The following is a 115,343-nucleotide window of genomic DNA, read 5'->3' as shown; positions in this document are numbered from 1 at the left end:
AAGACGCCGTTCGGTTTCGATGTCTCGGTGTGGGAATTCTTCCTTACCTGGTCGGTCGGTGCGCGTTTGGTGCTGGCGCGTCCGGGCGGCCATCAGGACCCCGCGTATCTGAGCGAGCTGATCGAACGCAGCGGCACGACCGTGCTGCACTTCGTGCCGTCGATGCTGGATGCGTACCTGCGGCATGGACGCGAAGGCTCGCTGTCGGGCGTCCGTGCAGTGCTGTGCAGCGGCGAAGCGCTGAGCGGCGAACTGCGCGACCGATTCCTGTCGGCGTATCCGCAGGTCGCCTTGTACAACCTGTACGGCCCGACCGAAGCGGCAGTAGACGTGACGTGGTGGACCTGCGCGGCCGGCGAAAGCGGCGCGGTTCCGATCGGGCGCCCGGCGCCGAACGTGCGGATGTACGTGCTGGACAGCGGTTTGCGTCCCGTACCGTTGGGCGCGGTCGGCGAGCTGTATATCGGCGGCGTGCAGGTGGGCCGCGGGTATTGGAACCAGCCCGAACTGACGTCGCACCGATTCATTGAAAACCCGTTCGTTACGGGCGACCGCCTGTACCGCACCGGCGACCTGGGCCGCTGGCGCGAAGACGGCGCGCTGGAGTACCTCGGTCGCAACGACTTCCAAGTGAAGCTGCGCGGCTTCCGCATCGAGCTGGGCGAGATCGAAAGCGCGCTGCGCCAATGCGAGGGTGTTCGCGAGGCGGTGGTAAGCGCGCATACCGACGACGGCGGCGGCGAGCCACGGCTTGTCGCGTATATCGAAGGTGAGCCGCTGCAGGTAGCCGCGCTAAGGCAGGCGCTAGGCGAACGATTGCCCGAATACATGGTGCCGGCGCTGTATGTGGCCGTGACCCAATGGCCGCTGAGCGCGAACGGCAAGCTCGACCGCAGCCGCCTGCCGACACCGGACTCGGCTACCTACGCACAACGCGACTACGCCGCGCCTGAAGGCGAGGCCGAACAAGCGCTGGCGCGAATCTGGTCGCAGGTGCTGAACGTCCCGCGCGTCGGCCGTCACGACAATTTCTTCGAGCTAGGCGGCGATTCGATGCGGATCCTGCGGCTGGTCGAACCGCTGGCGCGCGCAGGCTGGCGATTGCAGGTCGGCGACGTGTTCTCCGCGCCGGAACTGTCGGCGCTGGCGCGACGCATGACACTGGACGATGCCTCGGAAGCGGCCGTCGCCGTACCGCCGAACCTGATTCCCGCCGACGCCGACCGCATCGAGCCGCACATGCTGCCGCTGATCGCCTTGCCGCAGGCGAGCATCGATGCGATCGCCGCGGCGGTGCCGGGCGGCGCGAGCAACATTCAGGACATCTATCCGCTCGCGCCGCTGCAGGAAGGCATCCTGTTTCACCATCTGCTGCAGACCCAAGGCGATACCTATCTGTTGCGTGCGGTGATCGGGTTCGACAGCCGCGCGCGCCTGAACGGGTTCCTGCGCGAACTGCAGGCGACCATCGACAGCCACGACGTGCTGCGCACGGTGGCCTGCTGGGAAGGCGTGCCGGAACCGGTACAAGTGGTGCTGCGCCGGGCGACGTTGCAACTGGAACAGATCGCGGCGCAGCCGGGCCAGACCCCGCGCGCGGCGCTGGAAGCGCATACCGATCCGGCGCGGCTGCGCCTGGATCTGCGCCACGGCCCGCTGCTGCGCGCCTACGCGATCGCGGACGAGGGCGGCGAATGGCTGCTCGCGCTGGTCAACCATCACTTCATCAGCGACCACATCACTCTGGCGGCGGTGGTCGAGGAAATCGCCATGCGCCTGGCGGGGAAGGGCGCGCAGTTGCCGGCCGCGGTGCCGTTCCGCGAGTTCATCGCGCGCGCGCGGCTCAGCGGCAGCGCCGATCACGAGGCTTATTTCCGCCGCACGCTCGGCGACGTCGAAGAACCGACCGCGCCGTTCGCGATCCTGGACGTGCGCGATGCCGGCGCGGCCGCGACCGAGTCGCGTCAGCCGTTGCGCGAGGAACTCGCGCTGCGCCTGCACCGGCTGGCGCGCGCGCGCGGCGTGCCGCTGTCGGCGTTCCTGCACGCGGCCTGGGCGCTGACCTTGGCCGCGTGCACCGGCCGTCGCGATGTGGTGTTCGGCTCGGTACTGTCGGGACGCATGCGCGAAGCCGGCGCGGCGCGCGCGCTCGGCGTGTTCATCAACACCCTGCCGCTGCGCATCGCGCTAGACGGCGTCGATGCGAACGCACTGGTCGAGCGCACGCGCCAGGCGCTGGCCGAACTGCTGCGGCATGAGCAGGCCTCGCTGGCGTTGGCCCAGCGCTGCAGCGGCGTCGAGGCGCCGTTGCCGTTGTTCACGGCCTTGCTCAACGTGCGCCATGCCGGATCGGGTTCCGAACTCGACTCGCAGCCCGATCAGCAGGCGAACGCGGGCCTGCAAGGCCTGCGCGTGCATGCCGGCCGCGAACGTTCCAACTATCCGTTGACCTTGTCGGTGGATCTGGCCGGTCAGGCGATCACCCTGGTCGCGATGTGCGCGCCGGGAATCGACGCGGCGGCCATGGCCGAACGTTACGCCTATGCGATCGAACGCCTGCTGGCGGCGGTCGAATGCGACGATCCCACCCCCGCGCATGCGCTGCCGGTGCTGCCGCCGCGCGAGCGAGCGCGGTTGGTGGACGAGTTCAACGCGACCGCCGTGCCGTACCGGCGCGACGATCTGATCCATGCCGGCTTCGAGCGCCAGGCGCGCCTGCGCTCGGACGCGATCGCGGTGATCGCCGACGGCGGTTCCTGCAGCTACGGCGAACTCAACGCGCGCGCCAACCGGATCGCCCATCGCCTGTTGGCCATGGGTGTGCGTCCGGGCGAGCGCATCGCGATCTGCGCCGAACGCGGCGTGGCGATGGTGGCGGCGCTGCTCGGCATCCTCAAGGCCGGCGGCGCTTACGTGCCGCTGGATCCCGCATACCCGCCCGATCGCCTGGCCTACATGCTCGAAGACGCCGCGCCGGTGGCGCTGCTGGCCGATGGCCATCTGCTCGACGATCCCGGCGTGCTCGGCCTGGCCGCGCTCGATGCGAGCGACCCGCCGATGCAGGTATTGCGCCTCGACGATGAGCGCGCGGTCGCGGCTTATCCCGATCACGACCCCGATGCGGCATCGCTCGGCATCGTCTCCGACCAGCTCGCGTATGTGATTTACACCTCCGGCTCGACCGGCCTGCCGAAGGGCGTGATGGTGCAGCATCGCCCGGCGGTCAATCTTTTCGAATGGGTCGAGCGCAGTTTCGGCGTGGGCGCGGACGACACCCTGCTGTTCACCACCTCGCTGTGCTTCGATCTGTCGGTGTACGACCTGTTCGGCATCCTCGGCTCGGGCGGGCGGGTGCGCGTGGCCACGCGCGAGGAAGTCGCCGACCCGCGCGCGCTGATCAGGATCCTGCGCGAGGAACGAATCGCTTTCTGGGATTCGGCCCCGGCGGTGTTCGCCCAGCTCGTGCCGTTCCTGCAGGACGGTGTGCAGTCGCCGTGGTTGCGACTGGCGTTCTTCAGCGGCGACTGGATCGCGCTGGAACTGCCCGACGCGGTCCGCGCCGCGTTTCCGAACTGCCAACCGATCGGCCTGGGCGGCGCCACCGAAGCGGTGGTGTGGTCCAACTACTTCCCGATCGGGCGCGTCGATCCGGCGTGGCCGAGCATTCCCTACGGCCGGCCGATCCAGAACGCGCGCTATTACGTGCTCGACGCCGATCTCAACCCGGTGCCCGAAGGCGTGGCCGGCGATCTGTATATCGGCGGCGAATGCCTCAGCGCCGGCTACTTCCGCCGCGAAGCGCTGACTGCCGAGCGCTACTTGTCCGACCCGTTCGTTGCGCACGATCCGCAGGCGCGGATGTACCGCACCGGCGATCGCGCCCGCCATCGCGGCGACGGACAGCTGGAGTTCCTCGGACGCCTGGACAGCCAGGTCAAGATCCGCGGCTTCCGCATCGAGCTGGGCGAGATCGAAGCGCAGTTGCTCGATGCGGACGACGCGCATGCGGCATTGGTCGAGGTGCGCGAGTTCGCGCCGGGGGATCGCCGATTGGTCGCCTATGTCGTTCCGGTCGATCCGGCGGCGTGGTCGGCTGCGGCGACGCGCGATCGTCTCGCCACGCGCTTGCCGGACTACATGATGCCGTCGGCCTTCGTCGTGCTGGACGCGTTGCCGTTGACGTCCAACGGCAAGGTCGATCGCGCGGCCCTGCCGATGCCGGACGGGCAGGACACGGTGGTGCGCCGCGCCTACGCGGCGCCGCGGGGCGAGGACGAAACCGCATTGGCCGAGGCCTGGTCGGCGGTGTTGGGCATCGACGAAATCGGCCGTCACGACTCGTTCTTCGAACTGGGCGGGCACTCGCTGTCGGCGATCGCGCTGATCGAGCGGCTGCGTCACGGCGGCCGCGTCCTCGACGTGCGCGCGGTGTTCGACACGCCGGAGCTGGCGCGGATGGCGGCGCGGCTGCGCACCCTCGACGGCACGCAGGCGTCGGACGCGTTCGCGGCCGATGCCAGCGGCATCGCGGTCGACACGACGCGGATCGAGCCGCATATGCTCGATCTGGTGGTGTTGGATCAGGCGCGCATCGACGCGGTCGTCGCGGTGGTCGACGGCGGCGCGGGCAATGTGCAGGACATGTACCCGTTGGCGCCGTTGCAGGAAGGGATATTGTTCCACCACCTGCTCGGCGGCAGCGGCGACGCTTATCTGCTGCGCACCGTGATCGCGTTCGACAGCGACGCCCAGGCCGACGCGTTCCTTGATGCGTTGCAGGCGGTGATTGATCGCCACGACATCCTGCGCACGGCGCTGCACTGGGAGGGCGTGGAAACGCCGCTGCAGGTCGTGCGCCGGCAGGCGGTGTTGCCGCGCATCGACCACGGCCGCATGGCCGACGCACAGGCCGCCACCGCAGCCTTGCTGGCGGCGACCGATCCCGATCGCACCCGCCTGGATCTGCGTCGGGCACCGCTGCTCGCGGCCCATCGCGTGCACGCGGCCGACAGCGGCGAATGCCTGCTCGGATTGCTTGCCCACCACGCGGTCTGCGATCACGTCACCCTGGCGATGATGATGCGCGAAGTGCTGGCCTTGATGTCCGGCGACGCGCTGCCGAGGCCGCTGCCGTACCGTCGCTTCATCGCGCATACGCTGTCGGTGCCGCGGCAGGCGCACGAAGCGTATTTCCGCGCCCGCCTGGCCGACCTCGCCGAACCGACCTTGCCGTTCGGCGCGACCGATGTCCGCGGCGACGGCAGCGCATTGCGCGAAGCGACCGAGCGGCTGCCGCGTGCATTGTCCGAAGCCCTGCGCGCCCGCGCTCAGCGCATCGGCGTACTGCCCGCGGCGCTGTTCCATCTGGCCTGGGCGCGGGTGCTCGCGGCCTGCGTGGACCGCGACGACGTGGTGTTCGGCACGGTGCTGTCCGGCCGCCTGCAGGGCGTGGCCGGGTCCGACCGCGCGCTCGGCGTATTCATCAATACCTTGCCGGTGCGGGTGCGACTGCATGCCTCGGATGTCGGCGCGGACGCCGCCGCGAACGTCGACGCGGCCTTGCGTTCGATGCAGGACGAACTCAACGCGCTGCTCGCGCACGAACAGGCGCCGCTGTCGCTGGCTCAGCGTTGCAGCGCGGTCGCGCCGCCGACGCCGTTGTTCAGCAGCTTGCTCAACTATCGCCGGGGCGAGGCGGCCGACGCGCGCGCCGCCGAGGCGCTGGCGAGGCAGGGCATCCGCCTGGTCGCCGGCGGCGAACGCACCAATTACCCCATCGCCATTGCGGTGGACGATACCGACGAAGGGTTCTCCATCCTCGCCCAGTGCTCAAACTCCGCAGCGGCGGCGGATCCGGGACGCCTGATCGGCTATCTGCGTACCGCGCTGGAGGTGTTGGCGAGCGATCAGGGCGCGGACGGCGTACTTCCATCGTCCGAGCGTTCGTTGCTGCTGGAAACGTTTAACGCCACCGATCGCGCCTACCCGCCGATGGCGACCTTGCATGCCGGTTTCGAAGCGCAGGCGCGGACGGCACCGGATGCGGTGGCGGTGGAGTTCGAAGGTTCGCAGCTCACTTACGGCGAATTGAATGCTCAGGCCAATCGCTTGGCGCATACCTTGCTGGCGCACGGCGTGCGGCCGGACGACCGGATCGGGCTGTGTGTCGAGCGCGGTCTGGCGATGACGGTCGGTTTGCTGGGCATCCTCAAGTCCGGCGCTGCCTACGTGCCGCTGGATCCGTCGCTGCCGGCGCAGCGGGTGCAGGCGATGGTGGACGACTGTCGGCCACGGCTGGTGCTGGCCGATGCGGTTGGTGCGGCGCTGTTGGCCGCGGACTCGCCTGCCTCGGAAACAATGCTGCGCTTGGACGAACCCGAGTCGTGGTCGCTCATCGAGACCGATCCGGATGCGCGGGCATTGGGTCTGAAACCCGATCATCTGGCCTACGTGATCTACACCTCCGGTTCGACTGGCACGCCGAAGGGCGCGATGAACCAGCACGACGGGGTATGCAACCGTCTGCAATGGGCGCGCGAAGTGTTTGGTGTAGGCCCGAACGACCGCGTGCTGCAAAAGACGCCGTTCGGTTTCGACGTATCGGTGTGGGAGTTCTTCCTTACGTGGTCGGTCGGTGCGCGCTTGGTGCTGGCGCGTCCAGGCGGCCATCAGGACCCGGCGTATCTGAGCGAACTGATCGAACGCAGCGGCACGACCGTGCTGCACTTCGTGCCTTCGATGCTGGATGCGTATCTTCGGCATGGACGCGAGGGTTCGCTGTCGAACGTGCGTGCGGTGCTGTGCAGCGGCGAAGCGCTGAGCGGCGAACTGCGCGACCGATTCCTGTCGGCGTATCCGCAGGTCGCCTTGCACAACCTGTACGGTCCGACCGAAGCCGCAGTCGACGTGACGTGGTGGACCTGCGAGGCTGGCGACAGCGGCGCGGTTCCGATCGGACGTCCAGCACCGAACGTGCGGATGTATGTGCTGGACAGCGGCTTGCGGCCGGTACCGCTGGGCGCGGTTGGCGAGCTGTACATTGGCGGCGTGCAAGTGGGTCGCGGTTATTGGAACCAGCCCGAACTGACATCGCAGCGATTCATCGACAGTCCGTTCGTCGCGGGCGACCGCCTGTACCGCACTGGCGATCTGGGCCGTTGGCGCGAAGACGGCGCACTGGAATATCTGGGCCGTAACGATTTCCAGGTAAAACTGCGCGGCTTCCGCATCGAGCTGGGCGAGATCGAAACCGCGCTGCGCCAGTGCGAGGGCGTCCGCGAGGCGGTGTTGTGCGCGCATGCCGACGGTAGCGGCGAGCCGCGACTCGTGGCTTACGTCGAAGGCGAGCCGCTGCAGGTGGCCGCGCTACGACAGATGCTGAGCGAACGACTGCCCGAATACATGGTGCCGGCGCTCTACGTGGCAGTGGCCGAGTGGCCGCTGAGCGCGAACGGCAAGCTCGACCGCAGCCGTCTGCCGGCACCGGACTCGGTGGCGTACGCGCAACGCGACTACGCCGAGCCCGAAGGCGAAGCCGAACAAGCGCTGGCGCGCATCTGGTCGCAGGTGCTGAACGTGTCGCGCGTCGGGCGTCACGATAATTTCTTTGAACTCGGCGGCGATTCGATACGCAGCATCGCCGTGGTCGCCAAGGCGCGCGAGCAGGCGATGGAATTCTCCATCGCCGATCTGTTCCGCACGCCGACGATCGCCGAACTCTCGCCGGGCGTGCGCAGCGTCGAAGCCTCGACCGAGCGTCTGCGGCCACGCGCATTGACAGCCGCCGACACCGCGCGCCTGCCCGACGGCATCGAAGCGGCCTATGCGGCGACCCTGCTGCAACAGGGCATGATCTTCCACGCCCAACTCGCCCGCGCCGAGGGTGCCTATCACGACGTTTTCAGCTACGAACTCGAATTGCCGGGCTGGAGCGAAACCAGCATGCGCGAAGCGCTGGACGCGGCGATGCGCCGTCATCCTGCGTTGCGCACCGGTTTCGTCCATGGCGGCTACAGCGAGCCGCTGCAACTGGTTCACGCGCGGGCGCCCGTGCCGCTGGAGGTCGTCGATCTGCGGCCTCAGGACGCCAACGCGCGCGCCGCCACCGTCGCCGCGTTCGTCGCGCGCGAGCGCGGCCGCGACTTCGATCTCGAACGGCCGCCGCTGTGGCGGGTGTTCGTGCACCGGCTCGACGAGCGTCGCATCCAGTACACGATGAGTTTCCACCACGCGATCCTGGATGGATGGAGCGTGGCGCTGATGCAGACCGAAGTGTTCGCCGGTTATTTGCGTGCACTCACGGGCGGCGACACCGGTCAGCCGGAACCGCGGCGATTGCAAGTGTCGCCGGCCGACGCGGTGGCGCTGGAACAGGCGGCATTGGACGATCCGCGCCAGGCGGCGTTCTGGCGCAGCGCGCTGGAGGGCTTCCAGCGCGGTGTGCTGCCGGCTCATGACGCCGGCGCGCATGCATCGGGCAGCTACCATGCCGAAGCGCTTGAGATCTCCGCCGATCACGAACGAGGCCTGCGCGATCTCGCCAATACCCTGGGCGTGCCGGTGCGGACGCTGCTGCTGAGCGTCCATCTGCGCGTGCTGGCCTCGCTATGCGGCGGCCAGGACGTCACCACCGGGCTGGTCTCCAATGTGCGGCCGGAAAGCGCCGACGGCGACCGCGCGCTGGGCCTGTTTCTCAACACGCTGCCGCTGCGCGCGCGCATGGCGCCGGGCCGCTGGCGCGACCTGGTGCTGCAGGTGCGCGAAGCCGAACTCGGCGCGATCGAACATCGCTACTACCCATACTTCCGCCTGCACCGCGAGCAGGGCGGCGAAGCCTTGTTCGAGACGATCTTCAACTACGTCAACTTCCACGCCTACGATGCTCTGGAGAACGCGGGCCTGCGGCTGTTGGGATCGCGCGTCCACGAGTGGACCGGTTATCCGCTCGACGTATCGTTCTCGCATACCGGCGGACGTTTGCTGCTGCAGGTGATCGTGGATCCCGCGCGGTTGTCGCCGACGCAGGCCGCGCGCATCGCCGGCTATCTGCGCGAGGCGATCGGCGCGCTGGTGAGCCGGCCCGATGCCGATCACGCCGCGCACCGACTGTACGCGCCCGATGAAGCCGAGCGATTGCGTGGGTGGGAGCAAGGTCCCACGTTGCCCGACGACGACGCGCCCGCGACCGTTCACGCCGGCGTGGAAGCGCGCGTGCGCGCGTGCCCCGACAGCGATGCGATCGTCGACGGCGAACGGCGCCTGAGCTATGCCGAACTCGATGCAGGCGCCGAACGCGTCGCCCGGCGCCTGCGCGCGCTCGGCGCGGGGCCGGGACGTTACGTTGCGCTGGTCATGGGCCGCGGCGCGGACCAGATCGTCGCCATGCTCGGCGTGTTGAAGGCCGGCGCCGCGTACGTGCCGATCGATCCGGTGTACCCGGATGCGCGCATCGCCGACATGCTGGCCGACTGCGGCCCGGCGGTGGCGATCGCGCAGGCCGCGATCATGGAGCGGTGGGGCAGGGTGGCCGGCGGCGAAGATATTCCGCTGCTACTGATCGAAGACGCCTGCGCACCGATCGAAGCGATGGATACCTTGAGCGATATGGATGCCGCCGCGTCCGCATCCGACGCCGCCTACGTGATCTACACCTCCGGTTCGACCGGTCGGCCCAAGGGCGTCGTGGTCGAACATCGCAACGTGGTCCATCTGATCCGCAATCACCTGATCCGGTGCGGGCTGAGCGCCGAGGACCGGGTCATGCACTACGCCTCGTGCAGCTTCGACACGTCGGTCGAGGAGATATTCCCGGCGTTGTGGGCGGGCGCGACGATCGTCGTGCGTCCCGCGGCGCTGGTCGTGCCCGACGCGGATTTCGAACGGTTCCTGCGCGATCAACGGATCAGCGTGGCCGATTTGCCGACCGCGTTCTGGCATCGCTGGGTGCAGGCGTCGACGCGCGGCGATCTGGATCGTCCGGCGATCGGATCGGATCTGCGTCTGGTGGTGGTCGGCGGCGAGAAAGCCGAGCCCGCCGCGTTGGCGCAATGGCGCGACTTGCCGGCGACAGCGGCGACGCGCTGGCTCAATACCTACGGCCCGACCGAGGCGACCGTGTACGCCACCGCCCATGCGCTGGACTGCGCGGCCGCCGCGCAGGCCTGGGACGGCGGCATCGGCCGGCCGATCGCCGGTGTGCGGGTGCGCGTCGTCGACGCTTACGGCCAGACCGCGCCGGTGGGCGCGGCCGGCGAGTTGTGGATCGGCGGCGACGGCGTGGCTCGTGGTTATCTCGACCGGCCCGCGCTGACCGACGAGAAGTTCCTGCGCGACGCCGATGGATCGCGCTGGTACCGCAGTGGCGACATCGCGCGTTGGCGCCACGACGGGCATCTGGAATTCCTCGGCCGCGACGACGGCCAGACCAAGCTGCGCGGCTATCGCATCGAACTGGGCGAGATCGAGGCGGCGTTGTTGGCGTGTTCCGCCGTACGCGACGCGGCGGTGACGGTGCGCCGGGACGGCGACGGCGAGCCTCGCATCGTCGCGTACGTGGTGCTGGCCAGCGACCAAGCCATGGATACGCGCGGCCTGCGCGACGCTCTGGCCGCACGGCTCCCTGAGTACATGCTGCCCGCGGCGTTCGTCGCGCTGGAATCGATTCCGCTGCTGGCCAGCGGCAAGCTGGACAAAGCCGCGCTACCGGCGCCGACCGGCGCCGCCGGCCTGGTGGCCTATGCCGCGCCGGCCGCGGGCGTCGAATCGGCGATCGCCGCGATCTGGTCGGAGATGCTCGGGGTCGAGCGGGTCGGCCGCGACGATCACTTCTTCGAACTCGGCGGTCACTCGCTGATGATCGTCGGCATGATCGAGCGGTTGCGCGAGCAGGGCATCGTGCTGGACGTGCAGACGGTGTTCGCGGTTCCGCGACTCGCCGAGCTGGCCGCGCGCGCAATTGAGGCATCGACCGCCGATAGCGACGTCGCATCCGCGCCATCCAATCCGCTGCAGGCCGGCGCGCAGCGGATCGTGCCCGCGCTGTTGCCGCTGGTGGACATGGATCAGGCCGACATCGACGCGCTGGTCGCCGCGGTGCCGGGCGGCGCCGACAACATCCAGGATGTGTATCCGCTGGGAACCTTGCAGACCGGTATCCTGTTCCATCATCTGATCCAGCGCGAAGGCGATCCGTACCTGTTACGCTACGTGGTTCGCATCGACGGCCGCGCGCGCCTGGACAGCCTGCTCGCCCATCTGCAGCACGTGATCGACCGCCACGATGCGCTGCGCACGGGCGTGCATTGGGAGTCGCTGCTGCAACCGGTGCAGGTGGTCCAGCGTCGCGCACAGTTGCCGGCAATCGAACTGCAACTGGACGCCGCGGAAGACGGCACCGAGCAGATGTTCCGCCTGACCGATCCAAGAGTGGCGCGCAAGGACCTGCGCATCGCGCCACTGCTGGAGGCGCGTTACGCACGCGATCCGGGCAATGCCGCGGACGGTTGGCTGCTGGCCATCCTGGTGCATCACATGGTCAGCGATCACGTCAGCCAGAACCTGATCCTGGGTGAGGTCGATCTGTTGCTGCGCGATCGCGCCGATCTGTTGCAGCCGCCTGCGCCGTACCGCGACTTCATCGCCGCGCAACGCTCCACCTCAGCGGCCGAACAGCGGCGTTACTTCGAGGAACGCTTCGCCGATTTCGTCGAGCCGACGATCGTGTTCGGCGTGCCCGAGGTGCGCGGCAGCGGCCACAGCGTGGTCGCGGTGCACGAGCCGGTATCGCCGGCCCTGGCCGCCGGCGTGCGCGCGAATGCGCAGCGGCTCGGGGTCGCGCCGGCGGTGCTGTTCCACATCGCGTGGGCGCGCTGCCTGTCGGTGCTCACGGGCAGCGGCGACGTCGCCTTCGGCACGGTTTTGTCCGGCCGCCTGCAGGGCATCCGCGGTTCCGGACGCGCGATGGGCGTGTTCATCAACACCTTGCCGGTCCGGTTCCAACTGGACGGCCTGAGCCTGCGCGCGGCGGTGGAACTGGCGTTCGGCGAATTGAGCGCGATCCTGCGCCACGAGCAGGCGCCGTTGGCGCTGGCGCAGCGATGCAGCCCGACGGGTTCGCGCTCGCCGCTGTTCAATACATTGTTCAATTATCGCCACAGCCCGATCGGCGATGCGCAGCAATTGGCGCGTGCGCGCGAGACCTGGCAGGGCATCGAACTGGTCCTCGGCGAGGAACGCACCAATTATCCGGTCGCGGTCTCGGTCGACGATCAGGGCGCCGGCCACGGCTTCGTCGTCAGCGTGCAGTGCGTGGCCGGGATCGATCCCGCCGCGGTGTGCATGATGATGCAGACCGCGATGGCGAATCTGGTCGCGGCGCTCGCGAGCGATCCCGAGCGTGCGCTGTCGTCGATCGCGATCGATGCCGGTTTAGACGGCGACGCGTCGACGACTGTCGCGAACAACGAGGTAAGCGCATGAATGCAACCACCGGCACGATGATCGTGTTGCACGAGCGCGCGGAGTCGCCGATCGCGATCGCGTCCGCGGACGCCACCATCGCGATCCAGATACCGGATCGCGGCGAGGCGACCACCTTGCCCGGCATGGCCAAGGCGCTGCTGGCCGATCTGCATGCGCGCGGTGTTCACGCGGCCTGCGTGCTGGTCGGTCTGGGCGACCGCGCCGGCATCTTCGCCCAGGCGCTCGCGCTCGAGATGCTCGGACGCGATCTGCCGTTGCATTGCGTGGCGGTGGTGCCCGACGCCGCGCTTCCGGCGCACTCGACTCAAGCAGACGCAGATGCGGCGACCGATCGCCTGCAAGCGGCGTGCGAGGCATGGACGCCGCCGGAGCCGGCGATGCTGCCGACCCTGCGCTGCGCGCACGACGAACCCGATGTCGCCGGCTGGATCGCCGGCACGCGCGCCGCGCCGCCGCTGCCGACGCCACCGGCGGCGACGCAATCGATTCCGCTCAAGATCGGCGGTCCCCTGCGCGCGCCGGTGTTCTGCATTCCGGGCGCGGGCGCGAGCATCGTCAGCCTGCTGGATCTGGCCCAGGCCGCGCATCCGCAGGCCAGCGTGATCGGCCTGCAGCCGCGCGGACTGGATGGCATCGAGCCACCATGCACGTCGGTGGAAACGGCCGCGGCATCGATTCTGCCGCAGGTGCTGCAGGCGGCGCCGCAGGGTCCGATCCGGCTGGTCGGCCATTCCTTCGGCGGATGGATCGCGTTCGCGGTGGCGTTGCGGCTGCGCGAGCAGGGCAGGACGCTCGCCAGCGTCGACCTGCTCGATTCGAGACCTCCGACTTCCGATCCGGCCATGGCCGAGTGCGACGAACTGGACGTGCTGCTGCGCTGGATCGCCCTGGTGCAGTTGTCGACCGATCAGCCGCTCGGCATCGACGCGGCCAGGCTGCGGCCGTTGCCGGCGTCGGCGCGGATGCATCTGGTGCATCGGCGCATGGCCGAGGTGGGGCTGATGCCGGCGCGCTCGGATCCCGCATCGATGCTCGGAGCGCTGCGCATGTTCGCCGCTTGCCTGCGCACCCACTACCGGCCCGCGGGCGAGTACGACGGTGTGCTTCGGGTGGTCTATATGACCGACCCCGACCTCGATGCCGCCGGCAACGACGAGGAAGCCGAGCGGATGCGTTCGGGCTGGCTGCGGCATGCGCCGCGCGTGCAGTTGATTCGCGGGGGCGGCAACCACATGACCGGTATCCGCGGACAGCATGCGAATGCATTGGCCGATCGTCTGGGATTGAGCGCTTGATCCAAGGCGCGCCGCGGGGCGCGCCTTCATCGAGTGCGATCGCGCATTGATGCCGTGGCGCGACAGTAACGCGCCAGCACCCTGCCGACGGGCAGGACGCATCGATGCCTCAAGCCGCGATCAATACTTCATCTGCGGAGCGATGTCCTTATACAGGCCGCCACCGTCGATGATGCTCGAGAACTGCTGCGCCATCGCCATCAACGCGCCGCCCCCGGCCAGACGCTCCAGCGATTCCAGCCGCTCCTTGAATTCGCGCGGCGCCATCGTGGCCAGATTGTCCGGACTCAGCGCCGAGGTCGGCCGACGCCAGTCCAGGTCGTACAGTGGCGGCGCGTTGTCGAGCATGAAGCGGAACAGGTCGCGCCACGACGGCAGCCGCACCTGCAGGACCAGATGCAGGCTCTCCTCCAGGTTCTGCTCGACCTTGTGCCAGTAGCCGCGCGGCATGTACATCACCGAGCCGGGCAGCATCTCCACCGACCGCCACTGTTCGGGTTCGAGGATCGGCCGGGTGGGGTCCTTGAGCTGGAACGCCATTTCCCGCGACGGCGACTGTGTGGGCATGCCATTGATGGTGGGCCATTCGACGTAATCGTTGGGCGCCACATGCCACAGTTTGCGGCCACGCACCTGGACCACGAACACCTCCTGCGAATCCCAATGCCACGGGATGCCCTTGCCGCGCAGCGAGGTGAACGCATTGACCAGGGTGGTGCCGGGAATCAGGCCGAGCGCGACGTCCAGGGCGCGGTTCCAGCGGCGGATCTCGTCGGTCTTCAGATCGAGGATCTGGATGGTATTGCCGGCATGGAACTGCTCGATGGCGTGCGCCGGATCGGCATTGAGCTCGATCCTGAAACGCTCTTCGCGTGTGTAGTTGATATGGATGCCGCCGTCGTTGCCGATCGCGCAGAACGACTCGATATCGCACAGTTCCGGCTGCGCGAGCAGCGCGGCCAGTCCTGGCTTGGGTTCATGCGAAATATGCAGGCCCGCCGGCCATGCCGTGGCCTTGAATTCCTGTTCCGACAAAGGGGCGATGAGGCCCTCGAACAGGCGCGCGTATTCCGTTGTGCTCATGCTTGCCTCAAGCGGCATCGGGAAGCCTGGAGGATTGCACGGATGGCGCGCGATCGCCATTTGCGACTCGCGAAACTGGCGGCCGATGGCGCGAACGGGGCCAAGTCCCTCTCCCCAGGACAAGAAGGGGAGAGGGCCTTCTGGCTTTGACAACAACGATCAGTAGTCGAAGCGAACCCGCAGACCGACCGTGCGCGGGTCGTTCCAGTAGGCGCGGATGAAGCCGCCGGCGTCGTCGGCCCAGTTCTTGGTCATCTTGTCGGTGGCGTTGAGCACATACAGTTCGGTGCGCCAGAACGACGGCGACTTCAGGCTCAGGCTGGCATCGACCGTCGCATAGGCCTCCTGCGCGTCGGACACATGCGCGTTGTCGAGGTTGCGCAAGGTGAAGTACATCTTGTCCTGCCACTTCACGCTCAGCCACGGCACCAGTTCATAGCCGTTGCCGAACTTGAAGGTGTGCGACACGTTGACGCCGGCGGTGAATTTCGGCGTCATCGGCAGATGGTGGCCGGTAATGTCGTAGATCTGACGGCCGGCCAAGGTCGGGTCGGAGCCGCTGTACGGCGGCGGGCAGGGCGGGGCGCCGAACTCTTCGCGCACGCCGCAGTTCCATTCGTCGCTGAAGGTGGGGTAGTCCTTGATTTTGCTGTTGATGTACGAGAAGAAGCCGCCGATGCGGGTGTTGGGCGTGGCCAGATAATCGACTTCGACTTCGACGCCCGGGATGTTCACCGTGCCGACATTGACCGTCTGCCACTTCTTGATTACGTCGCAGGTCGGATCCCAGTCCGGGCAGGGTTCGTTGACGTGCACCTTGGCGGCGTAGAAGTCGCCGGTCACCTGCATGTCCTTGTAGCGGCTGTAGAAGGCGGTCACCGACAGGCTCAGGCGCTTGTCCAGCAGCAGGCCCTTGTAGCCGACTTCGAAGTTGGTGACGGTTTCCGGCGCGTACGGGAAGAAGGTGTATTGCGGGCCGGCCGGACCGTCGATGCAGACCTTGCCGCCGCATTTGTCGTCCTTGTCGCCGAAGCCGCCGGCCTTGTAACCGGTCGACAGCGAGGTGAACAGGATTTCGTCGTCGGACAGGTCCTTGGTCAGCCCCAGACGCCAGGTGACCTTGCGCCAGGATTCGGAGTGTTCGTTCTCGGCCGGCGGTCCCCACAGCTGGTAGGCGCCGATCCCGCCGAACGGCCCCATGCGTTCGCTCAGGTCGCGGCCGTTGTGCGGACGAAAGCCCGGCTCGCCCGGCGTGCCCGGGTCGTACAGCCCGTTGTAGTAGGCCGTCGATTCGGTATCCCAACCGCCGTACACCTGACCGCCGCGATCGGTCTTCTTGTCGCGGCTGTAGCGCGCGCCGATCGTCGCGGTCCAGGTCGGCGCGAAGCGCCAGTCCGCCTGCGAGAAGATCGCCTTGGCGTCGATCTGGCGGTTGGGCTGATGGTAGAACTGGCTGATCGGGTAGCCGAACGGCGCGTTCACCAGCAACTCTTGCGCGTAGTCGATCGAGTTCTTCTCGTGCATCCAGAACAGGCCCGACACCAGCTTCAGGCGTTCGCCCTGGTGCTTGAACTGCAGTTCGTGCACCACCGACTTGTACTTCGAGTCCAGAGTGATGGAGGTGTTGTCGCGCACCGGCCACACGCCCCAGTCGCCCTCGTGCGGTACCGGCAAGGTGGCGGTGACCTGCGACGGGATCTCGTGGTAGCCGCCGTCGTCGTCGGCGATCTGCGAGCGCTTCTGGGTGGCGAAGGCCACGCTGTATTCGAGGCTGTTGCTGTCGCTGAGAAACCAGTTGAGGTTGGAGCGCACCGTGTCGATCGACATGTCGGTCTTGCCGGGCACGTTGATCTTCACGTCCCACTTGCCACCCTGGCAGGCGAAGCGGGTACCGGCCGCCTGCTTGCAGTCCTTCAGCCCGACCTGGCCGGCGCCGGAGTTCTGGAATTTCTCGTAGGCCAGCAGCCACTCGACGTTGTCGGTGAAGGCAAAGCGCGCGGCGATGCGCGCCGCCCATTCGTCGCGGTTGTAGTAGTACTCGTCGCGGCCGACCTTGCGGTTACGGCGCTGGTCCACGTCCGGGATGCCGTCGGCGATGAAGCCGCGCTCGGGGATGTTGACGTCGGTGAAGTCCTGCTGCTGATCGATCCAGCCGTCGCGCTCGACCTTGGTCGCGGAAAAACGCAAAGCGAAGCGATCGTTGACCGCGATGTTCTGGATCAGGTTGAGCTGGCGCAGGTTGTAGCTGCCCACGTCCAGCTCGGCGCTGCCGAAGGTGGAATCGAAGCGCGGCTTGGCCGGAATGATGTTGATGCTGCCGCCAGTGGAATTGCGGCCGAACAATGTGCCCTGCGGGCCGCGCAACACTTCGACTTGGTCGACGTCGAACATCAGCGCCAGCGCGCCTTGCGGACGCGGCGAGTACAGGCCGGCCACGTGCAGGCCCACGGCCGGGTCGCCGATCTCGGTGAAGTTGTTGGCGCCGATGCCGCGGATGCTGACCTGCACGCCGGAATCCGGACCGGAGGCGATCTGCACATTGGGCATCGTGCCGGACAGGCCGCGCACGTCGCGGATGCCTTCGCGGGTCAATGCTTCCTGATTGACGGCGGTGACGGTGACCGGTGTCTTCAATAGGTCCGATTCGATGCGGGTGGCGGAAACGTGCACGGTTTCCAGGGTGGTTCTGGTTTCGCCAGCGTTGGCCTGCCCGGCAGTGACCTGCCCAGCCGCGACCGGTTGGTCCTGTTCGCTCGCACCGGACTGGGCCATGACCGGCGCGGTGGCGCAACCGATCAAGACCGCGGCCACCGCGACGGCGATACCGGTCGGTCGAACATCGCTGGGATGCTTCTTCATTGCTTGGCTCCTGGTTGTACGGCGACTCGGGCCGGCGGACCCGCGCGGTGGCTGATGCGTCGCCCGATCAGGGCGAGGCGGGAGTATTCGAAGCGGAGGTGTTTTTCGCGGAACGCTGTTTAGCGGAATACAGGGTCTGGTTGCGTACCAGTGGCCTGGCCCAGGCACTGACGCTGAGGATGTAGAGCAGGGGAATGAACACCAGCGACAGACCCAGGCGCAGGCCCCAGTAGTCGGCGACGACGCCGATCAGCAGCGGCACGACGGCGCCGCCGAGGATCCCGCTGCACAGGATTCCGGAGAACGCGCCGTGGTGCTGGCTTACCGAGTTCAATCCCAGCGAGAAGATCACCGAGAACATCACCGACAGGAAAAAGCCCGCGGCCGGAAAGGCCAACAGGGAAATATTCGCGGGGCCGAACAGCGCCAGACCGAGGCAGCCGATCGCCAGCGTCGAGAAAATCGCCAGCACCAACTTCGAATCCAGCAGTTTCAGCAGGCCCAGACCGACCAGGCAGCCCAGCGACATCAGGCCCCAGAAGCGGCTGACCGCGATGGCGCCTTGTTCGGTGGCCGACATGCCGTGGTAGCTGTGCAGGAACTGCGACATCCAGTTGGCGAGCGACTGCTCGGTGCCGACATAAGCGACGATGGCCAGGAAGTACAGGCGCACATCAGCGCGTCGCAACAGGCTGCGATAGGCCTCGCGGCTGCCCGCGCGCTCGTCGTCCTTCAATGCCACCGCCGGCAGCGGCAGCTTGTAGTTGAGCAGCGCCAGCAGCACGAACGCGGCGCTGAAGAACCAGTAGAACGTCAACCACGCCAGCGGCTGTCCTTCTACGCCAGGACGCTGCATGTAGAACCGGAACGCTAGCGGGCTGAGGAACGAGGCCAGTCCGAACACCAACTGCGCCATCACCGAGAAGAAGGCGAAGTGCTGCTCACCGGCGGCCACGCGCATCAGCGGGTTGATCACCACTTGCAGCAGCGCCATCCCCAGGCCGATGACGAACAAGCCGGCCACGACCGAGACGTAACCGGGCATCACCGCGATCGCGAGCGCGCCGATGAAATTCAGCGCGAACGCGGCAAACAAGGTGAAACGGGTGCCGCGCACTTCGATCAGGATGCCGCCCGGAATCGAAATCAAACCGTAAGCCAGGAAGAACGAGAACGGCATGAAGCCGGCCATGGTCAGGCTGAGCTTGAAATCCTGGATGGCGATGGGCATCAGCGGCCCGATCAGATTGGTGATGAAGGAGATCGCGAACCAGATCAGGAGGATGTAGCTGACGATCATCGGCCTGTGCTTCATGGTCGTGCCTCCGGGTCAGGATTGCGGCTGCAGGCAATGAGCGAGTTCGCCGGCGGCGATGCGCTTGCGCGGGAAGCGCGGCAGGATCGCGGTGGCGGTGCGGCAACCGGCGGCGAGCGCGTCGCGCAGGCTGGCCTGATTGAGACGCGCGGCGAGATAGCCGGTGTTGAAGCTGTCGCCCGCGCCTACGGTGTCGAAGATGTCCGCTACCGCCTGGGTGGCGTAGCGGATGCTGCGGCCGTCGACGTGACCGAGCGCGCCGGCCGCGCCGAGCTTGACGATCAAATGCGCGCCGGGCTTGAGCAGGCCGGCGACGCGCTGCACGGCAAGCTCCAGGTCCTCGCGCTCGTCGTGGCTGTTGGCGATGCTCTTCGCCTCCAACTCGTTAACCAGCAGATGGTCGCAATGGGCCAGCCAGCCTTCGACTTCCCGATGCACCTGCGGCGTCCAGCCTTCCGGCGGCCAGCCGGTATCCAGCGCGACCTGATAGCCCATGGATGAGGCCTGCGCCAGCAACTGGCTGAAGTGTTCGCGCAGACCCGGCAGCAGGAACGGCGCGGTGAACAGGGCGACGCTGCCGGGCGATGCCGGCGGCAGGTGCTGGAGCACGAACTCTCGTGTCAGATGCTGCAGATGCCCGTAACTGGTGAAGAAAGTGCGCTCGCCGTCGGCATGCAACAGCCCGACCGACATGGTGGTGTCGCTGGCGCAGGTCTGCAGTTCGACCCGGATGCCGGCCAGCTGCAGCAGCAACCACTGCGCCAGGTCGTCGTTACCGATCGCGCCGATCAGGTGCGGGCTGAGGCCGAGGTGGCGGGCGGCGAGGGCGGAGTTGGCCGCCGAACCGCCGGCACGCAACTCGCTGCGCGGCAGCAGTTGTTCGGTGCCGATCTTGGGCCAGCCGTCCAGCGTGCCCAGGACCAGGTCCACGCTGACGTCGCCGACGATGCTGAATTGGGGTGTGCCTAGTTGAGGCTGATCGAGCTTCATGGGGGCCGACTATAGTCACCCCGATTCGGCCACGTCAATAAAAATATCCAGTGGAAGTTTAATTAAATGCGACGCCCGCCGACGAACGGGCGGTGACCCAGCAGCTCCGCCGCCTGCAGTTCGGCGAGGTCGTCTTTCTGCACGCCTTCCAGGCGCGGCGACAGCAGTTCGTGAATCGGCAGCACCGCGGCGCCCAGCAGCAGACAGTCTTCCTCGCGCTCGGAAATCATCACCCGCGGCAATTCCGGGGCAGGGCGGCCCCGCACCGAGCGGTGCCACGGCTGGGCCAGATCGACCAGGCGCTGCACCAGCTTCTGCGGCGCCGAGCCGCCGATGACGACGGTCTGCGGGTCGAGCAGGTTCTCGATCATGCAGACGGCGTCGCGCAGGCGCTGGGACGCCTGCTGGCACCACTGCTGCAGGGCTTGATCGTCGGCGTCGTCGAGGCGGTCGAGCAGATCCGGGGTATGGATCTGCGCGTCGTCCAGTCCCAGCGCCTCGGCCAGCGAATGCAGCGACAGGTAACGCTCCAGGCAGCCCTGGTTGCCGCAATAACAGGCCGTGCCGCCCGGGACGACCGGCACGTGGCCGATCTCGGTGGCGTTGCCGTCGGCGCCGCGGTAGTTGTTGCGGCCGACGATCAACGAGCCGCCCAGGCCCATGCTCAGGTGCAGATAGAAGAAGGTGTCCAGATGCCGGGCGACCCCGTACAGGGTCTCGCCCAGCGCGCCGGCCACGCTGTCGACGCTGTGGAACAAGGGCAGGCCGGTGGCTTCCTGCAACTGGTCGAGGATGGACAGGTCCTTCCAGCCCTCCAGCGCGGTGGGGCCGACAAAGCTCAGTTCGGTGTCGCCGAGCGGGCCGGGCAGGGCCACGCCGATGCCCCACAGCCGGGCGTTGGCCTGCCGGCGCAGCTTGGCCACCAGCTCCAGCAGACCGGCCAGCAGTTGCGGGCGATCGCAGCCTTGCAACTGCACCTCGCAGCGGGCGTCGATCTGCCCGACCAGGTTAACCAGCGCGCCCGAGGCGCGGCCCGGTTCCAGGCTGATGCCGATCGACTGGCCGGCGTCGGGATTGATCTCGAAGGCGATCGGCGGCTGGCCGCGGGTTTTCAGATCCTTCTGCCGGCGCGAGACGATCAGGCCAATGGATTCGAGCTCATTGGTGATGTTGGCGACCGTCTGCGGGCTCAGCGAGACCTTTTCCTGGATGTCCTTGCGCGAGGCCGCGCCGTGCTGGCGGATGAAATCCAGCACGAGGCGGCGGTTGTAGGGGGCGCTGGATTGCTGGGTGGCGCCGCGGCCACTGTTCATAGGCGTTGAAACCGGTTGAGCGTAGGGGAGAGGTGTCGCCGCATTATTAATACATCCGTGTGAAGTATTTATTGACGACGGCCGGCTACATGGCTAAGTTTCGATGCCTAGTCTATCCGGAACCGTGCCGATGACCCCTTTGCCGTATTCGCGCAAGACTGGGCTCCAGCTGCTGGCCGCGCTGGCGATGGCCGTGTCCGGCCTGCCGCAACTCGCCGTCGCCGCATCAACCGACGAGTCGACGACGAAGCCGAAGACCACGGTGTCGGTGAGCCTGCCTAAACAGCCGTTGCTGGTGCAGATCAACCAGGTAGCGCTCGAGCGACACGGGCCAAAGCGCGCCGTCGTCGAATACGCAGGCGAGGGCGGGCAGGGCAGTTACACCGTGCTGCGCGACGGCAAGCCGATCAAGCGCGGCGATCTGCGGCCGCTGCAGCCGTTCGCCGAATGGGCCCCGGGTAAGCGCTATTTCAGCGTCGATTTTTCCGATGCCGAGCAAGTCGGCAAGTACGAAGTAGAAGTGCGCATCGGAAAGCAGCGTGCGGTATCGGCCGCAGTCGTGGTGCGCGACAACGCCGTCTTCGCCACCACCGGCGCGCAACTGCTGGGCTACTTCAAGCGCAGCCGCCATACCGACGCGGCCGATCGCGACGTGCCCATCTTCAAGACCTCGCGCAGGGCGAACGTCTGGGGAGGCTGGCAGGACGCTGGGGGCGACAAGGGCAAATACCTGTCGCACCTGGGCTACGCCAATTATTTCAATCCGCAGCAGGCCTCGATGGCGGCCTGGGTGCTGGCCTACGGCGCGCACACGCGCAAGGCCTTGTTCACCGCGCACGGCCTGCAGACGCAAGTCGAGGACGAAGCGTTCTGGGGCGCGGACTATCTGCATCGCACCCTCGATGCGGAGGGCTACTTCTACACCACGGTGTTCGATCAGTGGGGCACGCCGGGCGCCGAGCGCATGGTCACCGGCTACGAAGGCGCGGCCGGCACCTATACGACGCTGTACCGATCGGCTTTCCGCGCCGGCGGCGGCATGGCCATCGCGGCGCTTGCGCGCGCCTCGATGCTGGCCAGGCAAGCCGGCCGTCATGGCGAATTCGACGGCGCCCAGTATCTGGCCGATGCCGAGCGCGCCTATGCGCATCTGCGCAAGTTCAACGCGCAGTACGGCGCCGACGGCAAGGAAAACATCATCGACGACTACACCGCGTTGATGGCCCTGGTGGAACTGCACAACGCCACCGGCCAGTCGCGCTACCTCGACGATGCGCGCGAGCGCGCGGCCAGCTTGATCGCACGGCAGCAGGCCGACGGCGGTTTCATCAGCGACGGCGGCCGTCGCCCGTACTACCACGCAGCCGAAGCGGGCCTGCCGGTGATCAGCCTGTCCGCCTATGTCGATATCGAACCGGAGCAGGGGCCTCGTCAGCGAGCGCTGGCCGCGATCGGCTCGGCGTTGGCGCACGAGTTGAACATCACAAACGCGGTCGCGAACCCGTACGGCTACGCCCGCCAGCGCTTCCAACTCACGCAAGACGCCAAGGCTGCGGGCGAAGTACTGGAAGGCTTCTTCATTCCGCATCGCAACGAAACCGGCTACTGGTGGCAGGGCGAAAGCGCTCGCCTGGCCTCGCTCAGCGCGGCCATGGTCATCGGTGGCCGCAAGCTGGCGGACCATGGCGCGGCCGGTTACGGACTGTCCGCCGACCGCGCCGGTTACGCGCAAAGCCAGCTCGACTGGACCCTGGGCCGCAACCCGTACGGCATCTGCATGCTCTACGGTTTCGGCAAGAACAATCCGCCGACCGTGCTGGAAAGCGCCGGCGAAATGTTCACGGGCGGCATCTCCAACGGCATCACCGGCGCGGTGGGCAGCGACACCGGCGCCGGCATCAGCTTCGCGCCCGGCCCGGATTCCGAGCAATGGCGCTGGGTGGAGCAATGGATTCCTCACACCACCTGGATGCTGTTCGCGGTCATGGCGATGACGGATGACGAGACTCGGTGAGTGGTTTGCGGTGTTGAAGGCCGCACTGGCGTGGCGCGGTCCAAAGACGGCTCCAAGCAAGACGCGCGTGAACGATCGCCGCAATGCAAGGGTGCGCGTACGCGGCCAGAAAACTCGATTCGGGCATTGGAGGTCTGCGGCGGACACTTCGGTCAACCGGCAGCCCGGCCGTCGATCCTGAGCCCAGCCAGCTCGATCACGACCACCTTGATCGGTTGTCGATTCCTGGCGGCCTTCGCCGCCGCATTGCGCCGGAGAACTTGAGCCAAGCGCGCCTCGTTATATTCGCGCCAGGCCAGCCCCAGCAGGCGTTCGGGCGTCAGCCGCGAGCCGTCGGGCGATACCAGATAGCGGCCGCGAAAGCGCCAGCCTTGCCAGGGGCCTGTCAGGTCGAGGTGGTTGTAGACCTCGCGCTCGTGCAAAGCGGCGGCGCAGTTGTTCGGGCACGGCTCGGCGTCTGGCCAGCATGGCGGACGGGTCATTACGGAGTCTCCTTGGTTGAGGTAAGTCCAGGAAAACCTGCGGGAAACGCAGTGGGTGAGATGCACGGCATGATATCTATAACTTCGCATAATGTATATTATGTTATTGTCGGATGGTGGTTGCGAGGTTGTCCCACTGGGCTGTCCTGCCGGGTGCTCCCGTCGTTTCGATGCGCTGAGCAAATCCACCTGAGTCGGCTTTGAATCCAGGCGCAAGGTTCACGCGAAGCGGCCTGACATGGATTGATGCTGACCGGCACGCGTGCTCTGACTTGGCTTCGTCGTGCTTCCCGGCGTCGCACCGGCGCCATGACTCGAAATCTGGATTAGTCGTCAGTCCGGTGGCTGCGTGCTTTGCTTGCCGCCGCGTAGGCGCCCATGAGTTTTGATCGACTTCCCGTTGCTGCCGTTCTTGTTGGCGGTTTCAGTGCCGGCCGCCGTCGATGCGGACAAGCAAGGAAGTTGCGACTCATGCCTTCGCAGCCCCCTGCCCCGGCCCCATATTTGAAGAAGGGGCGAACGGTACGGCGGTAGTCCGTTTGTGATCTGTCTGCGGCGTTGCCTTGCTCTTCTATCTGATCCTGCGCATAGGCCAAATGTTTTCATCGACAGATTGCCAGCAGGCACGCGTTATCGGTCAGGTCGAAAAGACCGCCGATCGTGCGCCGCGGAAATGGTACTGGTTCGAACGGATATAAAGTTCGTTTAAATGCATTGCGACTTTCGAGTGAAGAAGTCGGTGGTGTGGTGGCGCTGATTAAAGCTCGACAAAATACTTCAGCGGGAATTGCGAGCAACGGCTGTCGTTGGATTCCGCATGTTCCTGAAATCGAAACTATTGAAAATCGCGCGCAGCATATCTCTGGATCTTTCTCGTCGTTTCATTACCGAATCAGCCCCGCAACCGTGACGCGTGGCCGCAACCTCGTGCGGGCACCGGCACGGATCGCATACGCACGACGCCTCAACTCGTAGAAGCGAACCAGCGCCACTTTTTCTGCGACTGGCGCTACAGCACGCAGATGCCGAAGGTCTTGCGATCGAAGCGCGCGGATCCGTACTTCAAGTCCGTCGCACTCGCTGCGACGCGATTCTAGGCTGTCGCCGCGAGTTCGATAGACGGCATCGAATCCACGATCCAGCCGTTCTCGTCGAGGCAGCGATGCATGCCGGACTGACGTCTCGCGACAGCCGAGGTCGCAACGACAGGCCGTCTGGACACTGAATGACGTCGATCGGCATTGACAGCGAGGAACTTTCCGGAATCGTCGTTGTCGCTGTCGCGATGTCTGTCACGACTGTGACGTGCGCGATGGTTGCGATGTTATGCGCTTCTCATCGGCATGCATCGCTGCGTGCGAAAACCGCGATTACCACGTTTCGATCGGCCTCATCATCGCGGCGTCGTGATTCTTGTCATGCATGTTACGCATCTATTTCACTCGTGCTTCCGGAAAATGATTAAGCACGGCATTTACCGCAATACGTGCATCGCAACACACTCGATACTGCGTGGCCTTGCTACCGTTCGCCCCGTTCCGCGACCAAGGGTAGCCAGTGAGCGAAGCGCAGAAAAATCGAAACTATTTATGGCAACTCATTCGTCGCGGCCGTCCGTCGATCGCGACGTTCTCGGTCGCCGTGCTCGCGGCGTTGGGTTCGGTCGCGGGCTCGCTGTGGTTTCCGATCCAGACCAAGCATCTGATCGATCAGTTCAACGGCGGCGGCATCGATCTGCGCCAAGTCGCGCTGGTGGCCGCGGTGCTGACGGGCGGCGCTGCCGCCGGCGCGCTGTCCGCGTACATGCTCGCGCGCGTCGGCTATCAAGTCGTGGCGGCGCTGCGCGTGGCGCTGGTCGAGAAGCTGTTGCGGCTGCCAGTGGCCTCGTTCGACAGCGAAAGCAGCGGCGAGCGCGTCAGTCGCGTGGTCCGCGACTGCGAAGCGATTTCCGAGTTGATCACCAAGCAGACCATCAATCTGGTCACCGGCGTGCTGCTGCTCGGCGGATCGGTCGTGGTTCTGCTGTTGCTGGACGTGCCGCTGACGCTCACCCTGCTCGGCTCGGTCGTCGCCGCGTTCGTGGTGATGATCCCGATCGCCTTCTTGCTCGACGGCTTGTCGCGCCGCACTCAGGACCGCGTCGCGCGGATGAGCGGCATCCTTACTCATATCTTCCAGGAGATCCGCCTGGTCAAGGCGTTCACCGCCGAGGCGCATGAGCGCCGCCGCAGCGTCGAGGAAATTGAAGACCTCAAACGCCTGGGCTTGAAGACGGCGCGCATCAGCGTGGTGCTGGAGCCGTTGATGGGACTGGCAATGACGCTGGCGATCATCATCATCCTGGTTTACGGCGCCGCCCGCGTGGCCGCCGGCGAGATCAGCATCGGCACGCTCACCGCCTTCATTCTCTATATCTTCAACGTCGTCAATCCGCTGGGGCAGCTGACCAACTTCACCGCCGAACTGCAGAAAGCCAAGGGCGCCTCGGTGCGCATCGCGGGAATCTTCGCAGAAGCCGAGGAAGCGTCCACGCCGCAACCCTCGACGCGTAAGCCCGGCGGCGTTCTCGAATTCCGCAACGTGTCCTTCGCTTACGGCGGCCGCGACCGGATCGTGCTCAACGGCATCGACCTGCGTTTCGAACCCGGCACGACCACGGCTCTCGTCGGCGCCAGCGGCAGTGGCAAGACCACGGTCTTGTCGTTGATCGAACGTTTTTATGAGCCCAGCGAAGGCGAGATTCTCTACCACGGCCGTCCTATCGGCGACTATCCGCTGCCCGAATGGCGAGGCGGCATCGGCTATGTCGCGCAGAGCGCGCCGGTCATGCCCGGCACCGTGCGCGAGAACATCGTCTACGGCCTGTCCGGCAGCTTCTCCGACGCCGACGTGCGTTCCGCGGCCGAGCGCGCCGGCGCGCTGGACTTCATCGATCACATGCCGCAAGGCCTGGACACCGTGCTGATCGAACAAGGCAACAACCTGTCCGGCGGCCAGCGCCAGCGCATCGCCATCGCACGCATGTTTCTGCGCGATCCGGACATCCTGATTCTCGACGAGGCGACCTCCAACCTCGACAGCGAGACCGAGCACCAGGTCAAGCTGGCGCTGGAAAAACTGATGCAGGATCGCACCAACATCATCGTCGCTCATCGCCTGTCCACGGTGATGCACGCCGATCGCATCTGTTTCCTCGACAACGGCCGGATCTCCGGCACGGGCAACCATGCCGAGTTGATCGCCAGCCATCCGTATTACGCGCGTCTGGTGCAGCGCCAGTTCCAGCAGCCCGTCGAGGTCGAATCGCTGGAAGCCGGTTGAGTTCCGCCCGCGCTTCCCTGTTCGCCATGTTCCACTTTTTCGCCGATCGCATGACGTATTCCGAATCCCGTTCGCTGTGCTCCCCGCGACTGGAGACGGGCGCCGCACAGCAATTCGAGCCGGGCGCCCGTTAACACGAGCGCAGTGTCCCAGCGTCCCTCTCACCCCATTCCCCGCAGGCATATGGAAATGAAGAAAAAGCGATTGGACAGCGACGTGCCCGCCCCGCTTCTGGTCGCGCCCGCTGACGCTAGTCCCGATCTGTCCGCGGTCCTGGCCGAGCATGCGGTCGAGATCAAGGACGAACTGCTCGAACACGGCGCGCTGCTGTTCCGCGGTTTCGCGGTCGACAGCGTGGAGAAGTTCAGCGCGGTGGCGGACCAGGTCGGCAACGCCAGACTCAATTACACCTATCGCTCGACACCGCGCACCTCATTGGGCGCCGGCGTGTTCACGGCGACGGAATTCCCGCAGACGCAGGAAATTCCCCTGCATTGCGAAAACGCCTATCAGCGGGACTGGCCGATGCTGGTGGCGTTCTGCTGCCTGCAGCCGGCGAGCGTCGGCGGCGCCACGCCGATCGCCTCGATGCGCAGCGCGACTCAGGCGATCGGCGGCGCGGTGATGGACGAGTTCGAACAGCGTCGGGTGAAGTATGTGCGCCACTACCGGCCGTACGTGGACCTGCCGTGGGAAACGGTGTTCCAGACCAGCGACAAGAATGAAGTGGCACGGTTTTGCGACAACGCCGGGATCGAGCATGAATGGCTCGACGAGGAAACCCTGCGCACCGGGCAGGTCTGCCAGGGCGTGGCCACGCATCCGGTCACCGGAGAAAAGCTGTTCTTCAATCAGGCGCATTTGTTTCATGTCTCGTCGTTGGGCGCGGACACCGCGCAATCGATGATCGACATGTTCGGAGCCGATCGCCTGCCGCGGCAGTCGTTCTTCGGCGACGGCGCCGAATTGGCTCCGGACGTATTGCAGGCCGTGCGCCAAGGCCTGAACCAGCAGGCCTATGACGTGGCTTGGGAACAAGGCGACGTGCTGCTGCTGGACAACATGCAGTTCGCGCATGGCCGACGCACGTTCAGCGGCCCACGAAAAATCGCCGTCACCCTGAGCAATCCCTATTCCAGCCATCTGCCTGGCTAGCCGCTAACCGCCAGTCAGGCAGTGCGGACGCTTACCGGCCCATGCGTGGGCCGAGCATGCGCCGTGCGGCGACCGCCCACGGCAGTTCGACGCTTGCCAGGCCTTGCCGGCGCAAACACAGCCGTGTCGCGCTTCAACCGGATGCAGTCATGAACAAAGAAACGAACCACATTTTCCGTCCGCTCTCGACGCCGCAGTTGGAAATGTGGTTCGGGCAGGAACTGGATCCGGGTAACTGGCTGTATCACAGCTGCGGCTATCTCGAAATCGGCGGCCGTGTGGACGTCGACAAGTTCGAACAGGCCTTGCGGCGCTTCGTCGCCGAAACCGACGCCTTGCGCCTGCGTTTCTGCGATGGTCCCGAAGGACCGTTGCAGTACTTCGCGCAAACGCCCGCCCTGCCCTTCGAATTCGTCGACGTTTCGTCGCGCGAGCAGCCGTTCGAGGCCGCGCTGTCGGCGATGCAGGCCGACATGCGGCAGGTATTTGATCTGCGCTCGGCGCGACTGTTCAACTATGCGCTGTACAAGCTCGGCGAAGACCATTACCTGTGGTACAAGCGCTACCACCATATCGTCCTGGATGGCGCGGGCTCGACGCTGGACGTGACCCGCGTCGCGCAGATCTACACCGCGCTGTGCGCGGACGAGGACATCCCGGCCAGCAAGCTCGGCGCGATCGCCGCGCTGCTCGACGACGATCGCGACTACCGCGAATCCATGCGCTACCAGCGAGACCTGGACTTCTGGCGCGACTATGCGCGAAACCTGCCCGAAACCACCGCGCTGAACGGCCGTCCGCTCAGCCGCGACGCGACGTTCCGCCGCCGTTCGGTGCCGATATCGCCGGCGCTGAGCGCCGCGCTGATGGCCGCGGAGACCGGCGAAAGCAAATGGCCGCAGTTGATGACCGCGGCGGTCGCGGCCTATCTGTACCGGATCAGCGGCGGCAAGGTCGACACCTTCGATTTTCCGGTAGCGGCGCGCGCCAAGGATCTGCGCCATGTGCCGGGCACGACCGCCAATGCCTTGCCGCTGCGCCTGGGAGTGCTCGCGGGCGAGTCGCTGAGCGGATTGGCCAGGCGCAGCGGTCGCGAAATTCTGCGCGTGCTCAAGCACCAGTACTTCCGCGGCAAGGACATTCAGCATATGCGCCCGGCCGCAGCGAGCGCGTTCGGCCCGCGCATCAACATCATGCCGTTCGATTTCGAATTCCTGCTCGACGGCCAGCCGGCGACCTTGTATTCGCTGTCCAACGGACTGGTCCACGATTTCTCGGTGACGCTGCAGGGTCACCCGGGTAAAGGCCGTTGCGCGCTGAACATCGACGCCAACTGCGAGCTGTACGACGACGAGGAACTAGCCCGGCACGCCAAGCGTCTGCTGCAGTTCGTCGAACGAGCGCTTGAGGAGCCGTCGCGGCCACTGGCGGAAATTGAACTGCTGGATGCCGAAGAACGCCAGCGACTGCTCGGCGAATGGAACGACACCGCGCATTCGGTTCCGGTCGCGAACGTAGCCGAGCTGTTCGAACAGCAGGCGGCCCGCACGCCTCAGGCGATCGCGGTGGTCTACGAGGACGAGCAGCTCAGCTACGCCGAGCTCAACACGCGCGCCAATCGTCTGGCCCGGCATCTGATCGCGCACGGCGCGGGACCCGAAAGCATCGTCGCCATCGCCTTGCCGCGCTCGGCGGAACTGGTTGTGGCCCTGCTCGCCGTGCTTAAGGCCGGCGCCGCGTACCTGCCGCTGGATACCGATTACCCGGCCGATCGACTGGCTTTCATGCTCGACGACGCCCGGCCGGTGCTGCTCATCACGCGCAGCGACATCGAGTTGCCGGCGACGGCGGTGCCGCGATGGGAACTCGACGATGCCGCGCTGCAGGCCTGCATCCTCACCGAGTCGGCAGATGAGCCCGGGGACGGGCAATGGCGCGGCAAGCTCGCGCCGCTGCATCCGGCCTATGTGATCTACACCTCCGGCTCCACCGGCAAACCCAAGGGCGCGCCGAACACGCACGAGGCCCTGGTCAATCGCTTGGCCTGGATGCAGCACGCCTACGCGCTGCAAGATGACGACGTCGTCCTGCAGAAGACGCCTTTCAGCTTCGACGTGTCGGTGTGGGAATTCTTCTGGCCGCTGCTGTACGGCGCGCGGTTGGTGATGGCGCGTCCCGGCGGCCATCGCGATCCGGCCTATCTCGCCGAGGTGATCCGCGAGCAAAGTGTCACCACCCTGCACTTCGTGCCGTCGATGCTGGAAGCGTTCCTGCACGATCCGGCCAGCGCGACCTGCACCAGCCTGCGCCGCATTGTCTGCAGCGGCGAAGCCTTGTCCGGCGCCTTGCGCGAACGCTTGCGCCAGACTCTAGACCGCCCGCTGCACAATCTGTACGGCCCGACCGAAGCGGCCATCGACGTCACCGCCTGGACCTGCCGCGACGAGACCGCCGGCAGCGCGGTGCCGATCGGCGCGCCGATCTGGAACACCCAGACCTATGTGCTCGATGCGGCGCTGCGGCCGGTGCCGCAGGGCGTGCCGGGCGAGTTGTACCTCGCCGGCACCGGCCTGGCGCGCGGCTACCATCGTCGCGCCGGCCTCAGCGCTGAGCGTTTCATCGCTAATCCGTTCATTGCGGGACAGCGCATGTATCGCACCGGCGATCTGGCGCGCTGGCGCGCCGATGGGCAGCTGGAATACCTCGGCCGCACCGATCATCAGGTCAAGATCCGCGGCCTGCGTATCGAACTGGGCGAGATCGAAGCCGCGCTCGCCATGGCCGGCTTCGCCCAGAACGTCGTCGTCGCGCGCGAGGACGGCAACGGCCAGGCGCAGTTGGTCGCCTATGTCGTCGCGCCCGCCATCGACGTCGCACAACTGCGCGCGCAACTCGGCCAACGCCTGCCCGATTACATGGTCCCGGCCGCGTTCGTGGCGCTGGATGCGCTGCCGCTCAACGCAAACGGAAAGCTTGATCGCAAGGCGCTGCCCGCGCCGAGCTTCACATCGACCACACGCCGCGCGCCGAGCATGCCGCAGGAGGCCGAACTGGCCGCCTTGTTCGCGCAGGTGTTGGGCCTGCAAGAGGTCGGCGTCGACGACAATTTCTTCGAACTCGGCGGACATTCGCTGTTGGCGCTTCGTCTGATCGCCGAGATCCGCGCCCGCATGCACGCCGAGGTATCGATCCGCGACGTGTTCGAAGCGCGCACGCCGGCCGCGGTCGCGCCGCGATTGCGCGCGATGCAGGCTCCGCGCCCGATTCTGCAGGCGCTGCCGCGACCCGAACGGCTCGAGCTCTCGCATGCCCAGCGCACGCTGTGGTTCATGCATCAATTCCAGGGTCCCAGCGCGACCTACCATATTCCGCTGACCGCGCGTCTCGACGGTCCCTTGCAGATCCCTGCCCTGCAGGCCGCGTTGAACGATCTGGTCCGGCGCCACGAAAGCCTGCGTACCGTCTTCCCCGCCGCCGAGCATGCGTATCAGCATGTGCTTGCCCAGGCCGAGCCGGAACTTACGGTAGTCGATGTCGCCGAAGATCGCGTGCAGGCCGCGCTCGACGCCGAGGTGATGCGCCCATTCGACTTGACCGTCGAATTGCCGCTGCGCGCCTGCGTGCTGCGTATCGACGCCGAACAGCATGTGCTGCTGCTGTTGCTGCACCACATCGCAGGCGACGGCGCGTCGCTGCAGCCGCTGACCGGCGATCTATCGCTCGCCTATGCCGCGCGGCTCGAGCATCGCGCACCGGACTGGCAAGCGCTGCCGGTGCAATACGCCGACTACACACTATGGCAACGCACGGTGCTCGGCGAGCCGAACGATCCCGACAGTGTGCATGCGCGCGACATGGCGTACTGGCGGCAGGCGCTGGCCGATCTGCCCGAACAATTGAGCCTGCCCTACGACCGCCCTCGCCCGCCGGAGATCAGCTACCGCGGCCAGCATCTGTACTGGAATCTCGACGCCGAACTGCACGGCCGTCTGCTGGCGTTGGCGAAGCGCCACGACTGCACCTTGTTCATGGTGCTGCATGCCGCGCTGGCGGCCCTTCTGACCCGCCTGGGCGCCGGCACCGATATCCCAATCGGCAGTTCGGTCGCGGGCCGCGCCGATCCGGCGCTGGACGGGCTGATAGGCCTGTTCCTCAATTCGCTGGTGCTGCGCGCCGATACCTCCGGCAATCCGCGCTTCGATGCCTTGCTGGCGCGCGTGCGCCAAACCGATCTGGCCGCATACGAGCATCAGGAACTGCCGTTCGGGCAAGTGGTCGATGCGCTGAGCCCGGAACGCTCGCTGTCGCACCATCCCTTGTATCAGGTGATGCTGGTCCTGCAGAAAGCCGCGGGCCATCGCCTGCGCTTGCCGGGATTGCACTACCGCGAACAGTTGTTTGACATGCCCACGGCCAAGTTCGATCTGAGCTTCGAATTGGCCGAGCACGAACACGCCGACGGCCGCCCGGCCGGCCTGCGCGGTTTCGTCGAATACGCCACCGATCTGTTCGACGACGCGACCGCGCAGTCGTTCGCGCAGCGTTTCGAGCGCATGCTCCGCGCGGTCGTCGAGGACGCGAGCCAGACCATCGACGCCATCGAGCTGATGGACGCCAGCGAATGGCGGCAACTGCTGCTGGACTGGAACGCCACCGCGCAACCGATCGTCGCCGCCACCTTGCCGGCGATGTTCGAGGCGCAGGTCGCGCGCACGCCCGCGGCCGTGGCGGCGATCTGCGGATCGCAGCGACTCGACTTCGAACAACTCAATCGCCGCGCGAACCAGTTAGCGCACCTGTTGATCTCCGAGGGCGCGGGTCCCGAATCGGTGGTGGCGATCGCCCTGCCGCCCTCGCTCGATCTGATCGTTGCGCTGTTGGCCGTGGTCAAAGCCGGCGCCGCCTATCTGCCGCTCGACCTAGGCAATCCGCCCGATCGGCTTGCGGTGGTGCTCGACGATGCGCGCCCGGTGCTGGTACTCACGCACGGCGAATTTTCCGGATTGTTTCCGGCGGCGGCGCCGTTGTGCCTGCTCGACGAGGCCGCGCTGCGCGAACGCCTGGCGCTCGGCCGCGACGATAACCCCGTCGATGCCGATCGCCTGCGCCCGCTGAACCTGCTGCATCCGGCCTATGTGATCTACACCTCCGGCTCCACCGGCAAACCCAAGGGCGTGATGGTCTCGCACCATTCCGCCGCACACTATTTCGCCTGGTCGCGCCACGCCTATTTCAATGCCGACGGCAACGGCTCGGCGACCACGCTGTCGGTCGCCTTCGACGGCAGCGTGACCGTGTTGTTCGGCCCTTTGCTGGCCGGCCAGCCGCTGACCCTGACCGCGCTGGACGGCGATTTTTCCAGGCTCACCGCCGAATTGCCGGTGGGCGGTTACGAGGTGCTGAAACTCACGCCGGCGCATCTGAAGCTTCTCAACGCGGAACTCGAAAACGCGGGCCCGCAAGCGGCCGCGCCGGCGCGGGCGCTGATTCTCGGCGGCGAAGCGCTGATGCAGGCCGATCTGGTGTATTGGCAGCAGCATCATCCGCAGGTACGGCTGATCAACGAATACGGTCCTACCGAGGCCACGGTCGGCTGCTGCACCTTCGAAGCCGGTCCGCTGGAGCGAGTGGATGGCGGCGTCGCCATCGGACGCCCGATCTGGAACACCCAGTTGTACGTGCTCGACGCCAACCTGCGGCCGCAAGTCGCCGGCGCCGCCGGCGAGTTGTATATCGCCGGTGAAGGCCTGGCGCGCGGCTATCTGCATCGCCCGGCGCTGACCGCCGAACGCTTCGTCGCCAATCCGTTCGCGGCCGGCGAACGCATGTACCGTTCCGGCGATCTGGCGCGCTGGCGCGCCGACGGGCAGCTCGAATACCTCGGCCGCATCGATCAGCAGGTAAAGATCCGCGGCTATCGCATCGAGCTGGGCGAAATCGAAGCGGCGTTGGCGCAACTCGGCTTCGCCAACAGCGCGGTGATCGTGCGCGAAGACCATGCCGGGCAGAAGCAACTGGTGGCCTATCTGGTCGCCGACGCGATCGACAGCGCCAGCCTGCACCGGCAATTGGCCGCGCGTCTGCCCGCCTACATGCTGCCGGCCGCGTTCGTGGCATTGAATGAGTTGCCGCTGACCGGCAACGGCAAACTGGACCGCAAGGCGCTGCCGGCGCCGGATTTCGATCAAGGCAACAGGCGCGGGCCGCGCAACGCGCACGAAGCGTTGCTGTGCGAACTGTTCGCGCAGGTGCTGGACCTCGACGAGGTCGGCATCGACGCCAGCTTCTTCGAACTCGGCGGCGACAGCATCAGCGCGATCCGCCTGGTCGCCGGCGCGCGCAAGCGCGGCCTGCCGTTGGCGCCGCGCGATCTGTTCAAGCATCCGAAAATCGAAGCCTTGGCGGCCGCCGTCGCCGCGCACGAGATCGCCGCGCAGAACGTGCCGGTGGCGACGCCGGTCAACGACGAGGCGATCGGCGATCTGCCCTTGCTGCCGATCATGCGCGCCTTCGTCGAGCAGGGCGGCCCGCTCGCGGGTCTGCATCAATTGCAACGGTTGAACGTGCCGGCCGGCATGACCGAGCCGGCGATGCTTATCGCCTTACAAGCCCTGCTCGACCGCCACGATGCGTTGCGTCTGCGTTTGACAGCGCGTGATGGCGGGCACTACGCATCGATCGCCGCCATCGGCGCTATCGACGCTGCCTCGTGCCTGACTCGTATAGAACTGCGCGATATCGATGTAAGCGATGTCGACGCGGACGAAGGCGAACGCCGTTTCGAACAAGCCGCGACCGACGCGCTGACACGCCTGGATCCTTATCAAGGCCGTTTGGTGCAGGCGATCTGGGGCGACCGCGGTGCGGATCGACTCGGCCGTTTGTACCTGGTCATCCATCACCTGGCCGTCGACGGCGTGTCCTGGCGCATTCTGCTGCCCGATCTCGAACAGGCTTGGCAGGCGGCAACGAAAGGACAAGCGCCGACGCTCGATCCGGTGGGCACCTCGCTGCGCCGTTGGGCCGAGCTGTTGCAGCGCGACGCCGGCGCGGCGCGCCGACACGGCGAACTTGCGCTCTGGCGCAGCATCGCGGCGACGCCCGATCCCGTGCTGGGCGCGCGGGCGCTAGATCCGGCCCGTGACACGGTCGCGACGCGGCGCGAGCTGCGCCTGCGGCTTGCCGGCGACAGCGTCGCCCGTTTGCTGGGCGAAGTGCCGGCCGCGTTCCGCGCCACCGTCAACGATGTATTGCTGACCGCGTTCACCCTCGCGGTCGCCGGGTGGCGCCGGCAGCGCGATGCGCAGGCTGGGCTGGCGGTGCGCTTCGAAGTGGAAGGCCACGGCCGCGAGGACGTCTTCGACGACGTCGATCTGTCGCGCACGGTCGGCTGGTTCACCAGTCTGTATCCGGTCGCGCTCGATCCGGGCGAGATCGATATCGATCAATTGCTCAGCGGCGGCGACGATCTCGGTCGTGCGCTACGGCGCATCAAGGAACAGCTGCGCGCGATTCCGGACCACGGCCTGGGTTACGGTTTGCTGCGGCATCTGGCAGCCGACGCCGAACTAGTCGCCGCGCCCGCCGCGCAGTTGGCGTTCAACTACCTCGGTCGCTTCGCCGTTTCCGCGGACGGCGATCAGGAACAATTCGGCGGCGGCGACGATCCGCGCCGCCCATTGAGCCATGCCATCACCCTCGACAGCATCGTCTACGACCGCGCCGGTGAAGCCGAGCTGGTCGCGGCCTGGTCGTATGCCGGAGAACTGTTCGACGCCGACGAAATCCGTTCGCTCGCGCAGACCTGGTTCGACTGCCTGCAGGCGCTGATCACGTATTCGGCGCGGCCCGACGCGGCCGGCCTCGTCCCGTCGGACCTGTCGCTGCTGAGCCTGGATCAAGACACCATCGCGCAACTGGAAGCCGCGCGTCCGCTCGCCGACATCCTGCCGCTGGCGCCGTTGCAGCAGGGCATGCTGTTCCATGCGCTGTACGACAAAGAGGCCGCGGACGCCTATCTGGTGCAGATGCTGTTCGCGCTGGACGGCCCGCTGGATGCGAACGCGCTGGAACGCGCCGCCGGCGAGGTGCTGTCGCGGTATCCGCACCTCGACGCGGCCTTCGTCCAGCTCGACGCGCAACCGCCGCTGCAATTGCTGCCGCGCCAACCGGCGTTGTGCTGGCAACGATGCGATCTGAGCGGCGTGCCCGCGGCCGAACGCGAACAGGCCCTGCAAGCGTTCCTGCGCGAAGACCTCGAACGCCCGGTCGACCCGGCGCAAGCGCAACTGCTGCGTTTCAGTCTGGTGCGCCTGGGCGAACGCGAGCACCGTCTGGTCTTCACCCATCACCACATCCTGCTCGATGGCTGGTCGGTGCCGGTGTTGCTGCAGGAATTGTTCAACCTGTATCACTCGCGCGGCGAGGCTTCGTCCCTGCCCTCGGTCGCGCCTTATGGCGACTATCTGCGTTGGATCGCCACGCAGGATCGGCCGGCCGCGCTCGCCGCGTGGCGCGAGGCCTTGCAAGGCTTCGATCAGCCTTGCCTGATCGCGCCGCAGGCGACCGCGCAGCCGGTCATGCCGCGTACGCGCCGCCGCGATTTCTCGCGCGAACTCAGCGCGACGCTGGAAGCGCAGGCGCGCCGCCGCGGCCTGACCCTCAACACCTTGCTGCAAGGCGCCTGGGCCTTGTTGCTGGCGCAGGCCACCGGCCATCAGGACGTCTGCTTCGGCATCACCGTGTCCGGCCGCCCGGCGGAACTGGCTGGCATGGAACGCATGGTCGGCTTGTTCGTCAACACACTGCCGCTGCGCCTGCGCATCGACCACGCTCAGACCCTGGGCGAACTGCTCGACGGCTTGCAGGACAGCCAGTCGCGCCTGCTCGGTGCGCATCACCTGGGTCTGACCGATCTGCTCAGCGAGTTGGGCCATCAGGCCTTGTTCGACACCTTGCTGGTGTTCGAGAACTATCAGCTCGACGCCCAGGACCGGCGCTTCCTCGATGACGAGGCCGGCTCCTTGCGCGTGCGTCTGGACGAAGGCGGCCGCGGCGGCGACATGTCGCATTACCCGCTCGGCCTGCTACTGGTGCCGGGCGAACGCCTGCATCTGCGCATCAGCTATCGCCCCGACCTGTTCGACGAAGCGCAGATCGACCGCATCGAACAGTGCTACGAGCGCATCCTGGAAGCCTTCGCCGGCGATCTGGAGCGGCGCGTGGGCCGGCTGGATCTGCTCGACGCGCAGGCGCGCGGGCAAGTGCTCGGCGAGTGGAACGACACCGCGCAGCCGCTGCCGGCCGCGACCATTCCCGAGTTGTTCGAACAGCAGGCGGCGCGTACTCCGCAGACGCTCGCCGTCGTCGGCGAAGATTCGCAGCTGAGTTACGCCGAACTCAATACGCGCGCCAATCGCTTGGCTCAACGTTTGATCGCGCACGGCGCCGGTCCCGAAAGCATCGTGGCAATCGCCCTGCCGCGCTCGGCCGAACTGGTCGTGGCGCTGCTCGCCGTGCTCAAGGCCGGCGCCGCCTACCTGCCGCTGGATACCGATTACCCGGCCGATCGACTGGCCTTCATGCTCGACGACGCCCGGCCGGTGCTGCTCATCACGCGCAACGACATCGGGTTGCCGGCGACGGCGGTGACGCGCCTGGAGCTCGACGATGCCGCGCTGCAGGCGGAACTGCGCGCGGAATCCGTGGACGCGCAAGACGGGCAATGGCGCGGCAAGCTCGCGCCGCTGCATCCGGCCTATGTGATCTACACCTCCGGCTCCACCGGCAAACCCAAGGGCGCGCCCAACACGCACGAGGCCCTGGTCAATCGTCTGGCCTGGATGCAACACGCTTACGCGCTGCAGGACGATGACGTCGTCTTGCAGAAGACGCCTTTCAGCTTCGACGTGTCGGTGTGGGAATTCTTCTGGCCGCTGCTGTACGGCGCGCGGTTGGTGATGGCGCGTCCCGGTGGTCATCGCGATCCGGTCTATCTCGCCGAGGTGATCCGCGAGCAAAACGTCACCACTCTGCATTTCGTGCCGTCGATGCTGGAAGCGTTCCTGCACGATCCGGCCAGCGCGACCTGCACCAGCCTGCGTCGCATCGTCTGCAGCGGCGAAGCCCTGTCCGGCGCCTTGCGCGAGCGTTTGCGCCAGACTCTAGACCGACCGCTGCACAATCTGTACGGCCCGACTGAAGCGGCCATCGACGTCACCGCCTGGACTTGCCGCGACGAAACCGCCGGCAGCGCGGTGCCGATCGGCGCGCCGATCTGGAACACCCAGACCTATGTGCTCGATGCGGCGCTGCGGCCGGTGCCGCAGGGAGTGCCGGGCGAGTTGTACCTTGCAGGCACTGGACTGGCGCGCGGCTATCTGCGCCGTGCTGGTCTGACAGCAGAACGCTTCATCGCTAACCCATTCACATCGGGCCAGCGCATGTATCGCACCGGCGATCTGGCGCGTTGGCGCGACGATGGCCAGTTGGAATATCTAGGCCGCACCGATCATCAGGTAAAGATCCGCGGCCTGCGTATCGAACTGGGCGAGATCGAAGCCGCGCTCGCCATGGCGGGCTTCGCTCAGAACGTGGTCGTCGCGCGCGAGGACGGCAACGGTCAGGCGCAATTGGTCGCCTATGTCGTCGCATCCACGATCGAGGTCGCGCAACTGCGCGCGCAACTCGGCCAGCGCCTGCCCGATTACATGGTCCCGGCCGCGTTCGTCGCGCTGGACGCGTTGCCGCTCAATGCCAACGGCAAACTCGATCGCAATGCCCTGCCCGCCCCGGTCCACACCGTCGGCGCGCTGCGCCTGCCGCGCAACTCGCGCGAGCAACTGCTGTGCGAGCTGTTCGCGCAACTGCTGGGCCGCGAGCAGGTCGGCATCGACGACGACTTCTTCGAACTCGGCGGGCATTCGCTGCTGGCGGTCCGCCTGACCGGCATGCTGCGTTCGCGCCTGAAACTGGAACTGCCGATCCGCACCCTGTTCGAGGCCCCGACCGTGGCGCAACTGGCGCCGCGGCTCGACCCGAACAGCGCGCCGCGTCCGCCGCTGCGTCCGCAACCGCGGACGCAGAGCCTGCCGCTGTCCTACGCGCAGCAGCGCCTGTGGTTCCTGCACAAGCTCGAAGGCGCCAGCTCCACCTATAACGTCACCGTCGCGCTGCGCCTGCGCGGCGAGCTCGATATCGCCGCGCTCGGCGCCGCGCTGGGCGATCTGGCCGCGCGCCACGAAAGCCTGCGTACGATCTTCCCCGACAGCGAACAGCCGCTGCAGCAAATCCTGCCGCCTGAGCGGGCCGAAGTGCCGTTGTCGCTGCACGCCAGCGAAGCCGGCCGCGTGGCCGACGACCTCCTGCGCGCCGCCGGTCATGCCTTCGATCTGAGCCGCGAGCTGCCGTTGCGCGCGGACCTGTTCGAAGTCGATGCGGGCGAGCACGTGCTGTTGTTGCTGCTGCATCACATCGTCGCCGATGCGGTTTCGATGCGGCCTCTGATCCAGGACCTCGCCGACGCTTATGCCGCGCGTCGCGCCGCACAGGCGCCGGCGTGGACGCCGTTGCCGTTGCAGTACGCCGATTACAGCCTGTGGCAACGCCAGCTGCTCGGCGACGTGCAGGATCCGCACAGCCGCGGCGCGCACCAGTTGGACTACTGGAAACGCCAGCTGGCCGAGCTGCCGGAACAGATGAGCCTGCCCACCGACCGGCCGCGTCCGGCGAAGCTGAGTTATCGCGGCGGCAGTGTCCGCCTGCAGATACCGGCCGAGTTGCATCAGCGGCTGCTGGAGCGCGCCGGCGCGCATCAGGCCAGCTTGTTCATGCTGCTGCAGGCGGCCGTGGTGGCGCTGCTCAGCCGGCTCGGCGCGGGCGACGACATCGTGCTGGGCAGTCCCATCGTCGGCCGCAGCGAGGAAGGCCTCGACGGCCTGATCGGTGTGTTTCTCAATACTTTGGTGCTGCGCACCGACACCTCGGGCAATCCGAGTTTCGAGGCCTTGCTGGCGCGCGTGCGCGATACCGACCTGAGCGCCTATGAGCATCAGGATCTGCCGTTCGAGCAATTGGTCGACGCGATCAAGCCGTCGCGCTCGCTGTCGCATCACCCGCTGTTCCAGGTGCTGATGGCCTTGCAGACCCACGACGCCGAGCTGCCGGCCTGGGACGGACTGGACGTGCGCGCGCAGCCGCTGCAGTTGGAGAACGCCAAGTTCGATCTGAGTTTCGACTGGACCGAACACCGCCATGGCGACGGCCGCGCCGCAGGCCTGATCGGTCGCCTGGAATACGCCAGCGACCTGTTCGACGCAGCCACTATCGAGTCGCTGGCCGAACGTGTGCGGCGCGTGCTCGACGCGATCGCGGCCGATCCGCGCCTGCGCCTGACCGAATTGCCGATCCTGACCGATGCCGAGCGCACCCAACTTCTCGGCGATTGGAGCCATGGCCCGAACATCGCCGCGGCCGAGTTGCTGCCGCGGCGCTTCGAGCGACAGGCCGCGGCCACGCCGCGGGCCATCGCCCTGGCGCATGCGCACGGCCAGCTCGACTACGCCACGCTCAACGCCGCCGCCAACCGGCTGGCGCATGTGCTGATCGAACGCGGCATCGGTGCCGGTGACCGCGTGGCGATCGCATTGCCGCGCTCGACCGATCTGCTGATCGCCCTGCTCGCCGTGCTCAAGAGCGGCGCCGCCTATGTACCGGTGGACCCGGATTATCCGGCCGAGCGCATCGCCTACATGCTCGATGACGCCAAGCCGGCGGCGTTGATCGCCAACGCGGCGACTGCCTTCATCGTCGATGGCCTCGGGCAATACGCGGATGTGCTGCTGCTCGACGACGCGCGCACCCGCGCGGCGATCGAACGCGCGCCCTCGCACAACCCCGGCGACGATGCCGGCTCCGCGCCGATCCATGGCCGATCCGCGGCCTACACCATCTACACCTCCGGCTCGACCGGCCGTCCCAAGGGCGTGACCGTCGAGCAGCACGCGCTGGCCAATTTCCTGCGTTCGATGGCGCGCAGCCCGGGCATGGCCGCGGGCGAACGCCTGCTCGCGCTGACCCCGATCTCGTTCGACATCGCCGGCCTGGAGCTGTACCTGCCGCTGTGGCAAGGCGGCTGCGTGCATCTGCTCGACCGCGACACCGCCAGCGACGCGGAACGGCTGGTCGCGCAGATCGAACAGGTGTCGCCGCAGCTGATCCAGGCCACCCCCGCGACCTGGCAGATGCTGCGCAACCACGGCTGGCGCGCGAACGCGTCGATGCGTCTGCTGTGCGGCGGCGAAGCATTGCCTCCGGATCTCGCCGACTATCTCAGCGCCGATGCCGGCGCGCTGTGGAACATGTACGGCCCCACCGAAACCACGGTGTGGTCGCTGCTCGACCAAGTCGAAACCGGCGCGCCGGTCAGTATCGGCCGTCCGCTCGACAACACCCGCGTTTACGTGCTCGATGCGCATCTGCAACCGGTACCGGCCGGCGTGGCCGGCGAGTTGTACCTCGCCGGTGATGGCCTGGCGCGCGGCTATCACGAACGCGCCGCGCTGACGGCCGAACGCTTCGTCGCCAATCCGTTCGAGCCCGGTGCGCGCATGTACCGCACCGGCGATCTGGCGCGCTTCCGCGCCGACGGTCGCCTGGATTGCCTGGGCCGGGTCGACAACCAGGTGAAACTGCGCGGCTTCCGCATCGAACTCGGCGAGATCGAAGCGGTGCTGGCGCAGGCCGGTTACCCCCGCAACGCCGTGCTGCTGCGCGAGGACGCGCCGGGCCACAAGCAACTGGTCGCGTACGTGGCGAGCGCCGAAGCCGTCGATGCGACGGCGCTGCGGCAACAGCTGAGCGCGCACCTGCCCGACTACATGCTGCCCGCCGCGTTCGTGGTTCTCGACGCGCTGCCGCTGACTCCCAATGGCAAGCTCGACCGCAAGGCGCTGCCGGCGCCCGAGTTCGCCGCCGGCGAAGGCCGCGGCCCGCGCAATCCGCGCGAAGCGTTGCTGTGCGCCCTGTTCGCCGAAGTGCTGGGGGGGGAACGCGTCGGCATCGACGATCACTTCTTCGCCCTCGGCGGCCATTCGCTGCTCGCCACTCGCCTGGTCAGCCGCATCCGCGCCGAACTGGCGGTGGAACTGCCGCTGCGCACGCTGTTCGAAGCGCCGACCGTGGACGCGCTGTCGCAGGCATTGCCCGGCGCGCACAACGCGCGTCCGCCGTTGCTACCGCAGGCGCGGCCGCCGCGGCTGCCGTTGTCCTACGCGCAGCGCCGGCTGTGGTTCATCCAGCAGTTCGAGCGCCAGTCCGGCCACGACAGCGCGCGCGAAGGCGCCGGCGCGGCCTACAACATCTCGATGCCGCTGCATCTGCGCGGACGCCTGGACCGCGCCGCGTTCGACGCCGCCGTGGCCGATGTGCTGGCCCGGCACGAAAGCCTGCGCACGACGTTCCCGGACATCGACGGCGACCCCTGCCAACAGCTGGTCGCCATCGAAGACGCCGGCAACGTGCTCGAGTTCGCGCGCGTCGATGCGCGCACCCTGGAACACGAACTGCGCGTCCGCGCCTTGCACGTGTTCGACCTCGGCGCGGAACTGCCGCTGCGGGTCAGCGTGCTGAGCACCAGCGAAGACGAGCATGTGCTGCTGGTGGTGCTGCATCACATCGCCGGCGATGGTTCCTCGCTGGCGCCGCTGGCGCGCGATCTGAGCCGCGCTTATGCCGCGCGCCTGCGCGGGCAGGCGCCGGAGTGGGCGCCGCTGCCGGTGCAATACCCCGATTACACCTTGTGGCAGCAGCGCATGCTGGGCAGCGAACTCGACGCCGACAGCCTGATCGCGCAGCAGTTCGACTATTGGCGCGAACAACTGGCCGGCCTGCCCGAACGCATCGAGCTGCCGATCGACCGACCGCGCCCGGCCATCGCCAGCCTGCGCGGCCGGCAGTTGTCGCTGCAGATCGACGCGGCCTTGCACGTGCGCCTGCTGCAACTCGCGCATCGCCATGAAGCGAGCTTGTTCATGGTGCTGCAAGCCGGTTTGTCGGCGTTGCTGCATCGGCTCGGCGCGGGCGAGGACATCGCGGTCGGCAGCGCCATCGCCGGACGCAACGACCAGGCGCTGGACGAACTGGTCGGCTTCTTCGTCAACACCCTGGTGCTGCGTACCGATCTGTCCGGCCGTCCGGACTTCGCCACCCTGCTCGGCCGCGTGCGCGCCACCGCGCTGGCCGCCTACACCCATCAGGACGCGCCGTTCGAGCGCCTGGTGGAGTTGCTCAATCCGGTGCGCTCGACCGCCCACCACGCGCTGTTCCAGGTCGGCCTGGTGTTGCAGAACGTCGAGCAAGCCGCGCTGGAATTGCCGGGGCTGGAGGTATCCGACCATCCGGCCGACTTCCGTACGGCCAAGTTCGACCTGTTCTTCAACCTCAGCGAACGCCACGCCGACGGCGCGCCGGCCGGGCTGGCCGGCAACCTCGAATACGCCACCGATCTGTTCGACGAATCCAGCGTGATCGCGCTGTGGCAACGCTTGCTGCGATTGCTCGACGCGGCCTGCGCGGATCCCGCGCGCAAGATCGCCGACATCGACCTGCTCGACAGCGAAGAACGCGCCGGCTTGCGCCAGCGCGCCAGCGACGGCGTTGCCGCGCCAGCCTCGGCGAGCATCGTCGAACTGTTCGAGCGTCAGGTCGCGCGCGATCCCGAGGCGCCGGCGCTGTTGTACCGCGACCAGTGCTGGAGCTACGCCGAACTCGACCGCCGCGCCAACCGGGTTGCTCATGCGCTGATCGCGCAAGGCATCGGCGCCGAGGACCGCATCGCCATCGCCCTGCCGCGTTCGCCGGAGATGGTGGTCGCCGCGCTCGGCGCGCTCAAGGCCGGCGCGGCCTATCTGCCGCTGGATCCGGACTATCCGCCGGAACGGCTGGCTTACATGCTCGCCGACGCCAGGCCGGCGCTGTTGATCAGCCGCCGCGAGATCGAAGCGCGCCTGCCCGAGCACGGCGTCGCGCCGTGGCTGCTCGACGCGGCGCAGACCGTGCAGACGCTGGCCGCGCAAGCGATCGACGCGCCGCGCGCACGGATCGTTTCGCCGCAGCAGGCCGCGTACGTGATCTACACCTCCGGCTCCACCGGCCGGCCCAAGGGCGTGGTGGTCAGCCATGCCGGCGTGCCGAGCCTGCTGGCCGCGCAGACCGCCGCGTTCGAGGTCGGTCCGGGCGCGCGCGTGCTGCAGTTCGCCTCGCTGAGTTTCGACGCCGCGTTCTGGGAGCTGTGCATGACGCTGCTGTCGGGCGCCGCGCTGGTGATGGGCGACGCCGAGCAGGTGCGTCCGGGCGAAGCGTTGACCGCGCTGATGCGCGAGCACGGCGTCACCCACGCGACCCTGCCGCCGGCCGCGCTGCCTGTGCTCGACCCCGACGCCGTGCCGCAACTGCGCGACCTGATCGTCGCCGGCGAGGCCTGCGCGCCGCCGCTGGTGGACGCGTGGTCGCGCGGCCGCCGCATGACCAACGCCTACGGGCCGACCGAAACCACGGTGTGCGCGACCATGAGCGCGCCGCTGGCCGGCGCGGTCGATGCGCCGATCGGCGCGCCGATCCGCGGCGCGCGCGTGTACGTGCTCGACGCCGGCCTGCAGCCGGTGCCCGCCGGCGTGGCCGGCGAGTTGTACCTGGCCGGCGCCGGTCTGGCGCGCGGCTATCTCGGCCGCGCCGCGCTCACCGCCGAACGCTTCGTCGCCGATCCGTTCGCGCCCGGCGAGCGCATGTACCGCAGCGGCGACCTCGCCCGCTGGAACCGAGAGGGACAGCTCGAATTCCTCGGCCGGGTCGATCATCAGGTCAAGATCCGCGGCTTCCGCATCGAACTGGGCGAAATCGAATCGGCGCTGCAACGCCATCCGGCGGTGGCGCAATCGATCGTGATGGCCCGCGAGGACGTGCCCGGCCACAAGCAACTGGTCGGCTACGTGGTGCTCGAACGCGAGCTCGAAGCGCGCGACGAAGACCGCGAGGCGCGCCAGATCGGCGAGTGGGAAACCATCTACGAGGACTTGTACGGCGACAAGGCGCTGGACGGCGCCTATGCCTTCGGCGAGAACTTCCACGGCTGGAACAGCAGCTACGACGGCAGCGAGATCGCGCTGGAGCAGATGCGCGAATGGCGCGCGCGCACGGTCGAACGGATCCTCGAACTCAAGCCCGAGCGGGTGCTGGAAATCGGCGTCGGCAGCGGCCTGATCCTGTCGCAGGTGGCGCCGCACGTGCGCGCCTACCACGGCACCGATCTGTCGGCGGCCACGGTCGAACGCTTGCGCGCCGAAGTCGCGCAGCAGCCGGCGCTGGCCGGCAAGGTCGAACTGTATGCGCGGCCGGCTCACGACATGGACGGCCTCGACGCCGGCCTAGCCCCGGGCGAACGCTTCGACGCGATCGTGATCAACTCGGTGCTGCAGTATTTCCCCAACGGCGAATACCTGGCGCAGGCCATCGGCCAGGCGATGCGCCTGCTCGCGCCGGGCGGCGTGCTGTACCTGGGCGACGTGCGCAATCTGCGCCTGCAGCGCAGCTTCGCCACCGCGATCGCCCTGCATCAGAGCGACGACGACACCGACACCGCCACCTTGCTGCGTCGCGCCGAGCAACTGCGGCTGGCCGAGAAGGAACTGCTGGTCGCGCCGGAATTCTTCGCCGCGCTGGCCAAGCGCGACGATGCGATCTGCGCGGTCGATATCCAGACCAAGCGCAGCGGCTACGGCAACGAGCTCAGCCGCCATCGCTACGAAGTCGTGCTGCGCAAGGGCCCACTGCCGCTGCGTTCGGCGGCGGCGTGGCCCGCGGTCGCATGGACGCCGGCATTGATGGACGACAATGCGTTCGTGCGCCTGCTGCGCGAACGCGGCGACGGCCTGCGTCTGGCCGGCGTGCCGAACGATCATCTGCAGCCGGAAACCGATGCGCTGCACGCACTCGCCGACGGGGCGACGGTGTCCGCAGTGCGCACGCGCCTGCTCGATGCCGGCGATCGCGTGCATGCGCGCAGCGAAACCTTGATCGCCGCCGCCGCGGCGGCGGGTTTGCGCGCCGCCAGCACCTGGGCCGGCGACGGCGCCGACGAGCAACTGGAACTGCTGTTCTGGCGCGAAGACGGCCGCACCGTCGCCGACCTGCACCGCCCGCTGGCGGTGGGCGAACTGTCGGCCTGCACCAATGAGCCGTCCACCTTCGACCAGTTCGCCGACCTGCGCCGGCATATCGCCGCGCAACTGCCGGATTACATGCAGCCACTGCTGGTGCTGCTGCCGCGGATGCCGCTGACCCCGAACGGCAAGATCGATCGCAAGGCCTTGCCTGCCCCCGACTTCACCGGCGGCCAGCACCGCGCCGCCGCCAACGAGCGCGAGCAGACCCTGGCCGCGCTGTACGCGCAGGTGCTGGGCTTGCCGCGGGTCAGCGTCGCCGACAGCTTCTTCGACCTGGGCGGCGACAGCATTCTGTCGATTCAACTGGTCGGCCTGGCGCGCAAGGCCGGGCTGCTGATCACCCCGCGCGAAGTGTTCCAGCATCAGAACGTGGCGGCATTGGCGCGGATCGCGCGCGACGCCGATGCCGGCGCGCCGGCGCTGATCGACGAACCGGTCGGCGCGCTGGCGCCACTGCCGATCCTGCAATGGTTCCTCGATCGCGAGGCGCCGCTGGACGGTTTCAACCAGCGCGTGCTGCTGCGCGTGCCCGCGGGTCTGTCGCAACAGGTGCTGCACGACGCATTGGCCGCGCTGGTACGACACCACGACGCGTTGCGCTTGCAATTGCGCCGCGACGATGGCGCGTGGACACTGCAAGTGCCCGGGCCCGAAGCCGCCCACTTCGGCCTGCGCCGGGTGGACATCGCCGGGCTCGACCAGGCCGCGCTGCAAGCCGCGCTCGACGCAGCGGCCGCGCTGGCTGCGCAAAGCCTCGCCACCGACACAGGCGAGCTACTGCAAGCGGTGTGGTTCGATGCCGGCGACGAGGCCAGCGGCCGTCTGCTGCTGTGCATCCACCACCTCGCCGTCGACGGCGTGTCCTGGCGCATCCTTATTCCGGACCTGCGCGAGGCGGTCGAATCGCTCGCTGCGGGACGCGAACCGGCGCTCGCCGCGCGCAGCCATTCGCTGCGCGCCTGGACCGCTCAGTTGCGCGAACAATCGACCTCGCCCGCGCGCCTGGCCGAGTTGCCGCATTGGCGCGCCCTGGCCGAAGGCATCGATCCGCCGCTGTCGCCGGTCGCGCTGGATCCGTTGCGCGACATCGGCATCGCATGCGGCCATCACAGCCTGAGCCTGCCGGCATCGGTCGCCACGCCGCTGCTGACCGCACTGCCGGCGCGCTTCCATGCCGGCATCAACGACGTGCTGCTCAGCGCCTTCGCCCTGGCCCTGAGCGACTGGCGCCGCCGCCATACCGGCCAGTCCTGCGAACGCGTGCTGCTCGACCTGGAAAGCCACGGCCGCGAGAGCGCGCACAGCGAGCTCGATCTGTCGCGCACGGTCGGCTGGTTCACCAGCCTGTATCCGCTGCGGCTGGACCTGGACGGCATCAACCACGCCCAGGCGCTCGGCGGCGGGCGCGAGCTCGAACGCGCGCTCAAGCGCGTCAAGGAACAACTGCGCGCCGTGCCCGATCACGGCCTGGGTTACGGCGCGCTGCGCTGCTTCAACCCCGATGCCGCGCAGGCGTTGGCGGCGTTGCCGCAGCCGCAAGTCAGCTTCAACTACCTCGGCCGCTTCGCCGTGAGCGGACAGGCCGCGGGCGCGCAGGCAGCGAGCGATTCGGTCCGCGGCGATTGGATCGCCGCCGACGAAACGCCAGCGCCAGCCGGCGGCGAGGCGCTGCCGATCGCGCACGCGATCGAACTCAATGCATTGACCCAGGACCGCGACGACGGCCCCGAGTTCGTCGCCACTTGGTCGTATCCGCGGGCGTTGTTCGCGCAGGAACAGATCGAAGACCTCGCCGAGACCTTCGCCCGCGTGCTGCGCGCCCTCGCCGCGCTCGCCGGCGACGCGCACAGCGGCGGCCTGAGCCCGTCGGACGTGGCCCTGGCCGCGCTCGAGCAGGACGCGATCGAGCGGTTGGAGCGCGACTACCGCGATGCCGGCGGCGTCGCCGATCTGTTGCCGCTGACGCCGCTGCAACAGGGTCTGCTGTTCCACACCTTGTACGAACACGAAGGTCCCGACCCGTACGTGGTGCAGGTGCGTTTCGACCTCGACGGCCCGCTCGATCCGGTTCGCCTGCGCGAAGCCGCGCGCACGTTGATGCAGCGCCATCCGCATCTGTCGGCCGCCTTCGTCCACCGCGGCCTGGAACGGCCGGTGCAGGTGATTCCGCGCGAGATTCCGCTGGATTGGCGCCGCATCGATCTGTCCGCGCATCCGGTCGAATCACGCGAAGCCGAAGCCGCGCGCATCGCCGAACACGACCGCGACCGGCGTTTCGATCTGGACCAGGCGCCGCTGCTGCGCTTCACCCTGCTCGCGCTCGGCAGCGGAGCCGACGGCCGCGTCCGTCACCGCTTGCTGATCGCCAACCACCACATCCTGCTCGACGGCTGGTCGATGCCGCTGCTGGTGCAGGAGCTGTTCGCGCTGTACACCGGCGCGCCGCTGCCGGGCGCCAGCGCCTACCGCGATTACCTGCACTGGCTGAGCGCGCGCGACCCGCGACTGGGCGAACTCGCCTGGCGCGAAGCGCTGGACGGCATCGATGAACCGACCCTGCTGTTGCCCTCGCACCCGCACGCCTCCGGCCGCCAGAGCGAACACGAACTGCAGTTGCCCGAAGGCCTGTCGCGCACTCTGGCGCAGCTGGCGCGACGCCACGGCCTGACCTTGAACATCCTGGTCCAGGGCGCGTGGGGCCTGCTGCTGGGCCGCATGCTCGGCCGCGACGACGTAGTCATCGGCACCACGGTGTCGACGCGCCCGCCGGAGCTCGGCGAAGTCGAGCGCATGATCGGCTTGTTCATCAACACCGTGCCGACCCGCCTGCGCCTGGATCCCAAGCGCAGCTTCGTCGACCTGCTACAGGAGTTGCAGCGCCAGCAGACCGCGCTGATGGAGCATCAGCACCTCGACCTGGCTCAGTTGCAGCGCTACGCCGGGTTCGAGCGACTGTTCGACACCTTGTATGTGTTCGAGAACTATCCGATCGATCACGACGGCCTGGCCAGCGCGCTGGGCGAACTGAGCATCGCCGGCTTCGCCAGCAGCGACGCCACCCACTACCCGTTGAGCCTGCTGGTCACGCCGGGCCAGCGCCTGTCGCTGCGTTTCAACTTCGACCCGGCGCGGCTGGACGCGTTGAGCGTGCAGCGACTGGCCGAGCGCCTGTCGCGCCTGCTCGACGCGGTCGCCGCGCATCCGCAGCGCAGCCTGGAGCACTTCGACCTGCTCGACGACCGCGAGCGCCGGCGGGTGCTGTACGACTGCAACGACAGCGAGTACGAGCTGCCCGCCGCGACCGTACCGGCGTGGTTCCAACAACGCGTCGCAGACGCGCCCGAAGCGATCGCACTGGTCGACGCACACGGCGACCTGAGCTACGCCGAACTCAACCGCCGCGCCAACCGCGTGGCGCATGCGCTGATCGCGCGCGGAGTCGGTCCGGAGGATCGCGTCGCCCTGGCGATTCCGCGTTCGTTCGACACCGTCGTCGCCGTGCTCGGCATCCTCAAGGCCGGCGCGGCCTATCTGCCGCTCGACGCCGATCATCCGCTCGAACGCCTGGAATACACCCTGCGCGACGCGCGTCCGCGCCACGTACTGGCCACCCGCGCGGTCGCCGCGCGGCTGCCGCAGGACGCGCCGTTGCTGCTGATCGACGACGCCGCAGGATTTGGCAACGACATCGCCCACGCCGCCGGTCACGATCCGACCGACGCCGAACGCATGTGCGCGTTGTCGCCGCAGCATCCGGCCTATGTGATCTACACCTCCGGCTCGACCGGCCAGCCTAAGGGCGTATGCGTCACGCACGCCGGCATTCCCAGCCTCGTCCACAGTCAGGTCGAACGCTTCGGCCTCGACGCCGGCAGCCGCGTGCTGCAGTTCGCTTCGATGAGTTTCGACGCGGCGGCGATGGAGATGCTGATGTGCTTCGCCGCCGGCGCCACGCTGGTGCTGCCGCCGCCGGGCCTGCTGCTCGGCGACGCGCTCGCGCGCACCCTCGCTGAGCAACGCATCAGCCACAGCCTGATTCCGCCGAGCGCGCTCGGCAGCCTGGATCCGGCCGCGCTGGCCTGGCCGACCACGCTGATCGTCGGCGGCGAAGCCTGTCCGCCGCACGTGGCCGCGGCGTGGTCGCGCGATGGCCGCCGTCTGGTCAACGCCTACGGCCCGACCGAGATCACCATCTGCGCGGCGATGAGCCAGGCGCTGGACGAAACCGGCCTCGCCGGCGCGGCGCCGCCGCTCGGCGTTCCGGTCGCCAACACCCGTCTGTACGTGCTCGACGCGATGCTGCGGCCGGTGCCCGCGGGCGTCGCCGGCGAGTTGTACATCGCCGGCGCCGGTCTGGCGCGCGGTTATCTCGATCGTCCAGGCCTCAGTGCCGAACGCTTCGTCGCCGATCCGTTCCACGTCGGCCAACGCATGTACCGCAGCGGCGATCTGGCGCGACGGCGCGAGGACGGCCAGCTCGATTACCTCGGCCGCGTCGATCAGCAAGTGAAGCTGCGCGGCTTCCGCATCGAGCTGGGCGAAGTGCAATCCGCGCTGGCCCAATGCGGCTATCCGGGCAATGCCGCGATCGTGCGCGAAGACCGCCAGGGCCATCCGCAACTGGTCGCCTATCTGGTCTCGTCCGAGCCAGTCGATACCGACACGTTGCGCAAATGCCTGGCCATGCGCCTGCCCGAGTACATGGTGCCGGCCGCATTCGTCGCGCTCGACGCGCTGCCGCTGACCGCCAACGGCAGCAAGCTCGACCGCAAGGCGCTGCCGGCGCCGGAGTTCGCCGCGCAGGCGCTGTCGCGCGGCCCGGCCAATGCCACCGAGCAGTTGTTGTGCTCTCTGTTCGCCGAAGTGCTGGGCCTGGAACGGATCGGCGCGGAAGACAATTTCTTCGCCTTCGGCGGCCATTCGCTGCTGGCCACCCGTCTGATCGGCCGCATCCGCGCAACCTTCGATGTCGAATTGCCGATCCGCGCGCTGTTCGACGCGCCCACCGTGGAGACCCTGGCACGACGCCTGCCTTCGGGCGGAATCGCGCGCGAACCGCTGTTGCCGCAGACACGACCGGCGCTGCTGCCGCTGTCGTTCGCCCAGCAGCGGCTGTGGTTCCTGCACCGCTTCGAAGGGCCGAGCGCGACCTACAACATTCCGTTGGCGCTGCGCCTGGACGGCGAGCTCGATGGCGATGCGCTGGAAGCGGCCTTGAACGACGTCGTCGCGCGTCATGAAAGCCTGCGCACGTTGTTCCCGTCGGGCGACGTTCCGCAGCAGCGGGTGGTGCCGGCCGATCAGGCCGCGTTGCAACTGCATCGCGCGCGCAGCGACGAGGCCGGATTGCACGCGGCGCTGTCGGCCGCGGCCGCGCATCGCTTCGATCTAAGTCGCGATCTGCCCCTGCGCGCGAGCCTGATCGAACTGGGCCCGCAACGTCACGCACTACTGCTGTTGCTGCACCACATCGCCGGCGACGGCGCCTCGTTGCAACCGCTCGCGCGCGACCTCAGTCACGCCTACGCCGCGCGCCTGCGCGGCCGTGCGCCGGTGTTCGCGCCGTTGCCGGTGCAGTACGCCGACTACACCCTGTGGCAACGCCGCACCCTGGGCGAGGAACGCGATCCCGAGAGCGCCCTGGCGCAGCAACTGCAGTACTGGAAGCGCCAGCTGGCCGATCTGCCCGAGCGCATCGCATTGCCGAGCGACCGGCCGCGTCCGCCGCAATCGAGCTATCGCGGCGGCCACCTGCCGCTGTCGCTCGACGCCGCCCTGCACACGAAGCTGGCGGCACTGGCACGGAGCCAGGGCGCGACCTTGTTCATGGTGCTGCAGGCGGCGCTGGCGGCGACCTTGGGCCGGCTTGGCGCCGGCGACGACGTCGCTCTTGGAACGCCGATCGCCGGCCGCGGCGATGAGTCCTTGCACGATCTGATCGGCCTGTTCCTCAACACACTCGTGCTGCGCACCGACCTGTCCGGCGATCCCGGCTTCGCCGAACTGCTCGGCCGCGTGCGCGAGACCAATCTCGCCGCGTACGAGCATCAGGACGTGCCGTTCGAACGTCTGGTCGACGCGCTGCAACCGGCGCGTTCGATGGCTCATCACCCGCTGTTCCAGGTGATGCTGTCGCTGCAGAATCACGCCAGCGGCGAGCTCGCCCTGCCCGGCCTGAAGGCGCGTCCGGCCGGGTTCGACCTGGACATCGCCCAGTTCGATCTGAGCTTCGATTTCAGCGAAGCCCACGACGAATTCGGCGCGCCGGCCGGCCTGCACGCCAGCATCGAGTACGCCAGCGATCTGTTCGAGGCCGACACGGCGCTGCGCATCGGCCGCTGCCTGCAGCGCATGCTCGAAGCGATCGCGGCCGATCCGCGCCGGCGCATCGGCGAGGTCGAGTTGCTCGACGGCGACGAGCGCCAGCAGTTGCTGCAAAACTCGCAGGGACCAAAGATCGCGCCTTCTGGCGTGCTGCTGCCGCAGTGGTTCGAACGCCAGGCCGCGGCCACGCCGGATGCGGTGGCGCTGGTCTGCGGCGAACAGTCGCTGAGCTTCGACGAACTCAACCGTCGTGCCAACCGCATCGCCCATGCGCTGATCGCGCGCGGCCTCAAGGCCGACGATCGCGTCGCCCTCGCCTTGCCGCGTTCGGCCGACACGGTCTGCGCCATGCTCGGCGCGCTTAAGGCCGGCGCGGCGTATCTGCCGCTGGACACCGAGCATCTGGGCGAGCGTTTGCGCGAGCTGATCGCCGAAGCCGCGCCCAGGCTGCTGCTCGGTCACGCTTCGATCTGCACGACGCTCGGCTACGCTGGCCCGGCGCTGTTGCTCGATCAGGACGCGGGCCGCGCCGAACTGGCGTCGATGCCGGAGCGCAATCCGCACGACTCGCTCGCGCTCAGCGGCGCGGCGCCGCTGCATCCGCAGCAGGCCGCGTACGTGATCCACACCTCCGGCTCGACCGGCAAGCCCAAGGGCGTGGTCGTCTCACACGCCGGCCTGGCCAATCTGTTCGAGCACCACCGCGACGGCGTGATCGCCGATGCCGCGCGCCATGCCGGCGGCGAGCGCGTGCGCTTCGGCCTCACCGCCACCTTCGCGTTCGACACCTCGCTGGAAGGCCTGCTGTTCCTGTGCGCCGGCCACGAGCTGCATGTGTTCGACGACGTGCTGCGGCGCGAGGGCGAAGTGCTGCTGAGCCACCTGCGGGCCGCGCGCATCGATGCGCTCGACCTGACTCCGACCCACTTCGAACAGCTGCAACGCCTGGGCTTGCTCGACAGCGTCGGCTCCGACGGCACAGGCTCCGGCCGCGCCTATCCGAGCACGCTGATGCTCGGCGGCGAATCGGTCAGCGAAACCCAGTGGCGCACGCTGCGGGGCCATGCGGCGGTGCGCGGTCATAACTATTACGGCCCCACCGAGTACACGGTCGACGCCGGCGGTCTGGCTTTGAACGACGGCGACGAACGCCCGAGCATCGGCAGGCCACTGCGCAATACCCGTTTCCACGTGCTCAACGCGCGCCTGCGGCCGGTGCCGGCCGGTACTGTCGGCGAGCTGTACATCGCCGGCGAAGGTCTGGCGCGCGGCTATCTCGGCCGTCCTGGCCTGACCGCCGAGCGTTTCGTCGCCGATCCGTTCACGGCAGGCACGCGTATGTACCGCTCCGGCGATCTGGCGCGCTGGCGCCGCGACGGTCAGCTCGAACTGCTCGGCCGCGCCGATCATCAGGTCAAGATCCGCGGCTTCCGCATCGAGCCCGGCGAGATCGAAGCCGCGCTCGCACAGATCGGTTTCGCCACCAACGCGGTGATCGCGCGCGAAGACCGGCCCGGCCACAAGCAACTGGTCGCCTATCTCGCCGCGCCCGCGCTGGCCGCGGCCGATCTGGCCCGGATCAGGAACGAACTGGCCGAGCGCCTGCCGGACTACATGGTCCCGGCCGCGTTCGTCGCCCTGCCCGAGTTGCCGCTGACCCCCAACGGCAAGCTCGACCGCAAGGCGCTGCCGGCGCCGCAGGCAACCGCGACGAGCGCGGGCCCGGACGAGAACGCCAGCGAACGCGAGACGCTGCTGGCGAAGCTGTTCGGCGAAGTGCTGGGCCTCGACGCGGTCGGCCTGGACGAGGGTTTCTTCAGCCTCGGCGGCGATAGCATCAGTTCGATCCAGTTGGTCGGTCGCGCCCGTCAGGCCGGATTGCGCCTGAGCGCGCGCGAAGTGTTCCAACACCAGAGCGTGCGCGCGCTGGCTGCGGTGGTCAGCGAGGACGTCGTCGCCGCATCCGTGCCGGCGGTGGCCCCGATCGGCGAACTGCCGGCCACGCCGATCGTGCGTGATCTGTTCGAACACGACGCGCCCTACGCGCAATACCAGCAATCGATGCTGCTCAAGGTGCCGGCGTTGCAGGCACGCGCGCTGGCTCAAGCGCTGCAGGCCTTGCTCGATCATCACCACGCCCTGCGTCTGCGCGTGCTCGATCGCGAACGTCTCGAAATCGCGCCGATCGGCGCGGTGCGCGCTGACGATTGCCTGCTCGCGATCGAAACCGCCACGCCGAGCGCGGACGAAGTCGCCGCGCAGGCCCAGGCCGCGCAGCGGAGACTGGATCCCGCCGCCGGCCGCTTGCTGCAGGCGGTGTGGTTCCATGCCGGCGACGAATCGCGTTTGCTGCTGGTGATCCATCACCTTGCCGTCGACGGCGTGTCGTGGCGGTTGCTGGTGCCCGACCTGCGCGCGGCCTATGAGCAGGCGCTCACCGAGGCTGATCGGATCGAACTGGAACCGGCGCCGACCTCGCTGCGTGAATGGGCGCTGGCGTTGCCCGAGGCCGCACAGCGTCGCCGCGAGGAACTGCCGCTGTGGCGCGACATGCTCGCCGGCGATGGCGGCGCCTGGTTGCCGCGCGCCTTCGATCCGCGCCGCGACACCATGGCGACGATGCGCACCCATGTCGCCAGCCTCGACGCGGACACCACCCGCGCCCTGCTGACCCGCGCGCCCGAACGCATCAACGGCCGCATCAACGATGTACTGCTGTGCGCCTTCCTGCTGGCCGCGCTGCAATGGCGGCGCGCGCGCGGCGACGACGATGCGCACGCCGCCGCCTTCGATCTGGAAGGCCACGGCCGCGAAGCGGCGGCGGTGGACGGCCTGATCGACAGCGCCGATCTGTCGCGCACCGTGGGCTGGTTCACCAGTCTGTTCCCAGTGCGCCTGGACGCGGTCGACTTCGATCTCGAGCAGGCGTTGGCCGGCGGCAAGGCCCTGGAGCGCGCGCTCAAGTCGGTCAAGGAACAGCTGCGCCGAGTGCCCGATCAAGGCATCGGCTACGGGCTGCTGCGCCATCTCGACCCGTCCGCGCGCGCCGAACTGGCCGCGCTGGCGCCGCCGTCGCTGGGCTTCAACTACCTCGGCCGTTTCGCGGTCGCCGACGCCGGCCGTAATGAAACCGACTGGAATCCAGTCGGCGAAGACGGCGGCTTCGGCGGCGGCGGCGACGCCGAGCAGCCGCTGGCGCATCCGTTGGAACTCAACGCCCTGGTCCGCGACGAGGCCGACGGTCCGCGTCTGTACGCGAACTGGAACTGGGCCGGTGAACTGCTCGACGAAGCCGCGGTGGCGGCGTTCTCTCACGCCTGGTTCGACGCCCTGCGCCGCATCGCCGACTTCGCCCGCGAAGCCGACGGCGCCGCGCTGACGCCGTCCGACGTGCCTCTGGTCGCGCTCGACCAATCCGATATCGAACTGCTGGAGTCGCTGTATGCGCAACTCGAAAATTGAAGACATCCTGCCGCTGACGCCGCTACAACACGGCTTCCTGTTCCACGCCTTGTACGACGACAAGGTGCAGGACAGTTACGTGGTGCAGATGACCTTCGTCCTCGACGGCGCGCTCGACCCGGCCGCGTTGCGCGCCGCCGCCGACGCGCTGCTGCGCCGCCATGCCAGCCTGCGCGCGGCGTTCGTGCACCACAAGACCAAGGAACCGGTGCAGGTGATCCAGCGCGACATCCAGGCGCCGTGGCGCGAACTGGATCTGTCGGCGTTGGTGCCCGAACAGCGCGAGGCCGCGCTCGCCCAGGCCATCGCCGACGACGCGCAGGAACGCTTCGACCTGACCCGCGCACCGCTGCTGCGCTTCGTGCTGGTCCGCGAATCGGCCGCGCGCCATTACCTGATCTTCAACAGCCACCACATCCTGCTCGACGGCTGGTCCACGCCGATCGTGCTGCAGGAATTGTTCGCGCTGTATCGCAACGGCGCCGACACCGAAGCTTTGCCGCGGGTGGTGCCGTACCGCGACTACATGCGCTGGCTCGGCGGGCGCGATCACGCCGCCGCGCGTGAGGCTTGGCGCGAGGCCTTCCTCGGCTTCGAGGAACCCACGCGGATCGCCGCCGCCAGCACCGCGCCGGCGGTGCCGGACACCTTGCGCATCGATCTGCCCGAAGAATTGATGCAGCGCCTGACCCGGCAGGCGCGCACGCTCGGCGTCACCCTCAACACCGTGGTGCAGGCGGCCTGGGGCGTGCTGCTGGGCCGGCTGACAAACCGTCACGATGTCGCGTTCGGCACCACGGTGTCGGGCCGTCCGCCGGAACTGGCCGGCGTCGAGCAGATGGTCGGGCTGCTCATCAACACCTTGCCGCTGCGCTTGCAATGGCGCCCGGACGAAACCGTCGCCGCGCTGCTGCAACGCTTCCAGCGCGAGCAATCGGCGCTGCTCGACCACCAGCACCTCGGGCTGGCCGAGATCCAGCGCATCGCCGGCCACGGCGAATTGTTCGACACCCTGGTGCTGTTCGAAAACTTCCCGGTCGGCGAAGACGGCGACGGCCCCAGCGATCTGGCCATCGGCGTGCACAGCCATCACGGCGGCGACACCTCGCACTATCCGGTCGGTCTGGCGTTGATCCCGGGACGGCCGGGACAGCCGTATCAGCTCAAGCTCAGCTACCGCCCCGACTTGCTCGAACGCGAACAGGTGCTGCGACTGGGCCTGCGCTACCAGCGCCTGATCGACGCCTTCGCCACGGACGCGCAGCAGCCGCTCGGCCGGATCGACCTGCTCGACGCCGATGAAACCCGACTCGTGCTGCACGACTGGAACGCGACCGCGCACGAACAGTCGAACACTCACTTGGCCGCGCTGCTATCGGCGCAGGCCGCGCGCACGCCCGACGCCATCGCGCTGTGCTTCGAAGGCAGCTCGCTGAGCTACGCCGAACTGGAAGCGCGCAGCAACCGTCTGGCGCGTGCGCTGATCGCCCAGGGCATCGGCCCGGAATCCATCGTCGGCGTGGCGCTGCCGCGCTCGCTGGACCTGCCGATCGCGCTGTGCGCGGTGCTCAAGAGCGGTGCGGCGTATCTGCCGCTGGACACCGACTATCCGCCCGAGCGTCTGGCCGACATGCTCGCCGACGCCGCGCCGGCCTTCGTGCTCACGCGCGGCGACGTGGCTGAAGCGCTGCCAGCCAACGCGCCGCTGTGGCGGCTCGACGCCGCCGCGCTGTGCGAACGCCTGGCCGCGCTGCCCGCGCATGCGATCGGCGATGACGAACGCAGCGCCACGCTGCAGCCGGAGCATCCGGCCTATGTGATCTACACCTCCGGTTCGACCGGCAAGCCCAAGGGCGCGCTGATCCCGCACCGCGGCGTGGTCAATCGTCTGGACTGGATGCAACGCGAATACGACCTGCGGGCCGACGACGCGGTGCTGCAGAAAACCCCGTCGAGCTTCGACGTGTCGGTGTGGGAACTGTTCTGGCCGCTGACCCGCGGCGCGCGCCTGGTGCTGGCGCGGCCCGACGGCCATCGCGAACCGCGCTACCTCGCCGAACTGATCGAGCGCGAACGCGTCACCACCGTGCACTTCGTCGCCTCGATGCTGGACGTGTTCGTGCTCGAAGCCAGCGCTGAGGAATGCGCGAGCCTGCGCCGCATCGTCTGCGGCGGCGAAGCGCTGTCGGCCGATCTGCGCCGGCGCGTGGCCCAGCGCCTGGGACGCCCGCTGCATCATTCCTATGGCCCGACCGAAACCTCCATCGGCGTGGCGGCGTGGCCGTGCCGCGAGATGGAAGACGGGCCGATCCCGATCGGCGGTCCGATCGCCAACACCCGTTTCTACGTGCTCGACAGCGCGCTGCGAGCGGTGCCGCCGGGAACGCTAGGCGAGCTCTACATCGCCGGCGACTGCCTCGCCCGCGGTTATCTCGGCCGCGCCGCGCTCAGCGCCGAGCGCTTCGTCGCCGATCCGTTCGCGCACGGCCAGCGCATGTACCGCTCCGGCGACCTCGCGCACTGGCGCGAGGACGGCGTCATCGTCCATCGCGGCCGCGCCGACCATCAGGTCAAGGTGCGCGGCCTGCGCATCGAACTGGGCGAGATCGAGGTCGAACTGGCCCGCGCCGGTTACACGCGCAACGCTGTGATCGTGCGCGAGGACAGACCGGGCGATCGCCAGATCGTCGGCTATGTCGCCGCCGAAGCCGGATTCGATGCCGAAGCGCTGCGCGCGCATCTGGCCGCGCGTCTGCCCGACTACATGCTGCCGACCGCGCTGGTGGCGCTGCCGGCGTTGCCGCAGCTGCCCAACGGCAAGCTCGACCGCAAGGCCCTGCCGGCTCCGGACTACGCGCCGGTCAGCCTGCGCGAACCGCGCGATGAACGCGAGCGCATCCTGTGCGCGCTGTACGCCGAAGTGCTGGGCGTGCAGCGCGTCGGCATCGACGACAGCTTCTTTGAGCTGGGCGGCCATTCGCTGCTGGCGATCCGCCTGATCGGATTGATTCGTTCGCGCCTGCAACTGGAACTGCCGATCCGGGCGCTGTTCGAACACCCCAGCGTGGCCGCGCTGGCGCCGCATCTGGACCGCAACCGCTCGCGCCGGCCGGCGTTGGCGGCGGCGCAAGAACGTCCGCAAGATCTGCCGCTGTCGTTCGCGCAATACCGGCTGTGGTTCCTGCACCAACTCGAAGGCCCCAGCGCCACCTACAACATCCCGCTGGCGCTGCGCCTGCACGGCCCGCTCGACCCGGACGCGCTGCAAGCGGCGATCAACGACGTGGTGGCGCGCCACGAAAGTCTGCGCACCCTGTTCCCGGACAGCGACACGCCGCGCCAGCACATCCTGGCCGCGCCCGGCGCGCACGACCGTCTCGACGACAGCGCCGCGTTCGTGGCGCTGGAAACCGTCGACAGCGACGAAGACGCATTGGACGCCGACCTGCGCCAGGCGGCGGCCTACGCCTTCGACCTGAGCTGCGAATTGCCGCTGCGCGCCAGTTTGTTCCGGATCGGCGCCGACGACCACGTGCTGCTGCTGTTGCTGCACCACATCGCCGGCGATGGCGCCTCGATGGCGCCGCTGTCGCGCGACCTGTCGCAGGCCTATGCCGCGCGCCTCATGGGCACGGCGCCGTCATGGGCCGCGCTGCCGGTGCAATACGCCGACTACAGCCTGTGGCAACGGCAACTGATGGGCCGCGAGGACGACGGTGATAGCCTGCTGCGCCAGCAGATCGATTACTGGAAGCAACGCCTGGCCGATCTGCCCGAACAATTGCCGCTGCCGACGGACCGGCCGCGCCCGGGCAGCACCAGTTATCGCGGCCGCAGCTCGCATTTCGAATTCGACACCGCGCTGCATCGCCGCCTGCTGACGCTGAGCCAGCGTCACGGCGCGACCTTGTTCATGGTGCTGCAGGCGGCGGTCGCCGCCTTGCTGACGCGCATGGGGTCGGGCACCGACATTCCGCTCGGCGCGCCGGTGGCCGGCCGTACCGATGCCGCGCTCGAGGATCTGGTCGGCCTGTTCCTCAACACCCTGGTGCTGCGCGTCGACACTTCCGGCGATCCCAGCTTCGCGGCCTTGCTGGCGCGCGTGCGCGACACCGATCTGGCCGCGTACGAACATCAGGACCTGCCGTTCGAACAGTTGGTGGAAACGTTGAATCCTGTGCGTTCGCTGTCCTATCACCCGCTGTTCCAGGTGATGGTGGTGCTGCAGAACATGAGCGCCAGCGAACTGCGCCTACCTGGCTTGCGCTGCGAAGCGCATGCGCTGGAAACGGAGGTGGTCAAGTTCGACCTCAACTTCGCGTTTTCCGAGCGCACCCTGGCCGACGGCGAACCCGACGGCCTGCAAGGCGCGATCGAATACGCCACTGACCTGTTCGACGAAGCCAGCGTGCAGACGCTGTGGCGCCGCTTCGAGCGCCTGCTGCATGCGGTCACCGAAGACGCCGAGCGGAGCATCGGCGCGATCGAGCTGATGGACGCGAGCGAGCGGCAATGCCTGCTGCACGACTGGAACGCCACCGCGCAACCCGTGCTCGAAGCGACCTTGCCGGCGCTGTTCGAGGCCCAGGTGGCGCGCACGCCATCGGCGCCGGCGGCGATTTACCACGAGCCGTCGGGCGAGGAGCAGCGTCTCGATTTCGACGCGCTCAATCAACGCGCCAACCGTCTGGCCAATGTGTTGATCGCCGAAGGCGCCGGCCCCGAGCGGGTGGTGGCGATCGCGCTGCCGCCGTCGCTGGACCTGCTGGTCGCCCTGCTCGCCACGCTCAAGGCCGGCGCGGCGTACCTGCCGCTGGATCTGGGCAATCCGCGCGAACGCCTGGCGGTGATGCTCGACGACGCCAGACCGGTGCGCGTGCTCACTCGCGACGCCTTCGCCCATCTGCTGCCGGCGGATGCGCCGCTGTGCCTGCTCGACGATCCGGCGCTGCAACAGCGTCTGGCGCGCAGCAGCGCCGCCAATCCCGGCGATGGCGACCGGCTGCGGCCGCTGAAGCTGCTGCACCCGGCCTATGTGATCTACACCTCCGGTTCCACCGGCAAGCCCAAGGGCGTGACGGTCGCGCACCGTTCGGCCGCGCATTACTTCGCCTGGTGCCGGCACGCCTACTTCGGCGCGGGCGACGACAACGGCAACGGTTCGGCCACTACCTTGTCGGCCGCGTTCGACGGCAGCGTCACCGTGCTGTTCGCTCCGCTGTTGGTGGGCCAGCCGCTGACGCTGATCGAAACCGACAAGGATTTCGCAGGTCTCCTGGCCCGGCAACCGGCCGGCGGCTATGAACTGCTCAAGCTGACCCCGGCGCATTTGAAACTGCTCAACGCTACCCTGGAACCTGGCGCGCCGGCACCGGCGCGCACCCTGCTGATCGGCGGCGAAGCGCTGGTGCCGGCCGATCTCGCCTATTGGCAGGATCGTTATCCGGACGTGCGCCTGATCAACGAGTACGGCCCGACCGAGGCCACGGTCGGCTGCAGCACCTACGAAGTCGACGCCGACATGCACGACGCCACCGCTGTGTCGATCGGCACGCCGATCTGGAACGCGCGCCTGTACGTGCTCGACGAACGACTGCGGCCGCAGCTTAGCGGCGTGGCCGGCGAGCTGTACATCGCCGGCGCCGGCCTGGCGCGCGGTTATCTCAATCGCCCCGGCCTGAGCGCCGAACGCTTCGTCGCCGATCCCTTCGTCGACGGCGAGCGCATGTACCGCACCGGCGATCTCGCGCGCTGGCGCGCGGACGGACGCCTGGACTACCTCGGACGCATCGACCATCAGGTCAAGATCCGCGGCTACCGTATCGAACTGGGCGAAATCGAAGCGGCGCTGGCGCAGGCCGGCTTCGCCCACAATGCGGTGATCGCGCGCGAAGACCACGCCGGCCAGAAGCAACTGGTCGCGTATATCGCGGCCACCGGTTTCGATAGCGCCGGTTTGGCTCCCGAAGATTTCGATTCCGCGGCCCTGCGTGCGCAGTTGGCCAAGCGCCTGCCCGACTACATGGTCCCGGCCGCCTTCGTCGTCCTCGACGAACTGCCGCTGACCGGCAACGGCAAGCTCGACCGCAAGGCGCTGCCTGCGCCGCAACTGCGCAGCGTCGGTGAGCGCGCACCGCGCAATGCCGCTGAAACCCTGCTGTGCGAATTGTTCGCCGACATCCTGCATCTGCCGCGGGTGAGCATTGACGACAACTTCTTCGCGCTCGGTGGCGACAGCATCGGTTCGACCCAATTGGTCAGCCGCCTGCGCCGCGCCGGTTGGTCGGTCAGCGTGCGCACCGTGTTCGAACACCAGAACCCGGAAGCGCTGGCGCTGGTCATGCGACCGCTGGCCGATACGGTCAAGGCGACCGTGGAGGCGCCGACCGGCGAATTGCCGGCCACGCCGATCATGCATTGGTTCCTCGAACAGGGAGGCCCGTTGCAGCACTACCATCAATCGGTGTTGCTGCAGGTACCGGCCTTGCGCGAAGCGGAGCTGCTCGCGGCCTTGCAGGCCGTGCTCGACCACCACGACGCCTTGCGCCTGCAACTGACGCCGGAGCAACGTTGGACCATCCGCGCCGCCGGCGCGGTGCGCGCCAGCGATTGCCTGCTGCGCATCGAGAGCGGCGACGCGGCCGCGGACAGGCCCGCATTCGAAGCGCGCATGCACGAACGCGCCAACGCTTCCGCCGCCACGCTGGACCCACGCAGCGGCCGCATGCTGCAAGCGCTGTGGTTCGATTACCAGGATCAGCCGCTGTTGCTGCTGCAGATCCACCATCTGGCCATCGACGGCATTTCCTGGCGCATCCTGCTGCAGGACCTCAAGGACGCCGCCGATGCGATCGCCGCCGGCCGCGCCGCCGTCCTGCCCGAGGTGGCGACGCCGCTGCGCCACTGGGCCCTGCAATTGCCGCACGCCGCCGCGCAACGCGCGCACGAACTGCCGCTGTGGCAGTCGATGCTCGCAGGCCCCGATCCATCGATCGGCACGCGCGCGCTCGATCGCGCGCGCGACACCGTGGCCACGCGCCGCAGCCTCACCCTCAGTCTGGACAGCGAGATCACCCGCTGCCTGCTGACCCGCGCGCCCGAGACCATTTATGGCCGCATCAACGATGTGCTGCTCACCGGCTTCGCGCTGGCGCTGCGCAGTTGGCGCGCGCGACGCGGCCTGAGTGATCCGGCCAGCGTTCGCTTCGAACTGGAAGGCCACGGACGCGAGGAGATCGTGGCCGGCGCCGAGCTGTCGCACACCCTGGGCTGGTTCACCAGCGTGTTCCCGGTGCAGCTGGATCTGGGCGCATTGGATCGCGACGGAATCGATGCGCGCGCCGCCCTGGACGATGAGCGCGCCCTCGCGGGTTGCCTCAAGCAGGTCAAGGAACAACTGCGCCGTCTGCCCGACAATGGCGTCGGCTACGGCCTGCTGCGCTATCTGCACGAACCCAGCCGACAAATCCTGGCCGATCAAGCGCAGCCGCAGATCGCCTTCAACTACCTGGGGCGCTTCGGCGCCGGCGATGCGGGCGCGGATTGGAGCGCGACCGACTTGGTCGCGGTGCAAGCCGGCGATCATTCAGAACGTCCGCTGTCGCACACCCTGCAACTCAATGCGATCACCCTGGACGGCGCGACCGGACCGGTGTTGAACGCGACCTGGAGCTGGGCCGGCGAGTTGCTCGATGAGCGCGACGTGCGCGAACTGGCCGAAGACTGGCACGCGGCCTTGCGCGCTATCGCCGATTACGCGTCGCATGCCGAGCGCGACGGTTTCACCGCGTCCGACCTGCCGCTGGTCGCGCTCGAACAGACCCAGATCGAGACCATCGAGGCCGCGCAGCCGGCGCTGGCCGACATCCTGCCGTTGTCGCCGCTGCAGCATGGCTTCCTGTTCCATGCCCTGTACGACGAACAGGCGCACGACAACTACATGATGCAAGTGGTGCTGCGCTTCGACGGGCCGTTGCGTGGCGATGCGCTGCGCGCGGCCGCGAACCGGCTGTTGCAGCGCCATGCCAATCTGCGCGCGGCCTTCGTGCACGAGGGCCTGGCCGAAGCGGTGCAGGTGATCGCGCGCACGCTGGACGCGCCCTGGCGCGAAGTGGACCTGGACGAAGTCGGCTTCGCCGAGTTGCTGCGCGAAGATCAGCAGCAGCGCTTCAACCTGAGTGAGGCGCCGTTGCTGCGCTTCACCCTGGTGCATACCGGATCCGAGCAGCATTACTTGGTGTTCACCAGCCACCACATCCTGCTCGACGGTTGGTCCACGCCGATCCTGATCCAGGAGTTGCTGACGCTGTACGCGCAAGGCGAAGACACCTCGCTGCCGCGGGTAACCCCGTATCGCGACTACCTGCGCTGGCTGGCGAACCGCGACAAGCCGGCCGCGTTGGCGGCCTGGCGCGAGGCGCTGGACGGGCTGGATGAACCGAGCCGGATCAGCGCGACGAACACCGCCGCGAGCACGCCCGAACTGCTGCGCTACCACTTGCCGCAAGACCTCAGTACGCGTCTGGTCGAACAGGCGCGTCAGTGCGGCGTGACCCTCAACACCGTGATCCAGGCGGCCTGGGGCATCCTGCTCGCGCGCCTGCTGCGTCGCGACGACGTGGTGTTCGGCATTACTTTCGCCGACCGTCCGGCCGAACTGGCCGGCAGCGAACAGATGGTCGGCCTGCTGATCAACACCTTGCCGCTGCGCCTGCGCCTGCACGCCGGCGAACCTTTGCACGACCTGCTGCGGCGCCTGCAACAGCAACAGTCGGCGCTGCTTGAACACAGCCACCTCGGCCTGAGCGAGATCCAGCGAGTGGCCGGCCTGGGCGAGTTGTTCGACACCTTGATGGTGTACGAAAGCTATCCGATCGACGAGGCCAGTCTGCAAGCCCAGTCGCAACAACTCAGCGTGGCCTTCCACAGCCACCACGGCGGCGACACTTCGCATTATCCGCTGGGCTTGTCGGCGGTTCCCGGCGAACGCATCCGCCTGGGCTTCAGCTACCGCGCCGACGTGTATACGCCCGCGCAGGTCGAACGCCTGGCCGACAGCTACACCCGCATCCTCGAAGCGTTCGCCGATCAGCCGCAACGGCCGCTGGCGCAACTCGACGTGCTGCCCACGCAGGAACGCCAGCGCCTGCTGCACGACTGGAACGACCGCGCCCTGCCCGTCGCCGCGCTGGATCTGGCGACGGTATTGGAACAGCAGGCCGCGCGCAGCCCCGACGCGACCGCGCTGATCTTCGCCGAGCAACGGCTGAGCTACGCGCAATTGCATGAGCGCGCGCATCGGCTTGCCAGCGTGCTGCGCGCGCGCGGCATCCGCGCCGAGGACCGCGTCGCGGTGGCGCTGCCGCGTTCGACCGAACTGGTCGTCGCCCTGCTCGCCGTGCTCAAGGCCGGCGCGGCGTATCTACCGCTGGACGTCGACTATCCGGCCGAACGCCTGACCTATATGCACGACGATGCCGGCCCGGCGCTCACCATCACCCGTCGCGACGCTATGCAGTCCGTGCCGGACAACGCGCTGCTGCTAGACGATCCTGCGGTACGCGAGGCCATCTACAACATTGCTTTCGACGGTGCCGCGGCCAGCAGTGCGCTGCGCCCCGAATTGCAGCTGGATCATCCGGCCTACGTCATCTACACCTCCGGCTCCACCGGCAAGCCCAAGGGCGTGGTGGTGAGCCATCGCCAGATCGTGCATTCGAATGCGGCGCGACTGGATTACTACGGGTCCGCCAATGGCGGCGCTCCCGAAACCGTGCTGCTGCTCCCGTCGGTAGCTTTCGACGCATCGCTCGGCGCGATCCTGCATGCCTTGAGCAGCGGCGGCACGTTGGTGCTGCCGGCGCCGGGACAGGAGCGCGAGCCGGCGGCGCTGGCCGAACTGGTGGCCCGACATAACGTCCAGGCCTGGCTCAGCGGCCCGGCGCTGTATCGCGCGGCGCTGGAACAGGCGCAGGGCCGTCTGTCGACGCTGACCCGGGTGGTGTTGGGTGGCGAATCGATCGCCGCCGCGCTGTTGCAGCAGCATCGCGCGCAGGCGTCAGCGGATTGCGCGCTGTACAACGAGTACGGCCCGACCGAGGCCAGCGTGTGGTCCAGCGTGGCGCGGCTGCGCTCGCAGCTTCGTCCGGACGCCGATGCCGACGAACTCGCCAGCGAACTGGCCTGCATTGGCGCGCCGATCGCCAACACCCGCCTGTACGTGCTGAGCCCGCAACTGCAACCGCAGCCGGTGGGCGTCGCCGGCGAGTTGTACATCGCCGGCGCCGGTCTCGCGCGCGGCTATCTCGGACGCGCCGCGCTCAGCGCTGAACGTTTCGTCGCCGATCCATTCGCATCCGGCGAACGCATGTACCGCAGCGGCGATCTGGCGCGCTGGCGCGAAGACGGTCAACTGGAATACCTCGGCCGCGACGACGGCCAGGTCAAACTGCGCGGCTTCCGCATCGAACTGGGCGAGATCGAAGCGGCCATCGCCAGCGCGGGCTACCCGCACAACGCGGTCGCGGTACGCGAGGACATTCCTGGCCAACGGCAATTGATCGCCTATCTGGTGACCCGCGCCGATGCGTTGGACACCGATGCGCTACGCAGCAACTTGACCCGCAATCTGCCCGAACACATGGTGCCGGTCGCCTTTGTCGCGCTGGACTCTCTGCCGCTGACACCCAACGGCAAGCTGGATCGCAAAGCCCTGCCCGCGCCGGAAGCCAGCCGCGATATCCGCCTGCCGCGCACTGCGCTGGAACAGTCATTGTGCGATTTGTTCGGCGCGGTGCTGGGCCTGGACCGGGTCGGCATAGACGACAGTTTCTTCGCCCTGGGCGGCGACAGCATCAGCTCGATCCAGTTGGTCGGACGCGCGCGTCAGGCCGGTTTGCGCTTCAGCGCGCGCGATGTGTTCCAGCATCCCAGTGTGCAGGCGCTGGCGCGTGTCGCCGGCACCAGTGAACCGGTCGACGCGTTGCCGCAACAGGCGCCTACCGGCGCGCTGCCGGCCACGCCGATCATGCAATGGCTGCTGGAACGCGAAGGCCCGTACCGGCACTTCGCCCAGACCATGCTGCTGCAAGTGCCGAAATTGCGGCGTGAGCCGTTGCAGGCCGCATTGCAGGACTTGATCGAACACCACCATGCGCTGCGCATGCGTCTGCGCGACAGCTCGCCCGAAAGCGGCACGCTTGAAAACAAATCGTTCGAAAGCGGCTCATTCGAAATCCGCGCGGCCGGCAGCGTGCGCGCGGCCGACTGTCTGCAATCGGTGCCGTTGTACGGCCTGTCCGCCGATGCGCGCGAGCACCGCATGCACGAGGCGATGCTCACCGCGCAGTTGCAGCTGTCACCGGCCGACGGACGCATGCTGCAGGCGGTGTGGTTCGACGACGGCGCGGATTCGCGCCTGTTCCTCGCCCTGCACCATCTAGTGGTGGACGGCGTGTCCTGGCGCATCCTGGTGCCGGACTTGCAAGCCGCGTGGGAGGCGCGCGCCGCCGGCGTCGCGCCCGATCTCGCGCCGGTGCCGACCTCGTTCCGTCACTGGGCCCTGGCCCTGCCGGCGGCCGCCGCCGCGCGCATCGAGGAACTGCCGTTCTGGCAGGCGATGCAGCAAGGCGAAGATCCGCCGCTGAGCGCGCGTGCGCTCGATCCCGCGCGCGACACGCTGTCGAGCCAGCGCCATCTGTCGCTGCGGCTGGAACCGGACGTGACGCGCCTGTTGCTGACCCGCGCGCCCGAACGCGTCCACGGCCGCATCAACGACGTGCTGCTGTCGGCGTTCGCGCTGGCGCTGGCCGAGTGGCGGCGCCGCCACGGCCTGGGCGATGTCGAGCAAGTGCGCTTCGATCTCGAGGGCCATGGCCGCGAAACCTTGAGCGGAGCTGGCACCGAAGGCATCGACATCAGCCGCACCGTCGGCTGGTTCACCAGCCAGTTCCCGCTGCAGCTGTCGCTCAGCGGCATCGACCAGACCGCGGCCGCGCACGGCGGCACCGCGCTGGACGCCGCGCTCAAATCGGTCAAGGAGCAATTGCGCGCCCTGCCCGACAACGGCATCGGTTACGGCTTGTTGCGTTATCACGATGCGAGCGGCCGCGCCGCGCTCGGCGGCCAGCCCGCCGCGCAGATCGGCTTCAACTATCTGGGCCGTTTCGCCATCGCCGAGCACGGCCAAAGCGCTTCGGACTGGGGTCAGGCCGAGGCCGCCATTCCCGGCGCGGGCGAGGACGCGCCGCTGGTCCACGCGCTTTCGCTCAACGCCACCACCGAGGACCGCCGCGACGGTTCGGTGCTGTGCGCCAACTGGAGTTGGGCCGGCGAGCTGTTCGACGAGCCGGCCATCGGCGAACTCGCGCAACTGTGGTTCGACCTGTTGCGGCAGATCGCGCGCAACGCCTCGCAGGACGAGCGCACGCAGTTCACGCCCTCGGACCTGCCGCTGATCGCGCTCGATCAGCAGCGCATCGAAGCCATCGAGGCGATCCAGCCGCCGCTGGCCGACATCCTGCCGCTGTCGCCGCTGCAGCACGGCCTGCTGTTCCACGCTCTCTACGACGACGGCGCGCCCGATGCCTATCTGGTGCAGCAGGTGTTCCGCTTCGAAGGCCGGCTGGACCCGGCGGCGATGCAGACCGCCGCCGACCGTCTGCTCGAACGCCACGCCAACCTGCGCGCGGCCTTCATCCACGACGGGCGATCCAGCACGGTCCAGGCCATCGCCCGCGTGGTCAAGGCGCCATGGCGCTTCGTGGAAACCGACGACGCCGGCTTGCAGACGCTGTTGCTGCTGGACAAGCAACAGCGCTTCGAACCGTCGCAGGCGCCGCAGTTGCGCTTCACCCTGGTGCGTACCGCGCCGGACCTGCACTACCTGGTGTTCACCAGCCACCACATCCTGCTCGACGGCTGGTCGATGCCGATCGTCCTGCGCGAATTGCTCGCGCTGTACCACGCGCGCGGCAGCGACGCCGCGTTGCCGCCGGCGCCCGCGTATCGCGACTACCTGGCCTGGATCGGCGCGCAGGATCGCGAAACCGCGCGCGCGGCCTGGCGCGAGGAACTGGCCGACCTGGACGAACCCACGCTGCTGGCGCCGCAGGCATCGGACGAGCCGTTCATGCCGCGCACCCATCAACACCTGTTTTCGCGCGAGCTCACCCAGGCCCTCAACACCCAGGCGCGCCGTCATGGCCTGACCCTCAACACCCTGCTGCAAGCGGCCTGGGGCTTGTTGTTGGCGCAGTACACCGGACGCCAGGACGTGGTGTTCGGCATCACCGTGTCCGGCCGTCCGCCCGAAGTGGCCGGGGTGGAGCGCATGGTCGGCCTGCTGATCAACACCTTGCCGCTGCGCCTGCGCATCCGGCCCGAGCAGACCCTCGGCGCCTGGCTGGACGACCTGCAGGCGCGTCAGGCGCGCCTGCTCAACGAACAGTTCCTGGACCTGCCGCAGATCCTGCGCGACAGCGGCCACGCCACCTTGTTCGACACGTTGATGGTGTACGAGAACTATCCGCTGGATCCGAACGACCGCCGCGCGCTGGAAGCCGACAGCGAACTGCGCATCGGCATGGCCGAGGGCCACGGCGGCGATCTGTCGCACTACCCGCTCAGCCTGTCGCTGCTGCCGGGCGAACGCCTGCGCCTGGATTTCAGCTATCGGCCCGACGTGTTCTCGCTGGCCGACCTAGAAGCGCAGATCCGCCGTTACGCCCGCCTGCTCGAAATCCTGGCCGGCGATCTCAGCCTGCCGATCGGCCGCATCGACCTGCTCGAAGCCGGCGAACGCACCCGCCTGCTGCAAGCCAGCGGCGCTGAGCTGCACGACCTGCCGCCCGGCGGTTTGCATGATCTATTTGCGCAAACTGCGATTCGCACTCCGAGCGCCACCGCGCTGGTCTGCAACGGCCAGCAATTGGATTTCGCCGAGCTCGATGCCCGCGCCAACCGCCTGGCCCATGTGCTGATCGCCCGCGGCGTCGGCGCGGAAGACCGGGTCGCGCTGGCGCTGCTGCGCACGCCGGACATGATCGTGGCGCTGATGGCCGTGCTCAAGGCCGGCGCCGCCTATCTGCCGCTGGATATCGAGCAGCCGGCCGAACGTCTGCACGAAATCCTCGACGATGCCCTGCCCGCCGTGGTGATCGGCAGCAGCGCCGGGACGCGCGCGCTGAGCGAGGACGATCGCGGCCGCGAACTGCCCTTGCTGATGCTCGACAGCGCCGACACCCGCGAACTGCTCGCTGCCGCGCCCGCGCACGCGCCCAGCGACGCCGATCGCCGCCGGCCGTGGTCGCCGCGGCATCCGGCTTATGTCATCTACACCTCCGGCTCCACCGGCAAGCCCAAGGGCGTGGTAGTTGCCCACGATTCGCTGGCCAATCTCTACCACCATCACAAGCAGATCCTGATCGATCGCGAGGCCGCCTTCGCCGGCGGCGCGCGCCTGCGTTTCGCCCTTACCGCGTCGATGGTGTTCGACACCTCGATCGAGGCCCTGCTGTGGATGGCCGCAGGCCACGAACTGCATCTGATCGACGAGCAGGTGCGCAAGGACAGCCAGTGGCTGGTCGACTACGTGGTCGAGCACGGCATCCACGCGATGGACGTGACCCCCTCGTTGTTCGACGTGCTGCTGCAGGACGGACTGCTCGAACGCGACGACAGCCAGCTGTGCTGCGTGATGCTCGGCGGCGAAGCGGTCAGCGAGGCGCAGTGGCGCACGCTCGGCGAATCGCCGCGGGTGCGCGGCTACAACCTGTACGGCCCGACCGAATGCACCGTCGACGCCTGCTTCGCCAGCATCGACCCCGGCAGCCGTCCCGCCATAGGCGCGCCGGTGTGGAACAGCCGCGCCTATGTGCTCGATGCGCGTCTGCAACCGTTGCCGGTCGGCGTCGCCGGCGAGCTGTATCTGGCTGGCGCGTTCCTGGCCCGCGGTTACCTGGATCGCCCTGCGTTGAACGCGGAACGTTTCGTCGCCGATCCGTTCGCCCATGGCGAGCGCATGTACCGCAGCGGCGATCTGGCGCGCTGGCGCAGCGATGGCCAGCTCGAATACCTCGGGCGCAGCGACAATCAAGTCAAGATCCGCGGTCACCGCATCGAACTGGGCGAGATCGAGGCCCGGATCGCGCAGTCGGGTTACAGCCAGAACGCGGTGCTGGTGCGCGATGACCAGCCGGGCCGCAAGCAACTGGTCGCCTATATCGCGACGGCCGATACCGCCGCTGTCGACCTAGATGCGCTGCGCCGGCAACTGGCCGCGCAACTGCCCGACTACATGGTTCCGGCCGCGTTCGTGCGTCTGCCGCGGTTGCCGTTGAACATCAGCGGCAAGCTCGACCGCAAGGCCTTGCCGGCGCCGGACTTCGCCTCGGCGAGCGTGCGCGCGCCCCGCGATGCGAAGGAGCAGCTGTTCTGCACCCTGGTCGCCGAAGTGCTCGGCCTGGAGCGGGTCGGTATCGACGACAACTTCTTCATCCTGGGCGGCGACAGCATCAGTTCGATCCAGCTGGTCAGCCGGGCGCGCAAGCAAGGCCTGGTCATCACCGCGCGCGACGTGTTCCGTCAGCAGACGGTCGAGGTCCTCGCGGCCTCGGCCGCGCCGCTGCCGCGCACCGCCGCCGCGCCGCTGGAAGCGCCGACCGGAACCCTGCCGGCCACGCCGATCATGCATTGGCTGCTGGACCAGCCCGAGCTTGCCGAGTCCTTCAATCAGTCGATGACGCTGCCGCTGGGCCTGGCCAATGTGGACGGCGATGCGCTGACGCAGGCGTTGCAGGATCTGCTCGATCATCATCACGCGTTGCGTTTGCGCGTGGGTGCCGGCCGCGAGCTGCGGATCGTCCCGCAAGGCGAGGTGCGCGCGCAGGATTGCCTGCGCCACGTGTCGTTGGTCGGTCTCGACGCCGCGGCGCGCCAACGCGTCATCGAGGACGCGCAGCGAAGCGCTCGCCACAACGTCGCACCCGCTGAAGGCCGCATGCTGCAGGCCGTCTGCTTCGTCGACGAGCACGACGCACAGCTGCTGCTGACGATCCATCACTTGGCCGTGGACGGCGTGTCCTGGCGCATCCTGCTGCCGGACTTTCAGACCGCATTGGACGCGCGCAAACGCGGCCTCGCGCCGCGCCTGGAAACCGCTGCGACCTCGCTGCGCCACTGGGCCATGCAACTGCCGGCGATCGCGACCACCCGCCGCGGCGAACTGCCGCTGTGGCAGTCGATGTTCGCCGGCGACGATCCGGCCTTGAGCGAACGCGCGCTCGATCCCCGCCGCGACCTCGGCGCGACCCAGCGCACCCTGACCTTGCGTCTGGACACCCGGATCACCCAGCAACTGCTGACCGTGGCGCCGACCCAGATCCACGGCCGCATCAACGACGTCCTGCTGACCGCGTTCGCGCTGGCGCTGATCGACTGGCGCCAGCAACGGCTCGGCATCAACAACGCGGCGCTGCGTTTCGATATGGAAGGCCACGGCCGCGAGGCTATCGTCGAGGGCGCCGACCTGTCCCACACCGTGGGCTGGTTCACCAGCGAATTCCCGCTCCAGCTCGATCTGGCCGGACTGAATCTGGACGAGGCGCTGCGCGGCGGCGCCGCGCTCGAACAGGCGCTCAAGCGAGTCAAGGAGCAACTGCGCCGACTGCCCGACAACGGCATCGGCTACAGCCTGCTGCGCTATCTCGACGAACACGGCCGCGACGCGCTCGCCGCGCAGCCGTCGCGACAGGTCGGCTTCAATTACCTGGGCCGCCTGCAGGCGGTCAACGACACCGACGACGACCGCCAGCTCGACGAACCGCGGTCCGAAACCCCGCACGGCGACGATGCGATCTGGCCGCTGTGGCATGTGCTCGGCCTGGACGCGGTGACGATCGACCACGCCTCCGGCCCGATGCTGCACGCGACCTGGAACTGGGCCGGCGAATTGTTCGACGAGGCGGCGATCCGCGCATTGGCGCAACGCTGGTTCGAACTGCTGGGCTGCATCGCCGAACGCGCCACCCATGCCGCGCCGGGATTCACCCCGTCTGACCTGCCGCTGGTCAAGCTCGATCAGGCGCAGATCGAAGCGATCGAGGCCAGCCAACCGCCGCTGGCCGAGATCCTGCCGCTGTCGCCGCTGCAGCACGGCCTGCTGTTCCACGCCATCTACGACGAGGACAGTGTCGACGCCTATCTGGTCCAGGAGGTGTTCCGTTTCGACGGCGCCCTGGACGCGCAGATGCTGCAGACCGCGGCCGACCGCTTGCTGGAACGTCACGCGAATCTCAGCGCCTCGTTCGTGCATCAAGGCCTGCCGGAAGCGGTGCAGGTGATTCCGCTCAAGCCGAAGGCGCCATGGCGCTTCGTCGACAGCGACGTGGCCGATGTGCCCGCGCTGCTGCGCGAGGACCAACAGCGCTTCGATCCATCGCAAGGCCCGCTGCTGCGTTTCCTGCTGGTGCGCACCGCGCCCGAATGCCACTACCTGGCGTTCACCAGCCATCACATGCTGCTCGACGGCTGGTCCTCGCCGATGGTGATGAAGGAATTGCTGAGCCTGTACTACGCGCGTGGCGATCGTTCGGCCCTGCCGTACGTGACCCCGTATCGCGAGTACTTGGCCTGGGTCGCCGCGCAGGATCGCCCGGCCGCGCGCGATACTTGGCGGCGCGAGCTGGCCGATCTCGACGGCCCCACCCTGCTGGCGCCGCAGGCATCGCCCGAACCGGTGATGCCGCATACCCATCCGCACGATTTCTCGCGCGAACTCACCCAGGCGGTGACCGCGCAGGCGCGTCGCCACGGTCTGACCATCAACACCCTGCTGCAGGCCGCATGGGGCCTGTTGCTGGCGCAGAGCACCGGACGCCAGGACATCGTGTTCGGCATCACCGTCTCCGGCCGACCGCCCGAACTGGCCGGCGTCGAGCGCATGGCTGGCCTGCTCATCAACACCTTGCCGTTGCGGCTGCCGATCGACCCGGCGCAGACGCTGGGCGATTGGCTGGCGGCGCTGCAGGACCGGCAGGCGCAGTTGCTGGACGCGCAGCATCTGGGGCTCAGCCAGATCCTGCAGGACAGCGGCCATACCCAGTTGTTCGACACCTTGATGGTGTTCGAGAACTATCTGATGGACGCCGACGACCAGCGCCTGTCAAATGCCGACGGCAGTCTGAGCATCTCCATGGTCGACGGCTTCGGCGGCGACAAGTCGCACTATCCGCTGACCTTGCTGTCGATGCCCGGCGAATGGGTGAAGTTGAATTTCAGCTATCGCCCGGACGTGTTCGCCAAAAGCGACATCCAGCGCTTCGCGCGCCGCTACGAGCGCATCCTCGAACAGCTGGTGGGTGATCTGAGCCTGCGCGTGGGTCAGCTCGATCTGCTTGAGCAAAGCGAGCGCGTCCAGTTGGAAGCCTGGAACGGCAGTGAGCATCCGGTCGTGGTGGAAAGCCTGGCGGCCTGCTTCGAGCGTCAAGCGCGCCTCACCCCGGACGCCACGGCCCTGGTGGCCGGCGAGCTCAGCTTGAGCTATGCCGAACTCGACCGCCGCGCCGACGCATTGGCGCAACGGCTGATCGCGCGCGGCGTCGCCGCGGAACAAGGCGTGGCGCTGTTGCTGCGCCGTTCGCCCGAACTGGTCATCGCCACTTTGGCCGTGCTCAAGGCCGGTGCGTATTACCTGCCGCTGCACGAACAACATCCGGACGAACGTCTGGCGCTGCTGTTGGCCGAGACCGGCACGGTGCTGTTGATCGCCGACGCCAGTATCGAAGGCCGCAATCTGGAGGGATCCAAGCTGACGCCGTCGCAGGTGCTGCGTGTGGACAGGCCCGATGACGATGCGGCGATTTCGAGTGTCGCCTCGTCCTTGCCCGTCGTGCATCCGCGACAACTGGCCTACGTGATGTTCACCTCCGGCTCCACCGGCCGTCCCAAGGGCGTGGCGGTGGAACAAGGCGATATCGTGGCCTTCGCTCGCGACCGCCGTTTCGCCCGCGATCACGAGGTGGTGCTGCTGCATTCGCCGCACGCCTTCGACGCGTCCACCTACGAACTGTGGGTGCCGCTGCTCAACGGCGGTTGCGTGGCGGTGTGCACGGTCGACAGCAGCGACGGCCGGCAGATGCAGCGGCTGGTCGCCGAACACGGCGTGCGCAGCATGTGGCTGACCGCGGGCCTGTTCCATGAATTCGTCGAGTCCACGCCGGAGCTGTTCGCCTCGTTGGTGCAAGTCTGGGCCGGCGGCGACGTGCTCTCCGCCGATGCGATCCGCCGTCTGCAGGCGCGCTATCCGGCGCTGCGCATCGTCAACGGCTACGGCCCGACCGAGACCACGACCTTCGCCCTGACCTGCGCCGTGCCGCCGCTCGCGACCGACGCGGCCAGCGTCCCGATCGGCGAGCCCTTGGACAATATGCGGGTCTACGTGCTCGACGGCGCGCTGCGACCGGTGCCGCCGGGCGTGCCCGGCGAGTTGTACATCGCCGGCGCCGGTCTGGCCCGCGGCTACCTCGGGCGGGCCTCGTTCACCGCCGAGCGTTTCGTCGCCAACCCATACGCGCCCGCGCATCACCGCGGCGAGCGCATGTACCGCAGCGGCGACCTGGTGCGTTGGCGCGAGGACGGCCAGATCGAATTCATCGGCCGCGGCGACCAGCAGGTGAAGCTGCGCGGCTTCCGCATCGAGCCGGGCGAAATCGAAAACGTGCTGCAGGCCTATCCGGCGGTGGCCCAAGCCGTCGTGCAGGTGCGCGAGGACGCGCCGGGCCACAAGCAACTGGTCGGTTATGTCGTGCTCAAGCAAGGCGGCGGTCAGCGCGACACCGCGCTGGAGACGCGCCAGGTCGACGAATGGGAGTCGCTGTATCAAGACCTGTACGACGAAGACACCGTCGATGCCGAGGCGCCGGAATTCGGCGAAGACTTCCGCGGCTGGAACAGCAGCTACACCCAGACGCCGATTCCATTGGAGGAAATGCGCGAATGGCGCGCGGCCACGGTACGGCGCATCCTCGCGTTGCGCCCGCGCCGGGTGCTGGAGATCGGCGTCGGCAGCGGCCTGATCCTGGCGCCGGTGGCGCCGCACGTGGAGACCTACCACGGCACCGACCTGTCGCGCGCCACCGTCGAGCGTCTGCAGCGCCAACTCGCGCAGCGGCCCGAACTGGCCAGCAAAGTGCAACTGCACACCCTGCCCGCGCACCGCACCCGGCAGGTGGCCGAGTCCTTACCTACAGAAGCGTATTACGACGCGATCATCGTCAACTCGGTGCTGCAGTACTTCCCCAGCAGCGATTACCTGCTGGAGGTGATCGAGCAGGCGATGAGCCTGCTGGCGCCGGGCGGCGCGCTGTACCTGGGCGACGTGCGCAACCTGCAGCTGCTGCGCAGCTTCGTCAACGCCGTGCAACTGCATCAGGCCGAGAACGGCATCGACGCGACCACCCTGCAGCGCCGCATCGATCAGACCCTGCTGACCGAGAAGGAACTGCTGCTGGCGCCGGAGTTCTTCACCCAGTTGCCGCAACGGCTGGCGGACATCGCCGCGGTCGATATCCAGACCAAGCGCAGCGTTCACGCCAACGAGCTGACCCGCCATCGCTACGAAGTGGTGCTGCGCAAGCAAGGTCCGCAAGTGCGTTCGGCCGCCGCGCTGCCGACCCAGCCGTGGTCGCCCGCCTTGCTCGAACCCGGCGCGCTCGCCGCGCGTCTGGCCGAGCATCCCTCGGGATTGCGCATCACCGACGTGCCGCATCCGTTGCTGCAGCCCGAACTCGACGCGCTGCATCAGCTGCAGGCCGGCCGGCGCATCGCCGAAGTGCGCACTCGACTGTTGGCGGCGCAACCACTCGGTCTGCCACCGGCCGAGGCGCTGCATGCTCAGGGCGAAGCCTTGGACTGCGAGGTCGCGGTGACCTGGTCGGCGCCCGAACGCGGCCTGGAACTGCTGTTGCTACCGAAGCACGACGGCGAAGCGATCTGGACCGACATCCATCAACCGGCCCATCCGCGCGACTTCGATGCCTGCGCCAACAGCCCGGGCAGTTTCGACCGTCTGTCCGAACTGCGTCAGCATGCGCAACGGCATCTGCCTGACTACATGCAGCCGCTGCTGGTGCCGTTGCCGATGTTGCCGCTGACCCCGAACGGCAAGGTGGATCGCAAGGCCCTGCCCGCGCCGGAGTTCACTTCCAGCCATCGACGTGCGGCGACCACACCGCAGCAACAAGCCTTGTGCGAGCTGTTCGCTGAAGTGCTGGAACTCAACGAGGTCGGCATCGACGACGATTTCTTCGAGATCGGCGGCCACTCGCTGTTGGCCACGCGTCTGGTCGGCCGCATCCGCCACACTCTGGGCGTGGAAGTGTCCGCGCGCCTGCTGTTCGAATCGCCCACGATCGCGGCCTTGTCCGAACGCATGGCCGAACCGCTGCAGGCCTTGTCCGCGCTCGAACCGGTGGTGACGATCCGCGCGCAAGGCGGCCTGCCGCCGCTGTTCTGCCTGCCTCCGGGCGGCGGTCTGGGTTGGTGGTATCGCGGACTGACCCGTTATCTGGACCCGCAGCGCCCGATCTACGCCCTGCAGAGCGCCAGCCTGATCGATCCGTCCGCGCCGTTGTCGGCGAGCGTGGAAGAAGACGTCGACGCCTACCTCACGCAGATCCGCGCGATTCAACCCGAAGGGCCCTATCACCTGCTCGGTTATTCCTACGGCGGCGCGACCGCGTTGGAACTGGCCCTGCGCCTGCAGCAAGCGGGCCAGGAAGTCGACCGGTTGGTGATATTGGACTCGTGCATCCGCACCTCGATGCCGGGTTTCGATCCCGCCACCGTGCCGAGGGGCGACGCCCGCGCGAGCATCCTGCAAGGCTTCCTGGAGAACATCGCCGGCTGCGATATCGGCGACTACGATCCGCAATCGCTGGACTTCGACAAGGCGATCGAACTGTTGAAATACAGCATCTTCTCCGGCTTCGACGCCGGTTTGCTGGAACGCTTCGTCGCCACCCAGAACAACGACTCGGACTTGCTCAACGACTACAGGCCCAGTGCGAAGTTCCGCGGCGACGTGGTCTTCTTCATCGCCACCCAGGACTGCCAGGGCGAGGCCTATGTGCTGGAACCGGGCACGTTCAAACACAACATCACCGGCGCGCTTCGCACCCACGACATCGATTGCCGCCACGACCAGCTGACCCACCCGCAAAACCTGGCGCGCATCGGCCGCACGCTGGCGCAGGACTATCGCCTGTGAACCGCCGCGATCACTCGCCTCATTGCCGTGTTACGCGAAGGCCGCGAGCGCGGTTTCGGTCGCGGCGCGGCATTCCCGCAGCTCGACACGAGCGGCGGATTTTCCCCATGGCCGTCGCCTCTGGCTACGCCACCGGTTTTATCAACGTCTGTTAACGGAGATCACCATGACCAACCCTTTCGAAGACAACAACGGCAGCTTCCTCGTCCTGGTCAACGACGAGAACCAGCATTCCCTGTGGCCCGAGTTCGCCGAAGTCCCGGCCGGCTGGAAGCGCGTGTTCGGCCCGGAGCAGCGCCAGTCCTGCCTGGACTATGTCGAGCAGCACTGGGTCGACATGCGCCCGGCCAGCCTCGCGGCATTGGACGACGCCCGCGTTTCCTGAGTTCACAAGGCTGCGCATCCGGGGCGGACCGTCCGTCCCGGCCCGTGCGTCTGCGCCCGAACGTCAGCCAGAGTTTGCGCGCAACTCGACTCTTTCGCGGTTCAATCCTGCTCCGCCGAGTCGTCCGCGACCGTGCATTTCCTGTTGTAGCCCTGGACAGCGACGAATCGATACAGGAAATCGGAGAACTCGTCGCCCCAGATCGCGTTATGCCCCGAGATGATGCCCTTCTCGACCTGGACCACCATGTAGGGATTGAAACGGGCCGACTGCAGGCTCAACGGCGAGCTGGCGGACGTTGCCGGAGTTCGTGCAAGCGCCACGGCTCCGACATTCCACTGATCGGTGGTCCCGGTGCTGTACGCCTTCCACGCGCAACCGAAATCCCTGAATTCGACCGACGACGGCGTGGCAAGCTGCTTCAGTGTGTGGGTCCGGTACGGCGCGTAATGTCCGATCGCCTGTACGTTCTGACGTTTCTGCTCGGAGGTGCTGTGCTCGGAGAACAAGGTCGCAAGCGCGCGGCCTGCCGGAAAGGCCCGCTTGGTCGCGCTATCGGCCTGTGAGGTGAAGATCGCCAGGATCGGCATTTGTCCGGGACTGAACGTCATCGCCGACGCTTTGCGCTGGAGTGCGTTGAAGCGTGCCGCCTCGAACGCGGGATTCACCAGCACCACCAGGTTCGCGACGTTGCGCGGAACCTTGCCGTTGTTGATGAATGCGGTGTCGCGAATCAGCAACTGATTGAGCGAGTTGTAGATCAGCCCACCGCCGAAGCTATGGCCGGTGATGATCAAGCGATTGCCGCTGATGCTACGCACCGCGTGATTGACGGCATTGAGTTTGGCCAACTCGGCGAGAACCTCGGTAGCGCCATCGGTGCCGACGCGATGAGCGCGCCCTTTTCGCCCCCAGAATGTCAGCGTCTTGAACGGTTCGACTTTGTTGGACAGCCCGCGCCAGCCGAGATAGATCCCGACCACCTGGCGCCGCTCGCATAGCTTGCCTTTGCAGGCACCCGCATCCGCTTTCGCTATCTTCACCAGGAACTTCGCGAATGCCTCGACGTTACCGTCCTTGGGCGCCGCGTTGTGCTTCCATCCGTGCGCGAAAACCACCATGAGCACCGGGCGATCGCGATCGATCGCCCGGATCTGGTTGATCAGGCTTTCCTTGCTTGCGGGGGCCCGCAGATAGCCTTGGTCGTCGAATTCGACATAGCCCATCAGTACCGGTGGTGATGGCTCGCCAGGCGTTTCGCCCACTTGATGCAGCAATTCCCCAGGACAGTCGCCGCCCTTTTTGAAGATGCAGTAGTCGCCTGCATGCAACTGCGTTCGATAGGTGCGTCCGGAAACACAACCGGCGTTGACGCAGGCGATCAGCAATAGACAGACCATGCCAAGCCGGTGCAAGAAGCGCCCAACGGTCCTGTCGGCCATGTCCTGTCCCCAGTCGTCCATTCGTACTGGGGTTAACGCATGAATAGCGGCGGTGCGGACAGTCGGATGCGAATAGTTCGACCGTTCGTGGCCGGCCCGCCGCCGATGCGCGGGGCAGTATCGATCTTCACTTGTAGGCCAACCGGTCGGAGGCTCCGGTCATCGGCGCTGACGCAGCGGGTCCGCATTCGTGCGACAGCGTCAACGGGCGATGCCTCCATCGGGACTGCTGGGGGCATTTGAGGAACGGCGGATGGGCGGTCTGCGTTGTTGGTTTTAGGGAAGAGAGAGTAAAAGCAAAAAGCAAAAGCGAATCCCCCCTGCCCCCCTTTTTCAAAGGGGGGAAAAGCACCACGACGCGGCACCCGAAAATCATGCCCACTTTGGAAAAGGGGGCGAGCGCCCAGCGCAGCCGTGAAGTCAGCGCATCGCTGCCGCGCGGGGGATTCGCTTTTGGATCCAGATCGCCACGCGCTGAAACCAAAGCCGACTATGCCTCTCCCCCTTTTCGTAAAAGGGGGAGCATTGCGATGAGCTGCCTCAGCGATCAGCCCTGACGACGCCCGAAGACCTTATCGCCCGCCACCCAGCGGCCAATCCGGCCAGCCCGATGCGTTGGGATCGGGCGCCTTCGTCGTCCATTGCCCGGTTTGCGGATCGATGTACCAGCGGCCGACGTCGGCGGGAATCTCGGGTACGCCGTCAGGGAAGCGTTTGTTGAAGCTCTCCTCGACCGGGCCCATGGTGTGGCCGACTGGGAACTTCGGCGGCAGCATTTCGCGATGGCCCAGGGCGTCGGGCATACCCGGAATATGATCCTGCAACCAGTTGAGTTCGTCGTTCTTGACCAAGTAGGCGCGCACTATGCCGCCTTGCTCGGCGAAGTACGGCGCGAGGTCGCGGCTGTTGGCGAAGCTGCCGCCGTCGGGCGCCTGCTGCACGCCGCCGTCCTCGCGGAACAGCGGATTGTTGCGGGCCAGATTGCGCGGATGCACGGCCGCGGGATTGAACACGATCGCCGGCAGATTGCCGCCGCCCACCGCCATCGCGGCCTGCGAGGCGAGTCCGCCGCCGAGCGAATGCCCGGTCAGCACCAGATTCTCGCCATAGGTGTCATAGGCGCGACGGGTCAGATCCACCGCATGCCGATACTGCGCGGTGTCGAAACCCAATCCCTGCGCGGCGTCGGTATAGATGTCCTTCAACGCCGTGCGACTGGTCGGCGCGGTGCCCTTGAACGCAAGCACGAATTGGCCTTCGCCATTGGTGTACAAACCAGCGCGCAATCCCGAGGAATGATTGAAATCCGCCGGGGTGAAACCGGCCGGCAGATCGGCGTCGGCGACCTGGCGGAAGCTGCCTTCCAGCGCGGAGCCGTCGGCCTTGTACACGTGTTTGGCGACTTGCAGCAGATCGCCGTCGAGGCGATGCGGCGTGGTGCCTGCCATGTCGTCGGCGAAGCTGCGGCCGGGCGGCACCTGATAGGCGCCGGTCGCGCCGGCCGGCGGCAACGCATCCGGCGGATCGACGCCCTTGGCCACGGGCTGGAAGGGATCGTTCTTGCCGGCATAGATCTGCAGGCGGCCGCCTTCGGTCGGCATCGACAAGGTGTTGTCCGGGATCGCCCAGGTATCGTCGATGCGATTGGCGGTCGAAACCAGCACTTGCGTGTCTTCGGTCAGCACGTAGCGCGTGGACACCTTGGACACGATACCGTCGGGGGTGATTTCCGCCGCGTATTTTGGATCGACGCCGACATGTGGCTGAGCCTGGATGTCGCGGACACGACCGTACACGCCAGGCCCCGGACCGATGTCGGCGATTCCGATATCGGTGGGACGGGCGCTGTCGCTGAAGGAGAAGTAGTTGCCCTTCGGCCCGCCCGGCACCTGCCACTGATAGACCTCGGTGCCCTTCGGCAAGGTCCGCACTTCCACCGGACGGGTGAAGTCGATGCCGGCCACATGCGAAAGATCCGCGGGCTTGCCGGTCGCGCGTTCGTAGAACGAAATGGCCGTGGCCTGGCGCTGGGCGATGACTTCCGCGGTCGGCGCCGCGTCGAGCGCCAATCGCTGCGGCGCGCCGTCGAGCACACCGCGCGGCGGCGGTAGATCGGTGATGTTGTAGACGCCGTCGGGGCCTTGCGTCGCCAGCCGCGGTTCGACCGTCGGCGGCGTTACCGGGCGGCCTTGCTGATCGATGTAGCGCAGCGGGCTGTGGGCCACGTCGTCGACCGCGCCGGCCGCGCCGGGCAGCTTGATCTTGGGAATCTTGAGCGGGATGACCAGCGAAGCCACGTCGAAGGTGACGTTGCCGAGCGCCTCGCCGTAGCGGCCTTCACCCCAGGCCTTGCCGATGTGATCGAACATGTGCGGCAAGCCTTCGACCATCGCCTGGCCGGTCTCCATTCCGCGCTTGGCGCTGGGCAGGAACGCTGGCGCGTTGCCGCCGCTGACCTGATCGACGAGCACGCCGGTGCCGCTGAGGTCGTACGCGGTCCGGGCCAGCGCGCCGAGGCCGACGACGAAACCCACGGCCGCGTCCTTGAAGCCGCCGCCGAAGCCCTGCAACTGGCCCATGAAGCTGGTTTCGCCGTTGCCGCGCACATCGGTGATCAGCTCGCGCATCTGCGGAGTGAACGCCTCGTTGCCTTCGGTGGCGCGGCTGATGATGCTGTCGCGCAGCCAGTTCAGGCGCGCGTCCGGATCGGTCTTGACGATCTGGCGGATCAGCGCCGCCTGGCCGTCGGCATCGAGCGCGCCCATTTCCTTGACCAGCGCCTGCACGCGCTCTTCCTGGTTGTCGACCATGAAACGGCGCACGCCCGCGTCCATCACCCGGTCGCGCGCGGCGAGCACGGCCGGATTCTTGTCGGCCGCGGTCTCCAGCCGATCGCCCATCAGCGTGTTGTAGGTGTTGCCGTCGATCTTGACCGTTTCGCCGTTCAAGGTCGTCAGGCCCGCATCGCGCGCACCGGCCAGTTGTTCATCGCTGAGGAAGCCTTCGGTGAACGCATCGCCGTGCATGCGGTTGTACAGCGCCACGAAGCGCGCCTGCGCGGCGGGATCGGCCGCGCGCGCCTGGTATTGGGTCATGAACGCCTGCAGCTGGCCGGCGTTCTGCTGATCGCTGGTCGCGGCCAGTTCGCCGTATTCGCCGGTGTAGTTGTCGCCGTTGGCGTTGTACTGATCGATGTCCTTGATCGCCTGCAGATCGGCGGCCTTGGTGCCGGGCACGCCGGTCATGATGTCCAGGCCGCCGTTTTCGAGCTGGGTCATCTGCTCGGACGACAGATTCTCGAGGATGTCGGTCTTGAACCAGGATTGGCCCATGCCGGGATCTTTTTCCTGCAGCGCCGACAGCACCATCTGCTGGGACACCGGGTCGAGATCCTGCAGCGTGTCCAGCGCATAGTTCAGGCGCTTCTCGTAATCGTCCCGCCACATGGTGCGGTCGCCCTGATCGAGAATCTCGTCGGCGACCTGATTCGCGCGCGATCCATCGATGCGCTCGCCCTTGAGCGAACCCAGTTCCTTGACCACGCTGCCGTCGGCGGCGGTCTGGCGCACGCCGACCGGCTGCTGCTGAGCGTCGTACTCGGTCACCACCTTGCTGCCGTCGGCGTTGGTGGTGGTATCGCGACTGGTGACGACCGGCAGGCCGCTGACCGACTCATGCTGGGTGGTCAGCTGCAGCGCGCCCTTGGCGTCGTAGGCCTGGGTCGTGGCGAGTTTGCCGTCGTCGCCCAGCGAGTACACGGTGCGCCTGCCGTCGGCGGCGGTATCGACGACCTGCTTGCGTCCGTCTTCGCCGACTTGCTCCGCGCGCGCGACGCCTTTCTGCTCGAACACGACGCTGCCGTCTTGCGCGACCAGCTTCTGCGACAGCTGCGCATCGGGAATGCCCTGCGCTCCGGCCGGCGCCGCGTGCACCTGATACTCCATGCGATAGCCGCCGTCGTAGGCGTGGGTCACGGTGCTGACGCCGGGCTGGCCCGCCACCGGCGTGGTGGTGATCTTGCTGACTTCGCCGGTATCGAAGGTGGTCGCACCGTCGGCGGACACTTCGCGGATCCGCAGCGGTTGCGGCCCGGTGACGTCGGCGCCGTTCTCGCGCAACGTCACCGATTGGACTTGATAACCCTGCTCGTTCGGGATGACGGCGTGCTGCACGATCCGCGCCGGCTCGGCCGCGGTACCGCCGTAGGCATCGGTGATGACCGCGCTCTTGCCGTCGGGACCTTGCTGCACCGTGCGCTGCGGCAGTCCGCTGACGGTCGACACGCCATTGTCGACGACGCTGCGGCTTTCCAGCGGCACCGCGGCGGCGGGACCGGTCGCCTTCGGGTCGAACACTTTCGTCGTGACCAGCGCGTTACCGTTGGCATCGAGCCCATCGGTGTGGGTGACGCGAGTGCCGTCGGCATAGGTGCTTTCACGCACGGCCGCGCCCTCGGGCGTCTGCGTGGTGCGGCTCTGGGTCGGGGTTTCCGGCTTGGCCTGGGCGACGACGTTGTCGGCATCCAGGCGCGCCTGCGCCTGGTCGTAGGCGCGGTTGATGGTGTGGATGTCGCCGGTTCGGCCTTGTTGCGAGGCCTGATCGATCGCGCTGCGACGGCTGTCGCTCAGATTCGCGATTGTCTGCTGGTGAGTGGCCCCTTGCAGGGTGCCGCCCTTGTCGAAGGCGGCCTGCGCGAGCGCGTCTTCCGGCTTCTCTATTCTGACCGGCGGCTTGACCGGGGGCTTGACCGACTCCGGCGGCGGGGGCGGCGGAGGGGGCGGCGGCGGAAGTGGCTTGATCTTTTCGTCGCTCATCGTGTCTCTCTCCGTCTCGCACCTGCGGGTTTGCCGTTCGAGCGGAGCGCTTGAAGCGCAGCATCGTCCAGGCAATCGTCTGTCCTGCCTCGCGTTCGCGCAGCCGACTCGCCTCCGAACCGGGCGCAAGCAGGCAATCGCCAGGCAATCGAAATGCCGCGTTTGCCTGCACGCAGTCCGCACAATTGCATCGCTCGTAGCGCGCATTCAATACGGGGCGACCCTAGGAAGGCTCAGGCGTGGGTGCGTGTTTATCTAATTGAACGACAGCTTGAGCGCGTCGTCGCACCGGCAATGAGCTTCGCACTCTCACCGTCGCTCACCGGAAACTGATCTGCGCCACCGCCACAACGCAGCATCTGAATACCTGAACGATTTTATTTCCGCTTGCGTGATACGAGTCCGGAAGCCGCGTGCGCGCGGATATTTTTCGCGTTGTTGTGCAGCGCGACGCAGGCATACGGTGCGCTGTGGTCGCCGAACTCAGACCACGTCCGAGGTGGCCGACCATCGGCGCTTCGCGCAATCGAGTGTTTTCGTAAACGCCGTTCAATAACCGTCTTTCAACTGCCCGACTCCCATCGCCGGCCTCGCCGCCATACGGCAAGGTTTGCCGGATGCGTGTGCCTGCGTCGCGGAGAAGGTCCCGCCCGTGTGTCTTAATTTCTAGGAAGGAAAGAGCCATGAAACGACTGTACGGTTCCCTCGCCTTGTTGTCCCTTTCGATCAGCGCCGCGATCGCCGCGCCGACGACGCTTCCGGCAGCGTTCGATCATCCGAACGTTTCCTCCATCGACAAGGTCGCGGTGCGCATCATGCCCGCGGTCAATGTCGATAAGTTGAAGGCCGAAGATAGCCTGCGCGACAAGCGCGGCGATATTCCGCGCTTCGCCTTTCCGATGACGGTCGACATGACCCCGTTGAATTCGGGCGCGTGGGAGAATCTGGACGCCGAGCATGTGGTCTGGCGTCAGCGCGTGCGTTCGGACAAGGCGATGTCGCTGAATTTCGGCTTCACCGAGTACTACATGCCGGCCGGCGGCCGTCTGCTGATCTATCCGGCGACCCAGGAAAAGGGCGGCGACCGCGATCTGATCCGCGAATACACCGACCGCGACAACAACGATCTGGGTCAGTTGTGGACCGCGATCGTCCCGGGCCAGGAAGCGGTGATCGAGGTGGTGGTGCCGCGCGCCAGCGCCGGCCAGTTGAAGCTGCATCTGACCAAGGTCAATCACGACTACGTCGGTTTCGGCCCGCTCGCGCGTCGCATGGTCGAAGCCAGCGGCGAGAAAGGCGTGTCGGGTTCGTGCAACGTCGATGTGGCCTGTCCCGACGGCACCGCCAACAGCAACATCGTCCGCTCCGTGGCGGTGTATTCGAAGAACGGTTCGCTGGCCTGCACCGGCTCGCTGGTCAACAATACCGCCAACAACAAGAGGATGTACTTCCTCACCGCGCATCACTGCGGCATGACCACGGCGGCGGCGGCGAACAGCATCGTGGTGTACTGGAATTACAAGAATTCGACCTGCCGCGCGCCCAACACGCCGGCCAGCGGCGCCAACGGCAACGGCTCGCTGGCGCAGAACCAGTCGGGCTCGACCCTGCGCGCGACCTCGGCCAATTCCGACTTCACCTTGCTGGAACTGACCACCGCCGCCAACCCGGCGTTCAGTCTGTTCTGGGCCGGCTGGGACCGTCGCAACCAGAACTTCCCGAGCGCGATCGCGATCCATCATCCGAACGTCGCCGAGAAGCGCATCAGCCTGTCGAACACCTCGACCTCGTTCGTGGCCTGGGGCGGCGGCGCCGGCACCACCCACTTGAACGTGCAATGGCAGCCGAGCGGCGGCGTGACCGAACCGGGTTCGTCGGGCTCGCCCTTGTACAGCCCGGACAAGCGCGTGATCGGTCAGTTGCATGGCGGTCCGTCGAGCTGCAGCGCCACCGGCACCAACCGCAGCGACCAGTACGGCCGCGTGTTCACCTCGTGGACCGGCGGCGGTACCAATGCCACCCGCTTGAGCAACTGGCTCGATCCGGGCGCGACCGGTGCGACGTTCATCAACGGCATCAACTGATCCCACAGTGATGCTTCGCAAGTCCGGCTGACCATCGTTCGGACCGGCGAGTCGCTCCGTGCCGGAGCGGCTCGCCATTCGCGGCTTCGAGCCGCCACGCCGGCCCGGTTGTCACAGCCGGCATGTCTTCGAACTCCGGACCGTCAGGTCGTCGTCAGGTCGCCGCGGCGGGCCTGTGCTCGAAGTCGCGGGCGGATTTCGCATGCCCGGCAACCGTCAGGTTTCCGAAAGGTGTTCACGCCCCGCACTGTGGATGCTGGCCTCAACCACCGGCCAGGACGACGCCGGTGCGGCTCGCACCGCAAGGTCGGCGAGCACGAGTCGTCTCATCATCCAGATCGAGGACAGCATCATGTCGACCATCAGCTACGCCGGTTACGGCGTGTGGAACAGCACCAACGACGTCACCAGCAAGGTCACCCAGCAGTACGCCAACAAGCAGCGCGAGTTCTTCGCCAACAACGGCGACTACGGCGATCCGGCGCCGGGCGAGCGCAAGTATCTGTACATCGTGTGGAACAACAACGGCAGCGCCAGCGGCGTGGTCGGCGAAGACGACAGCCGCGGCATCATCCTTCCGTAAGCCGCGGCGGAACGTTTCTTGCTTGAACCGATTTCGTACGACACCGGGTTGGCCTGGGCGACCGGGCCAGCCTGGCATGATGCGTTGTGCCGCCCACTTCACTCACCCAAGCCCCACCTTGCCTCACTGTTTCATTGAAGACACATACCCGCCGCCTATCGTGCAGTAACTTCAGGCATCCAACGTCGCCCCGCCATCCACGCGCAAGTCGTGCAACGTGATGTGACGCGCACGATCCGACAGCAGGAAACAGATCGCCTCGGCGATGTCGTCCGGATCGGCGATGCGTTGCAGCGGAATGCCCAGCCGATAGCGTTCGGCCACGCCCATCAGGATCTCGCGCCGTGCCTGTTCGTCGTGAGCGAAGGCACGCTGCATCGCGGTGTCGGTCGAACCCGGCGATACAAGATTGCAACGCACACCAAACGGCGCCAGTTCCAACGCCAGGCAACGCAGATACTGGCTCGCCGCGGCCTTGGACGCCGCATAGGCCGCCATGCCCACGCGCGGCGTGGCGGCCGCGTTGGAGCCGACCGCGACGATGCTGCCGCGACCGCGCGCCTGCATCGACCGCGCGACCGCGCGAGTGGTGGTGAACACCGCGCGGGCATTGACCGCCATGCACGCGTCCCAATCGTTCGTATCGAGTTGCAGGCATTCGCCAACCCGCAGGATGCCGGCGACATGCGCCAGATGTTCGATAGCGCCGAACTCGCGTTCAATCTCGGCCACGGCGCTCTCGACCGCGGCCGCATCGCACAGGTCCAGCGCCCGCGCCCATACCGTCGCGCCGTTTGCTCGCAATTGTGCGACCGTGCCGGCCAACGAATCCGCATCGCGATCGATTAAGGCCAGCGCGGCCCCCTCGCCCGCCAGCCGCAGCGCAGTCGCCGCGCCGATGCCTTGCGCCGCGCCGGTGACCATGACGACCCGGCCAGCAAATTCCCCTGTGCCCGCGCCGCTCATGCCTGCGCCTCGTCGAACGCGTCCATGATCCGATGGCGTTCCTCGTGATACGTGTCTTCGTCCCAGCGGTCCTTCCAGTACGGCACCGCGTACATCATCGAGCGGTGAACGCCACGTTCGCCGGCGAGGAAATCGCGGATCGCCACAACCTGCGCGCTCTCGCCGGCCAGAGTTACCGAGATCGATTCGCCATCCGGCCATGGCAATGCCCGCACCGCATCGAGCAGCAAGCGGCTCGCGCCCGCGGGCTGGCCGTCGCGCGACAACCAACGTGCGCGCAAACGCGGATGCGCCGGCAGCCCCTGGATCTCGCTCGCGTCGGGCACCTCGAGCAAGGCGTCGATATCGACGCTGTCGGGCAGCTTGGCGATCACCGCGCACAGCAAGGCATAGCTGCTTGGATCGCCGATCAGCACATGCCGCTGCGCGTCGGTGCGAAACAGTTCCGGCCCGCCGGGTCCGGCCAGGCCGAGCGGATCGCCGACCCGTGCCGCGCATGCCCAGCGCGACGCCGGCCCGTCATCGCCGTGCAGCACGATGTCGACATCGATCTCGTTCAACTGCGGATCGATGCGCGCCACGGTGTAGGTGCGGATCAGCGGCCGGGTCGCGCCTTCGGGCCAGACCGGGCCGTGCTCGCCCAGGGTCGGCAATTGCGGCGCTTCGCCGGCCAGCGCAGGAAACAGCAGCTTGATATGCGCGCCTTCGCTGCCGCCCGGGAAACCGGCCAGATCGACGCCACCCAGGGTGATGCGCCGCATCTGCGGAGTGCGTTCGGCGATGCGCAGCACCCTCAGCAAGCGGGCACGGGGACGCGTGCTCATGCGGCGCGCACCGCCGGTTGCGGATCGATTCGCGGATCGATGCGGCCGGCCAGGACCTCGATGCGGCACTCGGGTTCAGCGATGACCCGTTGCAGCAGGGCCACCAGCGCCGCGTGGTGCTCGGCGAGACAATCCGCATCGTAGGCCTGCGGATTGGCTTCGATATCGAAACGCACGCCATCGGCCATCGGCGACACGGTGATGTCGAGATCCTCGACCGAACCGACCGAAATCGGATGCGCGCGGCTGCCCAGCCCTTCGAACACGAAGCCGCGATCGAACGGCATCAGATTGACCACCGGCCCGTACAACTGCGCATGGCTGTCGGTCAGGCCGAGATCGTTGCGCAGCCATTCGTAGTTGTAACGCTGGTGTGGCCGCAACTCGCGCAACTGCGCCGCGACCGCGCGGGCCAGCGAATCGAAGCCAAGTTGCGGATCGATCCGCAGGCGCAACGGCACCACGTTCATCGCCATGCACGGCACGCCGAGCGCGGCCGTGCCGAGCCGGTTCATCACCAACAGACCGATGCTTAGGTCGCGCTCGCCGCTGCGCGCATACATCCAGGCGAAGATCGCCGCCATCAGCCAAGCCGACCAATCCACCCCGAGCTGGCGCGCGGCGGCCTGCCATTGCGCGTACTGTGCGGGCGGCAACAAGGCCCGCTGCGAATGCGAGCTGTCGCCAGGCGCGCACTTGAGCCCCAACGTGACCGGCTCGCCCTGGCCACTCAGTGCTTGCGACCAGTACTTGCGATCGTCGACGAAACGCGCCGATTGTCGGTAGGCCGCTTCCTCGGCGATCACCGGCGCCAGCGACCAGTCGCGCGCGGGCGCCGCTTCGCGCCGCGCGATCCGCGCCGAATACAACTCGGCAACGCGATGGATCAGCAGCAGATAGGCAAACCCGTCCAGCGCGATGTGATGCACGCGCAGATACCACAGGTGACGATCCGCGCCGAGCCGGATCAGGGCGCTGGCGAACAACGGACGCCGGGCCAGATCGGCCTGCCGCAACAGGTCTTCGCCCATCCACTCGCGTGCGCTACGCCACGGATCGGCGCAGTTCGAATAATCCTGGCGCCCGATCACCACCGGACGGTGCGGGTCCAGCGATTGCACGACCTCGTCGCCATGCCGGACATAGCGCATATGCAAGGCATCGCAGGCGCTCAGGGTCTCGCGCACCGCGTCTTCGAGCGCGGCTAGATCCAGCGCGCCGTTCAATTCGATCGCTTCGGCGGTCCAGAACGACGGGCTGTCCGGATCGAGTTGCTGGCCGGCCCACATGCCCAGTTGCGGGCCACTCAATGGCAACGCCAGCGTGTCGAGTGCGTCGCGATCCATCACGCCGCCCGCCTCGATTCGATCAGGTCCCACCACTCCGACACGCTACCGCGTTCGGCCAGTTCGACCAGACCGATGCGCTCGCCGCGCGCCGACCAACGCTCCAGCAAGGTCATCAGCCGAATCGAATCCAGCCCGGCCTCGAACGGATTGTCCTGCGCGTCGATCTGCTCCAGCGGCAGTTCCATGATCAGTGCCAGTTCGGTGCGCAGCGCGGTCAGGCTGCGCGGCAGGCCGACGCCGTCGGCCAGCGCCTGGACGCACGAGGCGCGATCGCTGACCACGCCGCAGCGGCGCGAGACGTAGTTCAGCGCCAGCGCGTGTTCCTCGGCCGAGAAATCGGCGACCGCATCGGCGATCAGGAACGGCTGGATGTCGTGCATGAACGCATCGGCGACGGTCATCATGCAACCAATATGGGCGTAGATGCCGCACACGATCAGCTGATCGCGGCCTTGCGCGCGCATGCGTTCGCGCAGGTCGCTGGACACGAAGGCGCTGTAACGCCACTTGGTCAGCACGGTGTCCTGCGGCCGCGGCGCGAGTTCGGCGGCGACCGGCGCCAGTTCGGGCTTGGCGGTGATGCCCGGCCCCCACCACGGTTGCAGCAGGCCGCGCTGGACCGCGCTCTGCTGCGTAGGCTGCGCGGTATAGACCACCGGCACGCCGGCATCGTCGCAGGCATCGCGCAAGGCGCGGATGTTGCCGATCAGCTCCGGCACCGGCGCCTGGGCGCGGTCGTAGAAGGCGAGGAAATACTCTTGCATGTCGTGGATCAACAGCACCGCCCGCGCCGGATCGGGACGCCAGTCGACGCGGTTGGCCGGCCACGACTCGGCGCCGGGCATGGGGTAACTGGCGATGGTGGGAATCGTCATGAGTGCGCTTCGCTGAGAGGGGAAGTGGAAAAAATCGAGGCGGAGGAAATCGCAGCGGTCGGCGGTGCGAACCGCGCGCGCAGCGCCTTCTTGTCGGCCTTGCCGACCGCGGTGTACGGCAATGCATCGACCAGTTCGACCCGGTCGGGAATCTTGTAGGCGGCGATGCCGCGTTCGCGTAGGAAGCGCTGCAGATCGCGCGGCACGATCGGCGATGCATCGGCCGCACTCGGACGCAGCACCACGAACGCACAGGATTTCTCGCCGAGCCAGCGGTCCGGCATCGCCACCAGCGCCGCATCGAACACCGACGGATGTTCGAGCAGATGGCTTTCGACTTCCTCGGCCGCGATCTTCTCGCCGCCGCGGTTGATCTGGTCCTTGGCCCGGCCTTCGACGATCAGATGCCCCGATGGCAGACGCCGCACGCGGTCGCCGGTGCGATAGAAACCGTCGGCGGTGAACGCGCGCGCATTGTGGGCGTCGGCGCGGTAATAGCCGCGGATCGTGTACGGGCCGCGGGTCAGCAGGTGGCCGATCTCGCCATCGGCCAGATCGTTGTCGCCGTCGTCGACCACGCGGATCTCATCGTGCGCGCTGATCGGCCGGCCCTGCGTGCTCAGCACCACCTCGTCGGGATCGTCGTCGCGGGTGTAGTTGACCAGCCCTTCGGCCATGCCGAATACCTGCTGCAAGCGGCAACCGAATGTCCCGGGAATACGTCGCGCGACATCACCGGCCAGGTGTGCGCCGCCGATCTGTATCGTCTGCAGGCTGGACAGGTCGTAGCGCGCGAGCGCCCGCGATTCCAGCCATGCCAGCGCCAGCGAGGGCACCAGCGCGGTCCAGGTGACCCGTTCGCGCGCGATCAGGGCGAAGCACGACTCCGGATCGGCCTGCCTCGCCAGCACCACGCAACCGCCGACATGGAACACGCCGAGCGCGCCGGGCGAGCTCATCGGAAAGTTATGCGCGGCCGGCAGGGCGCACAGGTACACGCAGTCCGAGCCGAGCCCGCAGATCTCCGCGCTGGCGCGGACGCTGTAGAAATAATCGTCGTGGGTGCGCGGGATCAGCTTGGGCACGCCGGTACTGCCACCGGACAACTGCAGGAACGCGACGTCCGAGGCATCCGGCAAGGCTTGCTCGAACGGTTCGTCGAGCAGCGAATCGAAGGCGATAAACTCTTGCGCCTCGCCGACCACGATCACCTCGCGCAGGCAGGGTTGGGCCGCGCGCACCTCGCGCATCAGTTCGCGAAAATCGAAGCCGGCGTCGCGATCGGCGATCACACAGGCGCGGATCTGCGCGTGTTCGACGAAGTAGCCGACCTCGGCGCGGCGATGCGCGGGCAAGGCGAACACCGGCAACGCGCCGAGGCGGAACAAGGCATGGCAGGCGACGTAGTGTTCGGCGAAGTTAGGCAGTTGCAGCAGCACCCGATCGCGACGACCGATGCCGATTCGCGCCAGACCCGCCGCGAACCGGCGCACCTGTTCGTCGAAATGCGCGTAGCTCCAACGCCGTTCGCCGCAAACCAAAGCGGTGCGATCAGGGTATTGCGCGGCCACCTGGGCCAGTCGCTGATACAGACCGACTCCGCTCCAGTAGCCCAGTTCGCGATAACGCGCGGCGAATTCCTCCGGCCACGGAGTGAACCCGGGCAGCGGTGTCGCTGCGATGTTCACTGCCTGCGCGCTCATGCCCTGCCCTGCGCGCCGTCGGTGTCCGCCGCATGCGCCAGCCCCATCGCGCCGAGCATGGTGCCGAGCTTGGCCGTGGTTTCGGCAAGTTCGTCCTGCGCTTGCGAACCCGCGACGATGCCGGCACCGGCGAACACCGTCGCGCATTCCTCTTCGACCACGGCGCAGCGGATCGTCACCGCCCATTCGCCGTCGCCTTCGTTGTCGCACCAGCCGACCAGGCCGGTGAACAGGCCGCGCTCGTAGCCTTCGAATTCGCGGATCACCTCACGCGCTTGCTCGGTCGGATAACCGCATACCGCCGGTGTGGGATGCAGCGCCAGTGCCAATCGCAGCGAACTGGTCGACGGATCGATCAGCACGCCGTCGACGCGGGTCGACAGATGCCACATGGTCGGCGTGGCGATCAGCGACGGCGAGGCCGGCACTTGCAGCTCGCGGCAATACGGCCGCAATGCCGCCGCGACCGAGCCGATCACCAGCGCGTGTTCGTGCAGGTCCTTGGCCGATTGCAGCAGGCCGCGCGCACGGCGCTGGTCTTCCTGCGGATCGGGGTGGCGCGGAATCGAACCGGCCAGCGGATTGGAAACGATGCGGGCGCCGCGCTTGGACAGCAGCAGTTCCGGGCTGGAACCGATCAAACAGGCCTGCGGCCCGCCCGCACCGGCGAGGTCGATCGCGAAGGTATAGGCGCCGGGCGCGCGCGCCAGCAATTGACCGAGCAACTGCGGCACGTCCACACGCGCGGCGATGCGCAGACTGCGCGACATCACCACCTTGCTGATTCCGCCTTCGACGATGCGATCGAGCGAGCGCTCGACATTGCGCATGAACTGCGCCGGCGCCGGCACCGGCTCGACCTGCGGCATCGGCCGTTGCTCGGCGTTCAACGCGCTCAGCGCCGCGCCGCGATGACGCGCGCGACCGGCGGCGAATACCGCCTGCGATGGCACCCACATGCGCGAGGGTTCGTCGCTGGCGAACGGCACCGCGCCGATCATCGGCAAGCGGCCGGTTTCGGCGGCGACATACGAGAGCAATCGCTCGCTGGCGCCGGCCAGGTCGTCGTCGATGCTGTGCGTCAGCGACTGCAACACGCCGCGCGCATGCAACTGGGTCGAAGCCGAGGAAAACAGCGAGTCGCGCGGCTGATAGTTCGACAGCAAGGCCGCGCCGGCCGCGGACGCAACCGCCGACAAGGCCGGCGCGGGCGCCAGCGCGCGGTCTTCGATCCCATGCAGGGAATGCGCTTCGCCGATCATCGCCAGGCTCCGCACCGCGCTTGCGCGACGATCGAAGCGGCGCGGTCGGAATGGATGCTGCCGAAATGGGCACAGCTCTGCGCGCAAGCCGCGCGACGGAATGCGTTCACTTAGTCACCTGCAAGCTCTGAATGTGATCGAGCTTGCGGGCGTGAACGCCGGCTGGCAGGAGGGACGGGACAGGCCCGTCGGGATGCGGCTTAAAGTACGCCAAGCCCGCCGTATCGGCAAGGTGTTGCGATGCAGCAAGCGCTTGGCTTGTGATGGCGCACACGCGAGTAATCCGCGCTCGCCGCCCGCACAAGCGGGCCAAGCGCGAACCGCGTCACAGCGCGTGAAGTTCGCACTGCGACGCGGTTCGCGGGATCGACTACCGAATCACGCTCGGCGAAGTCCGGACTCAGAAGTCCTGGTAGTAAACATTGTCGATGAACACATCGACGTTGCTGCCCGGCGGATCGGACACCAGCATGAACATCTGCTTCACCGCATGCAGGTCGAGGTCGTGGAATGCGCTGAACGGAATGCTGACCTCATGCCATTGGCCGTCGCGCACCAGACCGTATTGCTGGCCGCCGTTGACGAAATCGATCCAGCTGTCGCCGAACGAAGTGCTGATGCCGATCTTGAAGATCGACGGCGTGGTCGTGCGCATATGGAACTTCAGCTTGCCGGGCGCGAAGCGGCTCATGTTCTTGTAGTCGGTGGCGACACCCAGCCCGTACCAGGCTCCGGCGTTGGCGCGGAACGCCAACAGCTGGCTGCCTTCGAACGGCGACGCGGCGATCGGGGTGAGGTTGTTCCACAGGTAAAGGTTCGCATCGCCGTTGTAGTTCAGACGCGCGTTCATGTCGCTGCGTTCGGTGAACACGCCAAACTTGCCGCTCGGCGGATTGGCGCCGGTGTACAGGCTGCTGCCGGGGTTTTGATACAGACGGATGTAGTCGATCTCCATGCGCCCGGGCAAGGGCGCGGTGATACCGCCCGCGGTCGGGATGCCGGTGTAGTTGCCGCCGACCGCGAGATTGAGCAGCAGGAAATACGGCGCGTGGAATTCATGTAGCGAAGCGCCTTCGATATTGGAAATGGCGAACTCGAAGAATTGCTGGCCGTCGATCGACACGCGCACGAATTGCGGGTCCCAGGTCAGGCGATAGGTGTGGAAGCCGCCGTTGAGATCGCTGCCGCTGTTGAAATCCTGGCCGTAGTCGGCCTGCGATCCCTGGTAGTCCCAATGCACCGCCGCGCCGACGCGGCGGTTGGTCATGTTGGCGGCGATCGCCGCGGCCGAACCCATTTCCAGCAGATCGATCTCGCCGCGCGCCGGCCAGTTGCCGGTGGTGCCGAGCATCCAGTACGCCGGCCACAGGCCGTTGCGCAGGTCGGGCACCTTGATCCGCGCTTCCAGGGTGCCGTACTTGAAATGCATGCGGCCTTCGGTCTTCAGGCGCGCCGAAGTGAAGCCGCGGCTGCCGAAATTCTCGCGCCGCGCTTCGATCACCAGGCTGCCATTCTCGATGCGCGCGTTTTCCGGGCGACTGGTGTAGTACTGCAATTCGTTGTTGCCCCAGCCGCACAGGCCGATCTGGCAGCCGTCGCCGACGTCGTAGATCCATTTGTTGCCGTCGATCGAGGGGCCGTTGAAATTGTCTTCCCAGACCAGGGTCTGGGCCTGCGCGGTTTGTGGCGACAACCAGACGCCGGCGGCGATCAAGGCCGCGGCGGACACTGCGTATGCGCGTGCGAAGTTCATGGTGCGCTCCTGAAGGGGGACGGACCCGCGCTAAAGCTCCGCGCCGGGTTCGCGGCCGAAGCTGTCTTTCTATGACAGCGCTGTCAACGGCTTATTTCCGGCCTTTCCTTTTATCGGGACGGGTTCACACTCCGGATGTGGGCTGGTTGGTAATCCCCTGCCAGACGCAGGCGATGCGTGTTGCACGACAGCACGCGCGTCCGACTCAGTGATTCGCGCGCCGGTTCGGATTTCGCAGATCGCCCACTTGCATCTTCGGTGGCGGATAATCCCGGTCTGCCTGCTTTGCCGAATTGATATGACTATGCTGTCGCGTTTGCTGTTGTGGATGGTGTTGGCCGCGGCATCGCCGGCCTGGGCCGCCACCGTCACCCTGCCCTCGCGCTGGAGCCACGGTGCCGGCGACGAACCGCCGCTGCAAGTGGAGCCCGTCGCGCCCGGCTTGTGGGTGTTGCGCCAATCCCGGGCCAGCAATTTCGAAGCGCCGTTCCTGTACCTGATCGCCGGCAAGCAACGCGCCTTGTTGCTCGACACCGGTGCCGAACCGGAGGTCGACAACTCGTTGCCGCTGCGCGAAATCGTCGACGATCTGCTGACGCAATGGCAGCGCGAGCAAGGTGTGAGTTCGCTGTCGCTGATCGTCGCCCACACCCACAGTCATCGCGATCACGTCCACGGCGACAGACAGTTCGCCGATCGTCCCGATACCCACATCGTCGGCCTGCGTCCCGAGCAGGTCGCCAAGGTCTTCGGCCTGGATCGCTGGCCCGACGGCGAGGCTTCATTCGACCTGGGCGATCGCGAACTGATCGTGTTGCCGCTGCCGGGGCACGAACCTGCGCATATCGCGATCTACGACAAGCAGACCGCCAGTTTGTTCAGCGGCGACACGCTGTATCCCGGGCTGCTGACGGTGCGCGATCTGGCCGCGTACCGGGCCAGCGCCGAGCGACTGACCGGGTTCGCGCGGCGGCATCGGATCGAGCGCGTACTCGGAGCGCATATCGAGATGAGCACGACACCCGGGGTGCTGTATCCGCTCGGCGGACCGTATCAGCCGCACGAGCACGCGCTGGCGCTTGGCGCGAAACAGATCGCGCAATGGCAGGCCGCGGTGACCGACGCGGGCGATTTCGTGCATGAGCACGTCAGCGACGATTTCGTATTGGGCCGTGTCGCTCAGCCCGGCGAATTCGCCGACCCGCCTAACACCCACGGCATGCTGGTGGTCGGCACCGATGCGGTCTATCTGTCGCATCTTCCGATGTTCCATCCCCCGCATCACTATCAACTGATTTTCGAAGCGAATCTGCCGGCCGAGGTATTGCGCGGCTATCGCGAGGATGCGGCCGCGCATCCGGACACGTACTACACCCTCGCCCCGACTCAGCGCTGGGTGTTGCCCGACACGATCAAACCCGACGCGCATTTCAAGGCCGACCTGTATCGCGGTCATTTCGAACGCGGCGGCACGCCGATCGCGCGCGACATCGATGTGTCGGTACGAAATATCGTGCATTTCCGCCGGTTCGAAGCGGGTCGGTCAGAAGCAGGCCGCACCCCGCAGCCTTCGCGCTGGATCGGCTTCGGCCGCGGCAGCCAGCGCTTCGCGGCGCATCGGATCGAAGCCGCGCCGGACATGGATCAGATCGTGCAGATCACAGCGCCCGCCGGCGCGGCGCGAATCGAGGATCAACCACTCATCCATCCGACGCGAGGCAGCGCCGAGCTGCGTCGCGGCGATCGCATCGGCGGCGGCCGGGTCGAACGGGTGATCTACACCGAGTACGGCGACCTCGCCCAATGAGGCCTGCCCGATGCGGCGTCGACGGCTTGGATCGGCGAGGTCTGAATCGACGAGTCCGGATCGATAACCTTCCTATAGGGGAAGGTTGATCGCGACGGCGAGGACTCACAATCCATTAACGCGCGCATCGCCGAAACGGTTGAAACTCGCGTCCACCTGCACCATCCTGTGCCGCACTCGATCCGGCGCCCCATGACCTATTTCTCGCTCCTGCTGCGCATCATGCTGATCGTCTCGATCAGCCTGAACGGTTACGCCGCCGCGGCGATAACCGTCGGCGGCGCGCACGCGATGCATCGGGCGCATGCCGTCGCGGCTGCATCGAGCGATGCGGCATCGAGCGAGTCGGCGATGACGGCCGAATGCCACGAAGGCATGACGGCCGGCATCGACCATGCCGCCATGAATCACGACGGCATGAACCGCGCTGGCATGCACCACGCCGCGATGAATCACAGCGCCGAAGCGGCGACCGCGCAGTCCGCGGACGCCACGCTGTCGGCCCAGCCCGACGATTGCTGCGGCGGCTTCCGCTGCCAATGCGACTGCACCCACGCGGTCGCGATCGTGCGGGTCGCCCTGCGTCTGGCGCCGGCCCTGGCCGGCCCCGCGCTCGCCCTGCCGCCGGAAGCGGCCGCGCCCAATGGCGTGTCGAGCCTACCGATCCGACCTCCGATCGCCTGATCGCAACGACTGGGCCTGACCCGGTTTACGACTCCGCGCAGATTTCACGCAGCCTCGCGAGCTTTCTCGCGACCCTGCACGCGTCGGCATCGTTCGTTCGCGCACCTTGACGACCATCCATTTGGGAAGGATCGCAGGCCGCGCACATCGCGAGACATTCGCGACTCTTCCAGTTGTGGGAAGCCCAATGAACAGATTTTTCTCCGACGACGGCGGCGCATCGATCGATGCCGGCCGTCGCCGTTTCATCACCGGCCTGGCGGTCGGCGGCCTTGCCGCGGGCAGCGGTCTTTGGCGTTCAGCCTATGCCGCGCCGACGTTGGCCGGCATGCCGCAGGTATTGAGCGGGACCGAATTCGATCTCTCGATCGGCTCATCCCTGGCCAACTTCACCGGCAAGACGCGCCCGGCGATCACCGTCAACGGCACCCTGCCCGCGCCGATCCTGCGTTGGCGCGAAGGCGACACAGTGACCTTGCGGGTCGCGAACCGGCTCGCCGAAGGCATGAGCTCGATCCATTGGCACGGCCTGATCCTGCCGGCCAACATGGACGGCGTGCCGGGCCTGAGCTTCGACGGCATCCATCCGGGCGAAAGCTACGTGTACCGCTTCCGGGTCGGGCAATCGGGCACGTACTGGTATCACAGCCATTCGATGTTCCAGGAACAGGCCGGGCTGTACGGCGCGATCGTGATCGATCCGCGCGAACCGGCGCCGTTCCACTTCGATCGCGAGCATGTGCTGCTGCTGTCGGACTGGACCGACATCGACCCGGCCGCGTTGTTCCGCCGCCTGAAAAAGATGTCGAGTTACGACAATTATGCCAAGCGCACGGTCGGCGATTTCATGCGCGACGCGCGCGAACGCGGGCTCGCCGCGACCCTGCGCGATCGCGGCGAATGGGGCCGCATGCGCATGACCCCGACCGACCTGTCCGATGTCAACGGCAACACGTACACCTATCTGCTCAACGGCGCCGCGCCGGCCGGCAACTGGACCGGGCTGTTCCGCCCGGGCGAAAAGGTGTTGCTGCGTTTCATCAACGGCTCGGCGATGACTTACTTCGACGTGCGCATCCCCGGCTTGAAAATGACCGTGGTCGCCGCCGACGGCCAGTACATTCATCCGGTCACGGTCGATGAATTCCGCATCGCGGTGGCCGAGACCTTCGACGTGCTGGTCGAACCCGCCGGCCAGGACGCGTACACCATCTTCGCCCAGGACAACGGTCGCACCGGGCATGCGCGCGGCACTCTGGCGGTGCGCGAAGGCCTGCAGGCCGAAGTGCCGCCTCACGATCCGCGGCCGTTGCTGACCATGGACGACATGGGCCATGGCGGCATGAGCGGCATGGACCACGGCGCGATGGGCGGCGGCGGTCACGACATGAGCAAGATGAAGGGCATGGAAGGCGGCTGCGGCGCGAACATGGGCATGGCCGGCATGGATCACGGCGCGATGCAGCACGGCGCCGCGGCCACATCCGCCAAGGGCGACGAACGTCTGATCGACATGCGCGCGATGGCGACCTCGCCCAAGCTCGACGACCCGGGCATCGGCTTGCGCAACAACGGCCGCAAGGTGCTGACTTACAGCGACTTGCGCAGCCTGTTCGACGATCCCGATGGACGCGAACCCAGTCGCGAGATCGAACTGCACCTGACCGGCCACATGGAGAAATTCGCCTGGTCGTTCGACGGCCAGAAATTCATGGGCGCCGAACCGATCCGCCTGACCTACGGCGAGCGCATGCGCATCGTCCTGGTCAACGACACCATGATGACTCACCCGATCCATCTGCACGGTCTGTGGAGCGATCTGGAGAACGAGGCCGGCGAGTTCCAGGTGCGCAAGCACACCATCGACATGCCGCCGGGAACCCGACGCAGTTACCGCGTGCGCGCCGATGCGCTCGGCCGCTGGGCCTATCACTGCCATCTGCTGTACCACATGGAAGCCGGGATGATGCGCGAAGTGAGGGTCGAGGAATGAACACGATGCCGTCCCTCCCCTATCGCACGCTCGCCCTGAGTCTGGCGCTGGGGTTGGCGGGCGCCGCGCAGGCGCAAGGTCACGACCATTCGAAGATGGATCACGCCGCGCATCAGCCGACGCAAAAGACGCCTGCGAAACCCGCGGCCGCGGTCGATCACTCGACGATGGATCATTCGAAGATGGATCACTCGGGCATGGATCATTCCGGCATGGGCGAGGCGAAGGTCGCCGCGCCCGATGCCAAGCCCGCGCCGATGGATCACAGCCAGATGGACCATTCGCAAATGGACCACTCGCAAATGAGCGGGACCAAGCCCGCTGCCGCCGCCAGCGAACCGCGCGAACCGATCCCACCGCCCACCGACGCCGATCGCGCCGCCGCATTCGCGCCGATCACCCTGCACATGCAGCACGCGCCGGAGTTCAATCATTACGTGTTGATCAACCGTCTCGAAGCGGTCGATGCCGAACACGGCAACGCCCAGGCTTGGGAAGGCCAAGCCTGGTTCGGCAACGACACCGACCGGCTGTGGCTGCGCAGCGAAGGCGAACGCGAGGATGGAAAGGTCGAATCGGCCAACCTGGAAGCGCTGTACGGCCGCGCGATCTCGCCGTGGTGGGACGTGGTCGTCGGCGCCAAGCACGACCTGCGCCCCGGGCAGGGACAGACCTGGGCCGCGTTCGGCGTACAGGGCATGTCGCCGTACAAGTTCGAAGTCGCGGCGACCGCTTACATCGGCGAAGCCGGGCGCACCGCGTTGAACTTCGAAGCCGAGTACGAACTGCTGCTGACCAACCGGCTGATCCTGCAACCGCTGATCGAAGTCGACCTGTACGGCCGCGACGATCCGCAACGCGGGATCGGCGCGGGCCTGAGCACGGTCGAAGCCGGCCTGCGCTTGCGTTACGAGATCACCCGGCGGTTCGCGCCCTACCTCGGGGTGACCTGGGAACGCGCGTTCGGCGATACGGCCGACTATCGCCGTGCCGCGGGCGAAGACAACAGCGATGCGCGGTTGGTGGCCGGCGTTCGGATGTGGTTCTGACCCGCGTGGTTTGTCGTTGAGTCGTGGCGTCGCCGAATCTGGTGACGCCCTGGGCAAACAGGCTGCCGGTAGCGATCGGTGCTTTGCACGGACCTTCGCAAAGCGTGAACGCGAGCATATTGTCGTTTGCACAACGGCTGCATCGACCACGTCCGGGTTCCAGCCCGGGCGTGGTCAGCGCTCGTATCTCCATGAATTTCATGGCGCTTTGGCTGAACGAAAGCGCGCGCGGGTTCAGCCCGACCGGCCGACAGGCTATGATTCGGCCAGGACGAACCGGCCTCACCGAGGAGCCACCATGTCGATCAACTCCAAGGCCCGCCGCGACGCCAAGAAGCGCAAAATCGCCAAGGCCCGCAACGCACCGTTGCCGGGCCCCAGCATCGAACCGCACGCCGAACTGCGCGACGCCCAAGGGCGTTTGCTCGGCGGCATCGTGCGCCGCGAAGGCGAATGGACCCTCGGCCTGGGCGGGCGCATCGTCGGCGGCTCGGAAAGCGCCGCGCGGGTGCTGGCCTTGCTCGAACGCGCGGCCGATCTGCACCGGCGCGACGGCCTGGAGGTTCGCCTGGGCTGCTCCAGCGCGCTGCGCACCGCGGCGAACACCGAGGTCGCCGAACGCGGCATCAGCTTCGAACAGTTCCAGCTCGAACTCGAAAAAGAACTCGCGATCGACCCCTCGCCCGGTTTGCACGTAGTGCAGCCGATGAGCGAAGTGCGTCACTGAACGCTTCACCGTAGCCGCCGCGTCACGCCGATCGAATACGCCATTGGCGCGATGTAATCACCCCGCCGTTACGCCGCGCCGGGTCTGCTAGGGGCATGACCTACTCGCCCCTTATCTCATGCGTTTGATTCCGTGGACCTGAAAAGCGGCTATCCCTTCTGGGCGATCCGCAATGGCCTGATGCACGCGTTCCCGCGCCTGGAGCGCGATCTGCGCTGCGAGATCGTGGTGATCGGCGGCGGCATCAGCGGCGCGTTGATCGCCGACGAACTGGCCGCTCACGGCCACGACGTGGCGGTGATCGAACAACGCGATATCGGCTGGGGCAGCACCGCCGCCAGCACCGCGTTGTTGCAGTACGAGATCGACACCCATCTCATCGACCTGTGCAAGCAATACGGCGAGGCCGACGGCGCGCTGGCCTATCGCGCCTGCGCGCAGGCGATCGACGATCTGGGCGAAGTCGCCCGCGGCTTGCGCGACGTCGACTTCCGCCGCAACGCGAGCCTGTATTACGCCAGCAAGCCCGGCCACATCCCGGTGCTGCGCGAGGAAGCCGCGCTGCGCAGCCGGCATGGCCTGGCCTTGCGCTGGCTCGAAGCCGATGCGCTCGAGTCCGACTACGGCCTGCAGGCGCCCGGCGGCATCCTCAGCGAATGCGCGGCCTCGGTCGATCCGTATCGCATGGCGCAGCGCTTGCTCGCGCGGCTGCGACGCAACGGCGCGCAGGTGTTCGATCGCACCAAGGTGCAGAGCATGCGCGCGACTCAACGCTCGGTCGAATTGCGCACCGAAGATGGTCTGCGCGTACAGGCCGAGCATGCGGTGATCTGCGCCGGCTACGCTTCGCAGAAGTGGATCGATCAGCGCCTGGCGCGCAACCGCAGCAGCTACGCCTTCGTCACCGATCCGCTGCACAAGGACGAGCTGCAGGCGCTCGACACCACCATGGTGTGGGAATCGGCGCGGCCGTATCTGTACATGCGCAGCACCGGCGACGGCCGGTTGGTGGTCGGCGGTTGCGACGATGCGATCGATCTGCCGGCGCGACGCGATCGCCGGGTCGAGTCGAAGGCGCAGGAACTGGTCAAGAAAGTCGGCAAGCGTTTCGCTCGCCTGCAATTGAAACCGGCCTTCGCCTGGGCCGGCACCTTCGCCGAGACCGCCGACGGCCTCCCCTGGTTTGGTCCGCATGAGCAACACGGCCCGCGCGTGCAGTTCGCGATGGCGTACGGCGGCAACGGCATCACCTACAGCATGATCGGCGCCGGCCTGGTGCGGGCGCAGATCGAGCGCCGCAAGCATCCACTGGCGCGTCTGTTTTCGTTCGAGCGCGGCGAACGCTGACGCGGCTGGCCTGCGGTTTCGGGCAGGCGCGAAACACCGCGGCGGCCTGGTTCAAAGCGTCGCGGCCAGGCGTCCTTGCAGGCCGCGCACGCCGCGGGTGAAATCGGCCACCGCGAGATCCAGATCGGCCACCGCTTCGCTTCGCAGTTGCGCTTCCAACTGCTGCCCGATCCGGGCCAATCCCACATCGAACAAGGCGATGCTGCCGACCGCGCGATGCACCGCGGCGGCCGCGGCCAGGCCGCTGCCGCTGGCGATCGCCTGATCGATCCGGGCCAGATCCTGTGGCAATTCGCGCAGCAGCACCGGCACCACCTGCTGCAACCCCGGCGCGACCACCAGCGCCGGCGCGGCGGTGGACGCCGTCTCGCCCGACTCGTCGCCCGCCTCGGCCGGCAGCCAACGCTGCAGGGTTTCGCGCAATTCCGACAGATGCACCGGCTTGATCAGATACGCGTCCATGCCCGCGGCGATGCATTGATCGACCTGCTCGGGCAAGGCGCTGGCGGTGATGGCGACGATCGGCAGGCGCGATGCGCCGCCGTGATCGCCATGCTCGCCAGCGCTGCTTTCGCGGGCACTGTTTTCGCGAGCACGAATCTCGCGGGTCAGGGCGTAGCCGTCGACCAGCGGCATCTGGCAGTCGGTCAACAGCAGGTCGTAGCGTTGCTTGCACAACGCGGACAGGGCCGCGTTGCCGTCTTCGCACAGATCGCAGCCATAGCCCAGTTGCGCGAGTTGACGGCGGATCAGCTCGCGATTGACCGCGTTGTCCTCGACCACCAGGATGCGCGCGGCGCGCGGCGCCTCGATCGCGGCGAGCGGCAGGCGGTCGCCATGGCCCTCGCCGGACGGATCGCGACACCAGGCGCAGGCGCGCACGACGTGCAGATGCAGCAGCGGATTGGCGTCGATGACGTAATCCGCCACGTCCGCCGAATCCGGCTGGCGCACCACCCGCACCGTATCGGTTGCTTCGCCGTCGACGAACAGCAGCTCGACCGCGTCGCCGGGTTCGACCATCTGGTTGCCCAGCGCCGCCAGTTGCTGCCGCAGCGCATCGGCGCGACGCGGATCGCGCACCGCGACCGCAACCCGCAGCGGCGCCGGATCGCTGACGGGCAGCTCGGCTCGGCTCAGTGGCAGTGAAGCGATCACCCGCGTGCCCTCGCCTTCGCGGCTGTCGATATGGATCGTGCCGCCCATCAACTCGACCAGACTGCGGCAGATCGACAGGCCCAGGCCGGTGCCGCCGAAACGGCGCGAGGTCGAATCGTCGGCCTGATGGAACGGCTCGAACACACGCGCGACCTGTTCGGCGCTCATGCCGATGCCGCTATCGCCGATCTCGATGCGCAGCCGCGCGGGCGATGCCGCGCCGCCATCGTTTGCTGGCGATACGGCGTCATCCAGCCCCATCGCCAGCCACACGCCGCCGTGCTCGGTGAACTTGACCGCGTTGCCGAGCAGGTTCAACAGCACCTGCCGCAAGCGCATGGCGTCGCCGAGGTAGCAACGCGCGACCGCGGCGTCGATATGTACGTCCAGGCGCAGGCCTTTCTTGCGGCAGGCCGACGCGGTGTGCATGGCGACCGCGTCGGCGAGCACGCGCGGTTGCAGCGGCGCGTGTTCCAGGCGCAGATGGCCGGCCTCGATCTTGGACACATCGAGAATGTCGTCGAGGATGTCCTGCAACGAGCGCGCCGAGTCCTGCATATGCCCCAGCAGTACCTTCTGGTCCTCGTTCAAGTCGGACTGGCCCATCAGTTCGAGCATGCCGATCATGCCGCCCATCGGCGTGCGGATCTCGTGGCTCATGGTCGCCAGGAAATTGGATTTCGCCCGGGTCGCCGCTTCGGCCTGTTCCTTGGCCGCGGCCAGCGCCTCGGCCTGGGCATGCGCGTCGGTGATGTCGACGAAGTAGCCGGCGTAACTGGCCTGACCTTCATCGTCGTCCGGTTGCGGACGTTGCGGCAGCGCGCTGACCCGCACCCAGCGGACCGACCCGTCGTCGGTGAGCACGCGAAAATCCGCGCTGATCTCGCCGCGGGTCAACGCGGCGTCAGTGATCGCCCGGCTCAGGCCGCGCCGATCGGCGGGATGGATGCGCGAATAGATCAGCCGCTCCTCGGCGACGAGGCGTTCGGCCTCGACCCCGAACAACAGCTCCGGGCGGCCGGTCAGATAGGGAAAACGGATATGCCCGCTGGCGCTGCGCTGCGCCTTGAACACCACGCCGGGCAGATTGCCGGCGACTTCGCGCAGCTTGCGGTCGGCCAGTTCGCGACGGCGCGATTCCTGGCGCAGACGCAGGTAGAACGCGCTGATCGCCGCGATCGCCAGCAGCGAACCGGCCACGATCAGGATCACGTTGGACCAGGCCAGGCCGTAGTTGTAATCGGCGCTGATCCAGTGGGTGTGGATGCGCTGGCGTTCGGCTTCCGACAGGCCCGACAGTTGCCGGTCGATGATCGGAATCAGCGGCGCCAGGCGCTCGTCGACGACGAAGGCGATGTCCTCCTCCATGTCCGCCGGCGCGACCTGGAACGAGCGCGGGTCGAACTGGGTGTTGATGACCTGATCGATCACCGCCAGATTGCCCACGTGCGCGTCGACCTTGCCGGCCGCGACCAACCGCAGGCCTTCGGCGTGAGTGGTCACGCCGACCACGCGCGCGTCCGGCGCGGCCTTGAGCACCGCCGCGCCGATGCGGTGCAGCTGATTCACCGCGACCCGCTTGCCGGCGAGACTTTCCATGCCGATCGCGGCCGGATTGTCGTGGCGGGTCACGATTACCGTGGGCATGCGGTCGACCGGCTGGCTGTAGACCCAATGCTCGCCGGGCAAGCCGCCGATCGGAACCAGGGCGATATCGGCGGTGCCGGTCAGCATGGCGTTGGCCACGCTCTTGTAGCCATTGCCGAACACCGGTTCGAATTGCACCCCGAGGTGCTCCTCGACCATATGGATGTAGTCCGGCAGGATGCCCTCGGCCTTGCCGTCGCCGTCGATGGTGCTCAGCGGCGCGGAATTGTCGGCGATCGCGATGCGTAGCTTGGGCTGCTTGCCCAGCCATTCGCGCTGCGCGTTGGTCAGGCTCGCGGTGCTGCTTTCGTCGAGCGTGTCCTCGCCCAGCCATTGCGTGCGCAGGCGCGCGATGCGTTCGGGGTCGCGCTTGAGTTCGGCATCGACCAAGCGCAACAGCGGCAATTGCGCGTGCGGCGCGGTATACAACAACGAGACCACCGGCTCGCGTATCGCCGCCGGCAGCTGATCGGTGGCCAGGACGTTCAGATGTGCATAGCGATCGTGTTCGAGGTGCCAGCGAATGACCGGCGGCGTATCGAAGTACAGATCGGCCCGGCCCTCGTCGACCAGCCGCAGGGCTTCGCCGACGCTGCCGACTTCGATCAGCTGCGCTTTCGGAAACCAGTCCGGCGCCTGCACCTGGATCTGCGAGCCCCTGAGCACTGGAATACGCATGCGCTTGAGGGTTTCGCTGTTGATGACCCGGGTATCGGCGCTGTGACGCACCGCGTACACGCCCAGTTGCAGGTAGGGATCGGTATAGGCGATGCAGCGGGTGCGCGCGGTGGTCAGGGTCACGCTCATGGCCAGGTCGACCCGACCCTCGCACATCGCCTTGGCGATTTCATCGACATTGGCCAGCGGCACGTACTTCAGCCGGATGCCCTTGGCGCTGAGGATCTCGCGGATCAGCGCCACGCTCATGCCCTGCGGCTTGCCCTGATTGTAATCCGCATGCGGCATCGCGCCGTAGGTCGGCACGGCCAGGCGCACGACGCTCGGCAAGGTCGGCGCGCGTGGCGCGTCGGACGGACGTTGCGCGCTGGCGGGCGCCGCCGGGTTGGCAGTGACTACGGTGTTCGGCGCGGGTGCATCCGACGGCGGAGCTGCGACGCTGGCCGCGTTTTCGACGCCGGGTTGCGACGAAGGATCGGGTGCATTCTGCGCTTCCAGCGGCGACAGCCCCAGGCACAGCATGCACACCAGCGCGCAGGCCCAGCGGCGCCGCCACGCCGATGACGGGGCCGTCGCCGTCGCGGCTTTAAGCGTCGTCGCCGAAGCCGCTTCGATGTCAGGCGCGCGAGGCATCCCTACCGGCTCAGGACACCAGGCCCATCGAGCGGGCGTAGTCGTAGATGTCCAGATCGTTCTTCAAGCCGAGCTTGTCCATCGCATCGGTCTTCTGGCGACTGATGGTCTGCTTGCTGCGGTGCAGTTTGGCTGCGATTTCCGAGACCGAATTGCCGGCCACGAACAGGCGCAGCACCTCGGTTTCGCGCGGCGACAGCGCCTGGTGTTCCTCGCGCTCGCCGCCGCTGCCTTCCAGCGCGCCGCGCAGCGCTTCGCCGTAGTACTCGCGGCCCTGCATCACCGAGCGCACCACGTTCGGCAACTCGGTCGCCGCGGCGGCCTTGTCGAGCAGGCCGCGCACGCCGGCGTCGGCGATCGCGCGCAGCACCGGCACGTTGCTGATCATCGTCAGCACGATCACCGGCAGATTGGGATAGCGGCGGCGGATCATGCCGATCAGGGTCAGCCCGTCGCCGGCGCGGCTGCCGGGCATCGAGAAATCGGTGATCAACAGATCCAGCTGGGTTTCGGCCAGCAGGTTCAGCAGTTCGTCGGCGTTGGCCGCTTCAGCCACCACTTTCCAGTCTTCGTTGAGACCCGAAGCGGTTTCGAGCAGCGCGCGCACGCCTGCGCGAACCACGGGATGATCGTCGGATAGGGCGATGCGCAGACTCATGCAAGGCTCACAGTGAATTCTCTTGACGGATGACCACCCGCCGGATCGCCTGGTTTTTCAGTTCGAAATCCCGATTCGGGGATTCGAGTGCCGACTCCGCGGCGACGGTCGTTGATCCGGTTGGCGCTGGTGACACGGTGCCGCGGTCCGACGCTTCTCCGCTCCACCTGCGCGCCGCGCATTCCCGGCCTGGGCGACCGTGGCGATGGCGGGCAGTTTGGTGGCGCGCTGCGACTGCGGTGGCTTGCTCTATCGCCTGCCCGCCTGGATCGAAAGTTGGCGGACTTATCTCACTCATCGTGGCTTGCGCATCAATCAGGACACCATCTGCGGACATTTGCGGCACATTGCGTAGAAGCCACAGGCATGGGCGTGGGCGGCGGCGATGAATGGGCAGATAGGCGAAGTCCTGGAGCGGCCGGGTGGTGGCGGATCAACAGGGGTAATCGTGGATTTCGTCCGAAGGCGGACATCCATGGCCGAAGATCGATTCGGCGGTGGCTCTGCAGGCTCGTGGCGCGGGATTTATCCAGCGCGGGCTCGTGCGATCCCGCTCGGGTCGCATGCTGAATTCGACGAAGTCCGGCGTGGCGGCGATGACGATTCGATCGCCAAGGCCGGCGGCTTATCGATAGGATCAGGATCCGCCTGGCCGGCCGATCCGATACTCGTCATCGCCATGCGCGGCGAGACCACGGCGTCATGCAAACAAACGGGCCGCATGCGCGGCCCGTTTTACTGCTTCCACGATATCGGCTTCGCCGCGACGGAACTTGCGTCCGTCTTGGCCGAAGCTCATGCCGCGATCAAGTCACGAACGAACCGGAACCAGGGTGATCTCGACGCGGCGGTTCTGCGCACGGCCGGCATCAGTGTCGTTGCTCGCGATCGGACGGGTCTTGCCGGCGCCGGTCAGGATGAAGCGGTCGCGCACCAGGCCCTTGGACATCAGGTAATTGCCGACGCTCGCCGCGCGCTGTTCGGACAGGCGCTGATTGACCGCGTCGGTGCCGATGCTGTCGGTATGGCCGGCGACTTCGACGATGGTCTGGTTGTACTCGGTCAGGGTGCTGGCGACGTTGTCGAGCACGCCGTAGAACTGCGGGTCGAGGTTGGCGCTGTTGAAGGCGAAGGTGATGTTGCTGGGCATGTTCAGGGTGATGTTGTCGCCCTGGCGGACCACGTCGACGCCGGTGCCGGCCATGCGATCGCGCAAGGCGCGTTCCTGGCGGTCCTGATAGTTGCCGATCGCACCGCCGGCGAGGCCGCCGACGCCGGCGCCGATCAGGGCGCGCTGACGACGTTCGGTCGCATCGTCGCCGCTGAGCAGACCGGCCGCGACACCGGCGAGCGCGCCGATCAGGGCGCCCTTCTGGGTGCGGTTCATGCCGCCCTGCTGCTGCGGCTGGTTTTGGCCCTGCGGGTACTGATTATTGGGGTAAGGCTGTTGCTGGCCGCCGTAGTAGCCGCCACCGCCGGTGGCGCAGCCGGCGAGCAGCGCGGTCATGGTGGCGGCCGCAAGCGCGAGCTTGAGTTGGGTCTTCATGGGGAATCCTCGTCTGTGTGGCGGAGCGCACACAAGCTAATCACGTCGCCGTGGGGGACGAGTGACGAGGCCGGCCGCCTGTTCAGGCGACGGCAGGCGTAAACCGTTTTCAGGTGTCTTGAAGGCGTGGGGTGTTGTGCGAGCGCTAGCAACGGCGTGGATCAACTGCGTCGTATGTCGCCACGTCCCGTACGCCCTGCCCGCACGCCTACACAGCGAGCCGACTTTTCAGTCGCCAAAGTCTGCTGGCGACACAGTCAGGGCGTCGCCGGCTGCCGTGAACCCTGCGTTGAAGCCTCAGGCGATCAACGCATCCGCAGCGTCGGCATCCAGGGTCACGTCCCAATTGCCCATCAGCGCCAAGTACAGCAGCTTGTCGAACTCGGCGCCGAAGCGGCTGATGACTTCGTCCGGATCCGGGATCAACTTGGCGTCGGCGATCAGGCCGAAATGGACCCGGCCGTTGTAACTCAGGATCGAGATGCCCACGCCGATCGAGCCGGTCTGCGGCACCCAGAACATCATCTCGTCCAGGCGGCTGCCGGCCATGTACAGCGGCTGCTGCGGACCGGGCACGTTGGTCGCCACCGCCGTCGCCTTGCGGCTGAACAGCTCCAGCGCCAGCCCCTGGACCTGCGCCGGTGCCATGCCGAGCGCGGCCAAAAGCCCAAATGCGACAATGGCTTGGCGAGAATTCTTGAGATTATTCATGCACTCGGCGACGCGTTCGACCCGGCGGATCGGATTGCTCTCGCCAACCGGCAGGTCCAGGAACACCAGGCCGAAGTGGTTGCCGAGCTTGCGCGCGTGTTCGAGCGGTCGCAGGTTGACCGGCACGGTCGCGCGCAGGGTCAGCCCGTCGACCTGATCGCCGCGTTCGATCATGTAGCTGCGCAGCGCGCCGGCCGCGGTCGCCATCAGCACGTCGTTGACCGTGCAATCGCAGGCGCGTCCAACCGCCTTGACCTCTTCCAGGTTCAGCGGCTCGGCCCAGGCCACGCGCTTGCTGACCCCGAGCTTGCCGCGCAGCATCGACGGCGGATCGTCCGACAGCGACAGCGCATGCAACAGCTCGCGCGCGATCTCGCCGCCCTCCTTCGCCAGCATCGCGGCCAGGGTCGGGTCGCGGTACATCTCCATGCCTTTTTCGATCGCGCGGCTGCCGAGCTTCATGTAGCGATCGACCGCGCCCACGCGCCGGGCCACGTCGGCGCCGTCCTGCTTGAGCCAGGCATGGGCCAGATCGCTGCCCTTGGCCGGTTGCGCGGTGGTATCGGTCAGCGACAACAGCACCTGCACCAGGGCGATGCCGTCGGCGTAGCTGTGGTGGATGCGCGCGACCAGCGCCGAACCGCCGTTGTAGCGTTCGACCAGATGGAACTGCCACAACGGCCGGCTGGCATCGAGCGGACTCGACGCGAGCTGGCTCACGAAACGCTCCAGCGCGCGCTTGCCGCCGCGCCCCGGCAACGCCGTGTGCTGGACATGCCAGTCCAGTTCGAAATCCTCGTCGGTCTGCCAGTACGCGCCGGCCGCGGTGTCGACGGCCTTCTGGCGGAAGCGCGAATAGGCGAGGAAACGTTGCTTGACCACGCGCTTGAGCGCATCGACCGACATCGGCTCGGCGAACATCAACACGCCGGTAATCATCATCGGATTGGTCGGACGTTCCATCCGCAGCCAGGCCGTATCGACCCGCGACATCGCTTCGCGGCGCGCGCGCTTGCGCGATGGTGCTTCCGAACCGGCGTTTTCTGCAGTGGCCATGCGCCCTCCCAAGCGAGTCCAGCGAGTGAATCACGCGCTCGTGAGCGACGTCAACGCGAACAGCCGGGATTCGGGATTGGAGATTAGGGATTCGCAAAAGCCGACGCCGCGCAACCCGCTTTTGCCAATCCCGAATCCCGAATCCCTAATCCCGCATCTTGCGATACGCCGCCAACGCCGCATCGCGCCCGGCCGCCAGATCGACCAGCGGTTGCGGCGGATAGTCGGGGGCCACGCGCTGCAGAGTGCGCGGTTCGCGCCACGGCGCATGCCGCAACGGCGCGGGCAATGGCGCCAGTTCCGGCACCCAGCGCGCGATGTAGTCGCCGTCGGGGTCGAACTTCTCGGCCTGGGTCACCGGGTTGAACACACGGAAGTACGGCGCGGCGTCGGCGCCGGTGCCGGCCACCCACTGCCAACCGAGGGTATTGCTGGCGAGGTCGGCATCGACCAGGGTGTCCCAGAACCAGCGCGCGCCATGGCGCCAGTGATAGCGCAGGTGCTTGGTCAGATAACTGGCGACGATCATGCGCACGCGGTTGTGCATCCAGCCGGTGGCCCACAACTCGCGCAGGCCGGCGTCGACGATCGGCACGCCGGTGCGGCCTTGCTGCCAGGCTTCGAGCTTCGGCTCCGACACCTTCGCCCAATCGAAATCGATGAAGCGCGGGTTGAAGTTCTGTTCCGGCGTGTCCGGAAAATGATGCAGCAGGTGATGGGCGAATTCGCGCCAGCCCAGTTCGCGCACCGCCGAGTCGACATCGCCGGCATTGGCCGCGGTGCGGTGCTCGCGCAGTACCGCGGCCGCGCGCCACGGCGCGATCTCGCCGAAATGCAGGTGCGGCGACAGGCGCGAGGTGCCGACCCGGTCGGGCCGGTCGCGTTGTTCGCCGTAACCGCGCAAGGCGCCGTCGACGAATACCTCGAGCGCGGCATGCGCGCCGGCTTCGCCGGGTGTCCACTCTTCCCAGAACCCATCGGCCCAATCGCGCCGCGGCGACAGGCGCAGCGCCGCCAGCGGCACGCCTTCGGGCCCTTCGCGGGTGCTCGGCAGCGAAGCCGGCGGGTCCCACAGCGGTTCGTCCTTCCAGTTCGCCAGCGCGCTGCGCCAGAACGGGGTGAACACCTTGAATGGGCCGCCTTGCTTGGTGCGCAAGGTCCACGGTTCGAACATCAGCGCGCTGTTGAAGCTTTCGACCTCCAGGTCCATGCGCCGCAGCGCCTGCTTGATCCTGGTGTCGCGCTTTTCGATGTAGGGCTCGTAGCGGCGGTTCCAGAACACCGCCTTGGCGTCGGTCGCGAGGACCAGCGATTGCAGCGTGGCCAGGCTCGGGCCGAAGAAACGGCGCAGGTGCGAGCCGCGTTCGCGCAGGTCGCGATCGAGTGCATCGAGCGAGCGATGGCGCCAGGCATCGGAGGCGGCGCCGGGGCGCCAGCTGCCGTGCTCGTCGGGCGCATGGATGTAGATCGGAACCGGGATATAGCCCGCGTCCAGCGCGGCGCGCAGGGCCGGGTTGTCGCACAGGCGCAGGTCGTTGCGGAACCAGACCAAGGCGATGGCGTTGGTATCGGGCATCGCGACGACCGTGATGGAAGAGACCGGCAGTATGCCGTGTCGTCGGCGCGCGTGGTCGGGACGCGCTATCGCGGCGGTGTGGGCGCGGGTCCGGGTCGCGCGCGGATGCAGCGGGCCCTCGCCCGCCCCGCCCCCTCGCCGAACCCCTCTCCCCGTGATGGGAGAGGGGCTGAAGCTGCGACGGGTCGGTTACTGCGACTGCAACTCGGCGATCGCGGCCGGGATCCGCACCAGCCCCCAGCCGGTGTTGTTGTCGCGGCCCGCCGCGTCGATGTCGAGCGCGGTGGTTTCCAGCGCCTCGAGCACCTGCTGCGCGGTCGCGGCCGGCTTGCTGCTCCACACCACAGCGGCGGCGCCGGCCACGTGCGGGGTCGCCATCGAAGTGCCGCTCTTGTTCTCGTAGGCGACGTTGCTGACCGACGGGGTGGCGTCGACGGTGGCGGTCTGCCCGGCCAGGCTGGCGATGATGGTCTCGCCGTCAACCTTGCTGATGCCGACCGCCGGCAGGGTGTTGGTCACCGGCTGCGGCGGCGTGGCGGTGTTGTAGAACCCGGCCAGCAAGGGGCCGTCGACGTTGTTGTAGATCACCATGGCCAGGCCGCCGCCGGTTTTGACCCGGGTGACCTTGTCGTTGAAGGTGTTGGTGCCGCGCTGACACAGCACGACCTTGTTGCGCCACGCCGACGAAGAAGCCGTGCACAGGCCGCCGTTGACCCAGCCCGCGCTGGCGGTGGTCTGCTTGGAGCCGGAGATCGGATTGGCGGCGAACTGGCTGTTGCCGACGACCAGCGGGTCGTTGGCCAGCGGCGTGGTGCTGAAGGTGTCCACGCCCGGGCCGGACAGTTCGACCTCGGCATTGAACTGCGAGAAGCTGGCCTTGACGTTGTTCTGATCGACCGCGGCCACCGACACCACGCTCGGATAGGACGCCGGATAGCTCAGGGTCGCGTTGCCGTCGTTGCCGGCCGCGGCGATGCTGAGCACGCCGTTGTTGGCCAGGGTCTGGAACGCGTTGCGTTCGGTGGTGGAGCTGTTCGCCCCGCCCAGGCTCATGTTGATGACCTTGGCGCCGGCGCTGGCGCAGCGCTGCGCCGCGTCGACCAGGGTCGAGCTGTAAGTCCACGAGCACTGGCCGTGGCCGCTGCCGTTGTAGCCGTTGCTGCCGAAGATCTTGACGATGTGCAGCGACACCTTGCCCGGGCTGACGCCGACCACGCCGGTGGCGTTGTTGGCCGCGGCGATGGTGCCGGCGACATGGGTGCCGTGGCCGCAGGTGTCGGTGTTCCAGCCGGTCGGGTAACCGGTCAGGGCGACGCCGGCGAAATCCTCGTGGGTGGAATTGATGCCCGAGTCGATCACGCAGACCTTGATGCCGGCGCCGCTCGCCGCGCCCGCGTCGATCACGCCGTCGCGGTTGACGTCCCACGCGTCGCGCGCCTGGACCTGGTCGATGCCGTA

General features: G+C 67.4%; 37 protein-coding genes (2 of these 37 only partly in view). 16 read left to right on the top strand and 21 right to left on the bottom strand.

Annotation, left to right across the window (positions count from 1 at the left end; genetic code table 11):
• Both ASD86_RS18995 and ASD86_RS18990 read left to right on the top strand, forming a co-directional pair.
• Positions 1 to 12,477, top strand: the 3' portion of a protein-coding gene (locus ASD86_RS18995; protein ID WP_056114222.1) for a non-ribosomal peptide synthetase. Its footprint begins 2,199 nt before the window's first position; the window shows 12,477 of its 14,676 coding nt (coding positions 2,200–14,676); its start codon lies beyond the left edge, outside the window; it ends in the stop codon at positions 12,475 to 12,477.
• On the top strand, positions 12,474 to 13,775 hold the full coding sequence (locus tag ASD86_RS18990) for an alpha/beta fold hydrolase (protein ID WP_056114219.1): 1,302 nt from the start codon (positions 12,474 to 12,476) through the stop codon (positions 13,773 to 13,775). Before ASD86_RS18995 ends, ASD86_RS18990 begins: the two co-directional genes overlap by 4 nt.
• A 120-nt stretch (positions 13,776 to 13,895) precedes the next feature.
• On the opposite strand, the gene ASD86_RS18985 is transcribed toward ASD86_RS18990, so the two are convergent.
• The 5 genes from ASD86_RS18985 to ASD86_RS18965 all read right to left on the bottom strand — a co-directional run bounded on the left by ASD86_RS18985 (position 13,896) and on the right by ASD86_RS18965 (position 21,335).
• Positions 13,896 to 14,858 (bottom strand): cupin domain-containing protein, encoded by a 963-nt coding sequence (locus ASD86_RS18985; protein WP_056114216.1) that lies wholly within the window; start codon positions 14,856 to 14,858, stop codon positions 13,896 to 13,898.
• Between the two features lie 159 nt (positions 14,859 to 15,017).
• Complete coding sequence (locus ASD86_RS18980; protein WP_056114213.1) at positions 15,018 to 17,717, bottom strand: TonB-dependent receptor; 2,700 nt, start codon at positions 17,715 to 17,717, stop codon at positions 15,018 to 15,020.
• A 67-nt stretch (positions 17,718 to 17,784) separates the two neighbouring features.
• Positions 17,785 to 19,032: an MFS transporter gene (locus ASD86_RS18975; protein WP_056114212.1), complete on the bottom strand. Its 1,248-nt coding sequence runs from the start codon at positions 19,030 to 19,032 to the stop codon at positions 17,785 to 17,787.
• A 15-nt stretch (positions 19,033 to 19,047) separates the two neighbouring features.
• Positions 19,048 to 20,022, bottom strand: a complete 975-nt coding sequence (locus ASD86_RS18970; RefSeq protein ID WP_056114209.1) for a carbohydrate kinase family protein — start codon at positions 20,020 to 20,022, stop codon at positions 19,048 to 19,050.
• 62 nt (positions 20,023 to 20,084) lie between these two features.
• On the bottom strand, positions 20,085 to 21,335 hold the full coding sequence (locus tag ASD86_RS18965) for an ROK family transcriptional regulator (RefSeq protein ID WP_056114206.1): 1,251 nt from the start codon (positions 21,333 to 21,335) through the stop codon (positions 20,085 to 20,087).
• 130 nt (positions 21,336 to 21,465) lie between these two features.
• On the opposite strand from ASD86_RS18965, the gene ASD86_RS18960 reads away from it, so the two are divergent.
• Entirely contained in the window at positions 21,466 to 23,349 is a 1,884-nt protein-coding gene (locus ASD86_RS18960) for a glycoside hydrolase family 9 protein (RefSeq protein WP_056114202.1), read from the top strand.
• Between the two features lie 152 nt (positions 23,350 to 23,501).
• Here ASD86_RS18960 and ASD86_RS18955 read toward each other — a convergent pair whose 3' ends face one another.
• Positions 23,502 to 23,831, bottom strand: coding sequence for a DUF3653 domain-containing protein (locus tag ASD86_RS18955; protein WP_056114199.1), 330 nt, complete (start codon positions 23,829 to 23,831; stop codon positions 23,502 to 23,504).
• Between the two features lie 1,557 nt (positions 23,832 to 25,388).
• Between ASD86_RS18955 and ASD86_RS18950 the strand changes: the two genes are divergently transcribed.
• The 5 genes from ASD86_RS18950 (at position 25,389) to ASD86_RS18930 (ending at position 78,960) form a co-directional block, all read left to right on the top strand.
• Entirely contained in the window at positions 25,389 to 27,152 is a 1,764-nt protein-coding gene (locus ASD86_RS18950; protein WP_056114196.1) for an ABC transporter ATP-binding protein, read from the top strand.
• A 216-nt stretch (positions 27,153 to 27,368) separates the two neighbouring features.
• A complete protein-coding gene (locus ASD86_RS18945; protein ID WP_200957268.1) occupies positions 27,369 to 28,307 on the top strand; it encodes a TauD/TfdA family dioxygenase in 939 nt (312 codons plus the stop codon).
• A gap of 149 nt (positions 28,308 to 28,456) precedes the next feature.
• A complete protein-coding gene (locus tag ASD86_RS18940) occupies positions 28,457 to 56,311 on the top strand; it encodes a non-ribosomal peptide synthetase (RefSeq protein ID WP_056114189.1) in 27,855 nt (9,284 codons plus the stop codon).
• Positions 56,292 to 78,575, top strand: a complete 22,284-nt coding sequence (locus ASD86_RS18935; RefSeq protein ID WP_056114187.1) for a non-ribosomal peptide synthetase — start codon at positions 56,292 to 56,294, stop codon at positions 78,573 to 78,575. The genes ASD86_RS18940 and ASD86_RS18935 overlap by 20 nt, the downstream gene beginning before the upstream one ends.
• Before the next feature lie 166 nt (positions 78,576 to 78,741).
• A complete protein-coding gene (locus ASD86_RS18930) occupies positions 78,742 to 78,960 on the top strand; it encodes an MbtH family protein (protein WP_056114184.1) in 219 nt (72 codons plus the stop codon).
• 101 nt (positions 78,961 to 79,061) lie between these two features.
• Here ASD86_RS18930 and ASD86_RS18925 read toward each other — a convergent pair whose 3' ends face one another.
• Both ASD86_RS18925 and ASD86_RS18920 read right to left on the bottom strand, forming a co-directional pair.
• Positions 79,062 to 80,402, bottom strand: a complete 1,341-nt coding sequence (locus tag ASD86_RS18925; RefSeq protein WP_157476845.1) for a hypothetical protein — start codon at positions 80,400 to 80,402, stop codon at positions 79,062 to 79,064.
• Positions 80,403 to 80,974: 572 nt separating this feature from the next.
• Positions 80,975 to 85,216, bottom strand: a complete 4,242-nt coding sequence (locus tag ASD86_RS18920) for a polymorphic toxin type 46 domain-containing protein (protein WP_056114177.1) — start codon at positions 85,214 to 85,216, stop codon at positions 80,975 to 80,977.
• A gap of 683 nt (positions 85,217 to 85,899) precedes the next feature.
• Between ASD86_RS18920 and ASD86_RS18915 the strand changes: the two genes are divergently transcribed.
• Complete coding sequence (locus ASD86_RS18915; protein ID WP_056114174.1) at positions 85,900 to 87,300, top strand: trypsin-like serine protease; 1,401 nt, start codon at positions 85,900 to 85,902, stop codon at positions 87,298 to 87,300.
• Between the two features lie 352 nt (positions 87,301 to 87,652).
• Positions 87,653 to 87,883 (top strand): hypothetical protein, encoded by a 231-nt coding sequence (locus ASD86_RS18910; RefSeq protein ID WP_036104330.1) that lies wholly within the window; start codon positions 87,653 to 87,655, stop codon positions 87,881 to 87,883.
• Between the two features lie 171 nt (positions 87,884 to 88,054).
• Here the strand turns inward: ASD86_RS18910 and ASD86_RS18905 are convergent, their stop codons facing one another.
• From ASD86_RS18905 to ASD86_RS18875, 7 genes are all read right to left on the bottom strand, one after another.
• Positions 88,055 to 88,849, bottom strand: a complete 795-nt coding sequence (locus ASD86_RS18905; RefSeq protein WP_056114171.1) for a 2,3-dihydro-2,3-dihydroxybenzoate dehydrogenase — start codon at positions 88,847 to 88,849, stop codon at positions 88,055 to 88,057.
• Positions 88,846 to 89,673, bottom strand: a complete 828-nt coding sequence (locus ASD86_RS18900; protein WP_056114168.1) for a siderophore-interacting protein — start codon at positions 89,671 to 89,673, stop codon at positions 88,846 to 88,848. Before ASD86_RS18900 ends, ASD86_RS18905 begins: the two co-directional genes overlap by 4 nt.
• On the bottom strand, positions 89,670 to 91,019 hold the full coding sequence (locus tag ASD86_RS18895; RefSeq protein ID WP_056114166.1) for a condensation domain-containing protein: 1,350 nt from the start codon (positions 91,017 to 91,019) through the stop codon (positions 89,670 to 89,672). The genes ASD86_RS18900 and ASD86_RS18895 overlap by 4 nt, the downstream gene beginning before the upstream one ends.
• Positions 91,019 to 91,897 carry an isochorismatase family protein gene (locus ASD86_RS18890; protein WP_200957267.1) on the bottom strand — a complete coding sequence of 293 codons (879 nt, stop codon included), beginning with the start codon at positions 91,895 to 91,897 and terminating at the stop codon, positions 91,019 to 91,021. Before ASD86_RS18890 ends, ASD86_RS18895 begins: the two co-directional genes overlap by 1 nt.
• Positions 91,894 to 93,585 carry a (2,3-dihydroxybenzoyl)adenylate synthase gene (locus ASD86_RS18885; RefSeq protein WP_255357303.1) on the bottom strand — a complete coding sequence of 564 codons (1,692 nt, stop codon included), beginning with the start codon at positions 93,583 to 93,585 and terminating at the stop codon, positions 91,894 to 91,896. The genes ASD86_RS18890 and ASD86_RS18885 overlap by 4 nt, the downstream gene beginning before the upstream one ends.
• A gap of 11 nt (positions 93,586 to 93,596) precedes the next feature.
• The gene (locus ASD86_RS18880) at positions 93,597 to 94,862 is read right to left on the bottom strand and encodes an isochorismate synthase (protein WP_082578496.1); all 1,266 of its coding nucleotides are present in this window, start codon (positions 94,860 to 94,862) and stop codon (positions 93,597 to 93,599) included.
• A gap of 400 nt (positions 94,863 to 95,262) precedes the next feature.
• The gene (locus tag ASD86_RS18875; RefSeq protein WP_056114160.1) at positions 95,263 to 96,615 is read right to left on the bottom strand and encodes a glycoside hydrolase family 16 protein; all 1,353 of its coding nucleotides are present in this window, start codon (positions 96,613 to 96,615) and stop codon (positions 95,263 to 95,265) included.
• A 298-nt stretch (positions 96,616 to 96,913) separates the two neighbouring features.
• Here ASD86_RS18875 and ASD86_RS18870 point away from each other — a divergent pair, with 298 nt between their 5' ends.
• The 6 genes from ASD86_RS18870 (at position 96,914) to ASD86_RS18845 (ending at position 104,222) form a co-directional block, all read left to right on the top strand.
• A complete protein-coding gene (locus ASD86_RS18870) occupies positions 96,914 to 98,422 on the top strand; it encodes an MBL fold metallo-hydrolase (protein ID WP_082578495.1) in 1,509 nt (502 codons plus the stop codon).
• Between the two features lie 192 nt (positions 98,423 to 98,614).
• A complete protein-coding gene (locus ASD86_RS18865) occupies positions 98,615 to 99,106 on the top strand; it encodes a CopL family metal-binding regulatory protein (protein ID WP_056114155.1) in 492 nt (163 codons plus the stop codon).
• A 187-nt stretch (positions 99,107 to 99,293) separates the two neighbouring features.
• Entirely contained in the window at positions 99,294 to 101,099 is a 1,806-nt protein-coding gene (locus ASD86_RS18860; RefSeq protein ID WP_056114152.1) for a copper resistance system multicopper oxidase, read from the top strand.
• Positions 101,100 to 101,194: 95 nt separating this feature from the next.
• Positions 101,195 to 102,148: a copper resistance protein B gene (locus tag ASD86_RS18855; protein ID WP_235567842.1), complete on the top strand. Its 954-nt coding sequence runs from the start codon at positions 101,195 to 101,197 to the stop codon at positions 102,146 to 102,148.
• Between the two features lie 298 nt (positions 102,149 to 102,446).
• Positions 102,447 to 102,875: a hypothetical protein gene (locus ASD86_RS18850; RefSeq protein WP_056114148.1), complete on the top strand. Its 429-nt coding sequence runs from the start codon at positions 102,447 to 102,449 to the stop codon at positions 102,873 to 102,875.
• Positions 102,876 to 103,007: 132 nt separating this feature from the next.
• Positions 103,008 to 104,222 (top strand): FAD-dependent oxidoreductase, encoded by a 1,215-nt coding sequence (locus ASD86_RS18845; protein ID WP_056114146.1) that lies wholly within the window; start codon positions 103,008 to 103,010, stop codon positions 104,220 to 104,222.
• A gap of 51 nt (positions 104,223 to 104,273) precedes the next feature.
• On the opposite strand, the gene ASD86_RS18840 is transcribed toward ASD86_RS18845, so the two are convergent.
• From ASD86_RS18840 to ASD86_RS18815, 6 genes are all read right to left on the bottom strand, one after another.
• A complete protein-coding gene (locus ASD86_RS18840; protein ID WP_082578493.1) occupies positions 104,274 to 108,338 on the bottom strand; it encodes a transporter substrate-binding domain-containing protein in 4,065 nt (1,354 codons plus the stop codon).
• A 10-nt stretch (positions 108,339 to 108,348) separates the two neighbouring features.
• Positions 108,349 to 108,996, bottom strand: coding sequence for a response regulator (locus ASD86_RS18835; RefSeq protein WP_056114140.1), 648 nt, complete (start codon positions 108,994 to 108,996; stop codon positions 108,349 to 108,351).
• Between the two features lie 811 nt (positions 108,997 to 109,807).
• Positions 109,808 to 110,542 (bottom strand): OmpA family protein, encoded by a 735-nt coding sequence (locus tag ASD86_RS18830; protein WP_056114137.1) that lies wholly within the window; start codon positions 110,540 to 110,542, stop codon positions 109,808 to 109,810.
• 297 nt (positions 110,543 to 110,839) lie between these two features.
• On the bottom strand, positions 110,840 to 112,309 hold the full coding sequence (locus tag ASD86_RS18825; protein ID WP_056114135.1) for a wax ester/triacylglycerol synthase family O-acyltransferase: 1,470 nt from the start codon (positions 112,307 to 112,309) through the stop codon (positions 110,840 to 110,842).
• A 145-nt stretch (positions 112,310 to 112,454) separates the two neighbouring features.
• Positions 112,455 to 113,885: a deoxyribodipyrimidine photo-lyase gene (locus ASD86_RS18820; protein WP_056114132.1), complete on the bottom strand. Its 1,431-nt coding sequence runs from the start codon at positions 113,883 to 113,885 to the stop codon at positions 112,455 to 112,457.
• Positions 113,886 to 114,074: 189 nt separating this feature from the next.
• On the bottom strand, positions 114,075 to 115,343 hold the 3' portion of the coding sequence (locus ASD86_RS18815) for a S8 family serine peptidase (protein WP_056114130.1). 381 nt of this gene lie beyond the right edge of the window; only the last 1,269 of its 1,650 coding nucleotides appear in the window; its start codon lies off the right edge, out of view — the gene reads right to left on this strand; it ends in the stop codon at positions 114,075 to 114,077.

It is taken from the genome of Lysobacter sp. Root690 (assembly GCF_001427785.1).
Classification (GTDB): Bacteria; Pseudomonadota; Gammaproteobacteria; order Xanthomonadales; family Xanthomonadaceae; genus Lysobacter.
This window is presented reverse-complemented; position numbering and strand designations above follow the sequence as displayed.

What these genes read in the sequence shown, in the direction of transcription:
- ASD86_RS18890 (WP_200957267.1), bottom strand. Translation starts at nt 91,897, where the DNA reads ATGACGATTCCCACCATCGCCAGTTACCCCATGCCCGGCGCCGAGTCG.
- ASD86_RS18930 (WP_056114184.1), top strand. Translation starts at nt 78,742, where the DNA reads ATGACCAACCCTTTCGAAGACAACAACGGCAGCTTCCTCGTCCTGGTC.
- ASD86_RS18980 (WP_056114213.1), bottom strand. Translation starts at nt 17,717, where the DNA reads ATGAAGAAGCATCCCAGCGATGTTCGACCGACCGGTATCGCCGTCGCG.
- ASD86_RS18955 (WP_056114199.1), bottom strand. Translation starts at nt 23,831, where the DNA reads ATGACCCGTCCGCCATGCTGGCCAGACGCCGAGCCGTGCCCGAACAAC.
- ASD86_RS18870 (WP_082578495.1), top strand. Translation starts at nt 96,914, where the DNA reads ATGACTATGCTGTCGCGTTTGCTGTTGTGGATGGTGTTGGCCGCGGCA.
- ASD86_RS18940 (WP_056114189.1), top strand. Translation starts at nt 28,457, where the DNA reads ATGAACAAAGAAACGAACCACATTTTCCGTCCGCTCTCGACGCCGCAG.
- ASD86_RS18820 (WP_056114132.1), bottom strand. Translation starts at nt 113,885, where the DNA reads ATGCCCGATACCAACGCCATCGCCTTGGTCTGGTTCCGCAACGACCTG.
- ASD86_RS18985 (WP_056114216.1), bottom strand. Translation starts at nt 14,858, where the DNA reads ATGAGCACAACGGAATACGCGCGCCTGTTCGAGGGCCTCATCGCCCCT.
- ASD86_RS18855 (WP_235567842.1), top strand. Translation starts at nt 101,195, where the DNA reads ATGGATCACGCCGCGCATCAGCCGACGCAAAAGACGCCTGCGAAACCC.
- ASD86_RS18990 (WP_056114219.1), top strand. Translation starts at nt 12,474, where the DNA reads ATGAATGCAACCACCGGCACGATGATCGTGTTGCACGAGCGCGCGGAG.
- ASD86_RS18875 (WP_056114160.1), bottom strand. Translation starts at nt 96,615, where the DNA reads ATGAACTTCGCACGCGCATACGCAGTGTCCGCCGCGGCCTTGATCGCC.
- ASD86_RS18905 (WP_056114171.1), bottom strand. Translation starts at nt 88,849, where the DNA reads ATGAGCGGCGCGGGCACAGGGGAATTTGCTGGCCGGGTCGTCATGGTC.
- ASD86_RS18880 (WP_082578496.1), bottom strand. Translation starts at nt 94,862, where the DNA reads ATGATCGGCGAAGCGCATTCCCTGCATGGGATCGAAGACCGCGCGCTG.
- ASD86_RS18975 (WP_056114212.1), bottom strand. Translation starts at nt 19,032, where the DNA reads ATGAAGCACAGGCCGATGATCGTCAGCTACATCCTCCTGATCTGGTTC.
- ASD86_RS18915 (WP_056114174.1), top strand. Translation starts at nt 85,900, where the DNA reads ATGAAACGACTGTACGGTTCCCTCGCCTTGTTGTCCCTTTCGATCAGC.
- ASD86_RS18900 (WP_056114168.1), bottom strand. Translation starts at nt 89,673, where the DNA reads ATGAGCACGCGTCCCCGTGCCCGCTTGCTGAGGGTGCTGCGCATCGCC.
- ASD86_RS18835 (WP_056114140.1), bottom strand. Translation starts at nt 108,996, where the DNA reads ATGAGTCTGCGCATCGCCCTATCCGACGATCATCCCGTGGTTCGCGCA.
- ASD86_RS18840 (WP_082578493.1), bottom strand. Translation starts at nt 108,338, where the DNA reads ATGCCTCGCGCGCCTGACATCGAAGCGGCTTCGGCGACGACGCTTAAA.
- ASD86_RS18935 (WP_056114187.1), top strand. Translation starts at nt 56,292, where the DNA reads ATGCGCAACTCGAAAATTGAAGACATCCTGCCGCTGACGCCGCTACAA.
- ASD86_RS18960 (WP_056114202.1), top strand. Translation starts at nt 21,466, where the DNA reads ATGACCCCTTTGCCGTATTCGCGCAAGACTGGGCTCCAGCTGCTGGCC.
- ASD86_RS18860 (WP_056114152.1), top strand. Translation starts at nt 99,294, where the DNA reads ATGAACAGATTTTTCTCCGACGACGGCGGCGCATCGATCGATGCCGGC.
- ASD86_RS18825 (WP_056114135.1), bottom strand. Translation starts at nt 112,309, where the DNA reads ATGGCCACTGCAGAAAACGCCGGTTCGGAAGCACCATCGCGCAAGCGC.
- ASD86_RS18865 (WP_056114155.1), top strand. Translation starts at nt 98,615, where the DNA reads ATGACCTATTTCTCGCTCCTGCTGCGCATCATGCTGATCGTCTCGATC.
- ASD86_RS18895 (WP_056114166.1), bottom strand. Translation starts at nt 91,019, where the DNA reads ATGGATCGCGACGCACTCGACACGCTGGCGTTGCCATTGAGTGGCCCG.
- ASD86_RS18925 (WP_157476845.1), bottom strand. Translation starts at nt 80,402, where the DNA reads ATGGCCGACAGGACCGTTGGGCGCTTCTTGCACCGGCTTGGCATGGTC.
- ASD86_RS18970 (WP_056114209.1), bottom strand. Translation starts at nt 20,022, where the DNA reads ATGAAGCTCGATCAGCCTCAACTAGGCACACCCCAATTCAGCATCGTC.
- ASD86_RS18965 (WP_056114206.1), bottom strand. Translation starts at nt 21,335, where the DNA reads ATGAACAGTGGCCGCGGCGCCACCCAGCAATCCAGCGCCCCCTACAAC.
- ASD86_RS18920 (WP_056114177.1), bottom strand. Translation starts at nt 85,216, where the DNA reads ATGAGCGACGAAAAGATCAAGCCACTTCCGCCGCCGCCCCCTCCGCCG.
- ASD86_RS18830 (WP_056114137.1), bottom strand. Translation starts at nt 110,542, where the DNA reads ATGAAGACCCAACTCAAGCTCGCGCTTGCGGCCGCCACCATGACCGCG.
- ASD86_RS18910 (WP_036104330.1), top strand. Translation starts at nt 87,653, where the DNA reads ATGTCGACCATCAGCTACGCCGGTTACGGCGTGTGGAACAGCACCAAC.
- ASD86_RS18850 (WP_056114148.1), top strand. Translation starts at nt 102,447, where the DNA reads ATGTCGATCAACTCCAAGGCCCGCCGCGACGCCAAGAAGCGCAAAATC.